The sequence below is a fragment of the Yoonia vestfoldensis genome, assembly GCF_002158905.1.
Taxonomy (GTDB): domain Bacteria; phylum Pseudomonadota; class Alphaproteobacteria; order Rhodobacterales; family Rhodobacteraceae; genus Yoonia; species Yoonia vestfoldensis_B.
Map to the genome: position 1 here is coordinate 1,347,222 of NZ_CP021431.1, position 110,098 is coordinate 1,457,319.

Genomic DNA, 110,098 nt, shown 5'->3' on the forward strand with positions numbered 1-110,098 from the left:
TGGGGATCGAGGAAGGCATGCAATTGCCCCGCCCCATCGTCGAGTTTTCCTACAAGGATGACGCTTTGGGCGATCCGCTGGTCCCCGAGGAATATATCATCGCCTTTGGCTGGGCCAGCCAGCAGGATATGGATGATATCGTCAGCCTTGCGCTGCGCGTCAATGATTGGATGTCGGGTGTCATGTATGGCGTCGGCATCAAATTGGTCGATTTCAAGATCGAGGTCGGCCGGGTCTGGGACAATGAATTCCCCCGCCTGTTGCTGGCCGATGAAATCAGCCCCGACAGCTGCCGTCTGTGGGATATCGAAACCGGCCAGAAGCTGGACAAAGACGTGTTCCGCCGCGATCTGGGCAATCTGACCGATGCCTATACAGAGGTCGCCAAGCGCCTTGGCGTGATGCCGTCCAATGTGACGCATCGCCCCAAACCCACATTGATCAATTAAAGCGAGGCGAGCCGATGAAAGCGCGTGTGTATGTGATGCTCAAGACCGGCGTTCTGGACCCGCAGGGCGAGGCCGTGCGCCATGCGCTTGGCAGTCTTGGCTTTGACGGGGTGCAGGGCGTGCGTCAGGGCAAGGTGATCGAGCTTGATCTGGCCGATGGCACATCCGAGGCCACGATTGCGCAGATGTGCGACAAATTGCTGGCCAATACCGTGATCGAAAGCTACCGGATCGAGGTGCTTTAGGATGCGCGCCTCTGTCGTCGTTTTCCCCGGATCGAATTGTGACCGCGACATGGCTGTCGCTTTGCGGGCTGCTGGTGCCGATGTCACCATGGTCTGGCACAAGGATGCGAGCCTGCCTGATGCGGTCGATCTGGTCGCTGTTCCGGGTGGGTTTTCCTTTGGCGATTACCTGCGCTGCGGTGCCATTGCCGCGCAATCGCCGATCTGCCGGGCCGTGGTGGCCCATGCGGATCGGGGTGGTTATGTGCTGGGCGTGTGCAACGGGTTTCAGGTGCTGACCGAAACCGGCCTGCTGCCCGGCGCCTTGATGCGCAATGCCGGCCTGAAATTCATCTGCAAATCCGTCGATCTGGTGGTGCAGACGCAGGATACCGCCTTTACCGCGGGCTATCAGGCGGGGCAGGTGATCGGCCTGCCGGTGGCGCATCATGACGGCAATTACACCGTTGATCCCGCCATGCTGGCGCGTTTGCAGGCCGAGGACCGGATCGCGTTTCGCTATGCGCAGCCTTTGAACGGGTCGGTGGCGGATATCGCCGGGATCGTCTCGGGCAACCGCCGTGTGCTGGGCATGATGCCGCATCCTGAACGCGCGGTGGATGCGGGCCATGGCAGCACCGATGGACAGGCGCTTTTCCGCGAATTGATCGGGCAGGTCGTCGCGGCCTGACCTTTGAGAGTTGCCGCCCAGCAGCCCGGGGCGTAAAGTCTGGCGATGATTGACGCCGTGCCACAAGGGTCGAAACGCGCCGCGCGCCGCTGGTTCATGCGGGTCGCCTTGGGCTTGTTTACGCTTTTCGCGGCCAGCGTGATGTATATCACCAACGAGCTGATGACCCAGCGCTATACCGAGACGATCAGCAATCGGTCCGAACTGCGCCTTGCCCTTTACAGCGCCAATCTGATGAGCGAGCTGCAGCGCAATTCGGTCGTCCCGCAGCTATTGGCGCGCGACCCCGAACTGATCACAGCGTTGAACAGCCGCGATTATTCCCGCTCGACCGCACGGCTGTTGTCCTTTGTCGATGAAATCGGGGCGGCGGCGCTGACCTTGCTGGATAGCGAAGGGCGCGCCGTGGCTGCGACCAACCGCAACGAGCTGGGCGTCAATCACAGCGCGCGGCCCTATTTCGTCGATGCCTTGCGCAGCAACCGGACGGTTTATTCGACCTACCGGATGGATACCGGCGCTTATGCGTTCATCTATTCGCGCAAGATCGAATCCAATGGGCAGGTGCTGGGCACGATCATGGTCGAGGTCGATGTCGGCCGGATGGAACGTGGCTGGGCCGGGGTGACGGATGCGGTTTTCGTGACCGATGCCGAGGGCAAGATCATCATGTCCACCGAACCTTTGTGGCGCGGCTTGCAGGAACGCGATGCCCTCGCGCGCCAACCTGCGTCATCGGCGATTGAACGCGCGCTGCGGGCGACGCAAAGCTGGGCCATGGCCCCCGCCGAGGCCTATCTGCGCGGCGAGGCCGTGCTGCGCCGCGAGGCCCGCGTGCCGCATCAGGGCTGGCGGATCGTCAATTTCACCACTTACGATTCGGTGCGCGAAAAGGTCAATGGTATCCTGGCGCTGCAGGTGATGGGCTTTGCGATCATCCTGGCGGTCAGTTTCTGGGTGATGTCGCGTCAGACAGCCTCGCGGCTGGTGCTGTTTCAGCGCGAATCGGCGGAATTGCGCGCATTGAACCGCCGTTTGCAGCGGGAAATCGCCGAGCGTGAAAGGGTCGAAAAGACCCTGCAAGTGGCCGAACAGACCATTGCGCAATCGTCCAAACTGGCCGCCTTGGGCGAGATGTCGGCAGCGGTCAGCCATGAATTGAACCAGCCTCTGGCGGCGATGAAAACCTATCTGGCAGGCGCGCGGCTGTTGCTGCAACGCCAGCGCCCCGAAGAGGCTTTGTCATCCTTCCAGCGCATTGATGACCTGTTGGAACGGATGGGCGCGATCACCCGGCAGCTGAAATCCTATGCGCGCAAAGGGTCGGACGCGTTTGAGCCTGTGGATACACGCGCGGCCGTGTCATCCGCGCTGGCGATGATGGAGCCGCAGCTCAAGACCAGATCGGTCAATATCATCCGCACCTTGCCCACCGAACCGGTAATGATCATGGGCGACAGGCTGCGGCTGGAACAGGTGATCATCAACCTGTTGCGCAACGCGCTGGATGCGACCAAGACCGCCGCCAATCCGACGATCGAAATCCTGTTGGCGGTGGGGGATACCGTCAGCCTGCAAATCCATGACAATGGCGACGGGATCGAAAATCTCGATCATTTGTTTGAACCCTTCTACACCACCAAACAGCCCGGCGACGGGGTCGGGCTGGGGCTTGCCATCTCCTCGGGGATCGTCAACGACCTTGGCGGCCGGTTGACCGCGCGCAATGCGGCGGATGGCGGGGCGATATTTGAAGTGCAATTGCCAGCCTTTGTGCAGGGCCAGGCAGCGGCAGAATAGGAAGACACGATGAGCAAAGTCATGAAGATCGCAATCGTCGATGACGAAAAGGACATGCGCCAGTCGATCAGCCAATGGCTGGCCCTGTCGGGGTTCGACACCGAAACCTTTGCCAGCGCCGAAGATGCGCTCAAAGGGCTGGGCAGCGATTATCCCGGCATCGTGGTCAGCGATATCAAGATGCCCGGTATGGACGGGATGCAATTTCTCAAAAAGCTCAAGGGCGTCGACAGCAGCTTGCCGGTGATCATGATCACCGGTCACGGCGATGTGCCCATGGCGGTCGAGGCGATGCGGATCGGCGCCTTTGATTTCCTTGAAAAGCCGTTCAACCCCGACCGGATGACCGAATTGGCCAAAAAGGCGACACATGCCCGCCGCCTGACGCTGGATAACCGCGCGCTGCGCCGCGAATTGTCGGATGGCACCACGCTGATGAAAAAACTGATCGGCCAATCGCCGGTGATGGAACGGCTGAAAGAAGACATCCTCGATCTGGGGCAGGCGGATGGCCATGTGCTGATTGATGGTGAAACCGGCACCGGCAAGACATTGATCGCCCATGCGCTGCATGCGGTGGGGGCGCGCGCCAACCGCAAATTCGTGCTGATCAGCTGCGCCGCCTATGACGAAGAAACGCTGGCGCGGGTGATCTTTGGCCCCGCCCATGACGATGAACCCATCCCCGCCATCGAAGAGGCGCGCGGCGGCACCCTGGTGCTTGAAGATATCGACGCGCTGAGCCATGCTTTGCAGGCGCGGCTTTTGACCGCGATCAATGATCAAGGCACGCCCGCCGAAACCCGCATCATCGCGATCTGCAATCTGCAGGAACAGGACAAGACCTGCGAAAGCGTGCTGCGCCCCGATCTGTTCTACCGGCTGGCCGCCTTGCGGATGACGGTGCCGCCTTTGCGCCAGCGCGGCGAGGATATCTTGACGCTTTTCACCCGGCTGGGCGAGCAATTCGCCGATGAATATGGCTGTGACGCGCCGCAGGTCAGCGCCCAGGAAGCCGCGCAATTGTTGCAGGCCCCCTGGCCCGGCAATGTGCGCCAGCTGATCAATGTGGCCGAACGGGCGGTGTTGCAAAACCGGCGCGGCAGCGGGTCCATCGCCTCGCTTTTGATGACCGAAACCGAGGATTCCCAATCCGCCATGACCACCGAAGGCAAACCGCTGAAAGAATTCGTCGAAGCCTTTGAGCGGATGTTGATCGACAATACCATGCGCCGCCATCGCGGGTCGATTGTCGCGGTGATGGATGAATTATGCCTGCCGCGCCGGACCTTGAACGAAAAGATGGCCAAATACAGCCTGCAACGGTCGGATTATCTCTAGGCTCTGGCCGCGGCTTTTGCGCCCCTGTGCAGCAAGCCACTTGTGCAGGGGGGCAAATCTCCATTATGTATTCATTACGGGTGCTCGTGCTTTGGTTGCGCGGTGATGCCCGATCGAGATTCTCTGCCCGAAGCTGGGTTTCCCCCTCTTTGTGGCGGCTGATTTGATCCTGCGGGGTCAGAAAAACGCCCTTGGCCGCGCGCCTTTTTGCGCCGGCCGGGCCTTGAACGGGCCCCGGACCTGATCCGGGGTCGGAGAAGAACCGCGATGCAACGCGCGCAACATACAGGCAAGACCATGGCGGCCCCGAGGGGCCCGGCATCTGCCCGCGCGACGCACGCCCTAATCAGACACATCACGCGGACGGCCGCACCCCCCGGGGGGCCGGTCGCGCCATGTGCGAATGGACAAAATGCCAAAGAAAATGCTTATCGATGCCACCCATGCGGAAGAAACCCGCGTCGTGGTGGTGGACGGCAACAAGGTCGAAGAATTTGATTTTGAAAGCCAATTCAAACGCCAGCTGGCGGGCAATATCTACCTTGCCAAGGTAACACGGGTCGAACCATCGCTACAGGCCGCTTTCGTCGATTACGGCGGAAACCGGCATGGGTTCCTGGCCTTCGCGGAAATCCATCCCGATTATTACCAGATCCCCATCGCCGACCGCGAGGCGCTGATGGAAGAAGAACGCGCCTATGCCGAAAGCCTCAAGGCCGAGGAAGAGGCCGAGGATGCGCCCAAACAGCCCCGCCGCCGCACCCGCAGCAAGGTGCGCGCGGCCGCGGTAGACAGCGCCGATGCGGTCGTGACCTCGGGCGATGATCCGGCAGGTCTGGAAACCATCGATCTGGCCGAGGATCTTGAAGGCAGCTCGCCGATGGAATTGGTCGGTGAAACGCCGGTCGAAACCCCCGCCGCCGATGATGACAGCGATGAGGCCGCGCCCGATGAGACCATCGAAAGCGTCGCTGATGCCGATGATATCGACGACATGCGCCCGGTGCGCAAACCGCGCCCGCGTCGCTATAAGATCCAAGAGGTCATCAAGGTCCGCCAGATCCTGCTGATCCAGGTGGTCAAGGAAGAACGCGGCAACAAGGGTGCGGCGCTGACGACCTATCTGTCGCTGGCAGGCCGCTATTGCGTCTTGATGCCCAATACCGCGCGCGGCGGCGGGATTTCGCGCAAGATCACCAATGCCGTGGACCGCAAGAAGCTGAAAGAAATCGCCGGCGAAATGACCGTGCCCGATGGCGCGGGGCTGATCATCCGCACCGCCGGATCGCAGCGCACCAAGGCGGAAATCAAGCGCGATTACGAATATCTGCAACGGATGTGGGAACAGATCCGCGCCTTGACGCTGCAATCCATCGCGCCTGCGAAAATCTACGAAGAAGGCGATTTGATCAAACGCTCGATCCGCGACCTGTATTCCAAGGATATCGACGAGGTGATCGTCGCGGGCGAGGCGGGCTATCGCTCGGCCAAGGATTTCATGCGGATGATCATGCCGTCGCATGCGAAAAACGTGAAATTCTACGCCGAACCGATGCCGATCTATGCGCGCTATCAGGTGGAAACCTATCTTGCGGGCATGTTCAATCCCACGGTGCAGCTGCCCTCGGGCGGCTATATCGTGATCGGCATCACCGAGGCGCTGGTCGCCATCGACGTGAACTCTGGCCGCGCGACCAAGGAAGGCTCGATCGAACAGACCGCGCTGAAAACCAATCTCGAAGCCGCCGATGAGGTCGCGCGCCAGCTGCGCCTGCGCGATCTGGCCGGTCTGATCGTGATCGATTTCATCGACATGGACGAACGCAAGAATAACGCCGCCGTCGAAAAACGCTTCAAGGACAAGCTGAAAACCGACCGCGCGCGGATTCAGGTGGGCCGGATTTCCGGTTTCGGCCTGATGGAAATGTCGCGCCAGCGCCTGCGCCCCGGCATGCTCGAGGCCACGACACAGATGTGCCCGCATTGCCATGGCACGGGCCTGCTGCGGTCCGACGACAATGTCGCGCTGTCGATCCTGCGCCAGCTCGAAGAAGAAGGCGTGCGCGCGCGCTCCAAAGAGGTGCTGGTCCGCGCCCCCATCGCGATTGCCAATTTCCTGATGAACGGCAAGCGCGAAAACATCGCCGAGATCGAGGCGCGCTATGGCATGTCGGTGCGGATCGAATGTGACCCGACGCTGATCTCGCCCGATTTCGTGGTGGAAAAGTTCAAGACTGCGACCCGCATCGTCCCCGAAGCCGCCCCCATCGTCGCCAATGCGCTGCTGATGGAAGAGGATGATGATGACGATCTGATCCCCGAAACCCCCGATGAAGACGAAGAGGCCAGCGCCGCTGCGTCCCCAGCGCCCGAGGCGGATGGCGAAGACCGGCCCAAGCGCAAGCGCCGTCGTCGTCGGCGGCGGCGGGGTGCGGGTGATGCCGCACAGGCCGATGGCACAGAGACGCCCGAGACCGGCGAAGAGGCCGCGGCTGACGACGCCCCCGGCGCATCCGAACCCGCGCCCGAAGCGGCCCCCGAGGACAAGCCCAAGCGCCGCCGCACGCGCGCCCGCAAAGCGGCGGATCATGCGCCCGAACAGCCTGCCGATGCCGCAGCAGCACCCGAGGCACCGCTGGCCCAAGACGCGCCCGCGCCCGCAGAGGTCACCGCCGAAGAGGCCGCGCCCAAGAAACGGACCCGCAGCCGCAAAAAGCCGAGCGTCGTGCAAGAGACTGCCGCCGAACCCGCAGCCGCAGCCGAATCTGCCGCCGAACCCGCTGCCGATGCCGCGCCCGAAGAGGCCCCCGCCAAGCCCAAGCGGCGCAGCCGCGCCAAGCCGAAACCGGCCGAGGCAGAGGCCGCAGCAGAGCCAGTCAAAGAGGCGCCTGTCGCGGCCACACCAGAACCGGCAGCGACGCCGGAACCAGCCCCTGCGCCGCAGCCAGAGCCGGAACCGGCCGCAGCGCCCGCCGCCGAAAAACCGCGCCGCAAAGGCTGGTGGTCGCTCGGTAAGTAACGGCTGACATCGCAACAAAGGCAACGCCGTCCTGTCACCGGGGCGGCGTTTGCTTTTGCGCTCCCAACTTCTTTTTTCCAAAAATACTCCGGGGCGAGGGGCAGCGCCCCTGCGACGCCTAGCCTTTGCGGATCAGATAGATCTGCGCGTCCTCTGCATCCTCACATGCCAGCATCACATGCCCGGCCTCGGCGCAGAAATGCGGCACATCGACGATCGCGGCGGGATCATCCGCGACCATGCGCAAAACCTGCCCCGAGACCAGCGCGCCAAGGCGTTTGCGGGCCTTCAACACGGGCAGCGGGCATAATAGCCCGCGGGCATCAAGATCAGCGTCATGGGTCATGGCGGCAATCTGGGCTGGATGTTTCACTTTGTCCACCAAGATGTGACGCAACAGGGCGTGACGCTGCGCGATTGGTGGTCTAGGAACGGGGCGATGTTGGAAACCGGATTGATCTTTGATGCAGCCCTGCTGCCCGCCATGATCGTCGCCTTGGCGGCGGGGGTCTTGTCGTTTCTCAGCCCCTGCGTGCTGCCGGTGGTGCCGCCTTACCTGGCCTATATGGGCGGCGTTTCGGTCAGCGAGATGGAACAGACCGCCAGCGCCCGGCGGCGGGTGCTGATCGCGGCCTTGTTCTTCGTGCTGGGCCTGTCCACGGTTTTCCTGCTATTGGGGATCGCCTTTTCGACCATGGGGCGGATGCTGATCGGGGTGCAGGATTATTTCGTCATCGGCGCGGGGCTGGTGGTGATGGTGCTGGGGGCGCATTTCGTGGGCGTCTTCCGCATCGGGTTTCTGGACCGCGAAATGCGGCTTGACGCGGGCGACAGGGGCGGGTCGGCCTTTGGGGCCTATCTGCTGGGGCTGGCCTTTGCCTTTGGCTGGACGCCCTGTCTGGGGCCGGTGCTGGGGGCGATCCTCAGCCTTGCCGCCTCCGAGGCCGATGTCGGGCGTGGCACGGTCCTTTTGGGCAGCTATGCGGTGGGGCTGGGCATTCCTTTCTTGCTGGTCGCGGCCTTTTTCCCGCGGCTGCACGGGGTGATGGGCTGGATGAGGCGCCATATGCGCCAGATCGAGGCCGGCGCGGGCCTGCTGTTATGGACGGTGGGATTGATGATGCTGACCGGCCAATTCGCGGCATTCAGCTTTTGGTTGCTAGAGCGCTTTCCATTTCTGGCAAGCGTAGGTTAAACTGCACCCTGTGATAACGGGGCAGGGCGATGACCAGTGACATGAACCGCGTCAGCCTGCGCCGGGTGTTCCATATTCCGGGCTATGACCCGATCCATCCCCGCCGTTACCGCGAACTCTACCGCAAAGAGAGCGCGGCACAGGCCCGCATCAGCGACTATGACATCAAAGTGCAGGGCGGCGATGCGGGGCAGGGGTTCCATTGGTTCGTGCAGGCGCAGATCGACGCAGAGCCGGTGCAGGCGCGGATCGATATGCTGGTCTGGGCCGATATCGTGCGCGCCAGCATGGCGCAGACGGTGGCGGCAAGCTATGGGCAATTGCTGCGGACGGCGTGGATCTATCTGCACAGCGGCACGCTGCGGCGGCTGATGTGGCTGCGCAAAGGGCCGATCATCGCCGCACTTTACCCGGTGGGCATGTTGGCGGGGCAATTGCTGCTGGCGCTCTGGCTGGGCTGGTGGCTGGGCGGGCTGGCGCAGGCGGGGCTGCTGGGCGCTTTCGGTGCGGCAGGCTGGGTGCAGGACGGGGCGATGATTGGCTGGCTGGGCTGGCTGGTCAGGCTGGGGGTTTTGGGCCTTGTCTGCCTATCGGTGCTGCGCTGGTTCAAGGCGCGCGACAATTGGCTTTTTGCCCATTACCTGATGCATGATTACGCTTTCAGCGCGCAGCATAGGGGCGCGACCCCGCCTGCCTTGCAAGACCGTCTGGCGCAATTCAGCGACCAGATCGCCCGCGCCCTGCAAGACCCGGTGGACGAGGTGCTGGTGGTCGGTCATTCCTCGGGGGCGCATCTGGCGATCAGCGCGGTGGCCGATCTGATCCGCGCGGGCCATCTGCCAGAGCGCGGCGCGCGGCTGGGGCTGCTGACGCTGGGACAGGTGGTGCCGATGGTCTCTTTTCTGCCGCAGGCCAAACAGCTGCGCGCCGATCTGGCCTTTCTGGCCAGCCAAGAGGCAGTGACCTGGGTCGATGTCACCGCCCCCGGCGACGGCTGTTGTTTCGCGCTTTGCGATCCGGTCGCGGTCAGCGGCGTCACCCCGCCCGGCAAACGCTGGCCCTTGGTGATTTCGGCGGCCTTCACCCAGAGCCTGTCGCCCGCGCGCTGGAAAGCGCTGCGCTGGCGGTTTTTCCGGCTGCATTTTCAATATCTTTGCGCTTTTGACCGGCCAAAGGATTACGATTATTTCCAGATCACCGCAGGGCCGCTGACATTGGCCGACAGGTTTCGGGACCGCGCGCCATCGGCCTCCCGCATTGATGTGGCGGCGTCGAAATATACCGCGATGGCGCTGCCATGATCTTGCCGCCGAAACCTGTTGCGCGGCCTGACAACGTCTCTTTGTGGCGCTATCTGCGGCTTTTTCGCCAAGATATCCTGTCGGCCCAGCCTGCGCGGCTTTACCATGCCTGGATGGCCGAATTTCGCACGCCGTTCTTTCGGTCCTTCCTGATCAATGACCCCGCCTTGCTGCGCGAAGTGCTCAAAGACAATCCCGCAGCCTATCCCAAATCCGACCGGATCGGCGCGGGGCTGCGGCCCTTGCTGGGCGATAGCGTGTTTTTGACCAATGGCGCGCAATGGCGCGCGCAGCGGCGCATCATCGACCCCGCGTTTGAAGGCGGGCGGCTGCGTGACACGTTTCCCGCCATCGTGGCCGCAGGGCAGGCAGGCTGCGCGCGGATGGTGGCGCTGGCCGATGACAGCCCGCGTGCGATTGATGCCGCCGCCAGCCATATCGCGGCGGATGTGATCTTTCGCACGTTGTTTTCATTGCCGATCGAGGATGAAACCGCCGCCGAGGTCTATCACCGGTTCCAGCGCTATCAGCAGGCGCAGCCGATCCTGAACCTTGCGGCCTTTCTGCCCGGTCCGCGCTGGATGCCACGGTTTTTCCGCCCCGGCGTGCGCGCCCAGGCCCGCGCGATCCGCCGGCTGATCGCCGATCTGACCCAAGCCCGGCTGGACCAGATCAGCGCAGGCACAGCGCCGGATGATCTGGCCACCAAGATCATGACAACGGCGGATCCGCAGACCGGCAAGACCTTTAGCAAGGGCGAAATGGTCGATCAGGTGGCGATTTTCTTTCTGGCGGGGCATGAAACCAGCGCGTCGGCGCTGGCTTGGGCGCTGTATCTGCTGGCGACCCATCCTGATTGGCAAGACAAGGTCGCGGCAGAGGCGGCGCTGTTTGACGACCGCTTCAGCGATCTGTCGCAGCTTGCCGTGACCCGCGATGTGTTTCGTGAAACTTTGCGGCTGTATCCGCCAGTGCCGATGATGGTGCGCGAGGCCAGCAAAGCCACGATGTTCCGCGCGCGCGCTGTGCCTGCGGGGGCGCAGATCGTGCTGTCGCCATGGCATCTGCACCGGCATGAACGGATCTGGGATGCGCCCGATGCTTTTGACCCCGCGCGCTGGCAGGATGGCGCGACCAAGACCGCGCAGCGCGACGGATATCTGCCCTTTTCGGCCGGGCCGCGCATGTGCAGCGGCGCGGGCTTTGCCATGATCGAAGGTGTCGTGTTGCTGGCGCAATTGGTCGGCTGGTTCCGTTTCGCGCCGGTCGCGGGGCAGGTGCCGGTGCCTGCGGCGCATCTGACGGTGCGGTCCCGCGATGGGATCCTGCTGCGAATCACGCCACGCGGCGCGTGAATTGTTTCCAATAACTGCGTTTGATGGGGTATCGCATAGGTTTAGTGGGGTATTGGAAACGATAGCCCGCAGCCCTGCCTTATTGCCAGCCTGCCCATGCGCGCCAGATTGCCAAAATATACGATAATTCAGGGTGATATCGCGGATTGTGCCGCTTGCCATGCCAAGGGATAGATTGCGCCGCAGCCATGATTGTGCCACAGCTTTGACCAAGATGCACAACCGCAGGATGGGGGACGTCATGACAATCGCACTGCCCGGATCGTCCCGGAACGGCCTGTCGCGGCTCTTTGGCCGCAGGAAAGCCGCAGATCAACCGACACTTGCGGCGGATCCGCTTGGCCCGCGTGATATCGTGCGTTTGTTCAGGGGAGGCAAAGGGTGCGCGCCGGATCAGGCGATTGCGCCCGCCGGGCTGAACGATCGCGAACATCAAGATATCGCCCGTTTGTCCCGCCTGCGCGGCGCGCTTTATTCCAAAGATTGACCCTGCGGCAGGCTGCGTTCCAGAACATAGACCCGGATCGCCGAGGCCAGACCAAGATCGCCGCGCTCTGCGTCGATTTCAGCGGCCAGGCCGTTGATCGTCTTGGCGTCACGGCGCGCGATGTCGCAAAATGTTTTCCAGAAAATCTCTTCCAGCGTCACGCTGGTGCGATGGCCGCGCAGGGTCAGTGAATGTTTCGCGGGGCGGCGGTGGGTCACCTAATCATCCTCGAATTTCAGCTGGGACAGGTGGTCATGGGCCTTTTCGGCGCGGGCTGCATCCAGCAGCCGTTGCGCCTTGGTGCGGCCAAAGCGGATGGCGTTTTCATCCGCCTTGGCCTTGGCCGCGGCCCGGTCGCGTTCCTTGCGCGCCTGGTTCAGGTTGACGGGCTTCACTTGGGTCCGATCATGTCTTCGGGGCGCACGACCTTGTCAAAGGTGGCTTCATCCACATAGCCCAGCTTGATCGCCTCTTGCTTGAGCGTGGTGCCGTTCTTATGCGCAGTCTTGGCGACGGTGGTCGCGTTGTCATAGCCGATGGTGGGGGCCAAGGCGGTGACCAGCATCAGCGATTCCCGCATCAGTTTTTCGATCCGCGTGCGGTCGGCCTGAATGCCCAGAACGCAATTATCGGTAAAGGCGCCCGCGCTATCGCCCAAAAGCTGCATGGATTGCAGCACATTATAGGCCATCATCGGCTTCATCACGTTCAATTCAAAATGGCCCTGCGACCCGGCAAAGCCGACGGCGGCATCATTGCCCATGACATGGGCGCAGACCTGGGTGATCGCCTCGACCTGGGTGGGGTTGACCTTGCCGGGCATGATCGAGGATCCGGGCTCGTTTTCCGGCAGCATCAATTCGCCAAGGCCGCAGCGCGGGCCGGACCCCAGCATGCGGATATCGCAGGCGATCTTGTACAGGCTGGCGGCCACGGTTTTCAGCGACCCCGACATTTCGACCAGCGCGTCATGGGCGGCCAGTGCCTCGAATTTGTTGGGCGCGGTGACAAAGGGCAGGCCGGTGATGTCGGCCATATGCGCCGCCACCGTTTCGCCCCAGCCCACGGGGCTGTTCAATCCGGTGCCGACGGCAGTGCCGCCTTGGGCCAGTTCATAGATCGCGGGCAGGGCGCCCTTGATCCGGCGGATGCCCATGGCGACCTGATGGGTATATCCCGAAAATTCCTGCCCCAGCGTCAGCGGCGTTGCATCCATCGTATGGGTGCGGCCGATCTTGATGATGTCGTTGAAATCGTCCTGCTTGGCGGCCAGTGCGGCATGCAGTTTTTCCAAGCCCGGCAGCAGCACATCGTGCGCGGTGGTGGCGATGGCGATATGCATGGCCGTTGGGAAAGTGTCGTTCGAGGACTGGCCCATATTGACGTGGTCATTGGGGTGGACAGGGGTCTTGGACCCGATCACGCCGCCCAGCATTTCGATGGCTCGGTTGCTGATCACCTCGTTGGCGTTCATGTTCGACTGGGTGCCGGACCCTGTCTGCCACACGACCAGCGGGAAATGATCATCCAGCTTGCCTGCGACCACCTCGGCCGCGGCGGCAATGATCGCATCGGCCAGTTTGCCGTCCAGCGCGCCACGGTCCTTGTTGGCGATGGCACAGGCCTGTTTGATCACGCCAAGGCCGCGCACGATGGCGACAGGCTGCTTTTCCCAGCCAATGGGAAAGTTCAGGATCGAGCGTTGCGTCTGCGCGCCCCAATAGCGGTCTGCCTGCACCTCTAACGGGCCAAAGCTGTCGGTCTCAATGCGGGTCGCGGTCATGGGGTGATCCTTTGGTTCAATGGTCCAAAGGGTTTTAGCAGCGGACGCGCCCTGCGCAAGCCACCCTATTTGCGGAATTTGTCGAGGCTGACAACCTCGGCCTCTTTCCTTGCGGCGGGTTTGGTATCGTCGGGTTCGGCCATTTCATGCATCGGCGCTTCGGCGATTGGGGCGGGGTCGTCCTGTGTTTCGAACCGCAGGCCGAATTCGACGGAGGGATCGACGAAAGTCTTGATCGCGTCATAAGGGATATAGAGCGTTTCGGGATTATCCCCGAAATTCAGCGTGATGGTGAACCCTTCGTCGGTGACATCGAGATTGGCAAACCAATGCTGGATCACGACGGTCATTTCGCCCGGATACCGGTCGGACAACCAATCCGCGATTTCGACATCGGGATGCATCGTGTCAAAGGTGACAAAGAAATGGTGATTGCCGGGCAGGCCGGTCTTGGCCACGTTTTCCAGCACCTGCTGGATCAGGCCACGCATGGCGCGGTGCATCAGATTTCCATAATCAATGGTATTGGGCACGGCGCTACTCCTGTCATTCCCTGCCAGCATAGGGGATTCTGCGGCCAAGAAAAGAGGCAGTCAGAGCGCGGCCAAGCCAAATGTCAGCCCCCATGCCGTCAGCGCCACCAGCGGCAAGACCCGCCAGAGCGGCCATTGCAGGCGCAACAGCAAAACCGCCGCCAGCCCGGTCAGCCCGATCGCCAGCGGTTGCAGGCTGGACAGATCGGGCAGGACCATGCTGATCACGCCGCTTTGCAGCCGCGTCACCGTGCCAAAGACCACATGCAGCGCGAACCAGAGCGACAGATTGGCAATCACCCCCACGACCGCAGCCGTGATCCCCGCAAGGGCTGCGCGCAGGCGCGGGCGCCCATCCAGCCAGTCGATCAGCGGCGCGCCTGCGAAAATCCAGATGAAACAGGGCAGGAATGTCACCCAAAGCGTCAACGCCCCCGCCGCCAGCGCCACGCCTGTGCCGCCCTGTGCCAGCCCCGCCACCATGGCCACGAATTGCGTGACAAGGATCAGCGGGCCGGGCGTGGTTTCCGCCAGCCCCAGCGCATCCATCATCTGCGGTGTCGTCAACCAGCCATAGGAAAAGACCACCTCTTGGGTCATATAGGCCAAGACCGCATAGGCCCCGCCGAAAGTGACCACCGCCATCAGCGAAAAGAAGGCGGCGATATCCAGCAAGAAAGCGCTGCCCGCCCAAGCCACCGCCACCACAGGTGCCGCCCAGAGCGCGCCGCCCACCACCAGCACCCGTAAGGCGGATCGCAGCCCGCCGCCCGGTGCGGGCTCTGTCGCGCTTTGGTCATGGCGCATCACCGCGCCCGCCAGACCCGCGACCAGCACCACGACCGGAAATGGCACGGCAAAGAAAAACAGCGCCACAAAGGCCGCCGCCGCGATCAGCAGATGCGCGCGCGATACCAGCGCGCGGCCTGCGATCTTGATCAGGGCGGCGATGACGATGACGATCACCGTCGCCTTGACGCCCAGAAACAGCGCCTGCACGACCGCCAGATTGCCGTAAGCCCCGTAAAGCAGCGCCAAAGCCGCGATCACGATGGCCCCCGGCAGCACGAACAACCCGCCCCCGATCAGCCCGCCGATCACGCCAGCGCGTTTCCAGCCCGCATAGGTGGCCAGCTGCATCGCCTCTGGTCCCGGCAGCAACATGCAAAAGGACAGCGCGCGCAGGAATTGCGGCTCGGTCAGCCAGCCCCGTTTATCGACCAATTCCTGATGCATCAGCGCGATCTGCGCCGCAGGCCCGCCAAAGGACAACAGCCCGATCCGGCCAAAGACCGCGATTAAATCTTTCAAGCGTCGTCCCCTAACCGATGACCCGGGCGATTTCGCGCAGGATCTTGGCCCTGATCGCCGCAGGATAATCTTGATGCATACGGGCCGTCATGACAAACCCGTCCCGCGTGATGACCGCGCTTTGTAAATAGTTTGTAATGGTCCGCCCCATGCTTTCGATGCCGATCCCGTTGATGGTCACGCCCGCCCGTTCGGCGCGGCCCCGCGCAAGGCGCACGTCACTGCCCGCATTGGCGGTGCCATCGGTGGACATATCGATGACCTTGCGTTTGCAATCGGCGACCGCGTCGAATTGCGCCAGTGAAAACAAGATCGCCTCGGAGGTGGCGGTGCCGGAGAGCACAAAGGCCCGTTCCATGTTGCGCGCGCGTTGCGACAGCTGCGCGGCCTGACCGGCATGGGTGATCCGTTCCCAGGGGATCGCCACGACCTGTTCATCCACGCCCGACCATTGCACGACGGCGACAGCGACACGGTCGCGCAGCATGATGTCGACGATCTCGCTGTCGCGCAAAGCATCGGCCAGCCCGTCGGTTTGCAGGCGGTATTCGGCGGCATCGACGCTGTTGGACACATCGATGGTCAGCAAGAGCGCCGTTTCACAGGCCAGGGCAGGTGTGACCGACAGGGCAAAGACAAACGGGGCAAGACAACGCATGACCCAGCATCCTTGCCCCGCGCGGGCTTGGCAAGGCCTAGCTGGCCGCCCGGATCATCACAAGGCCGCCAGTCTCGCCTTCCAGGACGCCATGTTCGGCGGATGTGGGTTTGACCATCGCCGCCAGCAGCACATCGACAGAGGTCCAATAGGGCACATACCAATGCTGATCGACTTCGAGGATCAGCACGCGGTCTTTTGCGGCATCATAGGCGCCGATCAGCGCGATATGCGGCCCGTCCCAATCGCCGGTCACGACGCCTTGATTGAAATAGACCATGACCGCGTCATCGGCGCTGGTTTCATTCTGGACCAGCATGGCGACCAGCTGGGCGCGCGCGTCATCGGTCGCGGCTTTTGGGTGAAACGGCGTCACAATTCGGTCCAGCCCGACAGCGGCCAGCGCCGCGCCGGTGAAATCCACCAATTGCTGGAAGGTCACGCCATCCCCACCCTCGGCAGAGAGCGCGGCCCATGTGGCATTGCCGGTCAGGTCCAGCAATTCCTCTTGGGTCATGATGGTTTGCGACGCCCATGCAGGCTGGCCCATGATCCCGTTGATCGCCGCTGTCACCGTTCCGATGGAACAGGCCGAGGTGGTGAATTGCGGTTTCACAAAGGCCGAAAACGCCCAGTAATCGGGGGCAGGGGCCGCGCGCAGATAGGCGGTATCGGCGGTAAAGATCTGGGCATCCGCGCCCAGCTTGGCGTAATCATCAGGGTCTTGCGCCATGGCGGGCAGGGCCGCAACAACAGATACCGCAAGACCAAAGGCAAATCGTGACATGGCAGGCTCCAACATATGATGATGGATCAGGTTAGCGCCGAAATTTTTGATTTGAAAAGAGGGAAAAGGTGCAGGTTTCTGTTGCCAGGTACCTGCGGACCCCGCCTATGGTCGCAAAACCATAGGACTTAAGGTTTCAATAGTTCCGACTGCTTACGCAGCCATCGCCATTGGTGCTTTGTTGTCATTTGCAACTAGCTTTTTTGTACCGATAACGGTGGTAACTCACCGAGACAAAGCAAACCCCTTTAGACGTTCGTCGATCCTGTTTCGTCCCCATGGCTGCCAAATGAGCAGTGTTTGGTGGAGACGCCGGGTACCGCCCCCGGGTCCGATCCGCGTATTACGAGCGCGTTTATGTCCATAGTCCCGAAGGACAAGGCAGAGGTAGGCTTTCCCCCGCTACATTGCAAGAGGCAGGTTCAGCGCCAGCGCGCCCAGACCGACCAGCGCCTCGACCCCGAAGAATGTCCATTTCTTGCGCGTCCTGCCATCAAGCCCCAGCGAGGTCGCCCGCCCCAGGGCCGCCCCCAGCCAGCAAAAACCCAGCATCGCATAGGCGACAGGCCCGCCCAGCAGCAGCGCGCCCGCGCCCATGCCCACGAACAAAGCCCCTGCCGAGGCGCGGATTTCCGACGGGCCCATCCCCGACGGTCCGGCCTGCAAATCCAGCGTTTCCAGCGTGTACCGCGGGGCCAGCCAGCCAAACAGGCCCAGCCCGATACTGGCCAGCGCAAAGATGATATTGATGATGTCCATGGCCTGTTCCCTTGTTCAGCCTCTAAGCTGGCACAACCTGCCGCCAGTTCAAGAGGCTTGGGAATAGCGCGCCGCCACCGCACCCGACCCGTCATAGGCATTGGCGATGATCCGCGTCAGCGGGCGGCCTTGTGGCAGAATGCGGATGCGGTCGCCTTTTTGCACCACCATGCCTGCGAATTGGTCCAGCACTGCGCGATGCACGGGGGCGAGGATCGCGGCCAAAGGATGCTGGTCCAGCAGGGCAAGATCAATTTCGAAATCGCACATCAGCATGCTGATCGCTTGCGCGCGCAGCCGGTCTTGCGGGCCCATCGCATAGCCGCGATGGCCCGCCAGATCGCCCGCCGTGATCCGCGCGATATAGGCGGCGGTGGCGGCGGCATTCTGGACATAACCGCCGTCGTATTGCGAAATCGCGGATGCCCCGATCCCGATCAGGCTGGGGCAGCTATCATCGGTATAGCCCTGGAAATTGCGCCGCAGCCGGCCCTGTTGCATCGCTTTTGTCAAACTGTCGGCGGGTTTGCCGAAATGGTCGATCCCGATCGGCAGATAGCCTGCCGCATCAAAGGCGCGCGCGGCCTGCTGGGCCAAGGCATAGCGGTCTTCTTCCTTGGGCAGGGCCGCATCGGGGATCAGTTTTTGCCGTTTGGAAAAATTTGGCACATGGGCATAACCGAACAGCGCGATCCGGTCAGGATCAAGGCGGCGGACCTGCGCGATGGTGTCCGCGAATTTCGCCTCGGTCTGATGCGGCAAGCCGTAAACCAGATCGGCGTTCAGCGATCCGATCCCCGCCGCGCGCAGGCTGTCCACGCAGGCTTGGGTTGTTGCAAAGCTTTGTTCGCGGCCAATCGCGGCCTGCACATCGGGGGCGAAATCCTGAATGCCGATACTGGCGCGGGTCATGCCCATATCGGCCAGCATCGCGATCTTGGCGTCGTCCACCAGCGTCGGGTCGATCTCGACCGAAAAGCTGAAATCACCGGCAGGCGGGATCACATCCATCACCGCCTGTGCCAGATCGCGGATCATATCGGGCGGCAGGATCGTGGGCGTGCCGCCGCCCCAATGCATTTGCCCCATGCGGATACCGGCGGGCAGTTGCTGCGCCAGCAGCGCCAGTTCGGCCTTGACCACACGGATGTAATTTTCAACGGGTTTGAGCGTGCTGGTCCCTTGGGTCGCACAGGCGCAGAACCAGCACAGCCTTTCGCAAAACGGGATATGCAGATAGACAGAAACCGGCACGGCGGGGTCAAGTGCCGCAAGGCTGTCGCGTTGAAACTCAGCCCCGATGCCCGCGCTGAACGCGGTAGCAGGCGGATAGCTGGTGTAGCGGGGCACGCGCGCATCGAACAGGCCCATGCGGCGCAAAGTGGCAAGATGATCCATGCACCCATCTTGCAGATGATCCGGCGCATTTTATTGCGCCAGATCAACAAGGCCGCAAAATCAGCTTAGCTGGCTGACGAAACAGGCGGTAATCTCTGCCACTTGTTCGGCGGGCGTGTCGCGGCGAAAGAAGGTGGCGAAACCTGTGTCCGGAAACATCAGATAGGTCTGGGTGGAATGATCGACCAGATAATATTCGGGGTCGCCCTCGACCACGCGGTAATAGGTTTTATAGGCTTGGGATGCCGCGCGCACCTGCTCTGGGCTGCCGGTCAGGCCGATCATGTCATCGTGGAAGTTATCGGTGAAATCGGCCACGACCTGCGGCGTGTCGCGCGCGGGATCAACCGAGATAAAGACGGTGCCGATATCTACCCCCTGGTCGGCCAGAATATCCGCCGCGATGGCATTGCGCATCGAATCAAGCGGGCAGACATCGGGGCAGAATGTATAGCCGAAATAGACCAGTGTCGGCTTGGTGATGACATCGCGGTCGGTGACGGTTGCGCCGGTTTCCGAGACCAGCTCGAACGGGCCGCCGATGGCCGCACCCGCAACGGTGGTATTGCCGCAAGGGTTGGGGGCGGACTGCGTTGTCTGCCAAGTATAGACCCCCAGCCCAAGTGCTATGGCCATGACGCTTGATCCGATGATGATGGCTTTCATATGGTTTCCTTTCAGGGCCAGACCTCGCCCCGCCGCCGGGGCGGGACGAGGCTGTTGCGGGATCAGTGTTTATGGCTTTGGTGCGCCATATCGCGCGCGATGATGGCAAAGCTGACCGGCATCTCGCCTGCCTGTTCGAAAACCAGCGTGGCGGCGATCGACTCGCCCGCATTCAGCGGATTGCCTTGCAGCCCCATGAACATCACATGCAGCCCGCCCGGTTCCAGCGTCACGGTCTGGCCCGCAGGCACAGGGATCGTCTCGACATGGACCATGCGGGCGATATCGTTTTCAAATTCGGTTGTATGCAGTTCCACGCGCGGGAAATCGGCCCGCACGGCGATCAGCGCGTCATCGCTGCTGCCGGTATTGGTGATGGTCAGAAACCCGCCACCCGCCATTGCCGAGGGGGCGGTTTCAAAAGCGCGGGCATCCGTGATGCTGATCGCCGTTTCGGCCATGGCAATTGTGCCAAAGCCAAGCAAGGCCAAAGCGGCCAAAATAGTCGTTTTCATGATAAGCTCTTTCCGTTTTGCGCGGGCAAGCCGCGCGGATGATCGTGTCAAACAAATGTTGCGCGATCATCAAACGGGGGCGCGCGGGCCGGATAGGTCGCGGCGATTGTCAGCGCCAAGCGTTCGGTAGCGCGCGGGGTCCAGACCAAGCGCTGTTCGCCCAGCAGCGCGCGGGGCGCAGTCACAGGCGCGGATAGCGCCATGCCCTTGGCAAGGATACAGGCCGCGCAAGTATCGCCGGCCGGATGCGGTGTCGGCCCATCGGCGCAAAGATCAGCCCAATCGCCCCCCGCCAGCAGATATGCCATGGCCTGCGGTTCGGCCTGCACCGGGCGATGCCCGAAACCCACCAGCACCAGCGCCAGCGACAGCACGCAGGCCAAAGCGGCGCGCCAGATCAGGCGCGGATGCATGGTTTCGGGATGGGTCTGGTGCGGCTGCATGACAAACGGTTTAAGACCTTTGGCGCGAAGGTCCAGTCACTTTTTGCCGCAGCGGCCCGGTCATGAAAAAGGGCGGCGCCAGCGGCACCGCCCTCTCGTGGTTGTCGGTCCGATCAGAAACCGGCTTTGATCAGCTCGAATGTTTCGGCCATCCGTTCGCGGTCTTCGTTGCTCATCGGCAATTGCGCAAGGATCGGCACGTCGATCTCTTCAAGGCCCGAGGCCACCAGATCCTCTTCGGTGACCAGCGCGTTCAGCGCGACCGCATTGGCCGACCCATAGCCCGCCTCGAGCAGGGGCAGGACCGAGGCTTCTGACAAGAAAGCATTGACGTAATCATAGGCTTTGTCGGTATTGCCCTGACCATCGGCCAGTTTCACATAACCACAAAGCCAGAGCGAAGAGCCTTCTGCCGCTTCGCGCTGAAACGCGATCGGGCGGTCTTCTTCGACCATGGTGGGATAGGTTTCATTCCAGGCCCAGCTGACCAGAATTTCGCCCGAGGACAAAAGCTGCGCCAATTCCGCAGGATCGGTCCAATAGGTGCGCAGGTTGGGATGCACGGCGCGCAGCCAATCGGCGGCCGCCTCGAATTCGGCATCGGTGACATTTTGCCAATTGGTCACGCCGGTCGCCAGATAGGCCAGCGCAAAGGCGTCATCCACATTGTCGGGCAGGGTCATGCGCCCGGCATAGGCGGGGTTGGTAAAGACCTGCAGGCTGGCCACATCCTCGGCGGGGACTTCGTCGGGATTATAGGCAATGGCGGTGGACCCGAAATCGGTCGGGATGAAATAGGTCTGGCCTGCGCCGATTTCCTCGCCGGTCAGGCTGGCGTTCAGATCGTCATAGGCGGTGATGCGCGCGGTGTCCCAAGGTTCCAGGATGCCGCTTTCGGTCCAACGGGTCACCGAGGGCGCGCAGACATGCGACACATCGGCCCGGAACCCCGAGCGCAGTTTCTGAAACGCCTCATCCTCGTCGCCGAAAAAGGTAAAGGTCGGGCTGGCACCATGGGTATCAATATAATCTTGATGATATTCAGGTGCCTCAAAGCCGGAATAATCGAAGACAAGCAGGTCGGCATCTTGTGCAAAGGCGGTGGTGGCCAGGGCCGCAGCAGAAACGGCCCCCATCAGTCTGGTTGTTTTCATTGTCGTTCTCCCAGTTGGATATCGCTGGAAACCTAAGGGCGGCCCTGTCGTCCTGCAAGGGTATTTCCGCATTGCCGGAGCCGGAATTGTCTGACAGGCTTTGCCCAAGCGGAGGATGCCGAAAATGGTGGCGGATCGGATCAGATCAATGGGAACGGCGCATTGGCTGTCGCTGTTCGGCGTGATCATTCTTGCCTGGTCGCTGCTGTTCGTGATGGCCGTGCCTGCCGATCTGCGCGCGCTGTCGCGGCTTTACGGGACCGGTTTCTGGGAGGCATTGTGCAATGTCACGCTGGACGGGGCGGGCTATGCGCGCGCGGTGTTGATGTGGGCGCTGATGGCGGCGGCGATGATGCTGCCCACGGCCTTGCCCGCCTTTGCCACCCATGACGATCTGGGCCGCCAGACGGGGGTGGCGTTCTGGCCGCTGGCGCTGGGCTATCTTGTGGTCTGGATCGGCTTTGCGCTGGCGGCTGCGGCGCTGCAACTGGGGTTCTACCGGCTTGGCCTGATCAGCGCGATCGGCGACAGCCTGTCGGCCTGGCTGACGGCGGCTTTGCTGCTGGGCGCGGGGATTTACCAGTTTTCACCGCTCAAAGCGGCTTGTCTGGCGAAATGCCGCCAGCCGCTGACGTTTTTCATGCAGCATTGGGACGCAGGGCCGTTTCGCAACGGGCTGCGTCTGGGCGCGGTCTGTCTGGGCTGTTGCTGGGCGCTGATGCTGCTTGCCTTCGTGGGCGGGGTGATGAACCTTGCCTTCATGGGGCTGGCCACGCTGATCATGGTGGGCGAAAAGATGGATCATGTCGGGCGCTACATCACCCGGCCCTTGGGCATCGGGCTGATATTGGGAGGGGTCGCAGTCCTACTGGGCGCGGTTTAGAAAGGAAATATCATGGCTTTGGATCAAAACGCGACCGTGGGCACGGTGCCTTGGGCGATCAAGGGGGAATTGATACTCAATTGTAATTGCACAATATTCTGCCCCTGCGTCGTGTCCTTGGGCAAACATGCCCCGACCGAGGGCTATTGCCAGGCCTGGGCCGGTATCCGCATTGACAGCGGCCATTACGGCGACGCCGATCTGGGCGGGCTGAATGTCGGGCTGGTGCTGGAAATCCCCGGCCTGATGGCGCGCGGCAATTGGAAAGCCGCCGCCTATATCGACGAGCGCGCCTCTGACGCCGCCTATGACGGGCTGTTGAATATCTTCACCGGCAAGGCGCGCGGCACCACCGGCCTGTTCAAAGTGCTGGTCAGCGAATTTCTGGGCGCCGAACGCGCGCCTGTCGTCTTTGAAACCGAAGGCAAGGCGCGCCGCCTGATGGTCGGCAAGGCCATCCAGGGCGAGGTCGTGCCTGTCGTGGGCAAAGACCCCGACACCGATATCGTGGTCACCAATACCGGCTATTGGATGGGCCCCGACATCACGGTCGCCACCGCCAATAAAGGCCGCGTGCGCGCCTTTGGCCGCGTGTGGGATTTCGACGGGCGCAGCGCCGAGATTTGCCAGATCGACTGGCACGGGCCGCAATGATCACCCCCCCGATCAGCGCGGGCCGATGCCTGCGCTGCCCCCAAGGTTCCGCCCCATTTTCAAGGAGAAATAGATGTTCAAGGCCCTGATTGTTGACAAGGATGACACCGGCAAAACCCATGCCGCCGTGCAGGAGATCACGCTTGACCGGCTGCCTGCCGCCGATGTGACCGTTGCCGTGGATTATTCCACCGTGAATTACAAAGACGGGCTGTGCATCGGGCCGGGCGGCGGTTTGGTGCGCAATTACCCCCATATCCCCGGCATTGATTTCGCCGGCACGGTCGAGGCGTCAGATGATCCGCGCTATGCGCCGGGCGACAAGGTCGTGCTGACCGGCTGGCGCGTGGGCGAGGCGCATTGGGGCGGCTATGCCCAAAAGGCGCGGGTCAAGGCCGATTGGCTGGTGCCCTTGCCCGATGGCCTGAGCACGCGGCAGGCGATGGCCGTTGGCACTGCCGGGTTTACCGCGATGCTGGCGGTCATGGCGCTGGAAGATCACGGCATCAAGGCGGGTCCGGTGCTGGTCACGGGCGCTGCGGGTGGCGTGGGGTCTGTTGCCACCGCGATCCTTGCGCAGCTGGGCTATCAGGTCGCCGCTGTCACCGGACGGCCCGAGACGGCGGATTACCTGACATCTTTGGGCGCGACCCAGATCGTTGCCCGCGAAGATCTGGCCGAAACCGTCAAACGCCCGCTGGAAGGCGAAACATGGGGCGGCTGCGTCGATGCCGTGGGTGGTGCGATGCTGGCGCGTGTGCTGGGGCAGATGGAATATGGCGCCTCGGTCGCCGCTGTCGGGCTGGCCGGGGGCGCGGCCTTGCCTGCGACGGTCATTCCGTTCCTGTTGCGTGGCGTGAACCTTTTGGGCATCGATTCCGTGATGCAGCCTTATGACAACCGGCTGCGTGCTTGGGCGCGGATCGCCAAGGATTTGCCGATGGACAAGCTTGACGCGATGATCCAGCCCGCGACCCTGTCCGATCTGCCGCAGCTGGGGGCGGATATTCTGGCAGGCAAGGTAAAGGGCCGTGTCGTGGTGGATGTGAATGCTTGATCTTGCATGGGTGCGGGCGCAATTCCCCGCCTTTTCGGAACCCGGCCTGCAAGGACAGGCATTTTTCGGCAATGCGGGCGGGTCTTATGCCTGCCAGCAGGTGATCGACCGCCTGCACCGGTTCTATACCCAGCGCAAGGTGCAGCCCTATTCCGCCTATGAGGCATCGCGCCTTGGCGGTGCGGAGATGGACGAGGCCCGCACACGCCTTGCCGCGATGCTGGGCGTGGCGACGCATGAGCTGTCATTCGGTCCGTCCACCACCCAGAACACCTATGTGCTGGCGCAGGCCGTGCGCCGCTGGATCAAGCCGGGACAAAAGATCATCGTCACCGATCAGGACCACGAGGCGAATTCCGGCCCATGGCGCAGGCTGGCCGAGGATGGCATCCGCATTGTCGAATGGCAGCTGGACCCTGACACCGGATTGCTGAACCCCGATGATCTGGCGCAGCTTTTGGGTGATGATACAGCTTTGGTCTGTTTTCCACATTGTTCCAATGTGATAGGGGCCATTAATGATGTGACTGCGATCACCCGGATCGCCAAAGCGGCAGGCGCGCGGGTCTGTGTCGATGGCGTCAGCTATGCGCCGCATGGCTTTGCCGATGTCGGTGCTTTGGGCTGTGATGTCTATCTGTTCAGCGCCTATAAAACCTACGGGCCGCATCAGGGGATCATGGTGATCCGCGAAGATTTCGGCTTTGATCTGCCCAATCAGGGCCATCATTTCAACGGTGATACGCTTTACAAACGCTTCACCCCCGCAGGCCCCGACCATGCGCAGATCGCGGCCAGTGCGGGGATGGCGGATTACTTCGACGCGATGGCGCAGCACCATGGCGGTGGGACGGGCGCCGATGCCGCGCGTCTGGCGCATGACCTGATGCGCGCGCAGGAAGTGGCGCTGCTGAAACCGCTGCTGGATTACGTCAGCGCCAAGAATTCCGTGCGGCTGATCGGCCCTGCGGATGCCGCAACCCGCGCGCCGACCGTGGCGATGGCGCTGCAAGGCAATGCTGCCGATGTCGCGGCACGGCTGGCGCCATTGGGGATCATGGCCGAAGGCGGCGATTTCTATGCCCAGCGTCCTTTGCAGGCGATGGGGGTCGATCTGGACAAAGGCGTGCTGCGGGTCAGTTTCACGCATTACACCAGCGCGGCAGAGGTTGACCAGTTGATGGGCGCGCTAGATCAGGTGCTATGATAAAAGCACCGATTATCGTCTGGTTCCGCCGCGACCTGCGCCTTGCCGACCATCCCGCGCTTAGCGCTGCCTGCGACAGCGGGCAGCCTGTGATTCCCGTCTACATCCACGACGATCAGGTGGCATCCTTGGGCGCAGCACAAAAGCTGCGGCTTGATCTGGCGCTGGCGCAATTCGCCAAGGCGCTGGCGGATCGCGGCAGCCGGCTGATCCTGCGCAAAGGGCCGGCGCTGGATGTCTTGCGCGATCTGATCGGGCAAACCGGGGCAGGGGCGGTCTATTGGTCGCGGCTTTACCATGCGGCGGCCAATGACCGCGACGCCGCCGTGAAATCCGCGCTGAAAGCGGACGGGATCGCAGCGCGCAGTTTCACCGGTCATCTGTTGTTTGAGCCTTGGACGGTCGAGACGAAAACCGGCGGGTTTTACAAGGTCTACACCCCGCTGTGGAATGCCGTGCGCGGCAGGGATGTGGCTGAACCTTTGCCGCGACCCGCCAAGATCATCGCGCCGCAGCACTGGCCTGCCAGCGACGATCTGGCCGCTTGGAATTTGCGCAAGCCGATGCAGCGCGGCGCGGATATTCTGGCCCGCCATTGCACCGTGGGCGAGGATGCGGCGCAGGACAGGCTCGACACCTTTATCACCGACCGTGTGGGTGATTATGTCAAAGGCCGCGACCTGCCGGGGATTCGTGGCACGTCAAACCTGTCTGAAAACCTGACCTTTGGCGAAATCAGCCCGCGCATCTGCTGGCACGCGGGCCAGCGCGCCTTGCGACACGGCAAGGGTGACGCCGAGGTATTCCTGAAAGAACTGGTCTGGCGCGAATTCGCCTATCATCTGGCGCATCACACGCCGCGCATCCTGACGGATAATTGGAAAGAGGATTGGGATGCTTTCCCGTGGAATACGGACATCACGCCCCAGGTCGCGGCCTGGCAGCAAGGGCGCACAGGTATCCCCTTTGTCGATGCGGCCATGCGCGAGATGTATGTGACCGGCACCATGCATAACCGGGGGCGGATGATCGTGGCCTCTTATCTGACCAAACATCTGATGACGCATTGGAAAATCGGGCTGGACTGGTTCGCTGATCATCTGATCGACTGGGACCCCGCCAGCAATGCGATGGGCTGGCAATGGTCGGCCGGGTCGGGGCCGGATGCGACGCCTTATTTCCGCGTGTTCAACCCGGTGACGCAACTGGATAAATTCGACAAGGACCGCGCCTATGTGACCCGCTGGATCGCCGAAGGGCAGCGCAAACCAAATGACGACGCGCTGGCCTATTTCGCGATGATCCCGCAAAGCTGGCAGATGCGCGCAGATGCCGCCTATCCCGACCCCGTGGTCACCCCCGAACAAGGGCGCCGCCGCGCGCTTGACGCCTATGGTAACCGTGGTTTTTGATGCCTGCGCAAAGTTTTTGGCAAGGATTGCCGTGACTTCACTGGCGCAAAGGTTAATTAGCTGGCTATTGCAGTTGAATCAAATCTTACGAACGGAATAGGCATGATCCTGACGACCACGCATGGGCAGACCGGACTGCCGCGCTATTTCAGCAACGTCTTTGACGCGCTCAAGGCGATGAAACGCGGGCGTCTTGATATCATCCTGCCCGATGGCCGCCATTTCCGTGCCGATGGGGCCGCGCCGGGCTATGTCGCCGAGGTGCATATCCATCACGATGATGTCTTTGCGCGCACCGTGCGCGAAGGCGATCTGGGCTTTTGCGAATCCTATATGGACGGCTGGTGGTCCACGCCGGATCTGATGGCCTTCATGGATCTGATGCATGATGACATGGAACATATCTATGACGGCTTTCCGGGGCAGTTTCTGGTGCGGTTCTATGAACGGATGCGGTTCTGGTTGCAGAACAATTCCAAGAAACAGGCGCGCAAGAATATCAGCTATCATTATGATCTGGGCAATGAATTCTATGGTCTGTGGCTGGATGACACGATGACCTATTCCTCGGCCAAATTCGTGACCGGTCAGGAAAGCATGGAAACCGGCCAGACCGAGAAATACAAAAGCATGGTCGACCAGATGGGCGTGCAGCCCGGCGATCATGTGCTGGAAATCGGCTGTGGCTGGGGCGGTTTTGCCGAATATGCCGCCAAGGAACGCGGGCTGCGCGTCACCGGGCTGACAATCAGCCAGGCGCAGCATGATTACGCAGTCGCGCGGATGCAAAAGGCGGGTCTGGCCGATCTGGTCACGATCAAGCTGCAAGATTACCGCGACGAAAAGGGCCTTTATGACGGGATCGCCAGTATCGAGATGTTCGAGGCCGTGGGCGAAAAATACTGGCCCGTCTATTTCGAAACCCTGCGCGAGCGGCTCAAGCCCGGCAAGAATGCGACCTTGCAGATCATCACCGTCGATCACCGCCGCTGGCCTGTCTATAAACGCGGCGTGGATTTCATCCAGAAATACATCTTTCCGGGCGGCATGTTGCCCAGCCCCGTGGTGCTGCGCCAAGAGATCGAAAAAGCAGGCTTGCAGGTCGCGCAATCCATCGAATTCGGTGAAAGCTACAGCCAGACCCTGCGCCGCTGGCACGACAGGTTCAACGACCGCTGGGATCAGGTGGCCGCGCTGGGATTTGATGACAGGTTCCGGCGGATGTGGAACTTTTACCTGACCTCTTGCGCGGGGACGTTTCATAGCGGAAACTGCGATGTGACGCAGATCACGGTGACCCGCGCGACCTGACAGGGCGGCGCGGGGTTTGGTTGTTAGTAAAAGGTTTCACGATGGCGTTGTCGTATCGTTCTTCCATGCCCACGGCTGCACGGCTGGTGGGGGCTGTGGTTTTCGCAATCTGGGGCTTTTATCTTGCCCGGCTGGCGACGCCGTTTTTCCTGCAAGGCCAACCGCCAGCCATATTCCTGCCCGCCTGCGTGATCATCGGGGTCTATCTGGGCTGGGTCTATGTCGGGCGGCGCTTGGGCAATGGCTATGGCGCGGCACTGGGGATCGGGCTGACCGCGGGCTTTGTCTTTGGCTTTCTGGCGCTTTTGGTGGTGGCCTTTGCGCTGATGATCCGCCATGCGATGCATAACCGCTATCAGGCGCTGTCAGATGCGGTGCTTGGCATTTTTGATCTGATGATCGCCGAGGCCAGCCGCTTTACCGATCCGACCCTGATCACCAGCCTTTTTGCGGGGGCTGTGCTTTGTGCATGGGTGGCCGAATGGGTGGCGCAAAGATCGCGCTAGGCCAGCGGGCTTTGCATCCACGCGGCCGTGATTGCGCGAGCCGGCATGGGTTGATGTCGGGCGGGTGCGGTTCTACACATCAATTGTAGCATGAAAGGCCCCGATGATGCAGTTCCGCAATGATTTCGCCGAAGCAATCGGCAACACCCCCCTGATCAAGCTGCGCGCCGTGTCAGAGGCGACAGGCTGCACCATTCTGGGCAAGGCCGAGTTTCTGAACCCCGGCCAATCGGTCAAGGATCGTGCCGCACTTTACATGATCAAGGATGCCATCGCGCGCGGCGATCTGCGCCCCGGTGGCACCATCGTCGAAGGCACGGCCGGCAATACCGGCATCGGGCTGGCGCTGTTGGGGTCCTCGATGGGGTTCAAGACTGTGATCGTTATCCCTGAAACCCAAAGTCAGGAAAAAAAGGACATGTTGCGCCTTGCGGGGGCCAAGCTGGTCGAGGTGCCCGCCGCCCCTTATCGCAATCCCAACAATTATGTGCGCTATTCCGAACGGCTGGCCGAGGCGCTGCGTCCAACCGAACCCAATGGCGTGATCTGGGCCAATCAATTTGACAATATCGCCAATCGGCAGGCCCATGTCGAAACCACCGCCCCCGAAATCTGGGCGCAGACCGATGGCAAGGTCGATGGGTTCATCTGCGCGGTCGGATCAGGCGGCACGCTGGCCGGTGTAGCGCAGGCCTTGCAGCCCAAGGGCGTCAAGATCGGGCTGGCCGATCCCGAAGGGGCCGCCCTTTATAATTATTACACATCGGGTGAATTGAAATCCCAAGGAAGCTCGATCTCTGAAGGGATCGGGCAGGGGCGGATCACCGCCAATCTGGAAGGGCTGAAACCCGATTACGCCTATCAGATCCCCGATGCCGAAGCCTTGCCGCTGATCTATGACCTGATGCAGCACGAAGGTCTGTGCATGGGCGGGTCCACCGCGATCAATATGGCGGGGGCGGTGCGCATGGCGCGCGATATGGGGCCGGGGCATGTGATCGTGACGATCCTGTGCGATCTGGGCAGCCGCTATCAATCCAAGATCTACAACCCCGCATTCATGCGCGAAAAAGGTCTGCCGGTGCCCGAATGGCTGGAAGACAAACCCGTTGTGCCTTCGGTGCTTGTGTCGGAATGACGGCACGCGCGCTGGTCTTTGGGCTGCTGGCCTGCCTGCTTTGGCCGATGGCCTTGGCGGCGCAGGATACAGCGCCCTTGCCCGGCGCGCCCTATGCCGATAGCGCGGCCTGGTCGGCGCTGGCCACACGCGCCGAAACGCTGGTGATGCGCGACACATCCTCGGAATTCGCGATCATGCGGCTGCGCGCGGAACTGGCGGGCTGGCGCGATCATTTCGCGGCGCAAAGCAATGTCAACGCCAACCGGCTGGAAACGGTCAATGCACAGCTGGCCGCTTTGGGCGCGCCGCCTGAAACCGCCGAGGAACCGGCCCAGATCGCCGAAAGGCGCGCTGCGCTACAGGCGCAGCGTGACGCCCTGCTGGCCCCGCGCGCATTGGCGCAAGAGGCATTCGCGCGCGCCAATGGGCTGATCAGCGAACTTGATACCAAGATCCTGCAACAACAGACAGCACAGCTGTTCCAGCGCGGGCCATCGCCGCTGAACCCGGTGCTTTGGCCTGCGGCGGCCACGGCGACCTGGCAGGTGTTCCGCACCTTTGGCACGGAAACATTGGCGGGTTTGCAGGTGCAATCGGGCAATGGGCGGCTATTGGCGAACCTGCCGCGCGCGGCCTTGTTCATCGGGCTTGCGGTGCTGCTGGTCGGCTATGCGCGCTGGTGGCTGGTGCAGCTGCGGCTGAAAGTGTCGCATCGTGAAACCTTCTTGCTGCCGATCTGGCTGTTCATGCTGTCGCTGATGCAGATATTGGTGTCTTTCGCGGGGCTTGTGGCGCTGTCCAACGGGCTGGACACGCTGGGGATCTTCGGGCTGCGCGGGCAGGCGGTGATTGCGGCCATTCCAGAGGCGGGCATGATGGTGGTGCTGGGCTGGTGGCTGGGCCGGCAAGTGTTCAGCGATGGCACGCTGCCGACCTATCTGGGCTATGGCCCGCAGACCCGCGCCAATGCCAGACGGCTGACGCTGGCCCTGGCTTGGGTGCTGGCGGTGGGCGCGCTGTTCCAGGCGGCGGCGGGCGCGATCGAGCTTGCGCCGGGGGTGGCGGCCACCATGGCCCTGCCGGTGATCATCCCGGCGGGGGTCTTGCTGTGGCGGCTGGGCCGGTTGATCCAGACGCCACCCATCAGTGCCGAGAGCGCGCCGCCGACGCAGGGAAAGATCAGGGTGCAGGTCGGGCGGGTCTGCACGCTGGTCGCGGTGGCGGGGCCGGGGCTGGTGCTGCTGGGCTTCGCGGACGCGGGGCAGGGGCTGTTGACCGCCTCGATCCTGTCGCTGGCGGTGGTGGGTGCGATCCTTGTCTTGCAGCGGATCGTCCATGACCTGAGCCTGCGCTACAAGAACCCCGATGACACCAAGGGGCTTTTGGCGCTGCTGCCGATCCTTGTCAGCTTTGTGGTCTATCTGGCCAGCCTGCCGGTTTTCGCGATGATCTGGGGCGCGCGCAGCGATGATATTCTTGAAATCTGGACCAGGTTCCTCGAAGGTTTCGCGCTGGGGGAAACGCGGATCTCTCCGACTGATTTCCTGATGTTTGCCATCGTGTTTTCGCTGGGCTTTGGGCTGACGCGTTTTGTGCAGGCGACGCTGCGGCGCAGTGTCTTGCCCCGCACCCGGCTTGATCTGGGCGGGCAGAATGCGATTGCGGTGGGTTTTGGCTATGTCGGGATCCTGCTTGCGGCGCTGGTCGCGATCACATCTGCGGGGATTGATCTGTCCAATCTGGCCATCGTCGCGGGGGCCTTGTCGGTCGGGATCGGCTTTGGCCTGCAAAATATCGTGTCGAATTTCGTCTCTGGCATCATCTTGCTGATCGAGCGCCCGATCAGCGAAGGCGATTGGATCGAGGTGGGCGGCCAGATGGGCTATGTGCGCGGGATTTCGGTCCGCTCGACCCGGATAGAGACCTTTGACCGCACCGATGTCATCGTGCCGAATGCCGATCTGGTCAGCGGGCAGGTCACCAATTGGACGCGCGGCAATCTGGTGGGCCGCGTCATCGTGCCGGTGGGCGTGGCCTATGGCACCGATACCGCCAAAGTGGCGCAGATCCTGCGCGAAATCGCCGAGGCGCATCCGATGGTCATCGTCAGCCCGCCGCCTGCGGTGCTGTTCACCGGTTTCGGCGCCAGCTCGCTTGATTTTGAGATCCGGGCGATCCTGCGGGATGTGAATTTCGTGCTGGTCACAAGATCCGAGATGAACCATGAAATCGCCCGCAGATTTGCCGCCGAAGGCATCGAAATCCCCTTCCCGCAGCAGGATTTGTGGCTGCGCAACCCCGAAACCCTGAAAGGCCAGCCCCAATGACCCAAATGCTGTTTCGTGATGATGCCTATGCCCGCCAGGCCGAGGGCCGGGTGGTAGAGATCACCTCTGAAGGCGGGATCGTGCTGGATGCCACGCTGTTCTATCCAACAGCGGGCGGGCAGCCGGGCGACAGCGGCCAGCTGTCCTGGCCGGGGGCTACGCTGGATATTGCCACCGCCGTCAAGGGGCCGGGCGAGACCATCATCCTGCTGCCCGCCGAGGCTGCGCCCTTACCGGCGGTTGGGCAGCTTTTGTCGCAAAAGTTGAACTGGGACCGGCGATATCGCCATATGCGGATGCATACAGCGTTGCATTTGTTATCGGTCGTGATCGCGCTGCCGGTCTCGGGCGGGGCCATTGCGGCCGATAAGGGGCGGCTTGATTTCGACATGCCAGAAGCGCTCGAGGATAAAGACGCGCTCGAAGATGCGCTGAACCGGCTGATCGGCTGCAACATGGAAGTGACCGCCGAATGGATCACCGAGGCCGCGCTTGATGCGCAGCCCGATCTGGTCAAGACGATGTCGGTCCAGCCACCGCGCGGGTCAGGCCAGATCCGGCTGGTGCGGATCGGCATTGGCGCTGAAACCGCCGATCTGCAACCCTGCGGCGGCACCCATGTCGCCAATACATCGGAAATCGGGCCGGTCCGGATCGGCAAGATCGAAAAGAAAGGCCGCCAGAACCGGCGCGTCTATCTGCATCTGGATTGACCCATGCGCGCGATGATCCTGGCTGTCTTGTTGTTTACCGCGCAATCCGCGCTGGGGCAAAGTCTGGTGCAATGCAGCCCCGCGCAGGGCGATATCCTGCGCGCGACGCTGGATCAGGCCAAATCCCAGACGATCAAGGCCGCAAGTGCGGTTGCGGATACGCCCGATTACGCGCGCTGGTTCGGGACCTATGCGCAGGGCAATGCCGAAACCGTGCGCGCCACGCTCAAAGGTGTGGTGCAGGCGATCCGCGGCGGCGGTGTCAGCTTGCAATGCGATGATGCCGCCGCGCCGGGCTGTCGCAACGGCGAATTTGCCTGGGTCTATGTCAGCGAACCCTATCATATCTATCTCTGCCCATCGTTTTTCGACATGCCCGCGCTGAGCGCCTTGCCGCCCGGCAGAATGGCCCCCAACACCGGAACGCGCGAAGGCACGCTGGTGCATGAATTGTCGCATTTCCGCAGCGCGGGCGGCACGGCGGATCATTGCTATACCCGCAGGCTCTGCGCGAAAATGGCGCAAACCGCCCCGGCCCGCGCGATCACCAATGCCGATAGCTATCAATATTTCACCGAAGACGTGACTTTTGGGGCCACTCGGCCGGTATCGGGCAAACCCGCGCCGCAAAGCGACCGCTAGGGTTTTGGCGGTCTTTGGGTGATGTCGCGCTTTGCGGTTTCATTCAGCATCTGTTCGGTATCGGGCAGGCCTTCGCGCGATAGCAGGATCGCGAAAGGGCGCAGATGGGGGACATGGCTGCAGACCACCAGCAACATCACCATGATCGGCACCGACAAGAACATGCCCGGCACGCCCCAGACCGCCCCCCAAAAGGCCAGCGACAGGATGATCCCGAAAGAGGACAGCCGCAGCGCCCGGCCCATCAGCATCGGGTCGATGACATTGCCGTTCAGAAACTGGATACCGGTCGCGATCACGAAAATCGCAAGCGTGGTATTGGGGTCTCCGAATTGCACATGGGCGACCAGCGCGATCAGCCCGGTCGCAATGATCGAGCCGATATTGGGAATGAAATTCAACACAAAGGCGATCATCCCCAGCGCCGTCGCCAGTTCCAGCTGGAACACCAGCGCCAGCGCATAGACCATCGCCCCGGTGATGCCGCTGATCACGGTCTTGACCAGCAGGTAATAGTTCACGCGGTGGATGATCGATTGGATGATCTTGCGCACCCGCAGGGCCTGGGCCTTGTCTCCGATCAGGCTTTCCAGCTTGGTATCAAACCAGATCCGTTCGGCGAATAAAAAGCCCACGAACAAGATCACCAGCACCGTGGCCTGGGTGATGCCGCTGGCCTGACCCGCCGCGCTGCGCAGATAGCTGGACGCATCGATGGACCGGACCGCGTTGAAAATCGCAGCCTGGCTATCCTCGCCCAGCCAGCCGAACATCGAGGCAATCGCCGATGGCGCGCGTTCGGTATAGGCCAGGGTAGTGACCAGCACGGTATTGACCTGCGCCAGCAGCACCGAGGTCAGGATCAGCAAGGCCGTGGCGATCAGCACCATGGCCGCGATGCTGGCAATGGCATTGGGAATGCGCAAAGGCCCGATCCGCTGGCGGGCGATGAAATTGATCACATCGCCGGTCAGGCTGAACAGGATGATCGCGGTTGCCAGCGAAATCAGGATGAACCGCGCCTGCACCAGCAGGAATAACACCACGGCAAAGGCGATGATGATCAGCGCGCCGGTCTGTAGCCGGGCCGCATCGACACGCTTTTCCGGATGGCTTGGCTTGGGGGGGTCATGCAGCATCAGGTGTCATCGGCTCCGTTTGGATAGGGCCAATATAGCGAGGCTGCGGGGCCGGGGCAAACAGGCAGAACAATTCGTCTGGAAGGTCTTGCAAAGTCTGCCATGTTGCGGCTAAACCCGCGCTACGGACAGGTGGCCGAGTGGTCGAAGGCGCACGCCTGGAAAGTGTGTAGGCGGGAGACCGTCTCCAGGGTTCGAATCCCTGTCTGTCCGCCACTTCCCCTTTGCATGACCGATATCGGGCCGTTTTTGAATTTGGTTTCAAAGGGGGCGGGGTCTGCGGATCGCGCTTGGTCCTTTCGACTGGCACAGCACCACACCGCCCCCAGGTGCCACCGGCGGGCGGCACCTGAGGGGCCGGGTTTGCGCATCATGCGCCGTAAAGGCCTGCTGATTTTGCGCGCAGGCTGACAAGGGCCAGCACGGTGTCGATGGTCGGGGTCGGGGTGCCTGTCACCCGTCCCAATTCGCGCACCGATCCGACCAGCGCGTCAATCTCCATCGGGCGCCCGGCATCAAGATCTTGCAGCATCGAGGTCCGGTGCGCGCCCACGCCCGCACCGCCGTCGATGCGCCGATCCACATCGATGGGGAATTTCACCCCCAGCTTTTCCGCGATCTGCTGGGCTTCCAGCATCATGTTGCGCGCCACGGCGCGGGTGCCTGGATCGGTGCATAAAACGTCAAGCGTCGCATCGGTCAGCGCGGAAATCGGGTTAAAGGACAGGTTCCCCCAAAGCTTTACCCAAATCTCGTCGCGGATCTTGGGGCGCACCGGGGCCTTGAGCCCGGCCTTGCCAAGCGCCTCTGACAGGCGCGTGGCGCGGGCGGATTTGGACCCGTCAGCCTCGCCCAGCGAAAAGCGGTTACCCTCGATATGTTTGACGACACCGGGGGCGATGACCTCGGCGGCGGGATAGACCACGCAGCCCAGCACGCGGTCGGGACCAAAGCCGTTCCATTGCGCATCGCCCGGATCGACCGAGGCCAGACGCGTGCCTTCGAGCGGGCCGCCGATCTTGTGGAAATACCACCACGGCACCCCGTTCACGCCCGAAACGATGGTGGTGTCCGGCCCGATCAGCGGTTGCATCCGGTCCACCACGGGGGGCACCGAATGCGCCTTGAGCGTGACGATCACATAATCCTGATGCCCCAAAGCGGCCGGATCATCCGAGGCATTGACCCGATAGGTTTTGGTTTCCCCTTCCTCGATCAGGGTCAGGCCATTTTCTTGCATCGCCGCCAGATGCGGGCCGCGCGCGACAAGGCTGACATCGGCCCCGGCCTCGGCCAGTTTTGCGCCCATATAGCCGCCGATCGCACCGGCCCCAAAAATACAGATTTTCATCGTTTCTACACCAGCCCCAATTTCTCGGCCAGGCCGATACGTTGCAATTTACCTGTCGCACCTTTTGGGATATCGTTCAGGATCAATATCTTGCGCGGCACTTTGAAGGCGACCAGCCTTGTGCTTGCGAAATCGCGGATCTCGCGTTCGGTGGCATCCTGGCCTTCTTTCAGCACGATTGCAGCGCCGATATCCTCGCCCAGCTTGTCATGCGGGATGGCAAAGGTCACCACCTGCGCCACCGCCGGATGGGCCGAAAGCACGCCATCCACCTCGAGCGGGGATACCTTTTCGCCGCCACGGTTGATGATCTCTTTCAGCCGGCCGGTCAGGGTCAGATAGCCTTCGGCGTCAAACGCGCCCTGATCACCGGTGCGAAACCAGCGCCGACCGTCGGTTTCAAAGAAATTCTTTTCATTGGCCTCGGGATTGCCCTCGTATCCGGGGGTAACATTGGGGCCAGAGATCACGATCTCGCCCACGCCATCGACCAGCCGGTTCTCGATCTCATGGGCGACGCGGACCAATGGCCCGGCCTCGACCCCGACCGATCCGGGTTTTTGTTTGCCCGCGCCCAAGGGGTTAGAGGCCATCTGATGCGCGGCTTCGGTCATGCCATAGCCTTCGATCACCGGGGCCTTGAAGGTCTCGGCCAGCGCCTCCATCACCGGGCCGGGCAGCGAGGCCGAAGAGGACCGCAAAAACCGTAGCGGCACATTCGCGATTGTCGCCGCATTGCGACCGGCACGGGCCAGGATCGCCTGGTGCATGGTCGGCACGGCGGTATACCACGTCGGGCGCGCCTCTTCCATCCAGCCAAAGAATTTGAGCGCGTCGAAACCCGGCGCGCACCAGACAGACCCGCCTGCGGCAAGGCTGGCGGATACGGCGGCAATCAGCCCGTGGATATGAAACAGCGGCATCACATTCATGCAGCGGTCCGCAGGGGTCAATGCCAGCGATGCGCCGATATGCACAGCCGATGCCGCGATATTGGCCTGCAGCAGCGGCACGATCTTGGGGCGCGAGGTGGTCCCCGATGTATGCAGGATCAGCGCCACATCATCCGCCGTGGGGCTGCTGTCCTCCGCCGTGCCGGTCGCATCGGTAGACAGGGTAAAGGCGCCTGCGGGGTCGGTCGCAGTCAATTCGATCACGCGCAGACCAAACCGCTTGGCCGCCGCGCGGGCAGGGCCGTCATAGCCTGCCTCGACAATGATCGCGCGGGCCTTGAGGTCGTCTAGGTAGAAGGCGAATTCATCTTCTTTATAGGCCGGGTTCAGCGGGGCCGTGGTGGCCGATTGCGCCACGGTCACAAAGGCTGCGGCCATTTCCGGCCCATTGGGCAAGACGATGGCGACACGGTCCTGCGCGCCCACACCGGCATTGCGCAGCGATCTGCGCACCGATTGGGTTAATGTGCCCAGTTGTCCATAGGTCATCCAGTCCCGTCCGGGGGCGCCAATGGCCTTTGCGGTATCAGGGTGCCGCTGGATCAGCTCTGCAAGTGTCTGCATCGAATTTCTCTCTTGTTGGTGGTCTGATTTCATCTGGCCTGGGGGCCTGGTCTATGTCTTTGCCAGACGCCGCTTGCGGCGTAACAGCTTGATGGCGGGCAAAAAGATCAAGATGATCGCGATGATCGTGATCGGCCCGGCGATGGGACGGGTGAAAAAGATCATCGGATCGCCCGAAGACAACAGCAGCGATTGGCGCAGCGTGGGTTCGGCAATCGGGCCCAGCACGATGGCCAGCACGGCAGGGGCCAGCGGATAGTCGAATTTGCGCAAAAAGAATGCCGCCAGCCCGAAGATCACGATCAGCCAGATATCATGCATGCTGCGCGAGGCCGCAAAACCGCCGATGATCGACAAGACAAAGATCAGCGGTGCCAGGATCGTAAAAGGCATCCGCAGCATCCAGACAAACAGCGGGATGAAGGCCAGGTTGATTGCAAGGGCCGCGATATTCGAGATATAGAAAGACCCGATCAGGCCCCAGACGAATTCGGTCTGGTCAAGAAACAGGCGTGGGCCGGGGGTCAGGCCCCAGATCACCATCCCGCCCAGCAAGATGGCCGTTGTCGGTGACCCGGGAATGCCCAGCGTCAGCATCGGCAACATAGAGCCGGTCGAGGCGGAATTATTCGCCGCTTCGGGCGCGGCCACCCCATCGGGAGAGCCATTGCCATATTCCTCGGGCGTTTTGGACAGCATCTTGGCCACGCCATAAGACATCAGTGATCCCGGTGTCGCGCCCGCCGCTGGCAGGATGCCCACGAAAAACCCGATCAGCGACCCGATCCATGTGCCTTTCCATCCGCGCTGCACCGCCTCTTTGGCGTCTGACATCATGCCTTTTGCCGTCATCTTGGGGTTCGTGGTGGTGACCTCGCCGCGTGTCTGCTCGATGGTCCAGAGCATTTCCCCGATCCCATAGACCCCGATGGCCAGCACGATAAAGCCGATCCCGCGCATGAAACCGTCAATCTCGAACAAGACCATGCGCGGCTCGCCCGAGATCGTATCAAAGCCGACCGCTGCCAGAACAAGCCCCAGACAGATCGAAAAGATGGTCTTGGGGATGTCGTCGCCGCCCAGCCCGACGAAAGTCGCAAAGGCCAGCAGCATCAGCGCAAAGATTTCCGGCGGCCCAAAGGACAAAGCCGTCGATGCAAGCACAGGCGCGAAAAGCGTGAAGAGCACCGTGGCGACCGTCCCGCCCACGAATGACGCCAGCGCCGCCGTGACCAAGGCCAGGCTTGCCCGCCCTTTCAGCGCCAATGGTCGCCCGTCAAAGGTTGTCGCCACTGCCGTTGATGCGCCCGGTATCCCCAGCGTGACCGATGAAATCGCCCCGCCATACATCGCGCCATAATAGATCGCCGCCAGAAAGATGATCGCCGAATTGGGCGGCACAAGAAAGGTGATCGGCAACAGGATCGCGACACCGTTAACCGACCCCAGCCCCGGCATCGCGCCGATAAACAGCCCGATGGTGACACCGGCGATGATCAGGGCCAGATTGATCGGTTCGAGCGCCAGCAAGATACCACCGGCAAGAAAGGAAAGGACGTCCATTGAAGACCTCGGCTCTGGGGGATTTCAGTAGATGATGTCGTACATCAGGTCGAAAACAGGCTGGGTAAACGCCATCCCCTGGGGCATGGAAATCAGCATCACGGCCTCGAAAAAGACGAACAGCCCGATGGGCAGCAAAAGCGAGATCGCCAAAGTCAAAAGCCATGAATGCCGGCCAAGGAAACGCAGGTAATACAAAAGAAACAGCGCCACCGCGCCATACATCGACACGATTCCGATCAATGCGACAAAACCCACAATGCTGCCCCCGACATAAAGCAGCGTGCGCCAGCCGAATGCATCCATGAATGGTTCATCCGACTGCGAGGCAGGCGATTGCGCGCGCCACCATTTCCATGCGCTGGCAAGACAGCTGAGCAGCATTCCCAGCGCCAGCCAGAAAGGCCAGAACCCGCCACCCGGCCCCTGTCCGCGCAGATAGCCGATAGGCAGTTCGGTGCTCTTCCACATCAGATAGAGCGAAAAGAGGGCAAGCAGCCCAACAAGAGATATCTCACCTTGGCGCATGATTGCCCTCTTTTCTGGCTTAATTGTTCATTTCAGACAAAAGCCTGCGATGGTTCTGGACCTGGGTTGTCCAATAGGCGCGGGTCTCGGCCTCAGTCATGACCAGCGGCGACAGGCTTTCGGAAACCAGATAGCCCTGCCATTTTTCGCTGTCGTAAACCGTGTTGAAAACGCTGCGGTAATAGGCGGCGGCTTCATCCGACATGCCCGGCGCACCGACGACGGCGCGCTGGTTGAAATAGGAAAAATCATGACCCATTTCCTTGAGCGTCGGGACATCGGGATAGGCCTCCATCCGGTCATCCGAGAAGGACAGCAGCGGCACGAAATCGCCAGATTCGTAAAAACCCTTGGCCTCGGATGGGTTGTTCACGGTGGCCATGATCTGCTGACCTGCCAGATCCTTGGCCACGGCCCCACCGCCATCATAGGGGATATATTTGATCTTGAGATCATAGGCGCTGGCCAGATAGGCGATCACGATTGAATCTTCCTGGCCGGTGCCGGTGCCGCCCATGACATATTCGCCGTCCATTTCGCGCACTTTGGCGATGAAATCATCAAAGCTGGTGATGCCCGAATCCTTATGAACCCACAGCACGAAAGGATCGACGCCCATCATGACGATGGGGGTAAAGGTCTCGATATCGACGCCAAGGGCTTCTTGACGGATCGGCGTGGTATAGAATGAATTCAGGGTGACCATCAGCGTGTGATCGGGATCGCGCGCATCCTTGAGATGCAGCAAGGATTCAGCCCCCGAACCGCCGCCCCGGTTGGTCGGGATCAAGGGCCGGTTGGTCAGGCTGTTTTCCTCGACCACGGATTGAATGAAACGCGCGATCTGATCTGCGCCGCCGCCGGCACCGGCCATGATGGTGAAATCAATCGGGCGTTTGGGCTGCCAGTCTTCGGCAAAAGCCGCCATCGGCAAGGTGGCGATGGTGGTGCTGGCTGCGAAGGCCAGCAAAAGTCTCTTGGTGAGTGTCATGGTTGGTTCCTCCCTGAAATATCCGGTTGTCCCGGCTGATCTTTCCGCGGTCTGCGCGGCCGTCCAAATTTCTGTGCAAGGGGCGTCAATGCGCCATCAGGACCGGCATCTCGGTCATATCCACGATGCGCTGCGTATTGCCGCCGAACAGCATTTCGGTCTCGTGGCTGTGGCTATAGGCCCCCGTCACCAACAGGCTGGCCCCGATGCTGTCGCAGGTGGCCAAAAGCGCGGTCGCAGGGTCCTTGCCGTCAAAGGGGACGATCTCGGCGCTGATCCCGCGCAGGGCATAATAGATGGCCAATTCCTCGGCCGTGGGGCCATGTGGTTGCAATTTGCCGCCCGTCAGAATGCTGACGCGCTTGGCCGCATGCACGATATCCAAGGAAGAGGCGACAGCCCGCGCCGCTGGCAGCGATCCGTTCCAGCCCACCGCCACATGCTGGGCAAAGGTCGCATCGGGCTGCAATTGTCCCGGACAGATCAGCACCGGACGCCCGGCCCCATAAAGCGCCGATTTAAGCGAGGTTGGCCCGAGATTGTTTTCGCGCTGCGGTTTGGGCAGCACGATCAGATCGGACAGGCGGCCTGCATGGCGGACCACATCGGCCATGCGCCCGGGTTCTTCGGTAAAGGTGCAGGTGGCCATGCCCGCTGTGTCGCCCGCTTCGCCAAGGCCGAAATCGCGCGCCAGACGGTGCAGGATGCCGCGCAGATGATCCTCTTGCCGGTTGGCCAGCTCGACCGCCTGTTCCAGCATCACTTTGCGGGCAAAATCGTTCAGCGGCACACCTTGCGGCAAAAGATCCTTGGGCTGGACCCGGCAATGCACGACATTGACCTGCGCATCATGCTGCTTGGCCAGCTCGGCCGCATGGGCCAGCACGGTGGCCACCATGCCATCGCCGCGCACCGGGACCAAAATTGATTTCAACATCCTGCGATTTCCCTGCTTCGTGGTCCGCTGCGGTTTCGTGACATTTCCTGACGAGGACCCTGCCAAAGGGTGCATCGACAGGTGACACGAAAGAAAGTTGTGCGCAGGAATGTTTCGTCAAGTGATAAATTCGCGTAATAATTTTACGTTAACGATTTAGTGATATTTATTAAGGCGTTGGAAAATATAAAAATTGTGGTATCCGACTGTATACCTCGAAATAACGCGCCAATGTGAAGGCGCGGCATCCAGCGCTGGCAGCTGCCGCAACGTCAATCGGGGGGATTCGCGGGATCTGTCGCCCTGACCCAAAGGCTGACCCAAAGGCTGGCCCAAAGGCTGACCCAAAGGCTTGCGGAGGGGCTGGCAATCGGTGGCCTCTCTGGCCTGTGCGCGCTTTGCAGGAACTTATCGCCCCACCGCCTGTTGGGCCTTGCACAAAGACGGACCAAAAGATCGCCCATCGCCTTCGCCCGCATCGGCGGGCGCGGGGGCTGGTGGTCTATGACGAAACCCGATGGCCAGCCGGTCGATAGCGCGCGGGTCATATGACAGGCCCCCCGTCGTGACCCCGGCCATAGCAGAAAGGGCCAGCATGCAGCGGTTACAGCTTGAAAACACCCGCGCGATTGTCACCGGCGCCAGTTCTGGCATCGGTGCCGCGATTGCGCGCGGCTTTGGTGCCGAAGGGGCGAAGGTGATCGTCAATTACCATAAAGATGCTGCAGCGGCGCAGCGCATCGTCGCGCAGATCAAGGATCAAGGCGGTCTGGCGCAGGCGGTCCAGGCCGATATCGCCTCTGCCCAAGGCTGTGCCGCGCTTTTTGCCGCGGCAGAGCAGCATTTCGGCGGGGTCGATGTTCTGGTCGCGAATGCCGGCATCCAGCGCGATGCGCCTTTGACCGAACTGCGCCTTGACGCATGGCAAAAGGTGATCGACGTCAACCTGACCGGCCATTTCCTTTGCGCGCAAGAGGCCGTGCGCCGCTTTCGCCGCCAAACCCATGACCCGGAAAGCGCTGTGGCGCGCGGCAAGATCATCTTTACCAGCTCGGTCCATCAGGTCATTCCCTGGGCGGGGCGGGTGAATTACGCCGCGGCCAAGGGCGGTATGAAGATGATGATGGAATCCATGGCGCAAGAGCTTGCCTGCGAAAAGATCCGCGTCAATGCCATCGCCCCCGGCGCGATCAAGACCGCGATCAACCGCGACGCCTGGGACGATCCGGCCAATAAGAAAGAGCTGCTGAAACTGATCCCCTATGGCCGCATCGGCCTGCCCGAGGATATCGCCAAGGCAACCCTTTGGCTGGCATCGGATCTGTCGGATTGTGTGGTGGGGACGACATTATTTGTCGATGGGGGCATGACGCTTTATCCGTCATTTCGCGACAGCGGCTAGCGCCGGGCGGGATGGCATGGCGCCGCGTCTGGGCGGCACCATGCGACAGGTTTAATCGGTCACACGCGATTGCAATTGCGTGTAATCAAAGGCCTCGATCGTGTCGACGTCATTGGTTTCATAGGGCAATTCATAGCGCGGCCCATACATATCGGCGCGATAGGCATAGGGATAGGCATAAAAGCCGCTGCGCCCCGACGCCCCCGCATCCGTCACCATGGCCGAGATCGCCCCGTCCTGCACGATGATATCCGCGACATAGCCATAGCGCGCGCCATCGGACAGATAGACGTAATCACCGATCAGATCGGTCGCTTTGAAAATCCCCGCCCCGGCGACAAGATCGTCATTCACCGCCTGTGTGACGGCGGTATCGGCGGCGCTGATGACCTGGTCGTCAAACCAGCCATCGCCAAAGACGTCATACTCATCAATCGTGTCCTGGGTGACCGGGATGATCATTTGCGCAATCCCGTCCTGCAAGGTGACGACGTCCCAAGGGATATGCACATGGGTATCGCCAATGTCCCAAAATCCACCAACCTGCGCGATAATGCCAAGCACATGGCCATCATTGCTGAAGATGATATTTTCGATATCGCCAATTTCGTCGCCATTGGCGTCGATGATCTCGGTCCTGTCGAACATGTTATCGACGCTCCAGCCCGCCGTATAAAGCGCATCATAGCGCCAGTCCGACAGCAGCTGCACCTCTTGGTTCTGGGCGACAGATTGCGTGGCGATAACAAGGGCGATGGTGCTTGCTGCACCTGTGGTTAAGCGTTTCATACTCTTCTCCTTTCGCTTCGGGTGCCGTGGCACCGTCACTGGACCAACACCAGCGCGCGCTGAATGTTCCGCGTCACGCAGCCTGCGGGGGGTCACATTGCGGGCGAATACCAAGGCCACCACAGCACCAGCAGGCCAAGCCAGACCAGCAAGATGATCAGCGCCGCCCCCAGCGCGGCCCCCAGGCTGGGGCCATAGCGCCAGCGGTTATCGCGGCGATAAAACCGGCGCTCGCGGGTATGTGGCCAACTTGGCCAGGCGAAAACCGCGATCATCAACAGAATGATCAAGAACCAGAATCCCAAGACATCAATAGCCATCATGATCTCCTTTCTGATGGGTCAATGATGATAAAACCCGGGTCATGGTGGATTGGTTCCTGCCCGGATCAGGGCCGGCACGGCGATGCGCTGATCTGGTTTTGTGACCAAAGGCGGCGGGCAGGGGTGATCAGTCGCCTGCCTTGTCGGGCAGATCGTCGTGGTCGGTCGCGGCGATTTCGGCCAATTCCTGTTCGGTCATGGTCTCATACATCTCGCGCGCGGCGCCGACCAGATCGCTGACGTTCGTTTCTGCGCGTTTGGCAGAAAGCGCGGCCCCTGCGGCCTTTTGCTGGGCTTTGGATTTGGCTGGCATCGGGATCCCTTTCATCGCTGCTACTGGCAATGCAGGAACAACACCAGCGCACGCCAAGGGTTCCGCAGGGGCAGACAGGCCCGCCCATGTAGCGATGCGCAAAAGGTAAAAAGCCGTGATAATCCGGGGGGTTAACCGGTATTCTTGGTATCTTTTTTGTAATTGCGCGCCGCCGCCCGGCCCAGCATATGGGCGGCGATGGGGGCGGTCAGCATCAAGAACAGGATCGTTGCGACGACGCGGGTCGTGGTCACGCCTTCGCCGAAATAGACCGCCGCCCCGATCAGGATCAGGCTACTGCCCAAAGTGCCCGCCTTGGTCGAGGCATGCATCCGCATCAAGACATCGGGCAGGCGGAAAATGCCGATGGCGGCCACCAGCGCGAAAAAGCTGCCGATCAGCAGCAGCACAGCGATCAGGATCTCAATCATCTGCATGGGCCTTGTTGTTTGGGTCGCGGCGTTCGGCATAGCGGGCCAGCGCTACGGTGGCCAGAAACCCGACCAGCGCCAGCACGATGGCCACATCCAGAAAGGCTGTGACGGCTGTTTGCACCGCCACAACCCCGCAGACCGCGATGATCAGCGTGGTCATCATATCGAGTGCGACAACACGGTCGGCCAGCGTCGGCCCCAGCGTCAGGCGCAAAAAGGCGATGGCCAGCGAAAGCGCGATCAGCACAAAGGATATCAAGATTGCGCCATTCAGGATTGTTTCGGGCGTCATCATTCAAATACCTCTCTTACCAGCCGTTCCATACCGGATTTCAGGTCGTCGATCACGGCCTGCGGGTCTTCGGCATACATCGCATGAAACGTCAGGGTCTTGCGGTCGTCAGAGACATCAAGGCTGAGCGTGCCGGGTGTCAGCGAGATCAGGTTCGTGACCAGCAGGATTTCGAAATCCGAGGTCACATCCAGCGGCATATCCAGGATCGCGGGCGTGCTGTAATCATTGGGCGTCATGACATCCCATGCGACGCGGATGCTGGACATGACAAGTTCATAGATGAAAAACAGGGTCAGCCGCAAAATCCGCCAGGACCGCAGGAAATAGCTGTCATGCAGGCCAAAGACCGGGGCAGCAAACCACAAGATCAGGAAGCCCAGCACATAGCCGGCCCCCAGCATCAACAGCGTCGGGCTGCCCCAAAGCGCCGCCCAGATCACCGCCAGCGCGATGTTGAGGATGAACATATTCATGGTGCGACCTCCGAAACTGCCGCGGCGGGCAGGGCATCCGCGCCCAGAACGGCCGTGATATAGGCGGTGGAATCCAGCAATTGTGCGGCGGATCGTTCCGCGAAGATCACGAAAGGTTCGGGCATCAGGCCGATCACCATGGTCAGCAGCGCCAAGCCGATCACCGGAACCAGCAAGGCGCGGCGGCCGGGCAGGGTGGCCAGGCGTGGCTCGATCCCCTTGGGATGGTCTTTCCAGAATGCCTCGGCCCAGATCTTGGTCATCGAATAGATCGTCATCAGACCCACCGCCAGCGCGATGAAGGCGACAACCCACAAGCCTTCGTCAAGCGAGGCTTTGACGATGATATATTTCGCCCAGAACCCTGATAGCGGCGGGAAACCGGCCAGCGAAAAGGCGGGGATCAGGAACAGCACCGCCAGAAACGGGCTGGCGCGATACAGGCCGCCGATCTTGAACACATCCGATCCGCCGGTCAGCCGCTCGCTGATGCCTGCGATCAGGAACAGGTTTGCTTTGACGATGATATGGTGGACCAGATAGAACACCGCGCCGACGATGGCCAAAGGCGTATAGATCGCCAGCCCAAGGATCATATAACCGATCTGGCTGATGATATGAAACGACAGGATCTTGCGGAAATCCGATTGCGCCGCCGCCCCCAGAACCCCTGTCACCATCGTGAAACAGGCCACCCAAAGCAGGATCGTATGAGTATAGCCCACGTCATGGTCAAAGACCAAGGTGAAGGTCCGCATCAGCGCATAGACCCCGACCTTGGTCAAAAGCCCCGCAAAGACCGCCGAGACCGAAAAGCTGGGCGTGTGATAGGCGGCGGGCAGCCAGAAAAACAGCGGAAAGGCCGCCGCTTTGACGCTGAAAGCCACCATGAACATCATCGCGATAATGGTCAGCAGCGCCTTGTTGTCGACATCATCCACCTTGACCGCCAGATCGGCAAAGTTCAGCGTGCCGGTCTGCCCGTAAAGCAGCCCGATCCCGGTCAAAAACAGGATCGTCGAAATCAGGTTCAGCGCGACATATTTCACGCCACCGTCGATCTGTTCCTTGTCGCCGTTCAGGATCAGCAGACCGAAAGAGGCGATCAGCATCACCTCGAACCAGACATAAAGGTTGAACAAATCACCCGTCAGAAAGGCCCCGGTCACCCCCGCGATCAGCACCTGGAACAGCGCGTGATAGCCCAGCTGCCCATGGCGCGCATCCACATCGCTCAGCGCATAGATCGCCACCGCCAGCGCCGTGATCGCGGTGATCAGCACCATCACCGCCGACAGCAGATCGGCGACCAGCGTGATCCCGAAAGGCGCAGGCCAGCTGCCCATCTGCCCGGCCACGACGCCGTTTTCCAGCACCAGCGCCATCAAGATGATCGCGGCCACCAGCCCAAGGCCGGACCCCAGCACAGAGACCCAGGCACCGGCAGGCCGGTCGCGCAACAAATAACAGATGATCGCTGTCGCAAAGGGCAGGATCAAAGGAAGCGACAGATACCAGCTCATCCCTGTTCTTTCGGTTCAGCGACGCGCATTTCGTCGGTATTCAAGGTGCCAAGGCTGCGATAAGCGCGCACAGCCAAAATCAATGCAAAGGCAAACAGGCCAAAGCCGATCACAATCGCCGTCAGGACCAGCGCCTGTGGCAGCGCATTGGCCACGACCTCTGGCGGGACATCCATGCCGTCGGGCACCAGGGGCGGCGCGCCTGCGGTCATCCGGCCCGATACGAAAATGGCAAGATTGGCGGCATTGGACAACAAGATCAGCCCGAACAGGAACCGCATCAGGTTGCGCGCCAGCATCAGATAGACCGATGCGGCGACCAGGATACCGATCAGGATCGACAGCAGCGGTTCCATCAGACCTCTTCCTCTAGGGCGAATACAATCGACAAGACAGAGCCGAAGACGACAAGGAACACGCCCAGATCGAAAATCAGCACCGAGGAGAGCGGGATCCCCTTGTCATCGGGTGTGGCATTGATGAACAGCCATTGACCGGTAAAGAAAGCATCCGTCCAAAAGGCCGCCATGACCCCCGCGAACAGGGCCGCACCCAGCCCGACAGCGGCAATATCGGTGGGCCGGAACCGCAGCGCCTGGCGCGCGCCTTCGGTGCCGCAGGCGATGGCATAGATCACAAAGCCGACAGCCGCCAGCAAGCCGCCGATAAACCCGCCGCCCGGCTGGTTATGGCCGCGCAGCAGCATATAGATTGCAAAAACCGTCATCAGCGCGACCAGCAGCCGCGCACCGGCGATCAGAATGATGGATTTCATGCCGCATCCTTTCCGGGCTTGCTGCGCAGCAGGGCAAAGATACCGATCGCCGCGACCAGCACGACGGCGATCTCGCCGAATGTGTCGAGCGCGCGGAAATCGACGAGGATCACGTTCACGATATTCTGGCCGTAAGCGTCAGGATAGCTTGAGGCCTCGAAGAAATCGGTCAGGCTGCGGTCGATCGGGCCGGTGGTGACCATCAGCAGGATCAGCGTCACCGTCACGCCCAGCCCGCCTGCGACCAGCGCATCCAGCCAGCGGGTCCGCAGCGGCTCTGCCCCCAAAGCGGGCAGGCGCAGCGCGGCGGCGGCAAAAAGCACGACCACCAGGGTCTCGACCAGCAATTGGGTAATCGCCACATCGGGTGCGGAATAAAGCACAAAGATCAGCGCGATCCCGATGCCCACCGTGCCAAGCCCGGCAATGGCGGTGATCCGCGATTGGGTGACGATGGTCAGCACCGTCCCCACAAAGACCAGGCCGAAGACCAGCCAATCGGTGACGCCAATCGCGCTCAGATCAAGGGGCAGGATCACGGCAGGGCGCAGGATCATCGTGCCCGCCAGTGCGACCAGCGTCGTGATGAAAGTGACCATCGTATAGAACCGCAATTGGCCGGTCTGGATCACGCGGGTCTGCCATTTCGCGCCCGCCAGCACGCCGGCCAGCAGCCTGTCCCAGCCTTTGTCAAAGCTGGGGCTGCGGTCGCCCAGACGGGTCAGAAATGCCCGCAGCGGCGTGGCAAAAGCATAGATCAGATAGCCCAGCACAAAGGTCAGCACGCTCAGCAACAAGGGCAGGTTGAACCCGGCCCAAAGTTGCAGAATCTTGGCCTGGCCGGGGACGCCAAGGATGGCGGCGACGGTCGGATTGACCAGATATGTGGCAAGAAGCGCGGGAAACAGGCCAAAGAATGTCCCCAGCAGCGCCAGCAGCACAGGGCCCAGCAGCATCGGCCATTTCGCCTCGGTAATGCCTTGCAGCGGGGTGCCGGCCTTGCTGAAAAACGGCCGGAACCCGACGATCCCCGCGATGGCGAACATCAGCGCGCTGGCGGCCAGAAATGAACCCGCCACCAAAAGCGGCGAGGATTCAATATGCACAGCACCCGCATAGGATAATTCCTTGGCCATGAAGCCCAGGAAAGGCGGTATCCCCGCCATCGACAATCCGGCAAGCGCTGCGGCCAGGGCGGTTACCGGCATGGCGCGGCCCAGGCCGAATAGCTTGGTGGTTTCGCGGGTGCCGGTCTGGTGATCCAGGATGCCGACGACCAGAAACAGCGCCGCCTTGTAAAAGGAATGCACCATCAAAAAGGTCACCGCCGCGGTGATCGCATAGCCGCTGTCATTGGCCAACAGCAGCGTCAGCGCGCCCAGCGCCATCAAGGTGGTATAGGCCAGCGCCTGTTTCAGATCGGTCTGGCGCAAGGCGATGACCGAGGCGAAAACCATGGTCGCAGCCCCTGCGATGGTCAATGTCCATAGCCAGATCTCTGTCCCGCTTAATCCGGGATGCATCCGCGCCATCAGATAGATCCCCGCCTTCACCATCGTGGCCGAATGCAGATAGGCGCTGACAGGGGTGGGGGCGGCCATCGCATTGGGCAGCCAGAAATGGAACGGCATCTGTGCCGATTTGGTAAAGGCCGCCAGCAGCACAAGGATCAGGATCGGCAGGTAAAGCGCGCTTTGCACCAGCACATCATCCATGGCGCGGATTTCCGACAGCTCGAACGTGCCTGCGACATTGCCGATCAGGATCGCCGCCGCCAGCAGCGCCAGCCCCCCGACACCTGTCACCAACAGCGCCTGCAAGGCAGAGCGTCGCGATTTCGCGCTGTCATGGTTGAAGCCGATCAGCAGATAGGATGTGATCGTCGTCAATTCCCAAAAAACGAACAAAGCCAGCAGGTTGTCGGCCATCACGACCCCCAGCATGGCCAGCATGAAACTGGTCAGCAGCAGTGAAAACCGCGCCTGTTGCTTGTGACCGGCCAGGTATTTGGCGGAATAAAGCATTACCAGCGCGCCGATCCCGGTGATCAGCAGCCCGAACATCAGGCTAAGCCCGTCGATGACAAAACTGATCGTGACGCCCAGGCTGGGCACCCAATCCCAGACATAGCGCAGGGTTTCCCCGTTGCCGATGGCAGGCAAGGCCTGCAGCAACCCCAGAAACAAAGCGCCTGCAATGATGACAGGAAGGATACCAGCGGGCGTTACCCAGCCCTGAGAAGAAGAACTTGCCACTTAATTTGCCCGGTCATCAAGGAATTGAACGATTGATCCGGACATAAAGGCAAGCGCCGAGAAAACAAGACTTTTCCATCACTAAATTGACAGGATCGGTCAGGTTTTCGCGTGATTGCACCAAAAAAGGCCACCCGTGGGGTGGCCTGCCTGTTGTCGTGCCGATGTCACGGCTTTGTTGTGCCGGTGGCGGGCTGTCAGCCGCGCCAGGTGCGCACAGGGCCGCAATCCATATGGACGAAATTCGACCGGCCATAGCGCCCGACCCCACCGGCGTTAAAGGCGGCGGCCGCGCTGGCCATCTGGCTGGTGCTGCGGCTGCGCAGCCGCAGATCGGCCGCCTGACCGCGCATATGCAGGGAATCGCGCGCCACGCCAGAGGACCGCGCCCCCAGCATCGCATTGGTCGCCGGTGACCGGTAGCCCGACAACAGCAGATAGGGTTCGCTGGTTTCCATCAGCCGCAGCGCCCCCGCCATGATGTCGATCGTGCGCAGGTCCATCTGCACCGCTTCGCCCGTGCGCCAATCGCGCATATGCAGGTTAATTTCGCGCACGGCCTCGGCGATATATTCGCCTTCGATCCAATAGATCGTGTCAAGCGTTTCGCCGGTGCGCCCGTTATACATCGCAATTCTGCGGATATCGCCCGCCCCGCGCAAAAAGCCCTGCGCCTGGGAAAATGTCGGTGCGGCTGTCACGGCGGTTGCAGCCAAAGCTGTCAGCAACCCACGCCGGGTCATCCCCGAAGTCATTTTGTCAATCATTATACGCGCCTGTCCCGTCGCTTATATTTAACGCCCGTTTTAACACGGACTGCCATCATGCCCCCAGGATGTGCGAAAGATATGGCACATTTTGATTCGTGGACCAAGTCTTGTTTAACCGGTTCCCATGAACGAAAAGAAAATAGGCGAAATTTTGCGCAGGTGACATTTTTGTCAGCATGCCAGCGCGCTTGCGTGATGACCGGCTTTTGGGTAACCGCCAATCCTGTGGCGTCCGCAGGTGGCGGGCATCAGGCAGGAGGTGGCGATGACCCATTCCATTCGTGCGATCGCGGCCGCGTTGCAGGCCGAGGCGCGGGGCGATCTTGATCTACAGGTTCTGCGCGCCTCTGAACCGGCCACCGCCGGTCCTGATGATCTGGCGCTGGCGATGACGCCCGCCTATGGCCCGGCTTTGCAAAGCGGGGCGGCACGGGCCGCGATTGTCTGGCCCGATGCCGATTGGCAGGCGCTTGGCTTGCAGGCCGCGATCATCGCGCCGCGCGCGCGGCTGGCGATGGCGCGGCTGACGCAACTGCTCGACCCCAAGGCCGTGGCGACGGGGATCAGCCCGCAAGCGCTGGTCGATCCCACGGCGATGGTCGCGGCGGATGCCAGTATCGGCGCCTTTTGCGTCATCGGTGCGGGGGCGGTGATCGGGGCGGGGACATGGATCGCGGATCAGGTCAGCATCGCGCCCGGTGTGGTGATCGGGGCTGACTGCCAGATCAATGCCGGTGTGCGCCTGCAGGCGGGCGTGCGCTTGGGCGACAGGGTGATCCTGCAACCCAATGTGGTGATCGGCGGCGACGGGTTTTCCTTTGTCAGCGCAGAGCCGTCGAATGTCGAGATCGCGCGCGAGACGCTGGGCGCGGCCGCTTTGCAGGCCCCCGCTGATCCGACATGGCACCGGATTCATTCGCTGGGCGGTGTGGTGATCGGCGATGATGTCGAAATCGGCGCCGGGTCCACGGTGGATGCAGGCACGATCCGCGCGACCCGCATCGGGCAGGGCAGCAAGCTCGATAACCTTGTGCAGATCGGGCATAATGTGATCGTGGGCGCGCATTGCCTGATCTGTGCGCAGGCGGGCGTGGCGGGGTCCAGCGTGATCGGCGACCGCGTGGTCGTGGGCGGCAAGGCGGGGATCGCGGATAACCTGAAGATCGGTGATGACGTGGTCTTGGGCGGCGGGTCGGTGGTATTGTCGCATGTGCCTGCGGGGCGCGTCATGATGGGCTATCCCGCGACCAAGATGCAGACCCATATCGACAGCTACAAGGCGCTGCGCCGCCTGCCACGGCTGTTGCGCGATTTTGCCACACGTCAATAAGTTGTTTCATTGCCGCCGGACAATGCCTAAATGAGCAGCGACATCACCAGACGGAGCACCCCCATGACAACCGATGACCGGATCATCGCCATCATCGCCGAACAGGCCATGCTAGAGCCGGGCGATGTCGCGCTGGAGGCATCGCTGGCCGATCTGGGGATCGATTCACTGGGCTTGGTGGAATGTATTTTCGCGATCGAGGAAGGTTTTGACATCTCGGTGCCGTTCAACGCCAATGATCCGACGGCCAGCGGTTTTGACATCTCCTCGGTGGGGGCGATCATCGCGGCGGTCAAGCAGTTGCAAGCCGAACAGGCAGGCTGATGGCGCGGGTCGTCATTACCGGTGCCGGAACGATCAACCCGATTGGCGGCGACGTGCCCACCACCTTTGCCGCCATGCGCGAAGGCCGCTGCGGCATCGGTCCGCTGGATATCCCCGATGTGGACCGGCTGGCGATCCAGATCGGCGGGCAGATCAAGGGCTATGCCGAAACCGATCATTTCAACCGCCAGCAAATCGCGCTTTATGACCGGTTCACGCAATTCACGCTGCTGGCCGCGCGTCAGGCGCTGGGGCAGGCGGGGCTGCGCTTTACCGGTGCTTTGGCCGATCAATCGGGCGTGATCTTTGGCACTTCGGGGGGCGGGCTGAACACGCAGGATGAAAATTACCGCGCCGTTTACGAAGAGGGCAAGAACCGCGTGCATCCGTTCATCGTGCCCAAGCTGATGAATAATGCCGCCGCCAGCCATGTCTCGATGGAATGGAACCTGCGCGGGCCAAGCTTTACCGTCGCCACGGCCTGTGCCTCGTCCAACCATGCGATGGGGCAGGCGTTCAACATGATCCGCTGCGGCATGACCAAGGTCATGGTCACCGGCGGGTCCGAGGCGATGCTATGTTTCGGCGGCATCAAGGCCTGGGAAGGGCTGCGGGTGATGTCCAAAGATGCCTGCCGGCCGTTTTCGGCCACGCGCAACGGCATGGTGCAGGGCGAGGGCGCAGGCGTCTTTGTCTTCGAGGATTACGACCATGCGCGCGCGCGGGGGGCCGATATCTTGTGCGAAGTGATCGGTTTCGCCATGACCTCGGATGCATCCGACATCGTGATGCCCAATAAACAAGGGGCGGCGCGCGCGATTGCGGGGGCTGTCAGGGATGCGGGCGTGGCGCTGGATGCGGTGGGCTATATCAATGCGCATGGCACCGGCACGGCGGCCAATGACAAGACCGAATGCGCCGCTGTCGCCGATGTCTTTGGCGCGCATGCCGACAAGTTGATGATGTCATCGACCAAATCCATGCATGGCCATCTGATCGGCGGCACCGGCGCGGTCGAGCTTTTGGCCTGTATCATGGCGCTGCGCGACGGGGTGATCGCGCCCACCATCGGCTATGAGGAATCCGACCCCGAATGCGCGCTGGATGTGGTCCCCAATGTGGCGCGCGACGCCAAGGTTGATGTCGCGCTGTCCAATGCTTTTGCCTTTGGCGGGCTGAACGCGGTGATCGCGCTGCGCCGTTTTGCCTAGGGGATCACGGCCAGATTGTCGAAACCCTCGGTAAAGCCGGCCAGCGACATGGTCAGCAGGAAATCATCCTCTGGTGCGGCGGCAGGGACCAGACGCAAGGTCGCGGTTGACCCGGCTTCGAACGCCGCGATCTCGGCTTCGGTCAGGCCGATCCGCGCAACGCAGCCCGCCGCATTGCAAAAGCTGAACGGATAGCGGCGCGGTTCGCCATCATCGACCGATAAGGTCAGCTGCTGGGTCAGCAGCGTTTCAAGTGGCACGACGATATTGGCCCCGGCCATGGCCTGACCGCCCTGGGGCAGACGGAACAGGTTGAATTCCGCCACCGGTGCATCGGCATCATTGGTCAGCAGCTGATAGAGATTGCAGCGGTCATCCTGCCCTTCGGGCGCGCGGATGCAGCGGACTTCCCAATCGCCATGGGTGTCGGCGACATAGATCTCGCCGATGCGCGGGGTGACGGGTTCGCCCAGATCCAGCGCATTGGTGTCGTCTTGGGCCGTGGCCTGGGTGCCGATGGCAAGAAAGGCAGCAAGTGTAAGGGCGGTTGTGGTCCTGCGCATGGGAAATGATCCTGTGTTGTCTTGCTGCCGCCTATCATGGCGCGCGGGCCATGTCAGGACAAAATTCCGTGTGATTGGCAATCTTCCGCCAGCGCCATAAGTTGTTGCTTTTGCATGAAAAAAGGGCCCGTTGCCGGACCCTTTATTTTTTCTCCCTGTCGGACTTGGCCGACGAATTGGGCATACGCTACGCAAAGGGCATGTCGCCGTCAACAGCTAATCCGACGCTTTTACACAGGGTTGGGTGGGAAAAATGGCCGCACCCGTAGGCGCGGCCAGTCCATCAGGGAGAACAGCAAGACCAGGATCAATGGCTTGCTGGGATCTTATCGCATGCAAAGCTTAACAAGGCCTTTCGCCAGATGAGGGCGCGGGAACGCACCGTTAAACCAGCTATCAGAGCTTGCGGATCTTCAGCGTCGCCAGCCGGTTTTCCTCTTTGGTCAGGACCTCGAAGCGAAAACCGTGAAATGAAAACACCTGTCCGACCACGGGGATCATCTGCGCCTCGTGGATCACCAGACCGGCGATTGTATTGGCCTCGTCATCGGGCAATTGCCAATCATGCGCGCGGTTCAGGTCGCGGATCGTGATGCCGCCATCAACGATATAGGCGCCATCCGCCGTGGCCGCGATCTGTTCGGGTTCGTAATCGTCGAATTCATCCGCGATCTCGCCCACGATTTCCTCGAGGATGTCTTCAAGCGTGATCAGCCCTTCAAGCCCGCCATATTCATCCACCACCAGCGCGAAATGCGTCTTTCGTTTCAGGAAATTGCGCATCTGGTCGCCCAGCGTCGTGGTTTCGGGGACGAAATAGGGCGGCATCGCGACTTTCATCACGTCAAAGACCGCCAGCCCCTGTCCGTCCACCGTGCCACCGCTGAGCAATTTATGCATCGCGCGCAGCAGATCCTTGGCATGGATCACCCCGACGATATTTTCGGGATTGTCACGATAAAGCGGCAGGCGGGTGTGCTGGCTTTGCAGGATCTGCGCCAGAATATCCTGCGCGGGCAGGGCGGCATCCACCATCTCGATGCCCGAGCGGTGCAGCATCACCTCTTCCACGGTGCGTTCGTTCAGGTCCAGCGCGCCCAGAATCCGGTCGCGGTCTTCTTTCTCGACCCAGCCTTCGGCATGGCCCAGATGCAAGGCGCCGGCGATTTCCTCGCGCACGGCCAGAATATTGCTGTCAGGATCGGTGCGCACGCCGAACAGATACAGCACACCGCGCACCAAAAACCGCACGGCTGTCACCGCGGGGGCAAAGATCAGTACGATCACCCCGATCGGGCGGGCCACGAAAGAGGCGACCTTTTCAGGATTGGTGATGGCAAAGGTCTTGGGCAGGACCTCGGCAAAGATCAGCACCAGCAGCGTCATGATCAGCGTGGCGGCGGCGACCCCGTTCTGGCCAAAGACCTTGGTCAGGATCGCGGTGGCCAGCGAGGTGGCCAGAATATTGACCACATTATTGCCCAGCAGGACCGAGCCGATCAGGCGTTCGTTATCCTCGGTCACTTTCAGCGCCCGTTCCGCGCCCCGCGATCCTTTGTCTGCGGCCGACCGCAGCTTGCCGCGCGAGGCGGCGGTCAGCGCCGTTTCAGAGCCTGAAAAGAAGGCCGAGAGGATCAGCAAGACAACAATGGCCGCCGCCGTGGCCCAGAATGCTGCGTCGAGTGTCGAGGGGTCCATATCACGCTTTCAAATGCTTCATGCCTATATTGCCCGCAAGCGGCGCAGCTTCAAGGCTTGGTCGGTTTGGCCAGCGGATGGTGTTGCAAAACCAGATCGGTCAGGCGCTGGTCCAGCACATGGGTATAGATCTCGGTGGTGGCGATATCGGCATGGCCCAGCATGGTTTGGATCGACCGCAGATCAGCCCCGCCCGCCAGCAGATGGGTGGCAAAAGCATGGCGCAGCACATGCGGCGTGACCCGCGCAGGCGATAGCCCGGCGGTGATTGCAAAGGTTTTGATCAGCGCGAAAAACGCATGTCGGGTCAGATGGCCCGCCTTGCCATGCGAAGGAAACAGGTATTTCGACGCAGGCTTGCCCGCCTTGCGCGCGGAATCTTCGGCCTGATCGCGCGCGGTCAGCCAATTGGCCATGGCAGCGCGGGCGGGCGGCGACAAAGGCACCAGCCGTTCCTTGCCGCCTTTGCCGCGCACCAACAGCATCTGGGGATCGCCGCGCGCCGCCGCCACCGGCAGGCTGACCAATTCGGTGACACGCATCCCCGTCGCATAAAGCAATTCCATCAGGCAGGTATTGCGCAGCCCGTCCCGCGGGCTGTTGCGGGCGGCGTCCAGCAGGCGGTCCACCTCGGCCAGATCCAGCGTTTTGGGCAGGCGCTGCGCGCGGCCCGGCCCTTTGATCTGCAGCGCGGGATTATCGGCGCGCCAGCCTTCTTCATAGGCGAAACGGAACAATTGCTTGATCGCTGACAGGCGGCGGGCGCGGGTGGATTTGGCCAGACCCTCGGCTGCGCAATCGATCAGATAGCTTTCGATCTGGTCCTGCGACAGGCTGGCGAAATGGAGCCCCTTATCAGCCAGCCAAGCGGCGAAACCGGCCAGATCACGCGCATAGGCCAGCTGCGTATTGGGGGCGGCATCCAGTTCCGCCGCCTGCGCCTGCAAATAGCTTTGGACCCAGCGGGCCATGCTGGCGGGGCCTTGGGTCACGTTGCGCGGTCCAATATCATCAGTTCCAGCGCCGCGCGGCGCGCAAGATCGTCCAGTTCCAGCAGCAAGAACAGCGCCAGCGCATCGGTCAAGGACCGGGCCTCGCCAGCAAAGCCTTCGTTGAACAGGCTGATGGCGCGCAGCATCGCCTCGCCGGTTTTGCCATTGGCGACAAGGTTCTGCAATTCCACCGGCGCGGGGGCACCGTCAAAGGCCGCCTGGATCGCCAGCGCGCGCGGCGATATCATCGCCACATCCTGCGGCTGGCCCAATGCGATGGCGATCAGGAAGGGATCAAACGGGTCTTGCGCATCCGCCAGCCGCGCGGCGACAGCACGGTAATCATCCGATAACAGCCCGACACGATTGGCGATGTCATCCGCCTCGCCGCGCAGATCCATCGCTTGCAGCGCGTTGCTATAAAGCTTGGCAAAAGCCACTTCGGTGCGGGCCTGTTTCATCGCATCCCAAGCGGCGGGCAAAGATCGCGCCACTTCCTGCGGATCGCCCGCCTCGATCGCGGAATCCAGCCGGATGATGGCGGCGGCGCGGTCCCAGATCCCCCCCGAAGCAGCGGGCCTGCGCGCGGTATAAAACTTTTGCAACACATTTTCAGGCACAGCCCCCTGACGGGCCAGCCGCTCTGCGGCCTCCAGCTGGGCGCGCCAGGCATTATTGCCGCGCAGATCGGCATGGGCAAAGGCCAAGGGCAGGCCGCGGGTGATCAAAGGCTCGCCAAAGGCCTCGAACAGGCGAAAGGTCAACGGTGTCACCTGCGAGGGGGCGGGCAAAGGGGGCGCGGCTTCGAATAATTCGGGGTCAAGAAACCTGGCCAGAATATCGGCCTCTGACGCGGTGATATCGGACAGCACGCGGTGCGTGTTCAGCGACAAAACCGCAACCGGCCATTGACCACCGCGCGCCAGACAGAAGATCCGCGCAGCATAGGTCGGGGCCAGTTCCGGGCGCGCGTTCATCGCCCGGCAGGCGGCATCCTCGGTGCCGGTCAAAAGCGACAGGTCAAACCAGCGCTGAAACACATCGGGCGTGTCGGGGGTGGCAAGCTCTATCAAGGCCTGCGCCTGTTCGACCGCGCCCAGCTCGACCAGCCGGTCAACGCGGGCCAGAAACAGCGCGCCATCGGGTCCGGCCCCCAAAGGCGGATCGGCGCGGGCCTGCATCAGTATTTTGACGAAAGCCACGATCGCCGGCAGCGAATCGCGCCGGTCGCCACGGATCAGCGCGACGATGTCCTGTTCATTGCTGGCCGACCAGATATTATGCGGCAGCCCGGTCACATCAGATGGCAACAGCCCCACAGGGTCCTTGGACAGCCGGTCCAGCGGCATCACCTCGATATCGGGGGGCAGCGCGCTTTGGACCACGGGGGCTTCGGCCAGATTGGCGGCGCTGACAGCCTCTTGCGAAAGCCAGTCAATCGAGGACAGCGGGTCGCGGGCCACCGCAGGGCCGGTCGTCAGCACCACAAGGGCAAGAACCGCGCTAGTTTGCGTCAAGCGTGACAGGGCGGACCACCTCCTGTGCGGGGGCTGCGAAATCGGACGGAAACAGGATAGGGCCGATATAGGCATAAGCGACAAATCCAAGCGCCATCAGAATGGTCAAAAAGATCAACACTTTAATAAACCGCCACATAACCCGCCCCGTTTTACCATCATTGCTAAGTGGTCTCTGCGCCACTTTCTGCATCGTTTATATATGGTCTTTCGGGCAATATCACGCCATTCATTCACAAAACTTTTCCGCTCGGCATCCGATGGCCGAGCGTCGCAAGAAAGGATCGACATGGGACCGGCGGCGGCATATCGGCTAAGGCGCAATGTGGTGCTGGTGGGCATGATGGGCGCAGGCAAGACCGCCATCGGGCGGGCGCTGGCCGCCATGCTGCAAGTGCCATTCGTCGATAGCGACGCCGCCATCGAAGAGGCCGCAGCGCTCAGCATCGATGAAATCTTTGCCCGCGACGGCGAGGCCTTCTTTCGCCGCCGCGAAACCGAGGTGCTGCGGCGCCTGCTGGCGGATGGGCCGCGGATCATCTCGACCGGCGGCGGGGCCTTTCTGGCCGCAGAAAACCGCGCGCTGATTGCAAGCGACGCCATTGCGCTCTGGCTGGATGCCGATCTGCAGACGCTGTGGGAACGGGTCCGCCACAAGGACACCCGCCCGCTGCTGCGCACGGCCGACCCCAAGGGGACATTGACGCGCTTGCTGGCGGCGCGCAAAGATATCTATGCGCTGGCCGGGCTGCGGCTGCCGGTGGCCTTTCACGCCTCGATCGAGGATACGACACAGGATGCGCTGCGCCTGCTGGCCACGCAACCCGCTGTGCTGGAGACCCTGTGATGCAGACCAAAGTCCATGTCGACCTGCCCGGCCGGGCCTATGATATCCAGATCGGGCCTGGGCTGATCGCGGATGCAGGACAGCATCTGGCGGCTTTAGGCGGGCGGCGGCATATCTGCATCGTCACCGATGAAAATGTCGAAGCCCTGCATCTGCCTGCCTTGCAAGCCGCGCTGGCGGCGGCAGGGCTCAGCTCTGACGCCTTGGCCCTGCCTGCGGGCGAGGCCAGCAAAAGCTGGGCCCAGTTGGAACGCGTGGTCGAATGGCTGCTGGCCCAAAAGGTCGAAAGACGCGATTGCATCATCGCCTTTGGCGGCGGGGTGATCGGCGATCTGGCGGGGTTTGCCGCCGCGATCCTGCGGCGCGGCGTGCGTTTCGTGCAGATGCCGACCAGCCTGCTGGCGCAGGTCGACAGCTCGGTAGGTGGCAAGACCGGGATCAATTCACCGCATGGCAAAAACCTTGTCGGCGCATTTCACCAACCCGCGCTGGTGCTGGCCGATACCGCGCTTTTAGGCACATTGCCGCGCCGGGATTTTCTGGCAGGCTATGGCGAGGTCGTGAAATACGGGCTGCTGGGGGATGCGGATTTCTTTGACTGGCTGGAAAAATCCGCCCCCGGCATGGCGGCAGGCGATATGGCGGCGCGGGTGCATGCGGTCAGCCGGTCTTGCGCAATGAAGGCCGGGATCGTGCAGCGGGACGAGACCGAACAGGGCGAACGGGCGCTGCTGAACCTGGGGCATACGTTCTGCCATGCGCTGGAACAGGCGACGGGCTATTCGGACCGGCTCTTGCACGGCGAAGGGGTGGCCATCGGTTGCGCCTTGGCCTTTGAACTTTCCGCGCGGCTGGGCCTGTGCAGCCAAGAAGACCCCAGCCGGCTGCGCGCGCATCTGCGCGACATGGGGATGAAGGTTGATATCGCCGATATCGCCGGGGATCTGCCGGATGCCGATGCGCTGCTGGATTTGATGGCGCAGGATAAAAAGGTGCAGGATGGCACACTGCGCTTTATCCTTGCGCGCGGCATCGGGCAGGCATTCATCACCTCGGACGTGCCGCGCGACAAGCTGCGCGCGCTGTTGCAGGATGCGCTGCCCCCCCGCTGACGCCGCCATCTTCGCCCCCCCGCTGATGCCGCCATCTTCCGAGCGCGTCAATTCGCGCAAGCGCGATTTGACGTCATCCCCGCCGGAGGCCGCGGCCCCGCCGCGTCAGCGATGCTTGCCCGGCAGGATGATCCCGTGCTTTCTGGCAAAAGCATAGAACAGCGGCGCTTCCATGATCATCAGCGTGACGATGCTGAACACCGCCCAATTGGCGGAAAAGAATATCATGTTGAACGCCGTGCCGCTGCCCCAGAACAAGGCCGCAGCAACACCGATTGCCAGCAGGCTGACAACCAGATCGACACGCATGATCTGCGCCAGCGACTTGTCACGCAGGCTGGGAAAAATACCCAGATAGGCGATGGCAAGGATCGCGGCGTTCAGGATCAATATCTGCGTTTCAGGCGCAAATTGCATCGCGATCAAAACGGGATTTCATCATCCATGTCGCTGCCGCCCGATGGGCCGCCATAGCCGCCATCATTATAGCTGCCACGGCCACCGCCGCCGCCACCACCGCTGCCCGCGCCGTAATCGCCGCCGCCGCTATTGCCGCCGCCGTCACCGCGCCCGTCCAGCATGGTCAGCGTGCCGCCAAGCCCTTGCAGGACCACTTCGGTCGAATAGCGGTCCGCACCCGATTGGTCCTGCCATTTGCGGGTCTGCAATTTCCCCTCGATATAGACTTTGGAGCCTTTTTTCAGATATTGCTCGACCACGCGGACCAGACCTTCTTGAAAGATCGCAACCGTGTGCCATTCGGTCTTTTCGCGGCGCTCGCCGCTGTTCTTGTCTTTCCAGGTCTCGGATGTGGCGATGCGCAGGTTCGCGACCTTGCCGCCGTTCTGAAAGCTGCGGATTTCCGGGTCGGCGCCAAGATTGCCGATAAGAATGACTTTGTTGACTGATCCGGCCATGTCGTGCCTCCTTCGATTCTATTGGCGCTTTTGTGACAGACACGGGATGCCACAACAAGGTTAACGGTTGCTTGTCGCGCGGCTGTAGTTCGGGGCTGTCGTCCGGGGTTACCGCGGGATCGGGGCGGATCAGGGCGCAAGGCCGATTTTATAGATCTGCGGCAGATAGGCGATATTGATGTCCCAACCGATGAAACCGGGCTTGGCATGGCGCGAAATCATGCGCCAATAGGGCTGCAGGGTCACGGCTTGCTCGGTCATGATCTCTTGCAATTGTTGCATCACGACCCGGCGCTTATCGGCATCGGGGATCGCATTGGCCTGGGCCAGCAGCGCGTCGAACCTGGGATCGGCAAAGCCGGTTTCGTTCCATGCCCCGCCCGTGCGATAGGCCAGCGCCAGGATCTGCGTATCAATGGGGCGGTGGTTCCAATCGGTCGCGGAAAACGGATAATCCATCCAGTTCTGCCGGTAGATCGCACCGGGAACCAGGCTGCGCGTGACCTTGAAACCCGCGTCGCGCAGCTGGGCGGCCACCGCATCGGTGGTGGTCTTGCGCCAATCATCGTCGATTGACACCAGCTCCATCTCGAAATCTTCCATCCCGGCCTCTTGCAGCAGCGCCAGCGCGCGGGCGGGATCATGGGGCAGGGCGGGCACATCCGCCCAGGCGGGATGCTGCGGCCAGACATGTTGATGGCGCGCGACAGCGCCGCGATTGGCATGGCCCAGTTCCAGGCAGATCGCATTATCCACCGCCATGACAATCGCCTGCCGCACCCGTTTGTCGGCATAGGGGCGGATACCCTCTACCACGGCGCGCTGATTGGGGCGAATGCAGATCGTGGCCGAAGAGGCGACAGCCGATTGCGCAAAACCCAGGCTGTTGAAGACATCGACCAGCTCGCCCGCGGTTTCATAGATGATATCGACCTCGTCAGCCATGGCCGCCGCCACCCAAGCGGCGGGATCAATCCCGTAATCAATGTAATCAATCCGGTCCAGATAGGCGCCTTTGCCCGCGGCATAGCCCCACCAGGCGTGGTTTTCATTGCGCAGCAGCGTGGCGCGCACCCCGACCTCGACGTTTTCGGGCAGATAGGGGCCGGTGCCGATCGGATTTTCCAGCATGGTTTCGGCATCAAAACCCGCCGGGGTGATTGCGGCGGGATAATCGGACATGCCCGCGATCAGCGTGATATCGGGGATCGGCAGGGTCAGCTGCACGGTCAGATCGTCGATCACCTTGATCGCCCCGTCCAGCGCCTGACCGGTCTGCGCATCGATCAGCGCGGCAAAGCGCGCGGCCATGGAATTGCCCGCGAGCGTGGTATCGCACCAGCCCGCGATGTTTCGCGCCACATCCTGCGCGGTGAATGGCGTGCCATCGTTCCAGGTCACGCCCGGGCGCAGATGCAAAAGATAGATCGTGGCGTTGTCATTGACCTGCCAGCTGTCCAGCAGCATCGGCCGGAACGTGCCGTCATTGTTATATTCCACCAGATATTCCAGCCAACCTGCGGTGATATAGGCGTTTTGCGGCCAGTCAAACCGGCGCGGATCGGCAAGGGGGCGGACCTCGATCTGCATGCGCATCTGGCCGCCTTGGCGCGGCTGGCTTTCGGCGCGGGCGGGGGCTGGCAGCCCCAAAAGCGCATAGGCGCCAGAGATGCTGACGCCCAGCGCGGTGGTGCGGGCCATGAATTCGCGGCGGCTGAGCTTGCCTGCCTCTGCGTCGCGCGCGTATTTCACCGCGATCGGATGCATCGGCTGGTCAATATCGGTCAAAATGGCTCTCTCTCCAGACTGGCTGGCTCTGCGCGCAGCAATCTGGCCTGATTGGGCCGCATTTCACCGCGCGCGTCAACCGGGCGGGGGCAGATCCGGGGGCAAATCACGGGCGAAATCAGCGCAAAGCCGATCACGATAGCGATAGGGGCGCCGCGCAGCCGGGGGCGATCAGGCGCTCAGCGCACCAGGCTGCGCGCATTGGCGCGCCGGAAATCGCTGGGGGTCTGGCCGGCCTTGTCCTGAAAACTGCGGGTGAAATAGGCGGCGGAATGAAACCCCAGCATTTCTGCGATCCGGTTGATCGGCACCTGGGTGTCGCGCAACAGCACGCAAGCCTCGTAATGGATGCGGTCATGCAGCAAGGCCAGCGCCGAGCGTCCGGCCACTTGCTGACAACAGCGCGCCAGATGAGTGGGTGTGACCCCCAATTCGGCGGCATAGCTGCCGACACCGCGATCCAGCTGGAAATCGCGCGCGATCAGCTGCGTGTAGCGCGCAACCAGCTTGGCCGCAGCACTGTCGCGGCGGCTGTCATTGGGGGTGGCCACCTGCGCGCGCAGCTGACGGTCCAAGAAGATCGCCAGCAGCCCCAGCCATAAGGCCGCTGCCTTGGGATGCCCCGCCGGTTGCAATTCGCGTTCGATCTGGTCGAAATATTGCGCCGCCTCTTTTTGCAGCCAGACATCCACCAGCCGCAGATGGACCGGCTCTGCGGGCCAATCATTGGTGTCGGGCAGGGTTAGCACATGGCCATGGACCATCGGGCCGACCTCGATGCCATACATGGTCTGGGGCGGCAGATAGATCAGGTTATTGGGGCCATAGCCATTGGTCAGCCCCGCCACGGTCACGCGGCCCTGACCTTTGGTGATCAGGATCAACCGGGCGGTGGGATGGCTGCGCATTGCCTCTGTGCGCCAGCGCATTGTGGGGCCTGCATGGGACAAAGGCGCCAGCGCCAAGGCTGACGGGACGTTTTGCATCAAGCTCATTCACCTTGCCTCAAGGTTGTGTTTTGCCCGATCTTGTCGCCAAAGAGGCGGCCGATCAATCCGGTTAAATTTCGCTGAATTCAACTGTTGCAGAAATATCCGCCTGATCCGCGCGCAAGCAATGCCAGGCCTGATGCCTTGCGCGGAACCATGTGCGCTGGCGTTTGGCATATTGGCGCGAGGCGATGATCGCGGCGTCGCGGGCTTGCGGCAATGTCATCGCGCCTTGCAGATGGGCGATCAATTCGGGCGCGCCGATGGCCTTGGCGGATTGATGCGCGGCGGACCAATGCGGCAGCATGGCGCGGGCCTCTTCCAGCGCGCCCATATCCAGCATCGCATCGAACCGCTGCGCGATGCGCTGATCCAGCCAATCCTTGGGCGCATCCAGCGTGATCGCCACCGTCGCCGCCAGCGGCAATAAAGGCGCAGGCGTTGCATCTTGCCAGGCGGCCAGGCTGCGACCGGTGGCGCGCGCGACCTCCCAGGCGCGCTGCACCCGCATCCGGTTTTGCAGATCAATCCGGGCGCGGGTCGCATCATCCAGCGCTGCGATCAGATCGGGCAGGGCGATCCCATCCGCCTGCGCGCGGATTGCGGCGGGGGTGGCGGGAATATCGGCCAGACCGCAGGTCAGCGCATGAAAATTCAACCCCGTTCCACCCACGATGATGGGGCGCGCCGGTCCTTGCAGCAAAGGCGCCAGATCGCGCAGCCAATGGCCCACCGAATAGGCCGCATCATAAGGCACATGACCGTATAAAGCATGCGGCGCGCGCGCCAGATCAGCGGCGGATGGCCGCGCGGTCAGCACCTGCCAGCCTGCGAAAACCTGCAAAGCATCGGCATTGATGATCACCCCGCCCTGACGCTGTGCAATCTGCAGCGCCAGCGCGGATTTGCCCGATGCGGTCGGCCCCGCGATCAGCACGGGCGTCTGGGGTGCGATGGTGATCATCTGCATTCTATAGCGCCCTGACGCGACAAGCGCCATTGAACCCCGCCCCGTTTTGCGACATTTTGCGCCAAACCGGCGCGACAGGGGCTTTGCATGACCGATACACCGAAAACCACTTATAAACGCGTCATGCTGAAAATCTCGGGCGAGGCGCTGATGGGCGACACCGCCTTTGGCCTGCATCCGCCCACCGTCCAGCGCATCGCGCGCGAGGTGAAATCCGTCCATGACATGGGCGTCGAGATCTGCATGGTCATCGGCGGCGGCAATATCTTTCGCGGGCTGCAAGGCTCTGCGCAGGGCATGGAACGCACCACCGCCGATTACATGGGCATGATCGCCACGGTGATGAATGCGCTGGCGATGCAATCAGCGCTCGAGGAATTGGGCATTCATACCCGCGTGATTTCCGCCATCACCATGAACGAGGTGGCCGAACCCTATATCCGCCGCCGCGCCGTGCGGCATCTGGAAAAGAAACGCGTCTGCATCTTTGCTGCGGGCACGGGCAATCCTTATTTCACCACCGATACGGCGGCGACCCTGCGCGCCAATGAAATGAATTGCGAGGCGATTTTCAAAGGCACCAAGGTCGACGGCGTCTATGACAAGGACCCGGTCAAACATGCCGATGCGGTGCGTTACGATGTGGTCAGCTATGACGAGGTGCTGCAAAAGCATCTGGGCGTGATGGATGCCAGCGCCATCGCTTTGGCGCGTGACAATGACCTGCCGATCATCGTGTTTTCGCTGGATGAACCGGGCGGGTTCAAGGGGATTCTGGCCGGTGAAGGCACCTATACCACCGTGCGCGACTAAGCCTGTCTATACAAGAGGGCGGCATTGGCTTAGACGGACACAACGCCGCGCGTGACCAAGGAAGACCAAGAACATGGCTGATGAATTTGAACTCGATACCGATGATCTGGCCCGCCGCATGGACGGGGCCATCGCCAATCTGCGCGTGGAACTGGCGTCCTTGCGCACGGGGCGGGCGTCCGGCTCTATGCTGGAACCGATCATGGTCGATGCCTACGGCTCGCCCACGCCGATCAACCAGGTCGGCACCGTCAACGTGCCCGAACCGCGCATGGTGACGATCAACGTCTGGGACAAGGCATTGGTCGGCAAGGTGGAAAAAGCGATTCGTGACAGTGGCTTGGGGATCAATCCGCAGCTGAACGGCACGATCATCATGCTGCCGATCCCTGAATTGAACGAAGAACGCCGCCGCGAGCTGACCAAGGTCGCGGGGCATTACGCCGAAAGCGCGCGGGTCTCGATCCGCAACCTGCGCCGCGACGGGATGGATCAGATCAAAAAGGCCAAGGCCGATGGTCTGTCCGAGGATGACCAGAAATTCTGGGAAGCCACCGTGCAGGAAATCACCGATGCCCATATCAAGGCCGTCGATGAAACGCTTGAGACCAAGCAAGCCGAAATCATGCAGGTCTAAGGACCGCGCGGAAGGGGCCGGAATGCGCCAGCAGATGGACGAGACCAGTGTCACCGGCCCCGCGCATGTCGCGATCATCATGGATGGCAATGGCCGCTGGGCACAGCAACGCGGTCGGCCGCGGCTGTTTGGCCATCATGCGGGCGCGCGCCGTGTGCGCGAAATCTTGCAGGCCTGCCCGGATCACGGGGTCAAATACCTGACGCTTTTCGCCTTTTCGACCGAGAATTGGAAACGCACCCAGACCGAGGTTGCGGGGCTGATGCTGATGTTTCGCAAATATATCCAGCGCGAGGCGCGCGCGCTTGTCGATAACGGCGTGCGGGTGCGTTTTATCGGTGACCGCATCCGGCTGGATGACAAGCTGGTCAGCCTGATGGATGAATTGGAATTGCTGACCGCCGGCAATGATCTGATCCATCTGACCATCGCGCTGAATTACGGCGGCCGCGACGAGGTGACCCGCGCCGCCAAACGCCTTGCCTATGAGATAGAGATGGGCCGCCTGACCCATAAGGATGTCGATGCCGAAACGCTGGCGCGGTTTCTTGATACCCATGTGCTGCCCGACCCCGATCTGGTGATCCGCACCAGCGGCGAGGCGCGGATTTCCAATTTCCTGCTGTGGCAATCGGCCTATGCGGAATATGAATTCGTCGATACGCTCTGGCCCGATTTCACCGCCGCCGAATTCGGCCGGGTGCTGGTGCGCTATGGACAGCGCGAACGCCGCTTTGGCGCCGTGCCGGTCTAAGAATGACCGGCCTGCCGCCACATCCCGCCAAATGGGGCGATCTGAGCATCCGCATCGCATCCAGCGTGGCGATGACCTTGATCGGCGCGGTCGGCATCATTCTGGGCGGTATCTGGTTCCAGATGCTGGTGGTTTTTGTCAGCGCGGTGATGGTCTGGGAACTCTGGATGATGATCCGCCCGGCCGAGCCGACCAAGGGGATGCTTTTGGCCGCGCTGGTGGCTTCGGTCATGTCGGGGCAATTGGGCTATGACAGCCATTGGGGGCTGTTGTTGTTTCTGGTCGCCCCGCTGATCGGCGCCACGCAATTGCGCACCGAGATCAAGACCTTCTTTGTCTTCGCGCTTGGCATCCAGCTGGCGGGCTGGGGGCTGGTGCATTTTCGCGCCGATTACGGCTTTACCTGGCTGTTGTGGCTGATGTCGGTGGTGATCGTAACCGATGTTTTCGGCTATTTCGCGGGCAAGGCCTTTGGCGGGCCGAAATTCTGGCCGCGCTACAGCCCCAAGAAAACATGGTCCGGCACCGCCGCAGGCTGGATCGGCGCGGCGCTGGTGGGGGGGATTTTCATGCTCTTTACCAATGTCGGGCTGGTGATCGTGCCGATTTCCATGGCGCTTAGCTTTGCAGGCCAGATGGGTGATATTGCCGAAAGTGCCTTGAAACGCCGGATGGGGGTCAAGGATAGCTCTACGCTGATCCCCGGCCATGGCGGGCTGTTCGACCGCTTTGATGCGCTGCTGGGCGGGGCTTTGTTCATGCTGCTGGTCGCTGATGTCTTTGACATTCCCGGGGTCGCATTTTGAGGCGGATCACCCTGTTCGGCGCCACCGGATCGGTCGGGCAAAGCGCGGTGGACCTGATCGCGCGCGATCTTGACGCCTATCAGGTCGTGGCCCTGACCGGTGGTAACAACATCGCCCAATTAGCTAGCGATGCCATTGCCTTGCGCGCCGAACTTGCGGTGACTTGTCATGACAATTGCTATGCCGCGTTAAAGGATGCGCTGGCAGGCACGGGTATCGCTGTCGCCGCGGGTGAGGCCGCGATCAAGGATGCCGCAGCGCGCCCTGTCGATTGGGCGCTATCGGCGATCATCGGATCGGCGGGGCTGGTGCCGGGCATGAATGCGCTGGATCACGGCAATACGCTGGCGCTGGCCAATAAGGAATCTTTGGTCACGGCGGGGCCTTTGCTGATGGCGCGGGCCAAGGCATCTGGGGCCACGATTCTGCCCGTGGATAGCGAACATTCCGCCGTGTTTCAGGCGCTGGTGGGCGAAGATATGGCCGCCGTTGAACGCGTGATCATCACCGCCAGCGGCGGCGCATTCCGCGACTGGCCCAAGGACAGGCTGGCAAGCGCCACCTTGGCGCAGGCATCCAGCCATCCCAATTGGGACATGGGGCAGCGGATCACGATCGATTCCGCATCCATGTTCAACAAGGCGATGGAACTGATTGAAACCAAAGAATTCTTTGGCGTGCCTTCCAGCATGATCGAAGTGCTGGTGCACCGCGAAAGCCTGATCCATGCGCTGGTGGGCTTTCATGATGGCGCGCTGATGGCCCATGTCGGCCCGCCCGATATGCGCCATGCCATCGGCTATGCGCTGCATTGGCCGCAGCGGCGGCATCTGCCGGTCGAAAGGCTGGATCTGGCCAAGATCGGATCGCTGAGCTTTGAAGCCCCCGACGAGGACCGCTATCCCGCGCTGGCGCTGGCGCGCTATGTGATGGACACGGGCGGTCTGGCGGGGGCGGTGTTCAACGCGGCCAAGGAACGCGCGCTGGATGCTTTCATCGCCGGAGAGATCGGATTTTTGCAGATGGCGGCGGTGGTTTCCGCGACGCTGGACAAAATGTCATCGCGCGACGGGCTGCAAATCCGCGATATGACCCTAGATGACGTGCTAGAGGCCGACAGGCTGGCGCGCATCTATGCGGGCGAAATCGCAAGACAGATAGGATGATTTTTTGGACCTGACGCAATTCGTGCCGGTTTTCGGCAATTTCGCCTTTATGATCGTGGCGTTCGTCGTGGCCCTGTCCGTCATCGTCGCGATCCATGAATATGGGCATTATATCGTGGGCCGCTGGTGCGGCATCCATGCAGAGGTGTTCTCGCTTGGCTTTGGCCCGGTGATCTATAGCCGCAGGGATGCGCGCGGCACGCTTTGGCAGGTCGCGGCCTTGCCCTTGGGCGGCTATGTCAAGTTTCTGGGCGATGCCAATGCCGCCAGCGTCGGGTCGGATGACAGCGTGGGCGCAGACGATGCCCGCCGCACGATGGCAGGCGCGCCGCTTTGGGCGCGCACGCTGACCGTGGCGGCGGGGCCTTTGTTCAATTTCATCCTGGCCATCGCGATCTTTACCGGATCTTTGATGTATCAGGGCCGGGTGGCGGACCCGTTCACCATCGGCGATATCCGCCCCTTGCCCGCGCAATTCCAATCCGAGCTGCGCGCAGGCGATATCGTGCATAGCGTTGCGGATGTGGCCTTTGCCGATCCGGACCGGCAGGTTTCGTTGCTGGATCTGCTGCCCTTGCAGCCGCGCCTGACCTATCAGATCACCCGCGACGGGCGGCGCATGGCGGTGGACGGGCCTTATCCGATGCCGCCGCTGATTTCCGCGCTGGCCCCGCGCTCTGCGGCTGATACGGCGGGTCTGCGGATTGGCGATGTGATCACGGCCGTGGATGGCGATGCGATCTTCGGCTTTCCGCAATTGCAGGACAAGGTGATCAATGCCCAAGGCGCGCCGCTGGACCTGACGGTCTGGCGCGGCGGGCAGATCGTGCATGTGACCCTGTCACCGCGCATCACCGACGAACCCCAGCCCGGCGGAGGCTTTGCCCAAAGCTACCGGATCGGGATTGTCGGGGATGTGATGTTCACCCCGCAGACCGAGGCTTTGGGGCTGATCGCGGCCGGCAGGCTGGGGGTCGAGGGGCTGTGGAGCACCGCCACCACATCGCTGTCGGCACTGCGCCATATCATCATCGGCCAGATTTCCACCTGCAACCTGTCCGGCCCTGTCGGGATCGCGGAAACCAGCGGGTCGATGGCGCGCCAAGGCACGCAAAGTTTCATCTGGTTTATTGGGGCCTTGTCGGCAGCGGTTGGGCTGATCAACCTGTTTCCGATCCCGGTGCTGGATGGCGGTCATCTGATGTTTTACGCCTATGAGGCCGTGACCCGCCGCAAGCCCAGTGACCGCGCCGTGCAGGTCTTTATGGTGATCGGTCTGGGGCTGATCCTGACGATGATGTCCTTTACCATCCTGAACGACACGATCTTTTGTCCCTGACCCCGTAACAGCGACCGGCAAAGCGGCGCTTTGCAGCGCTTTGTCGTTTTGACATCGGGCTTTATTGCGGCTACTCCCTTGGCCAATGGGATGTCAGACAGGCGGACGAAATGCAGGTATTTGGTGGGCGCGCTTGGGCGCAGGGCGTGGCAAAAGCGCGGGTGGTTGCGACGGTGACGGGTCTGGCGGTGCTGTCCGCAGGGGCCACGGGCGCGCAGGACTTTGCCTTTAACGCCGTGACGATCGAAGGCAACCAGCGCGTTGCCGATGGCACGATCCTGTCCTTTGCGGGGATCAGCGCGGGCACAGCGCTGTCAGCGGCCGCATTGAACACCGCAGGCCAGCAGATCCGCGCATCGGGCCTGTTCGAGAGCGTCGAGCTGGTCCCGCAAGGCGGCAGCCTGATGATCCGCGTGGTGGAATTTCCCACGATCAACCGCATCAGCATCGAAGGCAATACCCGCATCCGCGACGCCCAATTGCTGCCGCTTTTGCAAAGCGAGCCGCGCCGCGCCTTTAACCCGGTGCAGGCCGAGGCCGATACCAATGCGATCACCCAGGTCTATGCCAGCCAGGGCCGGATCAATGCGGTGGTGACGCCGCGGATCATCCGTCTGTCCGACAACCGCGTCGATCTGGTCTTCGAAGTCACCGAATCCGGCGTGACCGAGATCGAGCGTATTTCCTTCCTTGGCAACCGTACCTATTCCGAAGGCCGTTTGCGCCGTGTGCTGGACACCAAACAGGCAGGCTTGCTGCGGGCGCTTGTTGCGCGTGATACATTCTCGCCCGACCGGGTGGCGCAGGACCGGCAGCTGTTGACAGATTTCTACCTGTCGCGCGGCTTTGCCGATTTCGAGGTGCTCAATGTCGATGTGACCCTGACCCCGCAGCGCGATGCCTATCTGGTGACCTATAATATCCGCGAAGGCCAAAGGTTCAATTTTGGCGATGTCACCGTCAGCAGCACGATCCCTGGCGTTGATCCGACCGTGTTTCAGGATGCGATCCGCACCCGTCCGGGTGCTGTCTATTCGCCGGTGACGATTGACACCGATATCACCCGGCTGGAACGGCTGGCCGTGCAGCGCAATGTCAATTTCCTGCGGGTCGAACCGCGCATCACCCGCAATGACCGCGCGCTGACGCTGGACCTTGAATATGTGCTGATCGAAGGGCCGCGCGTCTTTGTCGAACGGATCGACATTCAGGGCAACAGCACCACGCTGGACCGCGTGATCCGCAATGAAATCCGTGTGGTCGAGGGCGACCCGTTCAACCCGCGCGAAATTCGCGATTCCGCGCGCCGCATCCGGGCCTTGGGTTTCTTTGAAAACGCCACCGTCGATACGCGGCAGGGGTCTTCGGCCAATCAGGTGATCGTCGATGTGGGGGTGACCGAAGGGCCGACAGGCACGCTCAGCTTTGGGGCCAATTACAACACCGATACCGGGATCGGGCTGCTGGCCTCTTATGGGCAGCGCAATTTCCAAGGGCGCGGCCAGCGGCTCGATTTCGACATCTCGACCGCCGAGACCAACCAGCGGCTGAGCTTTCGCTTTGCCGAGCCGCAATTGTTGGGCCGCGACCTGCGCGGCGGGCTGGAATTTTCCTATCGCCAGACCAATAATGAAAACGCCAGCTATGACACCCAGAATGGGCGGTTCAGCCCCTCTTTGGCCTTCCCGGTCAGCGATAACGGGCGCTTGTCGGTGTTTTATGCCTTCAACTATGCCGATCTGACCAATGTCGCCACCTCCAGCAGCCAGATCCTGCGCGACGAGGAAAACATCGGCGCGGTGGCGACCAATTCGCTGGGCTATAGCTATAGCTGGGATTCGCGCCGCGCGGGGATTGACCCCAATACCGGCTATATCCTGCGCTTTGGGCAGGAATTCGGCTTTGGGGATGCGCAATTCATCCAGACCACCGCCTTTGCCGGTGCCGAAACCAAGCTGCTGAACGAGGAATTGACGCTGCGCGCCAGCATCGAAGGCGGCTATCTGGATTATCAAGAGGGCCAAAGCCGCGTGACCGACCGGTTTTTCCTTGGCAGCCGCCTGATGCGCGGCTTTGAGGCGGGCGGGATCGGCCCGCGTGCGCAGGACGGCGATGATGCGATCGGCGGCAATGCCTTTGCCGTGGCCCGGCTAGAGGCGGAATTCCCGCTGGGGCTGCCCAGCGAATATGGCCTCTCGGGGGGTGTGTTCTATGATTACGGGTCAGTCTGGGATTCAGGCTATGCCGGGCAGGTCGATTACGACGATTTCACCGCGCGCTCGGTGATTGGTGCCTCACTGTTCTGGACCACGCCGATTGGGCCGCTGCGGTTTAACTTTACCGAGCCTCTCGATGTGCAGGACCGTGACAAGACCCGCGCCTTCGACGTCACCATCTCGACCAGTTTCTGATGCGTTTCTGGGCGGCGATTGCGGTCTGGCTGGTGCTGGCCTTGCCTTTGGCCGCCCAGCAATCGGGGCCGCAGGTGCTGATCGTGGATAGCGACCGGTTGTTTCTTGAAACCCAATATGGCCAGCGGATCGCCAGCGATCTGGCCGCGCGCACTGCTGCTTTGCAGGCGGAAAATGACGCGATTGTCGCCGCATTGACCCAAGAGGAACGCAGCCTGACCCAGCGCCGGGCCACGATGGACCCCGCCGCTTTCCGGATCGAGGCCGCAGCCTTTGACGCCAAGGTGCAACAGGTCCGCCGCGACCGCGATGCCAAGAACGGCGAATTGGCCGCCGAAGCGGCGCAGGCGCGGGCCGCCTTTGAAGAACGCGCGCAGGCTATCGTCGCCAATCTGATGCTGGAACGCGGCGCAACCATGGTGCTGGAACAGCGCAACGTCATCTTGTCGGTGCGCGCGGCCAATATCACGGATGCCGCGATTGCGCGCATTGATGCAACGCTGGGGGCGGGCGCGCCCTAGCCGGCATGCTTGCCGTGCGCGCCGCCGCTTGCTAGGCAGTGCCAGCCCCGTCCGGGACCCGCCAAGACAAGGAACCACATATGTCCGACCCCGTCACCACCGCCGATATCCAGCTGATCCAGAAGATCCTGCCGCATCGTTACCCGTTCTTGCTGGTCGATAAGGTCCATAGTATCGACGGCACCTCCTCGGCTGTGGGGATCAAGAATGTCACCATGAACGAGCCGCATTTCCAAGGCCATTTCCCCGGCAATCCGATCATGCCCGGCGTCACCATCATCGAGGCGATGGCGCAGACATCCGCCGTGATGGTCGGCGCGTCCTTAGGGCTGATCAATGGTGATCTTTTGGTCTATTTCATGGCCATTGATGGCTGCAAATTCCGCCGCAAGGTCGTGCCCGGCGATGTGCTGGAAATGCGGGTCGAGACCACCCGCGGCAAGCCCGGCGGCAAGGTCTGGCGCTTCAAGGGTGTGGCCAGTGTCGATGGTGAACTGGCCGCCGAGGCGGAATTCACCGCGATGATGGACCTGCAAGCCTGATGGCGGGGATTCATCCCAGCGCGGTCATCGCGGATGGTGCGCGGATTGCGGCTGATTGCACGATTGGTCCGTTCTGCGTGATCGGTCCCGATGTGGTGCTGGGCGATGGCGTGACGCTCAAAAGCCATGTCGTTGTTGATGGCGACACCCAGATCGGGGCTGGCACCGTTGTTTTCCCGTTTTCGGTGATTGGGGAAATCCCGCAGGATCTGAAATTCGCGGGCGAAAAGACGCAGCTGCGCATCGGCGCGCGCAACCGGATCCGCGAACATGTGACGATCAACACCGGCACCGCCCAAGGCGGCGGGATCACCCGTGTCGGCGATGACGGGCTGTTCATGGCGGGCTGTCATATCGCGCATGACGCGCAGGTGGGCGACCGCGTGATCATCGTCAATAATTCTGCCGTCGCGGGCCATTGCGTGATCGAAGATGATGTCATCATCGGCGGGTTATGCGGTGTGCATCAATGGGTCCGGATCGGGCAGGGCGCGATCATTGGCGCGGTCACGATGGTGACGGCCGATGTGGTGCCGCATGGCTTGGTGCAGGGGCCGCGCGGGGTGCTGGATGGGTTGAACCTTGTCGGGCTGAAACGCAAAGGCGTGGACCGCGCCGATATCACCGCGCTGCGCGCCGCGTTCCAGATGCTCAAGGATGGCGAGGGCAATTTTCAGGACCGCGCCCGCAAGCTGGGTGATGAAACCGACAGTCCTTTCGTGCAGGATATGGTGCGCTTCATCCTTGGCCCGTCCGACCGCAATTTCCTGACGCCGGGCTGATGCTGGCGCTGATCGCAGGCACCGGCGATCTGCCGCCCGCGCTGCTGGCGCGCTTGCCCGCGCGTCCGCTGATCTGCGCCTTGCAGGGCTTTGCCCCGCAGATCACCCCCGATATCAGCTTTCGGATCGAACATCTGGGCACATTTCTGGCCGATCTGGCGGCGCGCGGCGTGACCCGCATCTGCATGGCCGGGGCGGTCACGCGGCCTGCAATCGACCCTGCACAGATTGATGCCGCGACAATGCCTTTGGTGGCGGATCTGCAAGCCGCGATGGCCAAGGGCGATGATGGCACCCTGCGCGGGGTGATCGCGATCTTGGAAAAGGCAGGGTTCGCCGTGGTCGCCGCGCATGAATTGGCCCCTGATCTGCTGCCTGTCGCGGGCGTGCTGGCGGGCCATCTGACGCCGCAATTGCGGCTTGATGCGGTGCTGGGCGAACAGACGATCGCGGCGATGGGCGCGGCTGATAGCGGGCAGGCCTGCATCCTGCGCCAAGGCCGCGTGATCGCGCGCGAGGATCAGGCCGGCACTGATGCGATGATCGCGCGCTTTGCCCCTGCGGATGATCCGCTTTGGGGCGGTGTCGATCTGATGGGCGATCTTTTGGGCACGGCGGCTGAATGGCTGTCAGGGCCGGATGGCACGCCGGTCGATGCGCGCGGTGCGATGCTGTTCAAGGCCCCCAAACCCGCGCAGGACCGCCGCGCCGATCTGCCGGTGATCGGGCCGGAAACCGCGCGCGGGGCCGTTGCCGCGGGCCTGTCGGCTATCGTGGTCGAGGCCGGCGGCGTCATCGTGCTGGATGCGCCGCAGGTCATCGCCACGCTGGAACGGGCAGGGGCCTGTTTCTGGGTCCGCCCCAAAGGTGGCGCATGAAGGTTTTCGTGATCGCGGGCGAGGCCTCGGGCGACAAGCTGGGGGCTGCGCTGATGGCGGGGCTGCGCCAGCTGCGCCCTGACGTGACCTTTGACGGGGTGGGTGGGCCGCTGATGCAGGCCGCAGGGCTGGTCAGCCGCTTTCCGATGGATGAACTCAGCGTCATGGGGCTGGCCGAAATCCTGCCCAAATACCGCGCGTTGAAACGGCGGATCGCGCAGATGGCCGAGGCCGTGGTGCAGATGCAGCCCGATGTGCTGATCACCATCGACAGCCCCGATTTCTGCCTGCGGGTGGCCAAACTGGTCAAGGCGCGCAGTGCCATCCGCACGGTGCATTACGTCGCCCCCACCGTCTGGGCATGGCGGCCCAAACGGGCGGCGCATATGGCGCATCATATCGACCATGTTCTGGCGCTCTTCCCGTTTGAACCACCTTTGATGCAGGCCGCAGGCATGGCTTGCGATTTCGTTGGCCATCCGGTGGTGACCGACCCGCTGGCCAGCGCCGAAGAGGCCGCCGCTTTGGGGGATGGCACCGTCATTCTGGTGCTGCCCGGCAGCCGCAAAGGCGAGGTCACACGCCTTGCGCCGCGTTTCGGGCAGGTGGCCGCGCGGATCGCGGCGCAGGTGCCCGATGCGCGCTTTGTCATTCCCACGACGGCCAATGTGCATGATCTGGTGCAGGCGCAGGTGGCGGATTGGTCCGTGCCGGTCACCGTGCTGCCGCCTGCCAGCCCGCTGAAACCCGCATGGTTCCGCCGCGCGGATGTGGCGCTGGCGGCCTCTGGCACCGTGTCGCTGGAACTGGCGGCCAATGGCACGCCGATGGTGATCGCCTATGATATGGCCTGGCTGAGCCGGATCATCATCAGCCGCATGCTGCTGGTCGATAGTGTGACGCTGGTCAATCTGGTCAGCGATACCCGCGTGGTGCCCGAATTCATCGGCGCGGATTGTCAGCCTGCGCCGATTGCCGCTGCGGTGCTGGATGTGCTGGCCAATCCGACCGCACAGCAGGCGGCGATGGATCTGACCATGGACAGGCTGGGGCGCGGGGGGGATGCGCCGGGGCTACGCGCGGCGCGCGCGGTGCTGGATCGCCTTGACCACGCGGCCATCATGGATCACCAGCCCCGTCGCCAGTAGCGCGAAACCGGCATAGGCGCGCAGCGGCAGCGCCTCGCCCAGCACGATCGCACCCAGGCTGATCGCCACCGGCGCGACCAGCAAGGTCACCAGCATCAGATTGCCGCTGCCCGCCGTGGCCAGCACCCGGTAATACAGCAGATAGGCCAGCGCCGTGGCCATGACCGCATAATAGCCGATGGCGGCCCAGGTCTGCGGCTGCAAGGCCAGGCTGATCGGCCCCTCGACAGCCGTGGCCAGCGGCAGGGCGATCAGGCTCGATCCGGTCAACATGCCCGCAGCGGCGACCTGCGGCGTCAGGCCCGCCAAGGTCTTGCGCGCCCAGACCCCCGCGCAAGCATAGCTGATCGCACCGCCCAGCACCGCGATCTGGCCCAAGGACCGCAGGTCGAACTGGGTCAGCGCCTGCAGGCCAATGGCCGTGGCCACACCCAGAAACCCAAGGCCAACCCCGATGGTCTTGCGCAGGGTCAGCCGTTCATCCGCCAGAAAGATTGCCGCCGTGATCGTGCCGAAAATCGCGGTCGAGGCATTCATGATCGCGGTCAGCCCGGTTTCGATATGCAATTGCCCCCAGGCCATCAGGCTGAACGGGATCACATTGTTCAACAAGCCCATCACCACAAACGCGCCCCAGATCGCGGGGCTGCGCGGCAGCGGCAGGCGGCGGATCGCGACATAGGCCCAGAGGATCAGCATCGCCCAGAACGTCCGATGCGCGACCGAGGTCAGCGGCCCGATCTCCTCTAATGCGACATGCACCGACAGAAAGGACGCGCCCCAGATCAGCGACAGGATCAAAAGATCGGCCCAGGCACGGCCGGACATGGTTTTCTGGACAAGCATCATGGCGATGGTTTGATCCTGTGCGCGCGCCAGCGCAACCCGGATCATGCGTCAAAACAAAAGCCCCGCCGGTCAGGGCAGGGCTTTTGCAGATTATCGGGTCAGATCAATAGGTATAGGCGACCTTCAAACCCAGTGCGACAGCGCTATTGTCGGTGAAACTGGCGCGGGCTGTGTCGCTGGTCTGTGCCGAGGCATCCCCCAGCGCGATGTAACGCAGACCACCCGAGACGATGACATTGTCCATCGTATATTGCGCGCCCAGAGCGACGGAATAATTGCCGTTCGTGGGTGCCAGCGGCGAGACCAGATCATCGCCCTCTGGCTCATAGCCGATGCTGAACGATCCCGACCAGACATCGCTGAACCGGCGCCCGACGCCCAAAGTATAGCCGAAACCATCCTCGATATTGGTCAGGGACCTACCGCTGGTTGCCACGCCAAAGTTCTGCGGGATCACCTTAGTCACACTATATTCCGCCCAGCGGATCGAGCCGAACAACAGCGTATCAGCCGCGATGCCAGTCTGGAAATCAAGGTTCACCGCCTGCGGTGTCGTGACCTTTGTATCCGCTGTTGACCCCAGATTGTCGGTCGTCGCGAATTCATGGTCAATCTCGGAGAAATAGGTCAAGGCAACGCGCAGGGCGATATCGGGCACCTCATAGGCCGCGCCGATAGCATAGCCATAGCCGGTGTCACGATCCAGCGTCACCGAATAGCCGTTGATACCTGTCGGAGGCGAGTTCGCCCCATAGGCGGCACCGCTCAAAGTGACCTTGCCCTCGATCGATTGGGCGCGGATCCCGCCGTGAAAGCTCAGGTTTTCATTCATCTTGTAGCGCAGCAAGCCGGTAAAGGCGACCGAATCCAGCGTGGCCGTGGTGCCGCCCAGCGCTGTGGATTGCCCGACCGGATAGGCCACATCTGCGCCATAAGGCTCGTCCACGATCAACGCGAAGGACAGCTGGTCGGATAGGTCGGTCTTATAGCCCAGACCCATGATGCTGTAATCTTTCGCGACATTGCCGGTGTCTCTTGACCCGAAGATGGTAACATCCGTGCCGCTGACGCTGGGCATGACGCGGCCAAAGCTCAATTCGGCATAATTGCCGTTTTGAAAGATGACCCCGATATTCTGTGCCGAGCGGTCCAACCCGACCGCCTGTGCCACGGACGTCGTCATCAGCAAGGCTGCGCCGACGGTAAGTACCTGTTTCATGTGCTCTCCCCCATTCTGTCTGAATTCTGTGCACAAACCGTAGGGAGTGCTCAATCGTTACGTCAATTAATGACGCAACGTCACCTTGTCGTGATGTCGTAGCGTAACAAAATTTTGCAATGCTGCATTGCAGCGCAATAAATGAACCAATGGGTTCAGTTTTGCACCCTGCGGCCCACATGGCGGATATTGATGTAATTGCCCAGGAAAATCAGCACTGCTCCGGCAAAGACCAGCACTTCCAGCGGTTCATCATAAAGGACCATCCCCACCACCGCGATGGCGGGCAGGCGCACGAAATCCAGCGGCATGACGGTGCTGGCAGGCGCAAGGCTCAGTGCTTTGGTCAGGCAGAAATGCGCGACCAGCCCCGCGACGCTGATCACCACGACCCATGGCAGGATCGCCCGCGAGGGCACCGCGATATCGCCGTCATAGCCCGCACAGACCAGCCCAAAGACCGCCTGGGTCAGCGTCAGGAAACACAGGATCGAGGTGATCCCTTCGGTCCGCGTCAGCTTGCGCGTGAAAATCGCGCTGAGTGCAAAGAACACCGCACAGCCCGCTGCGGCCAGCAATCCGGGGCTGAGATTGGTGGGATCGGGGCGCGCCACGATCACGATACCGACAAAGCCGATCAGTGCGGCGATCAACCCCAATCCGGTCAGCCTTTCCTGCAAGATCAGCGGCGACAGCAGCATCACCCAGATCGGCGTGGTGAATTCCAGGGCAAAGACCTGCGCCAGCGGGATCGTGATGATCGCGTAAAACCACAGGTTCTGGCCGGTGAAATGGCAGATGTTGCGCAAAAGATGCAGCCGCAGCTTGCGGAACCGGATGGTGCGGATCGCCCCGGAATATGACGCAACAGCCAGCACGATCACAATGCCGATCAGGCTGCGAAACAGCATGATCTCGAATGTGTCCAGTTCCGCGCTGACGCTGCGCCCTGCAATGGCCATGGTGGTAAAGGCGATGATCGCGCCGATCATCCACAGGGCGGCCTGTGTCGTGTTGCTCATCTTGAAACCTGACAGGGACATCTGCGCCTTGCGCGCCGGCCCCTTTTGACAGGGTGGGGTGATTTTGCAAGCGCCGGCCCAAGGCGCAACAGCGCGGCGGCTGCGGCTGCGCGGGCGTCGGGCGGGCCGATCCGGCCGCTTGGACAAACCGGCGCTGGCTGGATTATCCATTGCTTTCAATGCGTTGAAAAAACTTCTGCCGCTTAAGCGGTTCTTAATCGCTCTGGGGGATAACACCCCTGATCTGATTGTTCGGTGTGAGAGGTATTTATGCGCAATCTCAGTTCTATCCCCCTGTCCCGCAAGCTACCTGTCATTATCGCAGGTATCGGCCTGGCCGCGGCTGTCGCTGTGTCCGTGCTTAGCTATTATGATTTTCGCAAAACGATGCTGGAATCGGCCACGGCCAATTTCGAAGTCATCGCCGATGAACGCGGCATGGGCATCGAAACCTGGCTGGACGAGCTTGATCGCAATATGCAGGCCTATGCCAACATGCCAACCATCATTGATGCGGCGCAGGCGCTGTCATCCTCTTTCGGCATGTTGGACAATGCCGCCGATCTGCAATCGTCCTATATTGCCAATAATCCCCATCCTGCGGGCCAGAAAGCATTGCTTGACCGCGCGCCAGAGCTGCTGCCGTACAATTTCCATCACGGCGTGCTGCACCCGTTCTTTCGCAATGTCGTCGCATCGGGGGGGTATAGCGATGTCTATCTGCTGAACATGGCAGGCGATCTTGTCTATTCCTATGCCAAGAATTCCGATTTCGCGACCAGCCTCGTGTCGGGTCCCTATCGGGACACGGGCCTGGGTCAAGCCTTCCGCGCCGCGCGTGATGGCACTGTGGGAGAGGTCTATTTTTCGGATTACGCAGCCTATCAGCCCGGCGGCGGCGTTGCGGCCTTTTTGGCGACCCCGGTGCAAAACAACGAAGGGGTGATCGTCGGGATTTATGCCGCGCAGCTGTCGCCCGCCAATCTTGACCGGATCGTGAACCGCGAAGTGGGGCTGGGGGCAACCGGCCAGATCTATGTCGTCGGTGCCGATATGAAAACGCGCAGCGACTCGCGGTTTGCAGGCCGGTTTGACGCTTTGCATGACGCCAGCGGATTGCCGCAGGTCACGGCAGGTGTCGCAGGGACCGCGATGGCCTTTGAAAATGTGCCGGGGATCAACGGTCAACCCGTCATTGCCAAGGTTGTCGATATCGACGTGCTTGGCACGCGCTGGTGGGTCATCGGCGAAATGGACGTGGCAGAGGTGATGATCCCTGTGGATGAGATCCGCACCAAGAAAGCCTTGCTGGCCTTGGTCGTCATGGGGCTGGCTGCGCTCATGGGCTATCTGACCGCGCGTTCTGTGCTGGGGCCTTTGGAACGGTTGCGTGACGGGATGGGCCGGGTGGCGCGGCGCGAATATGACGGGATCGTGCCGGATACCGGGCGCGGCGATGAATTGGGCGTGCTGGCCAAGGCCCTGGTCGATTTTCGCGATAAGCTGCAGGCCTCTGATGCGGCCGAACAGGAACGCAAGAAAGTGCAGGCCGAACAGGCGCGTGTCGTTCAGGAATTGAGCAAGGCAATGGTCGCCTTGGCCGAGGGTGATCTGACAGCTGTCATTCAGCAGCCCTTTGACGAAAGCTACGAACAGCTGCGGCTGGATTATAACCGGACCGTCGCCAACCTGAGCACGACCGTCGGGTCGGTTGTCACCAGCGCGGTCGGCATCCGCGAACGCGCCCTCGAGATGAGCAGTTCATCTGACGACCTGTCGCGCCGGACCGAGAATCAGGCCGCCACATTGGAAGAAACCGCCGCCGCATTGGACGAGCTGACGGCAAGCGTGCGCTCTGCTGCTGACGGCGCGCGCGAGGTGGAATCCATTGTGACGAATGCCCAGGATGATGCCGTCGCCAGTGAACCGGTTGTGCAAAAGGCGGTTGCCGCGATGACCGCGATCGAAAAATCCTCGGATGAAATCTCGCAGATCGTCGGCGTGATCGATGATATCGCCTTCCAGACCAATCTGCTTGCGCTGAATGCGGGGGTCGAGGCCGCCCGCGCTGGGGATGCCGGCCGCGGTTTCGCGGTGGTCGCATCCGAGGTGCGCGCGCTTGCGCAACGCTCTTCGGAGGCGGCCAAGCAGATCAAGACATTGATCGCGGGCAGTTCCGATCAGGTCGCCAATGGCGTCAGCCTGGTCGGCGAGGCGGGCGAGGTTCTGACACGGATCGCGAAACATATCAGCCATATCTCGGGGCTGATCTCTGAAATCGCGGCAGGTGCTGCGGAACAATCGACAGGTCTGGCCGAGATCAATATCGGGGTCACCCAGCTGGACAAGGTAACGCAGCAAAACGCCGCCATGGTCGAAGAAGCGACAGCCAGCAGCCATGCGTTGAACGCCGAGGCGGGCAATCTGGGCGAACTTGTCGCGCGGTTCCAGCTGGACAGCACGACAGCCCCCGCTGCCGCCGCGCCGTCACGCCCTGCCGAAAATGTCATGGTGTTCCAATCGCCACGCAGCCAGCAGAAACCCGCCAAGCCAGCCGCCGCCGCGATGTCTGGCACCTATGGCCGGACCGAAAGCGCCGGCAATGATGATTGGCAGGACTTTTAACCCATCATCAAGGTCCAATTTGCGGGCGCCCGTGACGGCGCAACCCTGACCCAGGGCGCCCGTAACCCCACCCACGGCAGCGCAAGACCGGCGATCACCGCCATTGGCCAGCGCCGCCGTGATCTTCTTGGGCACATCGATCTGCGAATGCACGTCATGCCTGCAGTAAAGCTCTTTTTGACCTATCATCCTGGAGGAATGCGATGATCAAATCTATCCTTGGCACATCAGCCATTGTCATCATGGCGGCTTGGCCCGCCTTGGCCCAAAATGTTGACCGGACCGGCTGGCCCAGCAGTTTCACACTTGGCACGGCCTCGCAGGGCGGCACGTTTTTCGTTTATGGTTCGGGCTATGGCAACCTGATTGCCGAAGAATTGGGCCTGCGCGTCGGTATCGAAATTACCGGTGGCGCGATGCAGAACATGGCCTTGGTCCATACCGGCGAGGCTGATATGGGGATGACCACATTGGGCCCCGCACAAGCCAGCATCGCAGGCCGCAGCCCGCTGGTTCCGGGCCTGGAGATGACCAATGTCTGCGCGCATTTCCCGATGTATGAAACCCCGTTCCACGCGGTGGCCTTGGCCAGTTCCGGCATCACCGCGCTAAGCGAGATCCCCGCAGGCGCCCGCATCGGATTCGGGCCGGCAGGATCGACAGGTGATACCTATTTCCCCGAAATGATCACCGCGCTGAACATCCCCTTCGAGCATCGTAATGGCGATTGGAACGAATTGGGGCGCCAGTTGAAAGATGGTCAGATCGATGTGATCGGCTTTGCCGCCGGTGTGCCGGTTCCGCAGGTGGCCGAGCTTGAGGCATCGACTGCGGTGAATATCATCGAATTCACCGCCGAAGAACAGGCGCTGATGACCGCGCTATTCCCGGTGGCCGATTACACCATCCCCGCCCGGACCTATGCCAGCCGCAGCGCGCCTGCGCGCGCGGTATCGATGTGGAATTTTGCCATCGTCAATTGTGATCTGCCCGAAAGCTTTGTCTATGAAGCGACCCGCGTCGTCATGCAGGGCAATGCCCGGATGATGCAGATCAATGCCGCGGCGGCGACCACCGTGTTTGAAAACTGGGACAAGAATACCGTGATCCCCTGGCATCCGGGCGCTGCGCGTTGGTTCATTGAAAACGGTGCGTCCATTCCGGCGGAGATGATCAAGTCGTAAACGGGGCAGGCTGTTAGCAGATCACGCCTTATGCAGATCACGGTGGAAGCAGATCAGCTCGTCAGCGGATCGCATCGTTTGGATATCCATTCATAAACAGAGGACGCTGTTAGCAGTTCACGCCCTATGCAGATCAGGCTGCTAGCAGATCACGCCATAAGCAGATCGCAATATTTGCAGGCCATGCCGCAAACAGATCACGCCGACAAAAAACAGGGCCGGTGCCGCTTGCATCGGCCCTGTTGCGACTTGTGCTGCCTGCGTTGTCGCGGGGCGCGCGCCGCGCCCGTTGGGTCATTTCCGGCTGCGGCATATGGTCCGATCGCCCGCAGATCCCGCGATCGCCTGTTATTTTGGCCAGCATCTGCGCCGCAGGACAGAGGATTGACCGCAGCGCGCAGGCATCTGCCGAGATATTGGGCGCAGCCTGCCATTGCAGGCGGCAAAGCGTCTTGCGACAGCTTAAGCGTTTGACAGTCTGGTCCCACTCGCTATTTTCGCGCAACGAACCGCAGGCGGCCGTCGCAAATGCGACCCGTCGCGGTTTTGCTTTATCATCTGGGAGGAATTCGATGATCAAATCTATTCTTGGCACATCAGCCATCGCACTCGTGGCAGCGCTGCCCGCCTTGGCACAAGATGTCGACCGGACCGGCTGGCCCACCAGCTTTACCGTTGGCACAGCCTCGCAGGGTGGCACGTTTTTCGTTTACGGATCGGGCTATGCCAACCTGATTTCCGAAGAATTGGGCGTCACCGGCGGTGCCGAAGTCACCGGCGGCCCGATGCAGAACATGGCCTTGGTCCATACCGGCGAGGCCGCGATGGGCATGACCACGATGGGCCCCGCACAGGTCAGCATCGCGGGCCAAAGCCCGCTGGCACCCGGTCTGGAAATGACCAATGTCTGCGCGCATTTCCCGATGTATGAAACCCCGTTCCACGCGGTGGCCCTGGCCAGCTCCGGCATCACATCGCTGAGCGAGATCCCCGCAGGCGCGCGGATCGGTTTTGGCCCGGCAGGATCGACAGGCGATACTTATTTCCCCGAGATGATGACCGCGCTGAACATCGAATTCGAACGTCGCAATGGCGGTTGGAACGATCTGGGCGGCCAGTTGCAGGATGGTCTGATCGACGTGATCGGCTTTGCCGCCGGTGTGCCGATCCCGCAGGTGGCCGAGCTTGAGGCATCCAATGATGTCAATATCATCGAGTTCACCGCCGAAGAACAGGCGCTGATGACCGCGCTGTTCCCGGTGGCCAATTTCGACATCCCCGCCGGTGCCTATGCCAGCCTGGATGCGCCCGCGCGTGCGGTGTCGATGTGGAACTTTGCCATCGTCAATTGTGATCTGCCCGAAAGCTTTGTCTATGAAGCGACCCGCGTGATCATGGAAGACAATGCACGGATGATGCAGATCCATTCCTCGGCCGCGACCACCGTGTTTGAAAACTGGGACAAGAATAGCGTGATCCCATGGCATCCCGGTGCCGCGCGTTGGTTCATCGAAAACGGTGCCGATATTCCAGCGGATATGATCAAGTCGTAAACAAGCCCAGGGCCGGCGCAGTTTGCACCGGCCCTTTTTCGAGGGGCGCTGCGCCTGCCAAGCCGGGGCACGCCCTGATTTGTATGAGGGATATTGGGTAATGGCCGAGGCCAAGAGTTCAAAATTTGCCGATGACACCGGACCGCTGGTCGCCGAGGGCGCCGATGAGGAAGTCATTGAATATAACCGCCGCCTTTACGGTGGCTGGTTTCACTGGGCCATGGCCGCAGCGCTGGCGATCTATGCGTTTTTCCATATCGCCGCGCTGAACGGCTTGTCGATCCGCGACATGACGGGCGGGGCGGTCAATTTGCCCTTCCTGCCACGGCTGCCGATGGAATCATGGACCTATCGCACCGTCCACATCGCCGGGGCGACGGCGCTGGGGTTCTTGATGTTTTCGGGCACCTCCTTCAGCGAGCGTACCGGCACCGGCCGTGACCGGCTGTTCAGCATCTTGGCCTATCTGCTGATGATCCCCGCGCTGTTTTCGCTGGGCGTAACCTTTTGGTTTCAAAGCCTGATCGCCGCGGGCACGTCCTGGAACGGGATGGACCCGACGATCCAGTTCAACGAACGCTGGCTGTTTGGGATTCCGCTGATTGCGGCGACTTTTGGTGCGATTGCGCTGTCTTGGGTGCATCAGCGCCCGCGCGCGCGGGTCAACCCGGCCGATCTGGTGCTGGTTGTCGCGGCTTTGGCCGTGGCCAGCTATTTCGTCGCTATCTACAACACCCCGATCCGCGCCACGACGGGGACGTCTTTTGCGCCTTTGGGCATTTCATTGGCTGGCATTGCTGGCACGGCGTTGATCCTGGAATTGACCCGGCGGGTCACCGGATTGGCGCTGCCGATCATCGCGGGCGTGTTCCTGGTCTATGTCTGGCTGGGCCATCTGGCCCCCGGCGTGCTGAATTCGCCGCAAATCGCGCTGCAACGGTTTTTCAGCCAAGTTTACACCGATGTCGGCATCCTGGGGCAGACGACGGCTGTATCCTCGACCTATATCATCCTGTTCATCATTTTCGCAGCCTTCCTGCAGGCCTCTAAAGTTGGTGAATATTTCATTAACTTCGCCTTTGCCCTGACCGGCCGTCAGCGCGGCGGCCCGGCCAAAGTGGCGATTTTCGCCTCGGGGCTGATGGGCATGATCAACGGCACGTCGGCGGGCAATGTGGTGGCCACCGGCAGTCTGACGATCCCGCTGATGCATAAGGTCGGCTATGACAAAAAGACCTCTGGCGCGATCGAGGCTGCGGCCTCTACGGGCGGGCAGATCATGCCGCCGATCATGGGGGCAGGGGCCTTTATCATGGCCGAGATCACCGGCATCCCCTATCAGGAAATCGCCATTGCGGCGATCATCCCGTCGATCCTGTATTTCGCATCGGTTTATTTCATGGTCGATCTGTCGGCTGCGCGGATCGGCATGATGGGCATGCGCCCCGAGGAATTGCCCAAGCTTAAGGCGATGATGAAACAGGTGTTCTTGTTCCTGCCGATCATCATCCTGATCGCGGCGCTTTTCGCGGGCTATTCGGTGATCCGGGCGGGCACTTATGCCACCGCGGCGGCGGCGGCGGTCAGTTGGTTAACGCCTTACCGGATGGGGCCAAGGTCGATTGCCTATGCGTTCCAGATCGCGGGCAGCATGTCGATCCAGATCATCGCGGTCTGCGCTTGCGCCGGGATCATCGTGGGGGTGATTTCGCTGACGGGCGTCGGCGCGCGATTCTCGAACCTGTTGCTGGGCCTGGCTGGGGTCAGCCAATTGCTGGCGATGTTCTTTGCCATGGTGATCGCCATCCTTTTGGGGATGGGGATGCCGACCACGGCCGCCTATGCGGTGGCGGCATCGGTGGTGGCACCGGGGTTGATCCGGCTGGGGATCGACCCGTTGACGGCGCATTTCTTTGTGTTCTACTTTGCCGTCGTCTCGGCCATCACACCGCCTGTCGCGCTGGCCAGCTATGCCGCGGCCGGGATTTCCGGGGCGGATCCGATGGCCACATCCTTTGCCTCGTTCAAGATCGGGTTGGCCGCGTTCATCGTGCCGTTCATGTTCTTTTACAACAGCGCCTTGTTGATGGATGCACCCTGGCTGGAAATCGTGCAGGCGCTGACGACGGCGCTGATTGGCGTGTTCTTTCTGGCAGCCTCGGTGCAGGCTTGGCTTTGGGGCAAACCGGCGGGGTCGCTGACGCGGGCGGGCCTGTTGGTCGCATCCTTGTTCATGATCTCGGGCGGGTTGATGACCGATCTGCTGGGTCTGGGCATCGCCATCGGTCTGATCTTGATCAACCGCACCATCGGCCCCGACGGCAAGACACCGCTGGTCCAGGGCAGGGCGGATTAACCATCAAAGGGCGCGGATTTCCGCGCCCTTTTGTCCAAGACAACAAAAAACCGCCCAGGGGGCGGTTTTTGCGTCAAATATCAGGATATTTGGCTCCGACGGTAGGGATCGAACCTACGACCAATTGATTAACAGTCAACTGCTCTACCGCTGAGCTACGTCGGAACATGGGCTGCGTATAGCAATGTGATTCCGCCCCGTCCAGAGCGATTTGGCCGGTTTTTCAAATTCCTGTCACAGGCGGCAAACCGGCCTTGGCGCGTTGGAAAACGGCGCTTTCATCGGGGGCCGGATCAGCGGTCACGCGGCCTTTGCCATGCAGGTCGATCAGATGCGCCAGCACGTTGCGTTCTGCCGCCTTTAACAGAATCGGTGACAGGTCAGCATAGACACGCGCGGTGATATCGCGCGGCGTGGCGGGACCGGTTGCAAGCGCGTCGATGATCTGCGCCTCGCGCTGCAAGCGATGGGCGATCAACCCGGCGAGCCGGCCTTGCGGATCAGCCACCGGCGCGCCATGTCCGGGATAGAAACAGCGCGCCGGATGGTCCTGCAACCGGGCGCAAGAGGCCATGAAATCGGTCAGATCCCCATCGGGCGGCGACACGAGCGAGCTGGCCCAACCCATGACATGATCGCCCGAAAACAGCGCGTCATCCCAGGCAAAACACAGGTGATTGCCGATATGGCCGGGGCTGTGGATCGCGGTGATCCTGCCCCAAGCGCCGTGCAGGACCGCGCCATCGCCCAGCAATCTGTCCGGTGCAAAGGTGCTGTCGATCCCTTCGCCGCCCCCCGCCAGCCCGCGCGCGGCAAGTGCGGCCATCACCGCACTGCGCCCCGCTGTCGGCCCGCCAAAGGCGCAGACGTTAGCGCCGGTCGCTGCGGCCAGCGCCGGGGCCAGCGCGCTATGGTCCAGATGGCTGTGTGTGACAAGGATATGATCCACCGGCCGATCCCCGATTGCCGCCAACAGCGCCTCCAGATGCGCGGGGATCGCGGGGCCGGGGTCGATCAGCACGATCCGGTCGCGGCCCAGCAGATAGCTATTGGTGCCCGGCCCGGTCATCGCCGAAGGATTGGGCGCCAGCACCAGCGCCAGATCATCGCGCAGCATCAGGCACTGGCCGGGGCGGGGCGGAAATTCTGCGGCGGCGGTTGTCATCGGCACTTTCCGGCGGGGGCAATGCAAGCTAGCCTTGGCGCATGACATTTCGCTGGATCAAGAACGCAATGCCGCGCGGGATTTACGCCCGTGCCGCGCTGATCCTTGTGTTTCCTGTCGTGTTTTTGCAATTGCTTGTGTCCGTGGTGTTCATTCAGCGCCATTTTGACGGTGTCACGCGGCTGATGACAAGTGCGGTCAATATCGACCTGCAATTTCTGATCGATACCGCCAACGAGGCCGATACCGCAGCCCAGGCCCGCGCAGCGCTGGCGCCTTTGGGGCAGGCGTTGCAGATCAGCACAGCCTTGCCCGCGCCCGCGCCGCCGGCCACCGATATCAACCCATTCGTTGATCTGACGGGGGCCACGGTGATCGACACATTGCGGAGCGGGATCGCGGACTTGCAGGTTGTGTCTTTGGAAGATCGCGGGCGCGTGGCGCTTTGGGTGACGACGCGCCACGGCTTGCTGGAAATGGATCTGTCGCGCAGGCGCATGTCGGCGTCCAATCCGCATCAATTGCTGGTCATCATGGTTGTGATGGGCGCGTTGATGACGGTTGTCGCCTATATCTTTCTGCGCAACCAGCTGCGCCCGATCAAGCGCATGGCGCAGGCCGCCGCCGATTACGGCAAAGGCCGGATCACGCCCTATACCCCCACCGGTGCGGTCGAGGTGCGCGCGGCGGGCATGGCTTTTCTGGATATGCGCAACCGGCTGGAACGCCAGACCCAAAGCCGCACCATGATGCTGTCGGGCGTCAGCCATGACCTGCGCACACCGTTGACCCGGCTGCGGCTGGGCCTGTCGATGCTGGATGATGCCGAGGCCGCCGATCTGTTGCGCGATGTCGATGATATGCAAAAGCTGCTGGATGCCTTTCTGGATTTCGCGCGCAATGATGCGGCGGATAATCTTGAACAGGTGGTGCCGGCCGCGATCCTGCGCGATGTGCTGCATGATGCGGCGCGGATCGGCCAGAATGTCGGGCTGGCCGGGATCGAGGGTCCGGAACGCGCGATCAACCTGCGCCCGCTGGCGATCCGGCGCGCGCTGGATAATCTGGTGGGCAATGCCTTGCGCTATGGGACGCAGGCGCTGGTCGGGGTCAGCGTGACCGAACGCGCCGTGCGGTTCTGGGTCGAGGATGACGGGCCGGGCATTCCGCCTGAACTGCATGAAGATGCGATCAATCCTTTCGTGCGGCTTGATCCCGCGCGCAATCAGGACAAGGGCAGCGGCGTCGGGCTGGGCCTTGCCATCGTCTCCGATGTCGCCCGCAGCCATGGCGGTGCCTTGCGTTTGGGCAAAAGTTCAACGCTTGGCGGGTTGAAGGCCGAGCTGATCATCAGTCGTTAGGATTTACTGCCTTAAAATTAGGCAAGTGCTTATATCCTTGGAGGTTCCGCAGGGTGAAATCCTTGCAGTCTGATCAGAACCTCGTAGGCTTTGCTGATGGATCACAACCGCGAACATTTCGACGAAATGCTGGGGGCCACCGGCGCCCGCGCCCCCTATACCGGCTATGACGCCTGGTTCAGCGCCCAAGACCGGACCCGTTTGGCCAAAAAGGCCGCCGAGGCAGAGGCGTTTTTTCGTCGCACCGGCATTACCTTTAACGTCTACGGCCAATCCGATGCCGAGGAACGGCTGATCCCGTTCGATCTGGTGCCGCGCATCGTTTCCAGCAGCGAATGGGCGCGCCTGTCGCGCGGGATCGAACAGCGTGTGCGCGCGATCAATGCTTTTCTTTATGACATCTATAACCGGCAGGAAATTCTGAAAGCCGGGATCGTGCCGATTGACTTGATCGCCAAGAACGCGGCCTTTCTGCCGCAGATGATGGATTTCAACCCGCCGGGCGGCGTTTACACCCATATCGTCGGCACCGATATCGTGCGCACCGGCGAGAATGATTTCTATGTGCTCGAGGATAACGCCCGCACGCCATCTGGTGTCAGCTATATGCTGGAAAACCGTGAAACCATGTTGCAGATGTTCCCCGAGCTGTTCAGCAAGATCAAGGTCAAGCCGGTCAGCGATTACCCCAAATCTTTGCGCCGCTCGCTGGAAGCCTCGGCACCATCCACCTGCGACGGGCGGCCTTGCGTGGCGGTGCTGACGCCCGGCATCCATAATTCGGCCTATTTCGAACATAGCTTTCTGGCCGACCAGATGGGTGTGGAATTGGTCGAAGGGCATGATCTGCGCGTCATCGACGGCCATATCGCGATGCGCACAACGCGCGGCTATCGGCGGATTGATGTGCTTTATCGCCGGGTTGATGATGATTTTCTGGACCCGATGAGTTTTAACCCCGGATCCATGCTGGGCGTGCCGGGGATCATGGATGTCTATCGCGCGGGCAATATCACCATCGCCAATGCGCCGGGCACAGGGGTCGCTGATGACAAGGCGATTTACAGCTATATGCCCGATATCGTTGAATTCTATACCGGCGAACGGGCGATCCTGAAAAACGTGGAAACGCATCGCTGTTCCGAACCTGATGCGCTGAAATATGTGCTGGAAAACCTGGCCAGCCTTGTCGTGAAAGAGGTGCATGGATCGGGTGGTTACGGCATGTTGGTCGGTCCCGCCGCCAGCAAAAAGGAAATCGCCACCTTTGCCGCCAAGCTGAAAGCCAACCCCGGCAATTACATCGCCCAGCCCACGCTGTCGCTGTCCACCGTGCCGATCTTTACCAAGAAAGGCCTTGCCCCGCGCCATGTGGATCTGCGGCCCTTTGCGCTGGTGTCACCCGCAGGGGTGAATATCACGCCCGGCGGGTTGACGCGGGTCGCGCTGAAAGCGGGATCGCTGGTGGTGAATTCCAGCCAGGGCGGCGGCACCAAAGATACCTGGATATTGGAAGACTGACATGTTGGGAAAAACGGCAGGCGGTCTTTACTGGATGTTCCGGTTTCTGGAACGCGCTGAAAATACCGCGCGATTGATCGAGGCGGGGTTTCGCATCGCGCTGACCCGGTCGAATGATGCGGATTCGGAATGGAAATCGGTGATCATCACCTCTGCCGCGCAACAGGCCTTCGAGGCGCGGCATGACAAATATTCCAGCGGCAATGTCGTCAATTTCCTGCTGCGCGATCCTGATAACCCCAGTTCGGTCCTGTCGGTCACCAAATCCGCGCGCGACAATGCGCGTCTGGTCCGCACCGCCCTGACGACCGAGGTCTGGGCGGCGGTGAACGAGACCTGGATGGTGCTGACGGATGCGCTGAAACGGCCGATCCCCGAAACCGAATTGCCCGCCGTATTGGCGACGATCCGGCAACAATCAGCCTTGGTGCGCGGGGCGCTGGTCGGCACGATGCTGCGCAATGATATTTTCGATTTCTGCCGTCTGGGCACGTTTATCGAACGGATCGACAGTACGGCGCGGATCATTGATGTGAAATATTACGCGCTGCTGCCCGCGCCTTCCTTTGTCGGCAGCCGGATGGATAACGTGCAATGGGAAACAATCCTGCGGTCGGTTTCGGCGCATCGGTCGTTTCGTTGGGCGGTCGAGGATGATTTCACCGCCCCCGCCATTGCCGATTTCCTGATCCTTGATGACCGGATGCCCAGATCGCTGAGCCATTGTGCCGCGCAGCTGGTCAATAATCTGGGCCATCTGGCCAAGGATTACGCCGAGGTCAAACCCTCGCATGATCTGGCCGACCGGATGAATGCGCGGCTGAAAGACCGCGATATCGGCTCGATCTTTGATGAAGGCTTGCATGAATTCACCGGATCCATCCTGCGCGAGAATGCGGCGATCGGCATGCAGATCGAAGCAGATTACAGGTTTAACCACTGATGCAACTGACGATCACCCATACCACCAGCTATGGCTATGACATGCCCGTGGATTTCGCGCTGCAACGGCTGCGGCTGCGGCCCTTGTCGAACCCGATGCAGAATGTCGAGGATTGGCATATCGACATCACCGGCGGGCGGATCGAGGCCAGCTATCTGGACCATTACGGCAATCACACCGATCTGGTCAGCGTCACACCCGGGGTTGCGGCGGTCGAGATTACCGCGCGCGGGCAGGTCACGACCCATGACAAGGCGGGCGTGCTGGGCATGGTCTATGGCCGCGCGCCTTTGTGGCATTTTGCACAGGCAACACCGCTGACCGCTGCGGGCGCCGGGGTGCGCGATTTCGCCCGCGTCTTGGGCAAGATGAAAGACCCGCTGACATCGTTGCATGATCTGTCCAATGCGATCCGCGATGCGCTGCCCTATCGCACCGGCGTGACCGGGGCGGATACGACTGCGGAACAGGCGGTCAAGATCGGCGCGGGCGTCTGTCAGGACCATGCGCAGATTTTCATCGCCGCCCTGCGGATGCGCGGCCTTGCTGCGCGCTATGTCAGCGGCTATCTGATGATCAACGACATCACCGATCAAGATGCCGCCCATGCCTGGGCCGAAGCCCATGTCGAAGGGTTGGGCTGGGTCGGGTTTGATATTTCCAATGGCGTCGCACCGGATGAAAAATACGTCCGCGTCGCCATTGGCCCCGATGCCAGCTGTGCCGCCCCGATCAAGGGGATGCGCAAAGGCCCTTCCAGCGAGACGCTGATTGTATCTTTACAAGTTCAACAGTAGTTCTGTGATCATATCCCGCTAAGGACAGGCCTTGATGACCTATTGCATCGGAATGCAGCTCGACCATGGGCTGGTGTTCATGTCCGACACCCGCACCAATGCGGGCGTCGACAATTTCTCGACCAGCAAGAAGATGTTCCATTGGCATGTGCCGGGCGAGCGGATGATCACCATCATGACCGCTGGCAATCTGGCCACGACCCAGGCCATGGTCAGCCTGCTGCGCGAACGCTCGATCACGACCGAGGACCGCAACCCCAGCATCCTGCGCGAAGCCACCATGTTCCAGATCGCCCGGCTGGTCGGTGCCACCTTGAAAGAGGTGATCGCCGAAAGCAGCCTGAGCGGGCAATCGGCCGAACAATTCGCGGCCTCGGCCATTGTCGGCGGCCAGATCAAGGGCGGTCAGCCCACGATTTTCCTGATCTATCCGCAGGGCAATTTCATCGAGATCACCCCCGATACCCCGTTTTTCCAGATCGGAGAGACGAAATATGGCAAGCCGATCCTTGTGCGCGCCTATGACCCGATGATGAGCTTTGAAGAGGCGGTCAAACTCTTGCTGGTGTCTTTTGATTCCACCGTCAAATCGAACCTGTCGGTCGGACTGCCCTTTGATCTGCAAATCTATGACAAGGATAGTTTCGCCCAAGGCCGCACCCTGCGCATTGATGATGATGATCCGGTTTATCAAGCAATCTCAAGCGGTTGGGGCGATGCTTTGAAAGAGGCGTTTCAGCATCTGCCATCCTATAAGGTCTAATGTAGGATGGGCTTCAGCCCAGCTTACAGATCCTTTACCAGCCGCAGCGCATCATAGATCGCCGCATGGATATTGCGCGCGCTGACCGCATCCCCGATCCGAAACAGCTGGAACGCGCCCTCCGGATTGGTCGCGACCGCTTGCGCGCGCCCCGATATCAGCGCGTCCTGATCAACCTCGCCCAGATTGCGCGACAAGGGCTTGAGGTCGAAATAAAGATCATCCAGCGGCAAGGTCCCGTAATTCACCACGATCTGGTCATAGGTCTTTTGCTTGGTGAAGGTGCTGTAATCGGTGCCGATCACCGCGCGCAGCCGGTTGCCCTCGCGGGTGACATCCAGCAGGCGGCGGGTGACGGTGAAGGTCACATCCTTATCCTGCAAAGCGCGCATATAGGGCACAAGGTTCATCCCCATGATTTCAGGCGCAAAGCTGCGGTCGGGCGTCATCACCTCGACGCTTGCGCCGGTATTGGCCACGACCTCTGCTGCCATCAGGCCGGGATGATCGCCGCTTTCATCATAGATCAGCACATCCTGGCCCGGTTTGACATCGCCCGAGATGATATCCCAGGCGCTGACCACCAGCGGATTTTCCTCTTTTTGTTCAAAGAGCTGCGTATTGGGCAGCCCGCCCGTCGCCACGATCACCACATCGGGGGCAAGGGCGGTCACATCGGCAGCCTCGGCCCAGGTGTTGAAATGAAAGCTCACATCGCGCGCGGCACATTGCGCCATGCGCCAATCGATGATGCCGATCATTTCGCGCCGGCGCGGGTTCTGTGCGGTCAGCCGGATCTGGCCGCCGGGGTCGGGCTGGGCCTCGAATACGGTGACGGCATGGCCGCGTGCGGCGGCAACGCGCGCAGCCTCTAGCCCCGCTGGCCCCGCACCGATGATCACGACCTTGCGCGCCGCAGGGGCGGGGGCGATGTCATGCGGCATGGTCAATTCGCGCCCGGTGGCAGCGTTATGGATGCAAAGCGCCTCGCCCGCCTGATAGATCCGGTCAAGGCAATAGGTGGCCCCCACACAGGGGCGGATGTCATCCTCGCGCCCGTCCATGATCTTGCGCAGGATATGCGGGTCGGCCATATGCGCCCGCGTCATGCCGACCATATCCAGCAATCCGGCCTGTATCGCATGGCGTGCGGTGGCCACATCGGGGATGCGCGCGGCATGGAAGGTCGGCAATCCTGTTGCCTGTTTCACGGCGCCTGCGAAATCCAGATGCGGCGCGCTTTTCATGCCCTGCACGGGGATCACATCGGTCATCGCAGGATCGGTATGGATGCGGCCTTTGATGACGTTCAGAAAATCGACCATGCCGGTATCGGCCAGCTTTTTGGAAATTGTGATGCCTTCCTCGGGGGTGATGCCACCCGCCGCTGCCTCGTCCGCCGTGTAACGCAGGCCGATGATGAAATCGTCGCCCACCCGTTTGCGACAGGCTGTCAGCACATCGCGCAGCAATTGCATCCGGCTATCGAGGCTTTGCCCCCCGTAAGGCCCGTCCAGATCATTGGTCAGCGGCGACCAGAATTGATCAAGCAGATGGCCGTAGACCTGCAATTCGATCCCGTCCATGCCACCGGCCTGCATCCGTTCGGCCGCATCCGCGAAATCGGTGATGATCCGCGCGATATCCCAATCCTCGGCCAGTTTGGGAAAGGCCCGATGCGCCGGCTCGCGGTGCCGCGAAGAAGAAACAGAAGGCAGCCAGTCGCCCTTGGCCCAGCCGGTGCGCCGCCCCAGATGCGTCAGTTGGATCATCACCGCGCAGCCGTGGTCATGGCAGGCATCGGTCAGGTTCTTGATCCAGGGCACGACCTCGTCCTTGTAGGCAAGGATGTTATTGAACACCGGCGGGCTGTCACGCGACACGGCGGCGGATCCTGCGGTCATGGTCAGCGCCACCCCCGCCTTGGCCCGTTCGGCATGATAGGCGGCATAGCGTGCCTTGGGCATCCCGTCCTCGGGATAGGCGGGTTCATGGCTGGTGGTCATGATCCGGTTGCGCAGGGTCAGATGTTTAAGCTGATAGGGCTGCAACAAAGGGTTGGTGGACATAGCAAGGCTCCGGGCTGGTTGGGCCCATACTGTCGCAAGGCGCGCGGATGTATAGCGGGTTTGCGGCAGCGCAGAGAGTGCCACCGACAGCATCGCGCGGCTATGCAGGAACGTGTCCTGCGGTCGCGCGTTGGTCAGCTGACATCACAAGAACAGGATAGATCATGGCGCTTCTCTGGATCATCATCATCGGCTTTGTCGCGGGGCTGATCGCGCGGGCTATCACGCCGGGCGATCACCATCCCTCAGGCTTTCTGCGCACCACGGCGCTGGGGATTATCGGGGCTGTCGTGGCGTCTTTTGTCGGGCAGACGCTGGGGCTATATGGGACGGGGCAGGGCGCAGGCATCATCGGTGCCGCCATCGGCGCGGTGCTGGTGCTGACGGTCTGGGGCTATCTGCAAAAGCGGCGCTAGGGCCGCTGGGTCATTGATCGCGCAAGGCCGTGCAGATCCGCTGCATCTGCGCGATCGAGATCGTGGCATCGGTGACGCGATCATCTTGCGACATCACCGTGCCTGCAGTGTCCATCGCTGGCCCCTCTCCCTGGCGGGCGGTATCGGCGGTAAATGCCGTGACGGCCGTGTCACCACTGGTGCCCGTCGCGCCGGGCTGGCCGGTGGTGCCATCAACAGGCGCGCCGGTGACGACATCTGCCGGGGCCTGCCCGTCCAGCGTGCCGCGCGTATTGGCCCCCGTGCCCAAGCGGGCCGCCGTGTCATCCGCCCCCGCAACAGCGCGGCCATTGCCGTCATCCGACATCTGGCCGGGCGCATCAGAAAGCATCTCTGCCGCGGTCAGCTGGGCCAGATCGGCGCAATCGCGGCGGATGATATCCTGATCACCGGGCGCAAGCGTGCGCCATTGCAGTGCCAGTTCCTCGGCGGGGCGCAGGGTCAGCCGGTCATGGGTCAACATCGCCATGATCAGCGTCGGCGGCCAGTCCCCGCCATAGGCGATGGGTTGCAGGTCGGGCGCATTGGTCTGGCTGATGGTCTCGTTCACGGCGCCGCTGGTCTGCGCCAAGGCGCTGCCGGCCGCCAGCGGGGCCATCAGGGTCATGGTCAAAAGGACATGTTTCATCATCGTCTCCGGTTGCATGCGACAAGCGACCCCCGCGTAATGGTGCGGCGGTCCATGCTGATCAACGCTGTGGCGGGACGGATCGTTCCTTGGCACAGGCGCGGCTGCGACATGCAGGCCATGCCCCGCCCGCCCGGCGTGGCGGTGCCAGATCATGCGATTTTGGGGATGATATTGGCGGAGAGACAGGGATTCGAACCCTGGGTGGGCTTGCACCCACAACGGTTTTCGAGACCGCCCCGTTCGACCACTCCGGCACCTCTCCGCGGTGCGGGCGGGATAATGTGCCGCGCCGCGCTGCGCAAGGGGCAAAACGCTCTCACCGAGAATTGCATGGGCATTGCCGCAAAAATCGTGTTTGTCATGGCCGATATCGCCCAAACCGAAAGGAATGATCATGTTGCGCCGCCTGTTTTTGTCGCTTGTTGCCGTGCTGAGCTTTGCCGGGGGGCTTGCGGGGCCTTTGGTTGGACCCAGCTATGCCCAGGATGGCGATGCCGATGCCTTGTTCGATCTGGTCGGCATGCCGCAGATCGTTGCGGTGATGCGCGACGAGGGGCTGGATTACGGCAAAACCATCGCGCAAGACATGTTTCCCGCAGGGATGACCCCCCGCTGGGCCGCGCATCTGGACCGGATCTATGATGCCGACAGATTGGTCGCACAGATGCGCAGCGCCTTTGTCACAGCGCTGGAGGGGCAGGATCTGGCACCGGCGCTGGCCTTTTACGGCGCGCCGCTGGGCCAGCGCATCGTCGCGGGCGAGGTCGCGGCACGCCGCGCGATGCTGGACCCCGCCATGGATGCCGCAAGCAAGGAATTTGCCGCCGAACAGGCGCTGGCCGATACGCCGCGCTATCAGCTGATCAGTGATTTCATCGCCGCCAATGACCTGATCGAGGCCAATGTCGTCGGCGGGCTGAATGCCAATTTCGCCTTTGTTGATGCGCTGGTTTCGGGCGGGGCCACTTTGCCCGGTGTCAGCGCCGATGATCTGCTGGCCGATGTCTGGGCGCAAGAGGACCAGATCCGCCGCAGCACGACCGAGTGGCTGAGCGCCTTTTTGCTGCTGGCCTATGCGCCCTTGCAGGATCAAGAGATCGCGGAATTGACCGCCTTTAGCCAGACCCAAGAAGGCCGCGCGATGACGCAGGCGCTGTTCATCGCCTTTGACCAGATTTTTGTGCAGCTGTCGCGCGAATTGGGCTCGGCGGCTTCTGGCTTTATCATCAGCCAGGACCTGTAAGCGGTCTTGGCAAGCAGGCCAAAGGCGGTATGGTGTGGGTCCATCAACAAGAAGGAACAGGATCTTGCAACTTAAACTGACCGCCGCATGTGTGCTTGGCCTTTTGGCAGGATGCGCGGGGCAGGGGGCGCTGGTGGCGGTCGACCCGGCCTTGCCGACGGGTGATCCGCGTCAGGAACGGCTTGTTTTTAACGAATGTGCGATCTATTTCGCGGCTGTGCAATCCTTGCGCGCCGATGGCCGCAGGCCCAATGGCAACCCGACCCGTGGCTGCCCGGCCGAGGCCGCAGCCCGCCCCGCCGATATCAATCCGATGGTCAGCGTGCCCGCGGTCTCGGCGGGTTTTCCGCAGGAATTATATGGCCGGATGGTCGCGCGCGGCCTGCCCAAGGATCAGGTCGATGACATCGCCCGGTCCAAGGCATTCTGGGATCTGGTCGCATTCCGCGACAGCGTGATCAGCGGTTTCTAAGCGCCGTAAACCAAAAGCGCCGTGATCAGCGCGCTGGGGGTGGCGTCATAGAGGCCCATATTCGCTTGCAGCTGGATCACGCGGGTGGGCCGGTCTTGCGCGGGCACCCCCGCGGCATCCATCGCCGCGTTCAGCGCCGGGCCGCCACCTGCGCCGATATCGCGGCGGATCGCGTCATAATCGGATTTGACGATCACCTCGACCTGACCGCGTTTCTGGGCCTGGGCCGGATCGGTCAATGTGGTCAGCGGCGCCATGGTGCAGGCGGCCAGAACAAGCGGCAGGATCAGGGCAGGGCGCATGGGGTTTTTGACCTTCTTTTGGCTTGACTTACGGGGGCATTGGACGGATAAGCCGCCATCCTGACAAGGGTTTTGTCGGGGTATTTGCAAAATGACGCCTACGGGCGCGCAGTCCACAGGCACCTAACGCCGGATCACACCGGGGCCTCAGCGACGCGGAAAATGAAGGAATAACATATGTTTGCGGTTCTCAAAACCGGCGGCAAGCAGTATAAAGTCGCCTCTGGCGATGTGCTGCGCGTCGAAAAGCTGGCGGCAAAAGCTGGCGACAAGATCCAGTTCAACGAGATTCTGATGGTCGGTGCGACCGTTGGCGCGCCTTTGGTGGCCGGTGCCGGCGTTCAGGCCGAGGTGATCGACCAGATCAAGGGCGAAAAGACCATCAATTACGTCAAGCGTCGTCGTAAGCATGGCAGCCAGCGCAAGAAAGGCCATCGTCAGCAACTGACCCTGGTGCGGATCGCCGATATCCTGGAAACAGGTGCCGACAAATCCGGCGTCATGGCCGCCGTATCCGGTGCTGGCATCAAGATGGACATCACGCCCCGCGTGAACCCCAAAGGCATCGCCAAGCCCAAGAAAGCCGCAGCGCCCAAAGCCGCCGCAGCCGAAACCGGTGGCGATGATCTGAAAAAGCTGTCGGGCGTCGGCCCGGCGCTGGAAAAGAAATTGCAGGCCGCTGGCGTGACATCTTTCGCACAGATCGCCGCTTGGTCCGAAGAGGATGTCGCTGCATTTGACGAAAAGCTGTCGTTCAAAGGCCGCATCGCACGTGAAGGCTGGGTTGCGCAAGCAGCCGAGCTGTCCAAAGCTTAAGGAGAGACGAGATGGCACATAAAAAAGCAGGCGGTTCATCCCGTAACGGACGCGACTCTGCGGGTCGTCGTCTTGGTGTAAAGAAATTCGGCGGCGAAGCCGTCATTCCCGGCAACATCATCATGCGCCAGCGTGGCACCAAGATGTGGCCAGGCATGGGCGTCGGCATGGGCAAGGATCACACGATCTTTGCAACAGCCGAAGGTGCCGTGAAATTTCACAAGGGCCTGAAAGGCCGCACCTTTATTTCGGTTCTCCCCGTGGCGGAGGCCGCCGAGTAAACCGAATTTCTCAACCAGAATAATTGAGGGGATCGGTTTTCGCCGGTCCCCTTTTTTATTCATAAATTCGCTACCATATCGGGTTACGAAGCGCCAAACTGGCTTGTTTTCGAGGAGGGAAAGCATGATCCACGAGGAAATCATCGTGCAACAGACGATCCAATCGGATCGCTTCATGCTGCGCCCTTGCCGCAAATCGGATGCCGGGCTGATCGCCATGTATGCCGGCGATGACCGCGTCGCGCGCGGCACACGGTCCGTGCCGCATCCCTTGCCCCCCGGCACGGTCGAGGCGATGATCGAACGCGCCTTGCTGTCGGACCGGACAGAGGATGTCTGGATCATCGACGGCTCTGCCCATGGCCATGCAGAGGCTTTGGGCCTGATCAGCCTTGAACGGATGGACCGCGCGCAATCAGAGATTTTCTACTGGATCGCGCCTGCCTTTTGGAACACCGGCTATGCGTCAGAGGCCGTGCGCGCGATCATCGCCGCCAACCCGCATCAATCCGAACGTATCTTTGCCGAGGTGTTTCAGGACAACCCCGGCTCTGCCCGCGTGCTGACCAATTGCGGTTTCGATTACCTGGGCGATGCAGAGGCGTTTTCCGTCTCACGCGGGGCGACGGTGCCGACATGGACCTATACGCTGAAAACCGGCGCCTGACCGGCCATGGCTTGAGAAGCGCTGCACAATAGACTATCGCCTGCGCTGAACAGCCCAGAAAGCCCGCATCCATGAAGTTTCTCGATCTTGCCAAGGTCTACATCCGGTCCGGTGCCGGGGGTGCGGGTTGTATTTCCTTCCGCCGCGAAAAGTTCATCGAATATGGCGGGCCGGATGGCGGCGATGGTGGCCATGGCGGTGATGTGATTGTCGAGGCTGTGGACGGGCTGAACACGCTGATCGATTTCCGCTATCAGCAGCATTTTTTCGCAGGTAATGGCCAGCATGGCATGGGCAGCCAGCGCACCGGCAAGGATGGCGAGGATAAAATCCTGCGCGTCCCCGTCGGCACCGAAATCATCGACGAAGACGAAGAAACCGTCATCGCCGATCTGACAGAGATCGGCCAGCGCGTCATCATCGCCAAGGGCGGCAATGGCGGCTGGGGCAATCTGCATTTCAAATCCGCCACCAATCAGGCCCCGCGCCGCGCCAATCCGGGGCAAGAGGCGATTGAACGCACCATCTGGCTGCGGCTGAAACTGATCGCCGATGTGGGTCTTTTGGGGATGCCCAATGCGGGCAAATCCACCTTTCTGGCGGCAACATCCAACGCTCGCCCCAAGGTTGCGGATTATCCGTTCACGACGCTGGTCCCCAATCTGGGCGTTGTCGGCGTGGATGATGTCGAATTCGTCGTGGCCGACATTCCCGGCCTGATCGCCGGTGCCAGCGAAGGCCGCGGCCTTGGCGATATGTTCCTTGGCCATGTCGAACGCTGCGCTGTGCTGTTGCACCTGATTGATGGCACATCGGGCGATCCGGCGGGTGATCTGCTGACGATCATCCATGAATTGGAACAATATGGCGGCGATCTGGCCGATAAGCCGCGCATCACCGTGCTGAACAAGATCGACGCGCTGGATGATGAAGAACGCGCTTTTCTGTGCGACGAACTGGCCGCTGTTGCAACCGGCCCTGTGATGATGATGTCCGGCGTCAGCCGCGAAGGCACGACCGAGGTGCTGCGCGCGCTGCGTGCCGAAATCGACGATAACCGCCTGCGCCACCGCATCGCGGATGCCGCCACGGATGATCCCGAATGGCAACCCTGATTGATGCCAAACGGCTGGTGGTCAAGATCGGCTCGGCCTTGCTGGTCGATGCCGCGTCGGGGGCTTTGCGGCAAGATTGGCTGACCTCGCTGGCCGCCGATGTGGCGCAGATCAAGGCGCGCGGGACCGATGTGATCCTGGTCTCCTCGGGCTCTATCGCGCTGGGGCGGGGCGTGTTGGGTCTGCCGCAGGCCGCGCTTGCGCTGGAACAATCACAGGCCGCCGCCGCGGTGGGCCAGATCCGGCTGGCGCGGGCCTATGAACAGGCGCTGGCACCGCATGGGATTATCGCAGGTCAGGTCCTTGTCACGCTGGAGGATTCGCAAGACCGGCGGCGTTATCTGAACAGCCGCGCGACGATGGAAACCATGCTGGGGTTCGGCGTCGTGCCGATCGTCAACGAAAACGACACCATCGCCACCGATGAAATCCGCTATGGCGATAATGACCGGCTTGCCGCCCAGGTCGCCGTGACCATTGGCGCCGATCAGCTGGTGCTGCTCTCGGATGTTGACGGGCTTTATACGGGTAATCCCAAGGTCAACAAAGATGCGCAACATCTTGGGATCGTGGATAAAATCACGCCAGAGATCGAATCGATGGCCGGTGATGTCGGATCAGCCCTGTCCAAGGGCGGCATGATCACGAAACTGATGGCGGCCAAGATCGCGACCGACGGCGGCTGTGCCATGGCCATCGCGCTTGGCACCGGGCTGCATCCGCTGCTGGCGCTGGCGCAGGGCGCGCGCAGCACATGGTTCACCGCACAGGTCGACCCGCAGGCCGCGCGCAAACGCTGGATCGCCGCGATGAAACCGCGCGGCACGGTCACGGTCGATGCAGGGGCGGGCAAGGCGCTGCTGTCGGGCAAAAGCCTGCTGCCCGCCGGTGTCACCGGGATCATCGGCAGCTTTGGCCGGGGCGAGGTGATCGCGATTGCCGATGCCACGGGCGCGCAGCTGGGCCAGGGCCTGACCCGCTATACCAGCGCCGAGGCGCGCCAGATCATGGGCCGCAGATCGACGGATATCGCGGCGGTTTTGGGATATGAAGGCCGCGCTGCCTTGGTGCATCGCGACGATATGGTGCTTTAGGGACAGAACATGACAGATATCACCGCCCTGATGGCGCAAATCGGCGCTGATGCGCGCGCCGCCGCCACCGTGCTGGCCACCACCGGATCGGACCGCAAAAAGGCCGCGCTGATCGCTGCGGCCGATGCGATCTGCGCCAATATCGCACCAATCCTCGACGCCAATGCCAAGGATCAGGCTTATGGCGCCGAAAAAGGCCTTAGCCCCGCGATGATGGACCGGCTGATCCTGACCGAACCGCGCATTCGCGCCATGGCCGAGGGGCTGCGCAATGTCGCAGCCCAGCCTGACCCGGTGGGCGCGGTGATGGCGCAATGGGATATGCCATCGGGGCTGCATATCCGGCGCGTGCGCACGCCTTTGGGGGTGGTCGGCGTGATCTATGAAAGCCGGCCCAATGTGACGGCGGATGCCGGCGCGCTTTGCCTGCAATCGGGCAATGCGGTGATCCTGCGGGGCGGGTCGGAAAGCTTTCATTCCGCGACGGCGATCCATCATTGCCTGCAAACCGGGCTGGAACAGGCGGGCCTGCCTGCGACGGCGATCCAGCTGGTGCCGACGCGCGACCGTGCCGCTGTTTCTGCGATGCTGACCGCGACGGATCATATCGATGTGATCGTGCCGCGCGGCGGCAAGGGGTTGGTGGGGCTGGTCCAGCGCGAGGCGCGGGTGCCGGTCTTTGCCCATCTCGAAGGGATTTGCCATATCTATGTGGATGCCAGCGCCGATCCTGCCATGGCGCGCGACATCGTGCTGAACGCCAAAACCCGCCGCACGGGTATCTGCGGGGCGATGGAATGCCTGTTGATCGACCGGCAATTCCACGACCAGCACGGGCCGATCCTGATAGAGGCACTGCTGCAAGCCGGGGTCGCGGTGCGCGCCGATGGCGATCTGGCCAAGATCCCCGGCACAATCCAGGCGCAACCGGGTGATTTCGGATGCGAATTCCTCGACATGATCTGTGCGGCCAAATTGGTCGACGGTGTGGATGCCGCCATCGGGCATATCCGGCACTATGGCTCGCAGCATACCGATGCGATCATCACCGAAGATGCGCAGGCCGCCGCCCATTTCTTTGCCCAGCTCGACAGCGCGATCTTGATGCATAACGCCTCGACCCAATTCGCCGATGGCGGTGAATTCGGCATGGGGGCGGAAATCGGCATCGCCACCGGCAAGATGCATGCGCGCGGGCCTGTCGGGGCCGAACAGCTGACCAGCTTCAAATATCTTGTCAGTGGCAAAGGGGCCCTGCGCGGCTAAGGCCCCTGTCTTCTAAGGTCCCTGTCTTCTCCGGCCCCCGTCTTCTTTTTTCCAAAAATACTCATCTTTTCCCGGACCCGGTCCGGGACGGGCCAAGCTCTTGGGCGCTCAGAAGCTGGCCACGATGCGGTCGCTGCTCATCTTGATCTGCACATCGCGTTCGGCCTCGTGCAGCATATCGGGCAAAAGCGCGAATTGCACCTGCGCTGCGGAATAGACATAGCTGGCATCACCGCCATTGGCCAAGCTGTCCCAGAGACCGGGATCGATGGTAAAACGCAGGCTTTCCGCGCTAAGCACCCAGCGGTTGTCGATGACGCTGACATGGATATCCCCGCCGACCGGCATCGCAGCCTCGAAACATTGCAACAGCAAAAGCGCGCAGCGCACCTCGCGGCGGGGGCGCGGCTCGGCCACTTGCCAAAAATAGGTAAAGCGCCCGCCGCGTGCCAGCACCGAGATCACCGGCAGGATATCGGCGCTGCCCAACAGCTGGTCGGCACTGGCCGCGCCATAGGCGATGCGGTAAAACCGGATGCGCGCGCTGGCGTTCTGGACAGAATCGGCAATCAGTTCCATCTCGGCGCCGGGGTCGCCATCGGTCAGCGCCAGCAATTCAAGCCCATTGCCGATGGCCCCGATTGGGCTGATAAGGTCATGACAAATCCGAGAGCCGACAAGCGAGGCAAGGTTAGGCCGCATTACAAAGGCTCCAGCAAAAAGGAAACAGATATGTCGGGGATCAACGCCATCCTAGAACCCGGAATGTTGGTGCGTCATCCAGCCCAGCCCGATTGGGGCATTGGCCAGGTGCAATCCAATATCGCGGGCCGCATTACCGTGAATTTCCGCGAAGCGGGCAAGATCGTGATCGAGGGAAGCCATGTTGTTTTGGATATCGTTAACGATTAGGAAGCACAACGTGAAGTTGATCATCTTACCTCCTGACAGTCAACTGCGTGAAACAATTGGCTTTATGTGAAGGCTAACAGGTTAACCAATTATTAATGACCGAAATGCAGGACCATCCCGGCGATCTGCCGACAGCAAGATGCAAGCCGCCGTCTTTTGCCGTCTCGATCGCGCAAACGCCGCAGGATGTGCAGGCGGCGCAGCGGTTGCGCTATCTGGTTTTCGTGACCGAATTGGGCGCTGACGGGCCATTGGTCGACCATGCCGCCGGGCTGGAACGGGACTTTTTTGATCCCCATGCGACCCATCTGCTGCTGCGCGATCTGGCCCGTGACCCCGAGGATCAGGTCGTGGGTGTCTACCGTTTGCTGACAGAACCGGCGGCGGCAGCGGCGGGCCGGTTTTACTGCGAGACCGAATATGACCTGTCGCGGCTGAAAACCTCGGGGCTGCGGCTGCTGGAACTGGGCCGGTCCTGCCTGCACCCTGACTATCGCGGCGGTATGGCGATGCTGCATCTGTGGCAGGCGCTGGCCGCCTATGTCGCGGCGCAAGAGATTGATTTGCTCTTCGGGGTGGCGTCCTTTCATGGCACCGACCTTGACCATCTGGCTGCCCCGCTCAGCCTGTTGTTTCACCGCCATCTGGCGCCCGCGCGGTTTCTTGTGCAGGCCAGAGGCGCGGGGGCTGTCGATTTCACGCCGCTGCCAGCAGCGCAGATCGACCGGGTCGCAGCAATGCGCGACACCCCGGCGCTGATCAAGGCCTATCTGCGCATCGGCGGTGTCGTGGGGCAGGGGGTCTATGTGGACCACGCCTTCAACACCACAGATGTCTGTCTGATCCTGCCCAGATCCCAGCTCAGCGCGCGGCATAGCGATCTTTACACAAGGCCGCTGGCGCATGGCTGAAATCTGGCACGGCGCGGCCCCGCCGGATCATCGCCCGCTGGGTTTGCGCGATTGGCTGCGTGTGGCGCGGCGCGGGCTTCCTTTGGCCTTGCTGGTCTTTGGCGGGCTGATCCTCTTGCTGCTGATCCGGCTGGTCGAGCGGCCGCTTTGCGGGCTGCGCCGCCCGGTGACGCCCTATGTCACGCAATATGTCTGCCAGACGGCCTTTGTGCTGCTGGGCATCCGCTATCGCAGCGCGGGCCAGCCGATGCGCGGCACCGGCGCGGTGGTGGCCAATCACGCAAGCTGGCTGGATATCTTTGCGCTGAACGCGCGCAAGCGGATCTATTTCGTCTCGAAATCCGAGGTGGCGGGCTGGCCCGGTATCGGCTGGCTGGCGCGCGCGACCGGCACGGTGTTCATCCGCCGCGACCGCCGCGACGCGCCCGGCCAGATCGCCATCTTCCGCGCCAGATTGCAGGCGGGGCATAAACTGCTGTTCTTTCCCGAAGGCACCTCGACCGATGGCTTGCAGGTGCTGCCCTTCAAACCGACGCTTTTTGCGGCGTTTTTCGATCCTGCTTTGCGCGATGATCTGCAGGTGCAGCCGGTCAGCCTGCGCTATCACGCGCCTTTGGGCGCAGATCCGCGGTTTTATGGCTGGTGGGGCGATATGGCCTTCGGGCCGCATCTGCTGCATACATTGGCCGCGCCGCGCCAGGGCGGTGTGAGCGTGATCTACCATCCGCCCCTGCGGGTGCGCGATTTTACCGATCGCAAGGCGCTGGCGTTGGCCTTGGAAGAAACGGTGCGCGCGGGGGTGGCAGGTTAGGGGCGCTGCCCCTCGTCGCTGCGCGCCTCACCCCCCCGGATCAAGTCCGGGGCAGGCTGAGTATTTTTGGAAAAAAGAAGTCGCTAAGAGGTCATTGCCTTGAGGAGTTTGCCAAGGGCGGCGGCCGCGTCATCCTCGCGCCAGATTTCATCGCCGATGCCGAAGAAATCGGTATGCGGCGTCAGGTCCCGGATCAGCGCGGCGCTGAGCGCGCCTTCGGCGACGACGGGGACTTCGATCATTTCCGACCACCAGGCGAAAAGTTCTGGATCGGCGATACGGCCATCCCCCAGAGGGCTGACGCCGACCGGGCCAAAGCTGATGTAATCGGCGCCAAGCTCGCCCGCGGTCATGCCGTCATGGCGCGAATTGCCGCAGAATGTGCCGAGGATCGCATCATCGCCCAGATCCTTGCGGATCTTTTTGACCGAGCGCGCGGCGTCAAGCAGATGCACCCCGTCCAGCCCCAGCCTTTCGACCATCAGCACATGGCTTTCGATCACCAAGGCCACGTCGCGCGCATGGGTCACAGCGCGCAATGCATCGGCGGCGCGGGCGATCTTGGCATCATCCTTGGTTGCCAGCGCCAGCCGGACGCAGCCGATCTCGGTGCTGTCCAGACAGGCGGCGAGCCTGTCGGGGAAGGTTTCGAGGTCGAAATCCGACGGTGTGATCAGGTAGATTTGCGGTATATCTGCGGCATCCGACATCTGGGCTGGTCCGGTCTGGGAAAGGTTCGCCCGTATCTAGCGGGGATCGCGGGCTTTGGCCATGCCTTGCTTGCCTTGGCGCGGGGGGCGGCGTAACAGGGCGCAGTTTCATGCAAGGATCCCCGATGCCCATGCCCCAGCCGCAGCCTGCCTTTGTCTTGATCCGTCCCCAGATGGGTGAAAATATCGGGGCCGCCGCACGCGGCATGTGGAATTTCGGGCTGGACCGGATGCGCGTGATCGCGCCCCGCGATGGCTGGCCCAACCAGCGCGCTGTCGCCATGGCCAGCGGGGCGGGCCGTCTGCTGGACGAGGCGCAGCTGTTCGAGGATACCGCCGCCGCGATTGCCGATTGCGATTTCGTCTATGCCACCACGGCGCGGCCGCGCGGCTTGACCAAGCCCGTGCTCTCGCCCGAGGCCGCGATGCAGGATGCCCATGCGCGTATTGCCGCCGGCGGCAAGGTGGCCGTGATGTTCGGCCCCGAACGCGCGGGCATGGAAAACGACGATATCGCGCGGGCCAATGCCATCATCTCGGTGCCGGTGAACCCCGATTTTCCATCGCTGAACCTGGCGCAATGCGTGCTGTTGCTGGGCTATGAATGGCGCCGCGTCGCAACCGAGGTCGTGCCCCTGCGCCATGATGCGCCCGGCGATTGGGCGACCCAGATCGAGATCGAGAAACTGGCCGATCATTACCAGGACCGGCTGGATGCGGCGGGATTCTTTTTCCCCGATCACAAGGCCGCCAATATGCAGATGAACCTGCGCAATCTGTGGTCGCGGATGCCGCTGACCCGCGCCGATGTGCAGATGCTGCATGGCATTCTGCGCCAGATGGTGCGCTGGAAAGACCGCGGCTGAACCGCCCCCTGTGGCACCCTGACGCTTGCGCTTGGCCGATGGCGGACCTAGGTTCCGCCGCAACAAGACGGAGATCGTGATGGCAACCAAGCGCAGCATTTTCGAAGAGGTCGGCGACAGCCCCAGACAGACCGCGACACCGGGCGGCATTGCCCGCGCCGGCCAAGGCGCGCGGCGCGCGATCAGGGCCTGGCTGATGGCTTTATTCGCGCTGGTCGTCATCATGATCGCGGTGGGCGGGTTGACCCGGCTGACCGATAGCGGCTTGTCGATCACCGAATGGGCGCCTGTGACGGGGGCTTTGCCGCCCTTGTCAGCCGCGGCCTGGGAGGTCGAATTCGACAAATACCGCCAGATCCCGCAATACCAGCTGATGAACCGCGGCATGAGCATGGATGAGTTCAAAGTCATCTATTATTGGGAATGGGGTCACCGCCAATTGGGCCGGGTCATCGGGCTGGTCTGGGGCTTGGGCTTTCTTTATTTCCTGCTGCGCCGCCAGATCCCTGCGGGCTGGACCGGGCGGCTGTTGTTTCTGGGGGCTTTGGGCGGTTTGCAAGGGGCGATCGGCTGGTGGATGGTCGCATCGGGCCTTCAGGAAGGGATGCTGAGTGTCGCATCTTACCGCCTGGCCACCCATCTGGGGCTGGCTTTCGTGATTTTCGGCTTTATCGCCTGGTATGTCTATCTGCTGAGCCGCCCGTCGGCGGATCTGTTGCAGGCGCGCCGGTCGGGCGATGCGCGATTGGCGAAATGGGGCGGCGTTTTGGTCGGGCTGGCCTTTGTGCAGATCTTGCTGGGCGCGCTGGTGGCGGGCATCGATGCGGGCCGCGCCTTTCCGGACTGGCCTTTGATGGCGGGCGGGTTCTTTCCGCCGCAGCCGTTCAGCCTTGACCCTGTCTGGCGCAATTTCTTTGAAGATGCGGGGCTGGTCCAATTCATGCACCGGATGGCGGGCTATATCTTGTTCATTGCTGCGTTGGTG

At 61.8% G+C, this 110,098-nt stretch carries 113 protein-coding genes, 3 tRNA genes and 1 other RNA gene (2 of these 117 only partly in view); 63 read left to right on the forward strand and 54 right to left on the reverse strand.

Annotation, left to right across the window (positions count from 1 at the left end; translation table 11 throughout):
* The 6 genes from purC to LOKVESSMR4R_RS06600 all read left to right on the forward strand — a co-directional run.
* Positions 1-449 carry the 3' portion of a phosphoribosylaminoimidazolesuccinocarboxamide synthase gene (purC, locus tag LOKVESSMR4R_RS06575; RefSeq protein ID WP_087206842.1) on the forward strand. 313 nt of this gene lie to the left of the window's left edge, so 449 of the gene's 762 nt are visible here — the last part of the coding sequence; the start codon falls outside the window, past its left edge; it ends in the stop codon at positions 447-449.
* Positions 450-463: 14 nt separating this feature from the next.
* Positions 464-694, forward strand: coding sequence for a phosphoribosylformylglycinamidine synthase subunit PurS (gene purS, locus LOKVESSMR4R_RS06580; RefSeq protein WP_087206843.1), 231 nt, complete (start codon positions 464-466; stop codon positions 692-694).
* A 1-nt stretch (position 695) separates the two neighbouring features.
* A complete protein-coding gene (gene purQ, locus LOKVESSMR4R_RS06585) occupies positions 696-1,364 on the forward strand; it encodes a phosphoribosylformylglycinamidine synthase subunit PurQ (protein ID WP_087206845.1) in 669 nt (222 codons plus the stop codon).
* A 45-nt stretch (positions 1,365-1,409) separates the two neighbouring features.
* The gene (locus LOKVESSMR4R_RS06590) at positions 1,410-3,164 is read left to right on the forward strand and encodes a sensor histidine kinase (protein WP_087206847.1); all 1,755 of its coding nucleotides are present in this window, start codon (positions 1,410-1,412) and stop codon (positions 3,162-3,164) included.
* 9 nt (positions 3,165-3,173) lie between these two features.
* Positions 3,174-4,505 carry a sigma-54-dependent transcriptional regulator gene (locus LOKVESSMR4R_RS06595; RefSeq protein WP_087206849.1) on the forward strand — a complete coding sequence of 444 codons (1,332 nt, stop codon included), beginning with the start codon at positions 3,174-3,176 and terminating at the stop codon, positions 4,503-4,505.
* Between the two features lie 412 nt (positions 4,506-4,917).
* Positions 4,918-7,524, forward strand: a complete 2,607-nt coding sequence (locus tag LOKVESSMR4R_RS06600) for an Rne/Rng family ribonuclease (protein ID WP_204248736.1) — start codon at positions 4,918-4,920, stop codon at positions 7,522-7,524.
* Positions 7,525-7,642: 118 nt separating this feature from the next.
* Here the strand turns inward: LOKVESSMR4R_RS06600 and LOKVESSMR4R_RS06605 are convergent, their stop codons facing one another.
* Positions 7,643-7,870, reverse strand: a complete 228-nt coding sequence (locus tag LOKVESSMR4R_RS06605; protein WP_087206852.1) for a sulfurtransferase TusA family protein — start codon at positions 7,868-7,870, stop codon at positions 7,643-7,645.
* Positions 7,871-7,963: 93 nt separating this feature from the next.
* Between LOKVESSMR4R_RS06605 and LOKVESSMR4R_RS06610 the strand changes: the two genes are divergently transcribed.
* From LOKVESSMR4R_RS06610 to LOKVESSMR4R_RS06625, 4 genes are all read left to right on the forward strand, one after another.
* Positions 7,964-8,719 carry a cytochrome c biogenesis CcdA family protein gene (locus LOKVESSMR4R_RS06610; RefSeq protein ID WP_087212735.1) on the forward strand — a complete coding sequence of 252 codons (756 nt, stop codon included), beginning with the start codon at positions 7,964-7,966 and terminating at the stop codon, positions 8,717-8,719.
* Between the two features lie 29 nt (positions 8,720-8,748).
* On the forward strand, positions 8,749-10,020 hold the full coding sequence (locus tag LOKVESSMR4R_RS06615; protein ID WP_087206854.1) for a hypothetical protein: 1,272 nt from the start codon (positions 8,749-8,751) through the stop codon (positions 10,018-10,020).
* On the forward strand, positions 10,017-11,375 hold the full coding sequence (locus LOKVESSMR4R_RS06620) for a cytochrome P450 (RefSeq protein ID WP_087206856.1): 1,359 nt from the start codon (positions 10,017-10,019) through the stop codon (positions 11,373-11,375). The genes LOKVESSMR4R_RS06615 and LOKVESSMR4R_RS06620 overlap by 4 nt, the downstream gene beginning before the upstream one ends.
* Positions 11,376-11,616: 241 nt before the next feature.
* Positions 11,617-11,862 (forward strand): hypothetical protein, encoded by a 246-nt coding sequence (locus LOKVESSMR4R_RS06625; protein WP_157898150.1) that lies wholly within the window; start codon positions 11,617-11,619, stop codon positions 11,860-11,862.
* Here the strand turns inward: LOKVESSMR4R_RS06625 and LOKVESSMR4R_RS06630 are convergent.
* From LOKVESSMR4R_RS06630 to LOKVESSMR4R_RS06695, 14 genes are all read right to left on the reverse strand, one after another.
* Positions 11,847-12,080 (reverse strand): ribbon-helix-helix domain-containing protein, encoded by a 234-nt coding sequence (locus LOKVESSMR4R_RS06630; RefSeq protein ID WP_087206860.1) that lies wholly within the window; start codon positions 12,078-12,080, stop codon positions 11,847-11,849. The two genes, LOKVESSMR4R_RS06625 and LOKVESSMR4R_RS06630, sit on opposite strands and share 16 nt — an antisense overlap.
* Positions 12,081-12,257, reverse strand: a complete 177-nt coding sequence (locus tag LOKVESSMR4R_RS06635; protein ID WP_087206862.1) for a DUF4169 family protein — start codon at positions 12,255-12,257, stop codon at positions 12,081-12,083. It lies immediately after the preceding gene.
* Complete coding sequence (fumC, locus tag LOKVESSMR4R_RS06640) at positions 12,254-13,645, reverse strand: class II fumarate hydratase (protein WP_087206865.1); 1,392 nt, start codon at positions 13,643-13,645, stop codon at positions 12,254-12,256. The genes LOKVESSMR4R_RS06635 and fumC overlap by 4 nt, the downstream gene beginning before the upstream one ends.
* Before the next feature lie 65 nt (positions 13,646-13,710).
* A complete protein-coding gene (locus tag LOKVESSMR4R_RS06645; protein WP_087212738.1) occupies positions 13,711-14,178 on the reverse strand; it encodes an SspB family protein in 468 nt (155 codons plus the stop codon).
* A gap of 60 nt (positions 14,179-14,238) precedes the next feature.
* A complete protein-coding gene (gene chrA, locus LOKVESSMR4R_RS06650) occupies positions 14,239-15,489 on the reverse strand; it encodes a chromate efflux transporter (RefSeq protein ID WP_087206867.1) in 1,251 nt (416 codons plus the stop codon).
* A 10-nt stretch (positions 15,490-15,499) separates the two neighbouring features.
* Complete coding sequence (locus tag LOKVESSMR4R_RS06655; RefSeq protein ID WP_087206869.1) at positions 15,500-16,147, reverse strand: DUF1194 domain-containing protein; 648 nt, start codon at positions 16,145-16,147, stop codon at positions 15,500-15,502.
* A 37-nt stretch (positions 16,148-16,184) separates the two neighbouring features.
* Complete coding sequence (locus LOKVESSMR4R_RS06660) at positions 16,185-16,934, reverse strand: phytochelatin synthase family protein (protein WP_237331921.1); 750 nt, start codon at positions 16,932-16,934, stop codon at positions 16,185-16,187.
* A 67-nt stretch (positions 16,935-17,001) separates the two neighbouring features.
* Positions 17,002-17,351: a transfer-messenger RNA gene (gene ssrA / locus LOKVESSMR4R_RS06665) on the reverse strand.
* Positions 17,337-17,693, reverse strand: a complete 357-nt coding sequence (locus LOKVESSMR4R_RS06670) for a DUF4345 domain-containing protein (protein WP_157898151.1) — start codon at positions 17,691-17,693, stop codon at positions 17,337-17,339. The genes ssrA and LOKVESSMR4R_RS06670 overlap by 15 nt, the downstream gene beginning before the upstream one ends.
* Before the next feature lie 48 nt (positions 17,694-17,741).
* Positions 17,742-19,091 carry an oxygen-independent coproporphyrinogen III oxidase gene (gene hemN / locus LOKVESSMR4R_RS06675; RefSeq protein ID WP_087206871.1) on the reverse strand — a complete coding sequence of 450 codons (1,350 nt, stop codon included), beginning with the start codon at positions 19,089-19,091 and terminating at the stop codon, positions 17,742-17,744.
* A gap of 60 nt (positions 19,092-19,151) precedes the next feature.
* Positions 19,152-19,757, reverse strand: a complete 606-nt coding sequence (locus LOKVESSMR4R_RS06680; protein WP_087206873.1) for an SCO family protein — start codon at positions 19,755-19,757, stop codon at positions 19,152-19,154.
* 62 nt (positions 19,758-19,819) lie between these two features.
* Complete coding sequence (locus LOKVESSMR4R_RS06685) at positions 19,820-20,272, reverse strand: copper chaperone PCu(A)C (protein WP_087206874.1); 453 nt, start codon at positions 20,270-20,272, stop codon at positions 19,820-19,822.
* Positions 20,273-20,319: 47 nt separating this feature from the next.
* Entirely contained in the window at positions 20,320-20,715 is a 396-nt protein-coding gene (locus LOKVESSMR4R_RS06690; protein ID WP_087206876.1) for a hypothetical protein, read from the reverse strand.
* Between the two features lie 113 nt (positions 20,716-20,828).
* Complete coding sequence (locus tag LOKVESSMR4R_RS06695) at positions 20,829-21,869, reverse strand: ABC transporter substrate-binding protein (protein ID WP_237331922.1); 1,041 nt, start codon at positions 21,867-21,869, stop codon at positions 20,829-20,831.
* 115 nt (positions 21,870-21,984) lie between these two features.
* Here LOKVESSMR4R_RS06695 and LOKVESSMR4R_RS06700 point away from each other — a divergent pair, with 115 nt between their 5' ends.
* From LOKVESSMR4R_RS06700 to LOKVESSMR4R_RS06750, 11 genes are all read left to right on the forward strand, one after another.
* The gene (locus LOKVESSMR4R_RS06700) at positions 21,985-22,752 is read left to right on the forward strand and encodes a DUF2182 domain-containing protein (protein WP_237331923.1); all 768 of its coding nucleotides are present in this window, start codon (positions 21,985-21,987) and stop codon (positions 22,750-22,752) included.
* Between the two features lie 12 nt (positions 22,753-22,764).
* Positions 22,765-23,406 carry a DUF1326 domain-containing protein gene (locus tag LOKVESSMR4R_RS06705; protein WP_087206877.1) on the forward strand — a complete coding sequence of 214 codons (642 nt, stop codon included), beginning with the start codon at positions 22,765-22,767 and terminating at the stop codon, positions 23,404-23,406.
* A gap of 73 nt (positions 23,407-23,479) precedes the next feature.
* A complete protein-coding gene (gene acuI, locus LOKVESSMR4R_RS06710; protein ID WP_087206879.1) occupies positions 23,480-24,463 on the forward strand; it encodes an acryloyl-CoA reductase in 984 nt (327 codons plus the stop codon).
* Positions 24,456-25,670 (forward strand): aminotransferase class V-fold PLP-dependent enzyme, encoded by a 1,215-nt coding sequence (locus LOKVESSMR4R_RS06715; protein WP_087206881.1) that lies wholly within the window; start codon positions 24,456-24,458, stop codon positions 25,668-25,670. The genes acuI and LOKVESSMR4R_RS06715 overlap by 8 nt, the downstream gene beginning before the upstream one ends.
* On the forward strand, positions 25,667-27,082 hold the full coding sequence (locus LOKVESSMR4R_RS06720) for a cryptochrome/photolyase family protein (protein ID WP_087206883.1): 1,416 nt from the start codon (positions 25,667-25,669) through the stop codon (positions 27,080-27,082). Before LOKVESSMR4R_RS06715 ends, LOKVESSMR4R_RS06720 begins: the two co-directional genes overlap by 4 nt.
* Positions 27,083-27,184: 102 nt before the next feature.
* Positions 27,185-28,393, forward strand: a complete 1,209-nt coding sequence (locus tag LOKVESSMR4R_RS06725; protein ID WP_087206885.1) for an SAM-dependent methyltransferase — start codon at positions 27,185-27,187, stop codon at positions 28,391-28,393.
* A 41-nt stretch (positions 28,394-28,434) separates the two neighbouring features.
* Entirely contained in the window at positions 28,435-28,899 is a 465-nt protein-coding gene (locus tag LOKVESSMR4R_RS06730) for a TrgA family protein (RefSeq protein ID WP_237331924.1), read from the forward strand.
* Positions 28,900-29,002: 103 nt separating this feature from the next.
* Positions 29,003-30,037, forward strand: coding sequence for a cysteine synthase A (locus LOKVESSMR4R_RS06735; RefSeq protein WP_420645903.1), 1,035 nt, complete (start codon positions 29,003-29,005; stop codon positions 30,035-30,037).
* Positions 30,034-32,346: a DUF3772 domain-containing protein gene (locus LOKVESSMR4R_RS06740; protein WP_087206889.1), complete on the forward strand. Its 2,313-nt coding sequence runs from the start codon at positions 30,034-30,036 to the stop codon at positions 32,344-32,346. Before LOKVESSMR4R_RS06735 ends, LOKVESSMR4R_RS06740 begins: the two co-directional genes overlap by 4 nt.
* Entirely contained in the window at positions 32,343-33,059 is a 717-nt protein-coding gene (locus tag LOKVESSMR4R_RS06745; RefSeq protein ID WP_087206891.1) for an alanyl-tRNA editing protein, read from the forward strand. The genes LOKVESSMR4R_RS06740 and LOKVESSMR4R_RS06745 overlap by 4 nt, the downstream gene beginning before the upstream one ends.
* Before the next feature lie 3 nt (positions 33,060-33,062).
* Positions 33,063-33,701: a M35 family metallo-endopeptidase gene (locus tag LOKVESSMR4R_RS06750; protein ID WP_087206893.1), complete on the forward strand. Its 639-nt coding sequence runs from the start codon at positions 33,063-33,065 to the stop codon at positions 33,699-33,701.
* On the opposite strand, the gene LOKVESSMR4R_RS06755 is transcribed toward LOKVESSMR4R_RS06750, so the two are convergent.
* The gene (locus LOKVESSMR4R_RS06755) at positions 33,698-34,840 is read right to left on the reverse strand and encodes an AI-2E family transporter (protein ID WP_204248737.1); all 1,143 of its coding nucleotides are present in this window, start codon (positions 34,838-34,840) and stop codon (positions 33,698-33,700) included. The two genes, LOKVESSMR4R_RS06750 and LOKVESSMR4R_RS06755, sit on opposite strands and share 4 nt — an antisense overlap.
* Positions 34,841-34,966: 126 nt before the next feature.
* Between LOKVESSMR4R_RS06755 and LOKVESSMR4R_RS06760 the strand changes: the two genes are divergently transcribed.
* Positions 34,967-35,056, forward strand: a tRNA-Ser gene (locus LOKVESSMR4R_RS06760).
* A 154-nt stretch (positions 35,057-35,210) separates the two neighbouring features.
* Here the strand turns inward: LOKVESSMR4R_RS06760 and LOKVESSMR4R_RS06765 are convergent.
* The 6 genes from LOKVESSMR4R_RS06765 to LOKVESSMR4R_RS06790 all read right to left on the reverse strand — a co-directional run bounded on the left by LOKVESSMR4R_RS06765 (position 35,211) and on the right by LOKVESSMR4R_RS06790 (position 41,727).
* Positions 35,211-36,191, reverse strand: a complete 981-nt coding sequence (locus LOKVESSMR4R_RS06765) for a 2-dehydropantoate 2-reductase (RefSeq protein ID WP_087206895.1) — start codon at positions 36,189-36,191, stop codon at positions 35,211-35,213.
* Positions 36,192-36,196: 5 nt separating this feature from the next.
* Complete coding sequence (locus LOKVESSMR4R_RS06770; RefSeq protein ID WP_087206897.1) at positions 36,197-37,708, reverse strand: acyl--CoA ligase; 1,512 nt, start codon at positions 37,706-37,708, stop codon at positions 36,197-36,199.
* Positions 37,709-37,759: 51 nt separating this feature from the next.
* Entirely contained in the window at positions 37,760-39,271 is a 1,512-nt protein-coding gene (locus LOKVESSMR4R_RS06775; RefSeq protein WP_087206899.1) for a tripartite tricarboxylate transporter permease, read from the reverse strand.
* A gap of 24 nt (positions 39,272-39,295) precedes the next feature.
* A complete protein-coding gene (locus tag LOKVESSMR4R_RS06780) occupies positions 39,296-39,799 on the reverse strand; it encodes a tripartite tricarboxylate transporter TctB family protein (RefSeq protein WP_087206900.1) in 504 nt (167 codons plus the stop codon).
* Positions 39,800-39,818: 19 nt separating this feature from the next.
* Positions 39,819-40,790: a Bug family tripartite tricarboxylate transporter substrate binding protein gene (locus LOKVESSMR4R_RS06785; protein WP_087206902.1), complete on the reverse strand. Its 972-nt coding sequence runs from the start codon at positions 40,788-40,790 to the stop codon at positions 39,819-39,821.
* Between the two features lie 85 nt (positions 40,791-40,875).
* Positions 40,876-41,727 (reverse strand): universal stress protein, encoded by an 852-nt coding sequence (locus tag LOKVESSMR4R_RS06790; protein ID WP_087206905.1) that lies wholly within the window; start codon positions 41,725-41,727, stop codon positions 40,876-40,878.
* Positions 41,728-42,322: 595 nt separating this feature from the next.
* Between LOKVESSMR4R_RS06790 and LOKVESSMR4R_RS06800 the strand changes: the two genes are divergently transcribed.
* Complete coding sequence (locus LOKVESSMR4R_RS06800) at positions 42,323-43,129, forward strand: glucose 1-dehydrogenase (RefSeq protein WP_087206909.1); 807 nt, start codon at positions 42,323-42,325, stop codon at positions 43,127-43,129.
* A gap of 51 nt (positions 43,130-43,180) precedes the next feature.
* On the opposite strand, the gene LOKVESSMR4R_RS06805 is transcribed toward LOKVESSMR4R_RS06800, so the two are convergent.
* The 11 genes from LOKVESSMR4R_RS06805 to LOKVESSMR4R_RS06855 all read right to left on the reverse strand — a co-directional run bounded on the left by LOKVESSMR4R_RS06805 (position 43,181) and on the right by LOKVESSMR4R_RS06855 (position 51,076).
* A complete protein-coding gene (locus tag LOKVESSMR4R_RS06805) occupies positions 43,181-43,918 on the reverse strand; it encodes a PRC-barrel domain-containing protein (protein WP_087206911.1) in 738 nt (245 codons plus the stop codon).
* 92 nt (positions 43,919-44,010) lie between these two features.
* Positions 44,011-44,241 carry a hypothetical protein gene (locus LOKVESSMR4R_RS06810; RefSeq protein WP_087206912.1) on the reverse strand — a complete coding sequence of 77 codons (231 nt, stop codon included), beginning with the start codon at positions 44,239-44,241 and terminating at the stop codon, positions 44,011-44,013.
* 127 nt (positions 44,242-44,368) lie between these two features.
* Complete coding sequence (locus tag LOKVESSMR4R_RS06815) at positions 44,369-44,554, reverse strand: DUF3008 family protein (RefSeq protein WP_087212755.1); 186 nt, start codon at positions 44,552-44,554, stop codon at positions 44,369-44,371.
* Positions 44,555-44,685: 131 nt separating this feature from the next.
* Positions 44,686-44,985, reverse strand: a complete 300-nt coding sequence (mnhG, locus tag LOKVESSMR4R_RS06820; RefSeq protein WP_237331925.1) for a monovalent cation/H(+) antiporter subunit G — start codon at positions 44,983-44,985, stop codon at positions 44,686-44,688.
* Positions 44,978-45,283, reverse strand: a complete 306-nt coding sequence (locus LOKVESSMR4R_RS06825) for a cation:proton antiporter (RefSeq protein ID WP_087206917.1) — start codon at positions 45,281-45,283, stop codon at positions 44,978-44,980. The genes mnhG and LOKVESSMR4R_RS06825 overlap by 8 nt, the downstream gene beginning before the upstream one ends.
* On the reverse strand, positions 45,280-45,756 hold the full coding sequence (locus tag LOKVESSMR4R_RS06830) for a Na+/H+ antiporter subunit E (protein WP_087206919.1): 477 nt from the start codon (positions 45,754-45,756) through the stop codon (positions 45,280-45,282). Before LOKVESSMR4R_RS06830 ends, LOKVESSMR4R_RS06825 begins: the two co-directional genes overlap by 4 nt.
* A complete protein-coding gene (locus LOKVESSMR4R_RS06835) occupies positions 45,753-47,279 on the reverse strand; it encodes a Na+/H+ antiporter subunit D (RefSeq protein WP_087206921.1) in 1,527 nt (508 codons plus the stop codon). The genes LOKVESSMR4R_RS06830 and LOKVESSMR4R_RS06835 overlap by 4 nt, the downstream gene beginning before the upstream one ends.
* Positions 47,276-47,635, reverse strand: a complete 360-nt coding sequence (locus LOKVESSMR4R_RS06840) for a Na+/H+ antiporter subunit C (protein WP_087206923.1) — start codon at positions 47,633-47,635, stop codon at positions 47,276-47,278. Before LOKVESSMR4R_RS06840 ends, LOKVESSMR4R_RS06835 begins: the two co-directional genes overlap by 4 nt.
* The gene (locus LOKVESSMR4R_RS06845; RefSeq protein WP_087206925.1) at positions 47,635-48,054 is read right to left on the reverse strand and encodes an MnhB domain-containing protein; all 420 of its coding nucleotides are present in this window, start codon (positions 48,052-48,054) and stop codon (positions 47,635-47,637) included. The genes LOKVESSMR4R_RS06840 and LOKVESSMR4R_RS06845 overlap by 1 nt, the downstream gene beginning before the upstream one ends.
* A complete protein-coding gene (gene mbhE, locus LOKVESSMR4R_RS06850) occupies positions 48,051-50,309 on the reverse strand; it encodes a hydrogen gas-evolving membrane-bound hydrogenase subunit E (RefSeq protein WP_087206927.1) in 2,259 nt (752 codons plus the stop codon). Before mbhE ends, LOKVESSMR4R_RS06845 begins: the two co-directional genes overlap by 4 nt.
* A gap of 197 nt (positions 50,310-50,506) precedes the next feature.
* Positions 50,507-51,076: a YcbK family protein gene (locus LOKVESSMR4R_RS06855; protein ID WP_087206929.1), complete on the reverse strand. Its 570-nt coding sequence runs from the start codon at positions 51,074-51,076 to the stop codon at positions 50,507-50,509.
* Between the two features lie 268 nt (positions 51,077-51,344).
* Between LOKVESSMR4R_RS06855 and LOKVESSMR4R_RS06860 the strand changes: the two genes are divergently transcribed.
* From LOKVESSMR4R_RS06860 to LOKVESSMR4R_RS06870, 3 genes are all read left to right on the forward strand, one after another.
* Complete coding sequence (locus tag LOKVESSMR4R_RS06860; RefSeq protein WP_087212758.1) at positions 51,345-52,409, forward strand: UDP-3-O-(3-hydroxymyristoyl)glucosamine N-acyltransferase; 1,065 nt, start codon at positions 51,345-51,347, stop codon at positions 52,407-52,409.
* A gap of 63 nt (positions 52,410-52,472) precedes the next feature.
* A complete protein-coding gene (locus LOKVESSMR4R_RS06865; protein WP_087212762.1) occupies positions 52,473-52,733 on the forward strand; it encodes an acyl carrier protein in 261 nt (86 codons plus the stop codon).
* Positions 52,733-53,944: a beta-ketoacyl-[acyl-carrier-protein] synthase family protein gene (locus tag LOKVESSMR4R_RS06870; protein WP_087206931.1), complete on the forward strand. Its 1,212-nt coding sequence runs from the start codon at positions 52,733-52,735 to the stop codon at positions 53,942-53,944. The genes LOKVESSMR4R_RS06865 and LOKVESSMR4R_RS06870 overlap by 1 nt, the downstream gene beginning before the upstream one ends.
* On the opposite strand, the gene LOKVESSMR4R_RS06875 is transcribed toward LOKVESSMR4R_RS06870, so the two are convergent.
* The 5 genes from LOKVESSMR4R_RS06875 to LOKVESSMR4R_RS20430 all read right to left on the reverse strand — a co-directional run bounded on the left by LOKVESSMR4R_RS06875 (position 53,941) and on the right by LOKVESSMR4R_RS20430 (position 58,853).
* Positions 53,941-54,507 (reverse strand): invasion associated locus B family protein, encoded by a 567-nt coding sequence (locus LOKVESSMR4R_RS06875; protein WP_087206933.1) that lies wholly within the window; start codon positions 54,505-54,507, stop codon positions 53,941-53,943. The two genes, LOKVESSMR4R_RS06870 and LOKVESSMR4R_RS06875, sit on opposite strands and share 4 nt — an antisense overlap.
* A 396-nt stretch (positions 54,508-54,903) precedes the next feature.
* The gene (locus tag LOKVESSMR4R_RS06880; protein WP_087206936.1) at positions 54,904-56,205 is read right to left on the reverse strand and encodes an HlyC/CorC family transporter; all 1,302 of its coding nucleotides are present in this window, start codon (positions 56,203-56,205) and stop codon (positions 54,904-54,906) included.
* Positions 56,206-56,255: 50 nt separating this feature from the next.
* On the reverse strand, positions 56,256-57,176 hold the full coding sequence (locus LOKVESSMR4R_RS06885) for a site-specific tyrosine recombinase XerD (protein WP_087206938.1): 921 nt from the start codon (positions 57,174-57,176) through the stop codon (positions 56,256-56,258).
* Positions 57,177-57,193: 17 nt separating this feature from the next.
* Positions 57,194-58,714, reverse strand: a complete 1,521-nt coding sequence (locus LOKVESSMR4R_RS06890; protein WP_087206941.1) for a hypothetical protein — start codon at positions 58,712-58,714, stop codon at positions 57,194-57,196.
* Complete coding sequence (locus tag LOKVESSMR4R_RS20430) at positions 58,701-58,853, reverse strand: hypothetical protein (RefSeq protein WP_087206943.1); 153 nt, start codon at positions 58,851-58,853, stop codon at positions 58,701-58,703. Before LOKVESSMR4R_RS20430 ends, LOKVESSMR4R_RS06890 begins: the two co-directional genes overlap by 14 nt.
* 150 nt (positions 58,854-59,003) lie before the next feature.
* Here LOKVESSMR4R_RS20430 and LOKVESSMR4R_RS06900 point away from each other — a divergent pair, with 150 nt between their 5' ends.
* The gene (locus tag LOKVESSMR4R_RS06900; protein WP_087206945.1) at positions 59,004-59,561 is read left to right on the forward strand and encodes a shikimate kinase; all 558 of its coding nucleotides are present in this window, start codon (positions 59,004-59,006) and stop codon (positions 59,559-59,561) included.
* Complete coding sequence (gene aroB, locus LOKVESSMR4R_RS06905) at positions 59,561-60,673, forward strand: 3-dehydroquinate synthase (protein WP_087206948.1); 1,113 nt, start codon at positions 59,561-59,563, stop codon at positions 60,671-60,673. The genes LOKVESSMR4R_RS06900 and aroB overlap by 1 nt, the downstream gene beginning before the upstream one ends.
* A gap of 105 nt (positions 60,674-60,778) precedes the next feature.
* On the opposite strand, the gene LOKVESSMR4R_RS06910 is transcribed toward aroB, so the two are convergent.
* The 5 genes from LOKVESSMR4R_RS06910 to miaA form a co-directional block, all read right to left on the reverse strand.
* Entirely contained in the window at positions 60,779-61,090 is a 312-nt protein-coding gene (locus LOKVESSMR4R_RS06910; protein WP_087212765.1) for a hypothetical protein, read from the reverse strand.
* Between the two features lie 5 nt (positions 61,091-61,095).
* Complete coding sequence (locus LOKVESSMR4R_RS06915) at positions 61,096-61,590, reverse strand: single-stranded DNA-binding protein (protein WP_087206951.1); 495 nt, start codon at positions 61,588-61,590, stop codon at positions 61,096-61,098.
* 129 nt (positions 61,591-61,719) lie between these two features.
* A complete protein-coding gene (locus LOKVESSMR4R_RS06920) occupies positions 61,720-63,378 on the reverse strand; it encodes an ABC transporter substrate-binding protein (RefSeq protein WP_087206954.1) in 1,659 nt (552 codons plus the stop codon).
* A 179-nt stretch (positions 63,379-63,557) separates the two neighbouring features.
* Positions 63,558-64,373 carry a helix-turn-helix transcriptional regulator gene (locus LOKVESSMR4R_RS06925; protein WP_087206956.1) on the reverse strand — a complete coding sequence of 272 codons (816 nt, stop codon included), beginning with the start codon at positions 64,371-64,373 and terminating at the stop codon, positions 63,558-63,560.
* Between the two features lie 64 nt (positions 64,374-64,437).
* Entirely contained in the window at positions 64,438-65,367 is a 930-nt protein-coding gene (gene miaA / locus LOKVESSMR4R_RS06930) for a tRNA (adenosine(37)-N6)-dimethylallyltransferase MiaA (protein ID WP_087206958.1), read from the reverse strand.
* Between the two features lie 57 nt (positions 65,368-65,424).
* Here miaA and pyrH point away from each other — a divergent pair, with 57 nt between their 5' ends.
* The 12 genes from pyrH to lpxB all read left to right on the forward strand — a co-directional run bounded on the left by pyrH (position 65,425) and on the right by lpxB (position 77,134).
* Positions 65,425-66,150, forward strand: a complete 726-nt coding sequence (gene pyrH, locus LOKVESSMR4R_RS06935; RefSeq protein WP_087206960.1) for a UMP kinase — start codon at positions 65,425-65,427, stop codon at positions 66,148-66,150.
* A 73-nt stretch (positions 66,151-66,223) separates the two neighbouring features.
* Positions 66,224-66,787 (forward strand): ribosome recycling factor, encoded by a 564-nt coding sequence (gene frr / locus LOKVESSMR4R_RS06940; protein WP_087206962.1) that lies wholly within the window; start codon positions 66,224-66,226, stop codon positions 66,785-66,787.
* Between the two features lie 22 nt (positions 66,788-66,809).
* Positions 66,810-67,541 (forward strand): polyprenyl diphosphate synthase, encoded by a 732-nt coding sequence (uppS, locus tag LOKVESSMR4R_RS06945; RefSeq protein WP_087206964.1) that lies wholly within the window; start codon positions 66,810-66,812, stop codon positions 67,539-67,541.
* 2 nt (positions 67,542-67,543) lie between these two features.
* Positions 67,544-68,347, forward strand: a complete 804-nt coding sequence (locus tag LOKVESSMR4R_RS06950) for a phosphatidate cytidylyltransferase (RefSeq protein WP_087206966.1) — start codon at positions 67,544-67,546, stop codon at positions 68,345-68,347.
* Positions 68,344-69,513, forward strand: a complete 1,170-nt coding sequence (gene dxr, locus LOKVESSMR4R_RS06955; protein ID WP_087206968.1) for a 1-deoxy-D-xylulose-5-phosphate reductoisomerase — start codon at positions 68,344-68,346, stop codon at positions 69,511-69,513. The genes LOKVESSMR4R_RS06950 and dxr overlap by 4 nt, the downstream gene beginning before the upstream one ends.
* 4 nt (positions 69,514-69,517) lie before the next feature.
* Complete coding sequence (rseP, locus tag LOKVESSMR4R_RS06960; RefSeq protein WP_087206970.1) at positions 69,518-70,852, forward strand: RIP metalloprotease RseP; 1,335 nt, start codon at positions 69,518-69,520, stop codon at positions 70,850-70,852.
* A 110-nt stretch (positions 70,853-70,962) separates the two neighbouring features.
* Positions 70,963-73,263: an outer membrane protein assembly factor BamA gene (bamA, locus tag LOKVESSMR4R_RS06965; RefSeq protein ID WP_087206972.1), complete on the forward strand. Its 2,301-nt coding sequence runs from the start codon at positions 70,963-70,965 to the stop codon at positions 73,261-73,263.
* Positions 73,263-73,784 carry an OmpH family outer membrane protein gene (locus LOKVESSMR4R_RS06970; RefSeq protein ID WP_087206974.1) on the forward strand — a complete coding sequence of 174 codons (522 nt, stop codon included), beginning with the start codon at positions 73,263-73,265 and terminating at the stop codon, positions 73,782-73,784. The genes bamA and LOKVESSMR4R_RS06970 overlap by 1 nt, the downstream gene beginning before the upstream one ends.
* Before the next feature lie 80 nt (positions 73,785-73,864).
* Entirely contained in the window at positions 73,865-74,326 is a 462-nt protein-coding gene (gene fabZ, locus LOKVESSMR4R_RS06975) for a 3-hydroxyacyl-ACP dehydratase FabZ (protein ID WP_087212768.1), read from the forward strand.
* Positions 74,326-75,108 (forward strand): acyl-ACP--UDP-N-acetylglucosamine O-acyltransferase, encoded by a 783-nt coding sequence (lpxA, locus tag LOKVESSMR4R_RS06980; protein ID WP_087206976.1) that lies wholly within the window; start codon positions 74,326-74,328, stop codon positions 75,106-75,108. Before fabZ ends, lpxA begins: the two co-directional genes overlap by 1 nt.
* Positions 75,108-75,986: an LpxI family protein gene (locus LOKVESSMR4R_RS06985; protein ID WP_087206978.1), complete on the forward strand. Its 879-nt coding sequence runs from the start codon at positions 75,108-75,110 to the stop codon at positions 75,984-75,986. Before lpxA ends, LOKVESSMR4R_RS06985 begins: the two co-directional genes overlap by 1 nt.
* The gene (lpxB, locus tag LOKVESSMR4R_RS06990) at positions 75,983-77,134 is read left to right on the forward strand and encodes a lipid-A-disaccharide synthase (protein WP_087206981.1); all 1,152 of its coding nucleotides are present in this window, start codon (positions 75,983-75,985) and stop codon (positions 77,132-77,134) included. Before LOKVESSMR4R_RS06985 ends, lpxB begins: the two co-directional genes overlap by 4 nt.
* On the opposite strand, the gene LOKVESSMR4R_RS06995 is transcribed toward lpxB, so the two are convergent.
* The 3 genes from LOKVESSMR4R_RS06995 to LOKVESSMR4R_RS07005 form a co-directional block, all read right to left on the reverse strand.
* Complete coding sequence (locus LOKVESSMR4R_RS06995) at positions 77,060-77,980, reverse strand: DMT family transporter (RefSeq protein WP_087212772.1); 921 nt, start codon at positions 77,978-77,980, stop codon at positions 77,060-77,062. The genes lpxB and LOKVESSMR4R_RS06995 overlap by 75 nt on opposite strands.
* A 106-nt stretch (positions 77,981-78,086) precedes the next feature.
* Positions 78,087-79,202: an OmpP1/FadL family transporter gene (locus LOKVESSMR4R_RS07000; protein WP_087206983.1), complete on the reverse strand. Its 1,116-nt coding sequence runs from the start codon at positions 79,200-79,202 to the stop codon at positions 78,087-78,089.
* 155 nt (positions 79,203-79,357) lie between these two features.
* Positions 79,358-80,224 (reverse strand): DMT family transporter, encoded by an 867-nt coding sequence (locus tag LOKVESSMR4R_RS07005; RefSeq protein WP_087212775.1) that lies wholly within the window; start codon positions 80,222-80,224, stop codon positions 79,358-79,360.
* Between the two features lie 270 nt (positions 80,225-80,494).
* Between LOKVESSMR4R_RS07005 and LOKVESSMR4R_RS07010 the strand changes: the two genes are divergently transcribed.
* From LOKVESSMR4R_RS07010 to LOKVESSMR4R_RS07030, 4 genes are all read left to right on the forward strand, one after another.
* Positions 80,495-82,849: a methyl-accepting chemotaxis protein gene (locus LOKVESSMR4R_RS07010; protein ID WP_087206985.1), complete on the forward strand. Its 2,355-nt coding sequence runs from the start codon at positions 80,495-80,497 to the stop codon at positions 82,847-82,849.
* Between the two features lie 203 nt (positions 82,850-83,052).
* Positions 83,053-84,033: a TAXI family TRAP transporter solute-binding subunit gene (locus LOKVESSMR4R_RS07015; protein WP_087206987.1), complete on the forward strand. Its 981-nt coding sequence runs from the start codon at positions 83,053-83,055 to the stop codon at positions 84,031-84,033.
* Between the two features lie 572 nt (positions 84,034-84,605).
* Positions 84,606-85,586 carry a TAXI family TRAP transporter solute-binding subunit gene (locus tag LOKVESSMR4R_RS07025; protein WP_087206990.1) on the forward strand — a complete coding sequence of 327 codons (981 nt, stop codon included), beginning with the start codon at positions 84,606-84,608 and terminating at the stop codon, positions 85,584-85,586.
* A gap of 100 nt (positions 85,587-85,686) precedes the next feature.
* Positions 85,687-87,942, forward strand: coding sequence for a TRAP transporter permease (locus LOKVESSMR4R_RS07030; protein WP_087206992.1), 2,256 nt, complete (start codon positions 85,687-85,689; stop codon positions 87,940-87,942).
* A 90-nt stretch (positions 87,943-88,032) separates the two neighbouring features.
* Here the strand turns inward: LOKVESSMR4R_RS07030 and LOKVESSMR4R_RS07035 are convergent.
* Together LOKVESSMR4R_RS07035 and LOKVESSMR4R_RS07040 are read right to left on the reverse strand one after the other, a co-directional pair.
* Positions 88,033-88,107 (reverse strand) — tRNA-Asn (locus LOKVESSMR4R_RS07035).
* 58 nt (positions 88,108-88,165) lie between these two features.
* Entirely contained in the window at positions 88,166-89,107 is a 942-nt protein-coding gene (locus tag LOKVESSMR4R_RS07040; RefSeq protein WP_087206994.1) for an MBL fold metallo-hydrolase, read from the reverse strand.
* A 41-nt stretch (positions 89,108-89,148) separates the two neighbouring features.
* Between LOKVESSMR4R_RS07040 and LOKVESSMR4R_RS07045 the strand changes: the two genes are divergently transcribed.
* The 5 genes from LOKVESSMR4R_RS07045 (at position 89,149) to LOKVESSMR4R_RS07065 (ending at position 94,492) form a co-directional block, all read left to right on the forward strand.
* Complete coding sequence (locus tag LOKVESSMR4R_RS07045) at positions 89,149-90,468, forward strand: ATP-binding protein (RefSeq protein WP_087206998.1); 1,320 nt, start codon at positions 89,149-89,151, stop codon at positions 90,466-90,468.
* Positions 90,469-90,564: 96 nt separating this feature from the next.
* Positions 90,565-91,989, forward strand: a complete 1,425-nt coding sequence (locus LOKVESSMR4R_RS07050; RefSeq protein WP_087207001.1) for a circularly permuted type 2 ATP-grasp protein — start codon at positions 90,565-90,567, stop codon at positions 91,987-91,989.
* Between the two features lies 1 nt (position 91,990).
* A complete protein-coding gene (locus tag LOKVESSMR4R_RS07055) occupies positions 91,991-92,932 on the forward strand; it encodes an alpha-E domain-containing protein (protein ID WP_087207004.1) in 942 nt (313 codons plus the stop codon).
* Positions 92,932-93,729, forward strand: a complete 798-nt coding sequence (locus tag LOKVESSMR4R_RS07060) for a transglutaminase family protein (RefSeq protein WP_087207006.1) — start codon at positions 92,932-92,934, stop codon at positions 93,727-93,729. Before LOKVESSMR4R_RS07055 ends, LOKVESSMR4R_RS07060 begins: the two co-directional genes overlap by 1 nt.
* Before the next feature lie 34 nt (positions 93,730-93,763).
* The gene (locus LOKVESSMR4R_RS07065; protein ID WP_204248738.1) at positions 93,764-94,492 is read left to right on the forward strand and encodes a peptidase; all 729 of its coding nucleotides are present in this window, start codon (positions 93,764-93,766) and stop codon (positions 94,490-94,492) included.
* Positions 94,493-94,515: 23 nt separating this feature from the next.
* Here LOKVESSMR4R_RS07065 and LOKVESSMR4R_RS07070 read toward each other — a convergent pair whose 3' ends face one another.
* On the reverse strand, positions 94,516-96,561 hold the full coding sequence (locus tag LOKVESSMR4R_RS07070; protein WP_087207008.1) for an NADH:flavin oxidoreductase: 2,046 nt from the start codon (positions 96,559-96,561) through the stop codon (positions 94,516-94,518).
* Positions 96,562-96,725: 164 nt separating this feature from the next.
* Here LOKVESSMR4R_RS07070 and LOKVESSMR4R_RS07075 point away from each other — a divergent pair, with 164 nt between their 5' ends.
* Positions 96,726-96,977, forward strand: a complete 252-nt coding sequence (locus tag LOKVESSMR4R_RS07075; protein WP_087207010.1) for a GlsB/YeaQ/YmgE family stress response membrane protein — start codon at positions 96,726-96,728, stop codon at positions 96,975-96,977.
* A 10-nt stretch (positions 96,978-96,987) separates the two neighbouring features.
* Here LOKVESSMR4R_RS07075 and LOKVESSMR4R_RS07080 read toward each other — a convergent pair whose 3' ends face one another.
* Both LOKVESSMR4R_RS07080 and LOKVESSMR4R_RS07085 read right to left on the reverse strand, forming a co-directional pair.
* The gene (locus LOKVESSMR4R_RS07080; RefSeq protein ID WP_157898152.1) at positions 96,988-97,647 is read right to left on the reverse strand and encodes a hypothetical protein; all 660 of its coding nucleotides are present in this window, start codon (positions 97,645-97,647) and stop codon (positions 96,988-96,990) included.
* Positions 97,648-97,819: 172 nt separating this feature from the next.
* A tRNA-Ser gene (locus LOKVESSMR4R_RS07085) sits at positions 97,820-97,909 on the reverse strand.
* A 132-nt stretch (positions 97,910-98,041) separates the two neighbouring features.
* Here LOKVESSMR4R_RS07085 and LOKVESSMR4R_RS07090 point away from each other — a divergent pair.
* Both LOKVESSMR4R_RS07090 and LOKVESSMR4R_RS07095 read left to right on the forward strand, forming a co-directional pair.
* A complete protein-coding gene (locus LOKVESSMR4R_RS07090; RefSeq protein WP_087212779.1) occupies positions 98,042-98,890 on the forward strand; it encodes a DUF2059 domain-containing protein in 849 nt (282 codons plus the stop codon).
* A 64-nt stretch (positions 98,891-98,954) separates the two neighbouring features.
* Positions 98,955-99,362: a hypothetical protein gene (locus LOKVESSMR4R_RS07095; RefSeq protein WP_087207014.1), complete on the forward strand. Its 408-nt coding sequence runs from the start codon at positions 98,955-98,957 to the stop codon at positions 99,360-99,362.
* On the opposite strand, the gene LOKVESSMR4R_RS07100 is transcribed toward LOKVESSMR4R_RS07095, so the two are convergent.
* Positions 99,359-99,664 (reverse strand): hypothetical protein, encoded by a 306-nt coding sequence (locus tag LOKVESSMR4R_RS07100; RefSeq protein ID WP_087207016.1) that lies wholly within the window; start codon positions 99,662-99,664, stop codon positions 99,359-99,361. The two genes, LOKVESSMR4R_RS07095 and LOKVESSMR4R_RS07100, sit on opposite strands and share 4 nt — an antisense overlap.
* Before the next feature lie 177 nt (positions 99,665-99,841).
* Here LOKVESSMR4R_RS07100 and LOKVESSMR4R_RS07105 point away from each other — a divergent pair, with 177 nt between their 5' ends.
* The 6 genes from LOKVESSMR4R_RS07105 to LOKVESSMR4R_RS07130 all read left to right on the forward strand — a co-directional run bounded on the left by LOKVESSMR4R_RS07105 (position 99,842) and on the right by LOKVESSMR4R_RS07130 (position 104,903).
* The gene (locus LOKVESSMR4R_RS07105) at positions 99,842-100,480 is read left to right on the forward strand and encodes a 50S ribosomal protein L21 (RefSeq protein ID WP_087207017.1); all 639 of its coding nucleotides are present in this window, start codon (positions 99,842-99,844) and stop codon (positions 100,478-100,480) included.
* Between the two features lie 11 nt (positions 100,481-100,491).
* Positions 100,492-100,761 carry a 50S ribosomal protein L27 gene (gene rpmA / locus LOKVESSMR4R_RS07110; protein ID WP_026352164.1) on the forward strand — a complete coding sequence of 90 codons (270 nt, stop codon included), beginning with the start codon at positions 100,492-100,494 and terminating at the stop codon, positions 100,759-100,761.
* 124 nt (positions 100,762-100,885) lie between these two features.
* Positions 100,886-101,428: a GNAT family N-acetyltransferase gene (locus LOKVESSMR4R_RS07115; RefSeq protein ID WP_087207020.1), complete on the forward strand. Its 543-nt coding sequence runs from the start codon at positions 100,886-100,888 to the stop codon at positions 101,426-101,428.
* Positions 101,429-101,499: 71 nt separating this feature from the next.
* A complete protein-coding gene (obgE, locus tag LOKVESSMR4R_RS07120) occupies positions 101,500-102,543 on the forward strand; it encodes a GTPase ObgE (RefSeq protein WP_087207021.1) in 1,044 nt (347 codons plus the stop codon).
* Positions 102,531-103,637, forward strand: a complete 1,107-nt coding sequence (gene proB, locus LOKVESSMR4R_RS07125; protein WP_087207023.1) for a glutamate 5-kinase — start codon at positions 102,531-102,533, stop codon at positions 103,635-103,637. The genes obgE and proB overlap by 13 nt, the downstream gene beginning before the upstream one ends.
* A 9-nt stretch (positions 103,638-103,646) precedes the next feature.
* Positions 103,647-104,903 carry a glutamate-5-semialdehyde dehydrogenase gene (locus LOKVESSMR4R_RS07130; protein ID WP_087207025.1) on the forward strand — a complete coding sequence of 419 codons (1,257 nt, stop codon included), beginning with the start codon at positions 103,647-103,649 and terminating at the stop codon, positions 104,901-104,903.
* A gap of 108 nt (positions 104,904-105,011) precedes the next feature.
* On the opposite strand, the gene LOKVESSMR4R_RS07135 is transcribed toward LOKVESSMR4R_RS07130, so the two are convergent.
* Complete coding sequence (locus LOKVESSMR4R_RS07135) at positions 105,012-105,605, reverse strand: histidine phosphotransferase family protein (RefSeq protein WP_087207027.1); 594 nt, start codon at positions 105,603-105,605, stop codon at positions 105,012-105,014.
* A gap of 30 nt (positions 105,606-105,635) precedes the next feature.
* Between LOKVESSMR4R_RS07135 and LOKVESSMR4R_RS07140 the strand changes: the two genes are divergently transcribed.
* The 3 genes from LOKVESSMR4R_RS07140 to LOKVESSMR4R_RS07150 all read left to right on the forward strand — a co-directional run bounded on the left by LOKVESSMR4R_RS07140 (position 105,636) and on the right by LOKVESSMR4R_RS07150 (position 107,537).
* Positions 105,636-105,815, forward strand: a complete 180-nt coding sequence (locus LOKVESSMR4R_RS07140) for a DUF3553 domain-containing protein (RefSeq protein WP_087207029.1) — start codon at positions 105,636-105,638, stop codon at positions 105,813-105,815.
* A 95-nt stretch (positions 105,816-105,910) separates the two neighbouring features.
* Entirely contained in the window at positions 105,911-106,726 is an 816-nt protein-coding gene (locus LOKVESSMR4R_RS07145; protein ID WP_087207031.1) for a GNAT family N-acetyltransferase, read from the forward strand.
* Complete coding sequence (locus LOKVESSMR4R_RS07150) at positions 106,719-107,537, forward strand: lysophospholipid acyltransferase family protein (RefSeq protein WP_087207033.1); 819 nt, start codon at positions 106,719-106,721, stop codon at positions 107,535-107,537. Before LOKVESSMR4R_RS07145 ends, LOKVESSMR4R_RS07150 begins: the two co-directional genes overlap by 8 nt.
* 83 nt (positions 107,538-107,620) lie before the next feature.
* Here the strand turns inward: LOKVESSMR4R_RS07150 and LOKVESSMR4R_RS07155 are convergent, their stop codons facing one another.
* A complete protein-coding gene (locus tag LOKVESSMR4R_RS07155) occupies positions 107,621-108,247 on the reverse strand; it encodes a thiamine phosphate synthase (RefSeq protein ID WP_087207035.1) in 627 nt (208 codons plus the stop codon).
* 125 nt (positions 108,248-108,372) lie between these two features.
* Here LOKVESSMR4R_RS07155 and LOKVESSMR4R_RS07160 point away from each other — a divergent pair, with 125 nt between their 5' ends.
* Positions 108,373-109,113 (forward strand): RNA methyltransferase, encoded by a 741-nt coding sequence (locus tag LOKVESSMR4R_RS07160; protein WP_087212781.1) that lies wholly within the window; start codon positions 108,373-108,375, stop codon positions 109,111-109,113.
* Between the two features lie 79 nt (positions 109,114-109,192).
* Positions 109,193-110,098, forward strand: partial view of a heme A synthase gene (gene ctaA / locus LOKVESSMR4R_RS07165; RefSeq protein ID WP_087212784.1) — the 5' portion only. 231 nt of this gene lie beyond the right edge of the window; 906 of the gene's 1,137 nt are visible here — the first part of the coding sequence; the start codon lies at positions 109,193-109,195; the stop codon falls past the right edge of the window.

What these genes read in the sequence shown, in the direction of transcription:
- purS (WP_087206843.1), top strand. Translation starts at nt 464, where the DNA reads ATGAAAGCGCGTGTGTATGTGATGCTCAAGACCGGCGTTCTGGACCCG.
- purQ (WP_087206845.1), top strand. Translation starts at nt 696, where the DNA reads ATGCGCGCCTCTGTCGTCGTTTTCCCCGGATCGAATTGTGACCGCGAC.
- LOKVESSMR4R_RS06590 (WP_087206847.1), top strand. Translation starts at nt 1,410, where the DNA reads ATGATTGACGCCGTGCCACAAGGGTCGAAACGCGCCGCGCGCCGCTGG.
- LOKVESSMR4R_RS06595 (WP_087206849.1), top strand. Translation starts at nt 3,174, where the DNA reads ATGAGCAAAGTCATGAAGATCGCAATCGTCGATGACGAAAAGGACATG.
- LOKVESSMR4R_RS06600 (WP_204248736.1), top strand. Translation starts at nt 4,918, where the DNA reads ATGCCAAAGAAAATGCTTATCGATGCCACCCATGCGGAAGAAACCCGC.
- LOKVESSMR4R_RS06605 (WP_087206852.1), bottom strand. Translation starts at nt 7,870, where the DNA reads ATGACCCATGACGCTGATCTTGATGCCCGCGGGCTATTATGCCCGCTG.
- LOKVESSMR4R_RS06610 (WP_087212735.1), top strand. Translation starts at nt 7,964, where the DNA reads ATGTTGGAAACCGGATTGATCTTTGATGCAGCCCTGCTGCCCGCCATG.
- LOKVESSMR4R_RS06615 (WP_087206854.1), top strand. Translation starts at nt 8,749, where the DNA reads ATGACCAGTGACATGAACCGCGTCAGCCTGCGCCGGGTGTTCCATATT.
- LOKVESSMR4R_RS06620 (WP_087206856.1), top strand. Translation starts at nt 10,017, where the DNA reads ATGATCTTGCCGCCGAAACCTGTTGCGCGGCCTGACAACGTCTCTTTG.
- LOKVESSMR4R_RS06625 (WP_157898150.1), top strand. Translation starts at nt 11,617, where the DNA reads ATGACAATCGCACTGCCCGGATCGTCCCGGAACGGCCTGTCGCGGCTC.
- fumC (WP_087206865.1), bottom strand. Translation starts at nt 13,645, where the DNA reads ATGACCGCGACCCGCATTGAGACCGACAGCTTTGGCCCGTTAGAGGTG.
- LOKVESSMR4R_RS06655 (WP_087206869.1), bottom strand. Translation starts at nt 16,147, where the DNA reads ATGCGTTGTCTTGCCCCGTTTGTCTTTGCCCTGTCGGTCACACCTGCC.
- LOKVESSMR4R_RS06660 (WP_237331921.1), bottom strand. Translation starts at nt 16,934, where the DNA reads ATGTCACGATTTGCCTTTGGTCTTGCGGTATCTGTTGTTGCGGCCCTG.
- LOKVESSMR4R_RS06670 (WP_157898151.1), bottom strand. Translation starts at nt 17,693, where the DNA reads ATGGACATCATCAATATCATCTTTGCGCTGGCCAGTATCGGGCTGGGC.
- hemN (WP_087206871.1), bottom strand. Translation starts at nt 19,091, where the DNA reads ATGGATCATCTTGCCACTTTGCGCCGCATGGGCCTGTTCGATGCGCGC.
- LOKVESSMR4R_RS06680 (WP_087206873.1), bottom strand. Translation starts at nt 19,757, where the DNA reads ATGAAAGCCATCATCATCGGATCAAGCGTCATGGCCATAGCACTTGGG.
- LOKVESSMR4R_RS06685 (WP_087206874.1), bottom strand. Translation starts at nt 20,272, where the DNA reads ATGAAAACGACTATTTTGGCCGCTTTGGCCTTGCTTGGCTTTGGCACA.
- LOKVESSMR4R_RS06690 (WP_087206876.1), bottom strand. Translation starts at nt 20,715, where the DNA reads ATGCAGCCGCACCAGACCCATCCCGAAACCATGCATCCGCGCCTGATC.
- LOKVESSMR4R_RS06695 (WP_237331922.1), bottom strand. Translation starts at nt 21,869, where the DNA reads ATGAAAACAACCAGACTGATGGGGGCCGTTTCTGCTGCGGCCCTGGCC.
- LOKVESSMR4R_RS06700 (WP_237331923.1), top strand. Translation starts at nt 21,985, where the DNA reads ATGCCGAAAATGGTGGCGGATCGGATCAGATCAATGGGAACGGCGCAT.
- LOKVESSMR4R_RS06705 (WP_087206877.1), top strand. Translation starts at nt 22,765, where the DNA reads ATGGCTTTGGATCAAAACGCGACCGTGGGCACGGTGCCTTGGGCGATC.
- acuI (WP_087206879.1), top strand. Translation starts at nt 23,480, where the DNA reads ATGTTCAAGGCCCTGATTGTTGACAAGGATGACACCGGCAAAACCCAT.
- LOKVESSMR4R_RS06715 (WP_087206881.1), top strand. Translation starts at nt 24,456, where the DNA reads ATGCTTGATCTTGCATGGGTGCGGGCGCAATTCCCCGCCTTTTCGGAA.
- LOKVESSMR4R_RS06720 (WP_087206883.1), top strand. Translation starts at nt 25,667, where the DNA reads ATGATAAAAGCACCGATTATCGTCTGGTTCCGCCGCGACCTGCGCCTT.
- LOKVESSMR4R_RS06725 (WP_087206885.1), top strand. Translation starts at nt 27,185, where the DNA reads ATGATCCTGACGACCACGCATGGGCAGACCGGACTGCCGCGCTATTTC.
- LOKVESSMR4R_RS06730 (WP_237331924.1), top strand. Translation starts at nt 28,435, where the DNA reads ATGGCGTTGTCGTATCGTTCTTCCATGCCCACGGCTGCACGGCTGGTG.
- LOKVESSMR4R_RS06735 (WP_420645903.1), top strand. Translation starts at nt 29,003, where the DNA reads ATGATGCAGTTCCGCAATGATTTCGCCGAAGCAATCGGCAACACCCCC.
- LOKVESSMR4R_RS06740 (WP_087206889.1), top strand. Translation starts at nt 30,034, where the DNA reads ATGACGGCACGCGCGCTGGTCTTTGGGCTGCTGGCCTGCCTGCTTTGG.
- LOKVESSMR4R_RS06745 (WP_087206891.1), top strand. Translation starts at nt 32,343, where the DNA reads ATGACCCAAATGCTGTTTCGTGATGATGCCTATGCCCGCCAGGCCGAG.
- LOKVESSMR4R_RS06750 (WP_087206893.1), top strand. Translation starts at nt 33,063, where the DNA reads ATGCGCGCGATGATCCTGGCTGTCTTGTTGTTTACCGCGCAATCCGCG.
- LOKVESSMR4R_RS06755 (WP_204248737.1), bottom strand. Translation starts at nt 34,840, where the DNA reads ATGCTGCATGACCCCCCCAAGCCAAGCCATCCGGAAAAGCGTGTCGAT.
- LOKVESSMR4R_RS06765 (WP_087206895.1), bottom strand. Translation starts at nt 36,191, where the DNA reads ATGAAAATCTGTATTTTTGGGGCCGGTGCGATCGGCGGCTATATGGGC.
- LOKVESSMR4R_RS06770 (WP_087206897.1), bottom strand. Translation starts at nt 37,708, where the DNA reads ATGCAGACACTTGCAGAGCTGATCCAGCGGCACCCTGATACCGCAAAG.
- LOKVESSMR4R_RS06775 (WP_087206899.1), bottom strand. Translation starts at nt 39,271, where the DNA reads ATGGACGTCCTTTCCTTTCTTGCCGGTGGTATCTTGCTGGCGCTCGAA.
- LOKVESSMR4R_RS06780 (WP_087206900.1), bottom strand. Translation starts at nt 39,799, where the DNA reads ATGCGCCAAGGTGAGATATCTCTTGTTGGGCTGCTTGCCCTCTTTTCG.
- LOKVESSMR4R_RS06785 (WP_087206902.1), bottom strand. Translation starts at nt 40,790, where the DNA reads ATGACACTCACCAAGAGACTTTTGCTGGCCTTCGCAGCCAGCACCACC.
- LOKVESSMR4R_RS06790 (WP_087206905.1), bottom strand. Translation starts at nt 41,727, where the DNA reads ATGTTGAAATCAATTTTGGTCCCGGTGCGCGGCGATGGCATGGTGGCC.
- LOKVESSMR4R_RS06800 (WP_087206909.1), top strand. Translation starts at nt 42,323, where the DNA reads ATGCAGCGGTTACAGCTTGAAAACACCCGCGCGATTGTCACCGGCGCC.
- LOKVESSMR4R_RS06805 (WP_087206911.1), bottom strand. Translation starts at nt 43,918, where the DNA reads ATGAAACGCTTAACCACAGGTGCAGCAAGCACCATCGCCCTTGTTATC.
- LOKVESSMR4R_RS06810 (WP_087206912.1), bottom strand. Translation starts at nt 44,241, where the DNA reads ATGATGGCTATTGATGTCTTGGGATTCTGGTTCTTGATCATTCTGTTG.
- LOKVESSMR4R_RS06815 (WP_087212755.1), bottom strand. Translation starts at nt 44,554, where the DNA reads ATGCCAGCCAAATCCAAAGCCCAGCAAAAGGCCGCAGGGGCCGCGCTT.
- mnhG (WP_237331925.1), bottom strand. Translation starts at nt 44,985, where the DNA reads ATGATTGAGATCCTGATCGCTGTGCTGCTGCTGATCGGCAGCTTTTTC.
- LOKVESSMR4R_RS06825 (WP_087206917.1), bottom strand. Translation starts at nt 45,283, where the DNA reads ATGATGACGCCCGAAACAATCCTGAATGGCGCAATCTTGATATCCTTT.
- LOKVESSMR4R_RS06830 (WP_087206919.1), bottom strand. Translation starts at nt 45,756, where the DNA reads ATGAATATGTTCATCCTCAACATCGCGCTGGCGGTGATCTGGGCGGCG.
- LOKVESSMR4R_RS06835 (WP_087206921.1), bottom strand. Translation starts at nt 47,279, where the DNA reads ATGAGCTGGTATCTGTCGCTTCCTTTGATCCTGCCCTTTGCGACAGCG.
- LOKVESSMR4R_RS06840 (WP_087206923.1), bottom strand. Translation starts at nt 47,635, where the DNA reads ATGGAACCGCTGCTGTCGATCCTGATCGGTATCCTGGTCGCCGCATCG.
- LOKVESSMR4R_RS06845 (WP_087206925.1), bottom strand. Translation starts at nt 48,054, where the DNA reads ATGAAATCCATCATTCTGATCGCCGGTGCGCGGCTGCTGGTCGCGCTG.
- LOKVESSMR4R_RS06855 (WP_087206929.1), bottom strand. Translation starts at nt 51,076, where the DNA reads ATGATTGACAAAATGACTTCGGGGATGACCCGGCGTGGGTTGCTGACA.
- LOKVESSMR4R_RS06860 (WP_087212758.1), top strand. Translation starts at nt 51,345, where the DNA reads ATGACCCATTCCATTCGTGCGATCGCGGCCGCGTTGCAGGCCGAGGCG.
- LOKVESSMR4R_RS06865 (WP_087212762.1), top strand. Translation starts at nt 52,473, where the DNA reads ATGACAACCGATGACCGGATCATCGCCATCATCGCCGAACAGGCCATG.
- LOKVESSMR4R_RS06870 (WP_087206931.1), top strand. Translation starts at nt 52,733, where the DNA reads ATGGCGCGGGTCGTCATTACCGGTGCCGGAACGATCAACCCGATTGGC.
- LOKVESSMR4R_RS06875 (WP_087206933.1), bottom strand. Translation starts at nt 54,507, where the DNA reads ATGCGCAGGACCACAACCGCCCTTACACTTGCTGCCTTTCTTGCCATC.
- LOKVESSMR4R_RS06880 (WP_087206936.1), bottom strand. Translation starts at nt 56,205, where the DNA reads ATGGACCCCTCGACACTCGACGCAGCATTCTGGGCCACGGCGGCGGCC.
- LOKVESSMR4R_RS06885 (WP_087206938.1), bottom strand. Translation starts at nt 57,176, where the DNA reads ATGGCCCGCTGGGTCCAAAGCTATTTGCAGGCGCAGGCGGCGGAACTG.
- LOKVESSMR4R_RS20430 (WP_087206943.1), bottom strand. Translation starts at nt 58,853, where the DNA reads ATGTGGCGGTTTATTAAAGTGTTGATCTTTTTGACCATTCTGATGGCG.
- LOKVESSMR4R_RS06900 (WP_087206945.1), top strand. Translation starts at nt 59,004, where the DNA reads ATGGGACCGGCGGCGGCATATCGGCTAAGGCGCAATGTGGTGCTGGTG.
- aroB (WP_087206948.1), top strand. Translation starts at nt 59,561, where the DNA reads ATGCAGACCAAAGTCCATGTCGACCTGCCCGGCCGGGCCTATGATATC.
- LOKVESSMR4R_RS06910 (WP_087212765.1), bottom strand. Translation starts at nt 61,090, where the DNA reads ATGCAATTTGCGCCTGAAACGCAGATATTGATCCTGAACGCCGCGATC.
- LOKVESSMR4R_RS06915 (WP_087206951.1), bottom strand. Translation starts at nt 61,590, where the DNA reads ATGGCCGGATCAGTCAACAAAGTCATTCTTATCGGCAATCTTGGCGCC.
- LOKVESSMR4R_RS06925 (WP_087206956.1), bottom strand. Translation starts at nt 64,373, where the DNA reads ATGAGCTTGATGCAAAACGTCCCGTCAGCCTTGGCGCTGGCGCCTTTG.
- miaA (WP_087206958.1), bottom strand. Translation starts at nt 65,367, where the DNA reads ATGGCGCTTGTCGCGTCAGGGCGCTATAGAATGCAGATGATCACCATC.
- pyrH (WP_087206960.1), top strand. Translation starts at nt 65,425, where the DNA reads ATGACCGATACACCGAAAACCACTTATAAACGCGTCATGCTGAAAATC.
- frr (WP_087206962.1), top strand. Translation starts at nt 66,224, where the DNA reads ATGGCTGATGAATTTGAACTCGATACCGATGATCTGGCCCGCCGCATG.
- uppS (WP_087206964.1), top strand. Translation starts at nt 66,810, where the DNA reads ATGCGCCAGCAGATGGACGAGACCAGTGTCACCGGCCCCGCGCATGTC.
- LOKVESSMR4R_RS06950 (WP_087206966.1), top strand. Translation starts at nt 67,544, where the DNA reads ATGACCGGCCTGCCGCCACATCCCGCCAAATGGGGCGATCTGAGCATC.
- bamA (WP_087206972.1), top strand. Translation starts at nt 70,963, where the DNA reads ATGCAGGTATTTGGTGGGCGCGCTTGGGCGCAGGGCGTGGCAAAAGCG.
- LOKVESSMR4R_RS06970 (WP_087206974.1), top strand. Translation starts at nt 73,263, where the DNA reads ATGCGTTTCTGGGCGGCGATTGCGGTCTGGCTGGTGCTGGCCTTGCCT.
- fabZ (WP_087212768.1), top strand. Translation starts at nt 73,865, where the DNA reads ATGTCCGACCCCGTCACCACCGCCGATATCCAGCTGATCCAGAAGATC.
- lpxA (WP_087206976.1), top strand. Translation starts at nt 74,326, where the DNA reads ATGGCGGGGATTCATCCCAGCGCGGTCATCGCGGATGGTGCGCGGATT.
- LOKVESSMR4R_RS06985 (WP_087206978.1), top strand. Translation starts at nt 75,108, where the DNA reads ATGCTGGCGCTGATCGCAGGCACCGGCGATCTGCCGCCCGCGCTGCTG.
- lpxB (WP_087206981.1), top strand. Translation starts at nt 75,983, where the DNA reads ATGAAGGTTTTCGTGATCGCGGGCGAGGCCTCGGGCGACAAGCTGGGG.
- LOKVESSMR4R_RS06995 (WP_087212772.1), bottom strand. Translation starts at nt 77,980, where the DNA reads ATGCTTGTCCAGAAAACCATGTCCGGCCGTGCCTGGGCCGATCTTTTG.
- LOKVESSMR4R_RS07000 (WP_087206983.1), bottom strand. Translation starts at nt 79,202, where the DNA reads ATGAAACAGGTACTTACCGTCGGCGCAGCCTTGCTGATGACGACGTCC.
- LOKVESSMR4R_RS07005 (WP_087212775.1), bottom strand. Translation starts at nt 80,224, where the DNA reads ATGAGCAACACGACACAGGCCGCCCTGTGGATGATCGGCGCGATCATC.
- LOKVESSMR4R_RS07010 (WP_087206985.1), top strand. Translation starts at nt 80,495, where the DNA reads ATGCGCAATCTCAGTTCTATCCCCCTGTCCCGCAAGCTACCTGTCATT.
- LOKVESSMR4R_RS07015 (WP_087206987.1), top strand. Translation starts at nt 83,053, where the DNA reads ATGATCAAATCTATCCTTGGCACATCAGCCATTGTCATCATGGCGGCT.
- LOKVESSMR4R_RS07025 (WP_087206990.1), top strand. Translation starts at nt 84,606, where the DNA reads ATGATCAAATCTATTCTTGGCACATCAGCCATCGCACTCGTGGCAGCG.
- LOKVESSMR4R_RS07030 (WP_087206992.1), top strand. Translation starts at nt 85,687, where the DNA reads ATGGCCGAGGCCAAGAGTTCAAAATTTGCCGATGACACCGGACCGCTG.
- LOKVESSMR4R_RS07040 (WP_087206994.1), bottom strand. Translation starts at nt 89,107, where the DNA reads ATGACAACCGCCGCCGCAGAATTTCCGCCCCGCCCCGGCCAGTGCCTG.
- LOKVESSMR4R_RS07045 (WP_087206998.1), top strand. Translation starts at nt 89,149, where the DNA reads ATGACATTTCGCTGGATCAAGAACGCAATGCCGCGCGGGATTTACGCC.
- LOKVESSMR4R_RS07050 (WP_087207001.1), top strand. Translation starts at nt 90,565, where the DNA reads ATGGATCACAACCGCGAACATTTCGACGAAATGCTGGGGGCCACCGGC.
- LOKVESSMR4R_RS07055 (WP_087207004.1), top strand. Translation starts at nt 91,991, where the DNA reads ATGTTGGGAAAAACGGCAGGCGGTCTTTACTGGATGTTCCGGTTTCTG.
- LOKVESSMR4R_RS07060 (WP_087207006.1), top strand. Translation starts at nt 92,932, where the DNA reads ATGCAACTGACGATCACCCATACCACCAGCTATGGCTATGACATGCCC.
- LOKVESSMR4R_RS07065 (WP_204248738.1), top strand. Translation starts at nt 93,764, where the DNA reads ATGACCTATTGCATCGGAATGCAGCTCGACCATGGGCTGGTGTTCATG.
- LOKVESSMR4R_RS07070 (WP_087207008.1), bottom strand. Translation starts at nt 96,561, where the DNA reads ATGTCCACCAACCCTTTGTTGCAGCCCTATCAGCTTAAACATCTGACC.
- LOKVESSMR4R_RS07075 (WP_087207010.1), top strand. Translation starts at nt 96,726, where the DNA reads ATGGCGCTTCTCTGGATCATCATCATCGGCTTTGTCGCGGGGCTGATC.
- LOKVESSMR4R_RS07080 (WP_157898152.1), bottom strand. Translation starts at nt 97,647, where the DNA reads ATGATGAAACATGTCCTTTTGACCATGACCCTGATGGCCCCGCTGGCG.
- LOKVESSMR4R_RS07090 (WP_087212779.1), top strand. Translation starts at nt 98,042, where the DNA reads ATGTTGCGCCGCCTGTTTTTGTCGCTTGTTGCCGTGCTGAGCTTTGCC.
- LOKVESSMR4R_RS07100 (WP_087207016.1), bottom strand. Translation starts at nt 99,664, where the DNA reads ATGCGCCCTGCCCTGATCCTGCCGCTTGTTCTGGCCGCCTGCACCATG.
- LOKVESSMR4R_RS07105 (WP_087207017.1), top strand. Translation starts at nt 99,842, where the DNA reads ATGTTTGCGGTTCTCAAAACCGGCGGCAAGCAGTATAAAGTCGCCTCT.
- rpmA (WP_026352164.1), top strand. Translation starts at nt 100,492, where the DNA reads ATGGCACATAAAAAAGCAGGCGGTTCATCCCGTAACGGACGCGACTCT.
- LOKVESSMR4R_RS07115 (WP_087207020.1), top strand. Translation starts at nt 100,886, where the DNA reads ATGATCCACGAGGAAATCATCGTGCAACAGACGATCCAATCGGATCGC.
- obgE (WP_087207021.1), top strand. Translation starts at nt 101,500, where the DNA reads ATGAAGTTTCTCGATCTTGCCAAGGTCTACATCCGGTCCGGTGCCGGG.
- proB (WP_087207023.1), top strand. Translation starts at nt 102,531, where the DNA reads ATGGCAACCCTGATTGATGCCAAACGGCTGGTGGTCAAGATCGGCTCG.
- LOKVESSMR4R_RS07130 (WP_087207025.1), top strand. Translation starts at nt 103,647, where the DNA reads ATGACAGATATCACCGCCCTGATGGCGCAAATCGGCGCTGATGCGCGC.
- LOKVESSMR4R_RS07135 (WP_087207027.1), bottom strand. Translation starts at nt 105,605, where the DNA reads ATGCGGCCTAACCTTGCCTCGCTTGTCGGCTCTCGGATTTGTCATGAC.
- LOKVESSMR4R_RS07140 (WP_087207029.1), top strand. Translation starts at nt 105,636, where the DNA reads ATGTCGGGGATCAACGCCATCCTAGAACCCGGAATGTTGGTGCGTCAT.
- LOKVESSMR4R_RS07145 (WP_087207031.1), top strand. Translation starts at nt 105,911, where the DNA reads ATGACCGAAATGCAGGACCATCCCGGCGATCTGCCGACAGCAAGATGC.
- LOKVESSMR4R_RS07150 (WP_087207033.1), top strand. Translation starts at nt 106,719, where the DNA reads ATGGCTGAAATCTGGCACGGCGCGGCCCCGCCGGATCATCGCCCGCTG.
- LOKVESSMR4R_RS07155 (WP_087207035.1), bottom strand. Translation starts at nt 108,247, where the DNA reads ATGTCGGATGCCGCAGATATACCGCAAATCTACCTGATCACACCGTCG.
- LOKVESSMR4R_RS07160 (WP_087212781.1), top strand. Translation starts at nt 108,373, where the DNA reads ATGCCCATGCCCCAGCCGCAGCCTGCCTTTGTCTTGATCCGTCCCCAG.